The sequence below is a fragment of the Lacipirellula parvula genome, from assembly GCF_009177095.1.
Classification (GTDB): domain Bacteria; phylum Planctomycetota; class Planctomycetia; order Pirellulales; family Lacipirellulaceae; genus Lacipirellula; species Lacipirellula parvula.
In genome coordinates, this window is sequence record NZ_AP021861.1 from 3572199 (window position 1) to 3687541 (window position 115343).

A 115343-nucleotide genomic window follows, 5' to 3' on the forward strand; every position below is an offset into this window, starting at 1 on the left:
GCCATTACATTGGCGCCGTCTACGGCATGGAGCGGATGATGGGCCGCGGCGACACGCCGTTGCGGCGGATCCTCAACTACGCCGAGGAGCATTTTTGCCGCGACCTGCCCGTCGTTTACATCCAGACGGTCATCGGGCCGAACGCGGCCGGCAAGTCGGTGATGCGGGGGCTGTTCGTCGGCGACGATCCCGAATGTTTTTGGCGGGCGTGCGACTTGGCGTTCGCGGTGAACGTAACCGTCGTGCCCGAGCCGTTCCAAAAGTGCGTCGTCTACCTCGACCCTGAAAAGTTCCCCAGCACGTGGCTCGGCAACAAGGCGATCTATCGCACGCGGATGGCGATGGCCGACGGCGGCGAGCTGATCATCTTGGCGCCCGGCGTGCGGATGTTCGGCGAAGACCACGAGATCGATCGCCTCATTCGCAAGTACGGCTACATGACGACGCCCGAGGTGCTGGCGGCGGTCGAAGCGAACGCCGAGCTGCGCGACAACCTCTCGGCGGCGGCGCATCTCATCCACGGTTCGAGCGAGAAGCGGTTCCGCGTGACGTATTGCCCCGGCGGGCTATCGAAGGCGGAGGTCGAAGCAGCCTGCTACGAGTACGGTGACCTGGCGGAATACTCGCAGCGGTACGATGTGACGAAGCTCGCCGACGGCTGGAATAACACGGCCGACGGCGAGCGCGTGTTCTTCGTCCGCGACCCCGCGATGGGATTGTGGAAGTACCAGTAAGCGGTGGGCTACGCGAGGACTTCCGCCCGCCGCTCAACGCGGACTTCCGTTTCCAATTCAGCCGTCACGCCCGAGCCGCGGTAGGTGCCCACCACCGGCGCCGCCCCGGCAGCGGTCGCCGCAGCAGCCACGGCAACATGACTCTGGGCCACCGCCAACCCGCGCGAAGGATCGTACCCTCGCCACCCGGCCCCAGGGATATAGGCTTCCGCCCAAGCGTGCAGTTCGCCCCCGTCGCGATAGAGTTCCGATTCCTCGTACCCGCTGACGAACCGCGCCGCGATGCCGAGCGAGCGGCAGACGTCGACGAAGAGCGCCGCCAGATCGCGGCAAGCCCCGCGCTTCTCGCGCCACGTCCGCTCCGGAGACCAGACGCCCGGCTCTTGCCGGGTGACGCGCTCGAAGCGTTCGAAGATGGTGTTGTTGAGCGAGGTGAGCAGCGGCACCAACTCGCCCCGCGCCGCATCGCGGATCCGCGAGGCGAAGATCGCGATTTGGTAAGGCTCGCCGAGTCCGTGCGGGTTGCGATGCAGATACGGCCGCAGCGCGTCCGACTCTGCCGCGTAGAAGACCGGCAGCCGCGAGCGGCAATGATCGGGAAGGAAGTCGAATGGATTTTCTCGCAACGTTTCAACCGACGCGCGGCAAGTGATGGTCAACGAGCGATGAACGCCGTCGAACCAGAGATGGGTCACCGTGTTCCCCGCCGAGTCGAGGCCCGACGACATCCCCGCCGGTTGCGGATCAATGTCGAGCGAGAACTCTTGCAGAAGTTGTGCCCCGTCGCTTCGCGGCTGGAACCGCAGCACATGCGGCTCCAAGAAGACCGCTTCCGAAAATTCGTACCTGGTCGAGTGCCAGATTTCCAATTCCATGACCTGGGCTGCCTTGTAGTACGGGGTATGAATCGCCTCCGCCGCGCGGGGACGCTACTGCCGAAACTTGAGCCGCCTAGAGGTCTCCTTCCTCGTCCTGGTTGCAGCGAGTGTTCCCCGCCGCACGCCGACTCCTCGTGAGCCAGCGATCTCACTCAATGAGTGCTAATCGTGGAGGCCGCGTTGCTACGTCGCCAACTGGAACTGCGATTGCGTGACCGGCGATTGCCGTTGGATCGCCACGTCGATCGTCCGCATCGCGAAGAATGTATCGGAAATCCCCTCGCCAACCGAGTTGAGCCGCTTCTGCAAATCGTCGACGAACTCGTGGAGGCCGCGCTCGATAATTTGCTGCGACGACGTGTAGGCGAGTTCCGCCCGTAGTTGGCCGAGTTGCTGCTCCGGCTTGTTGACGAAGCCGCCGATCGCCGAACCGGAGATCGCATGTAGCGATTCGTTCGCCTTGGTCAGGCAGTAAAGCACCGCCCGCGGGAACTCGCGATCGAGCACCAGGAACTGCACGACTGAAGCCGGTTCGAGTCGCCCATGCCGCTGGCGGTACATTTCGAGCGCACTCGCGGAGCGGAGGAGCGCCGACCACTGGATGTCGTCAAACGGCGTCCCGACGTCGGCGGGGCTCGGCAAGAGGATGAAGTATTTCACGTCGAGGATCCGCGACGTTTTGTCGGCCCGCTCGATGAGCCGCGCGAGCCGGCAGAAGTGCCACCCCTCGCCGTGGGTCATTGTCGCGTCGGTGATCCCCATGAACTGCTGGCCGGAGAAGCGGATCTGATCGAAGAAATCGTACGATTCCTCGAACGCCGCCGATTCGGCGCCACTCTCCCGCAGCATCAGGTAGAAGCGGTTGATGTGCTCCCACATTTCCGACGAGATGCTTTCGCGGACGGCGCGGGCGTTCTCGCGGGCCGAGCGGACGCACGACATGATCGAGTTGGGGTTCTCACGATCGAACGTCAGGAACCGAATGACGTTTTGCTTGGTCGCCGTTTTGTATTGCTTGGCAAATGCTTCGTGGTCGCCGGTGGTGATCACCAGCGGCAGCCACTGCTGTTCGCCGGCGCCCGGCATGTCGAGGTTCAGATTCAGATTGACCGCGATGAAGCGCGCGACATTCTCGGCCCGCTCCATGTAGCGGCTCATCCAATAGATCGATTCGGCGACGCGGCTGAGCATGGGGTTCGAAGCGGTTTGTTTTCGAGGCGGACTAAGAGACGGCGGTCACGGAGGCAGGAACGGGAGCAGGCGCCGGGCGATCGCTCATCACCCATGTATCCTTGCTGCCGCCGCCTTGCGACGAATTGACGACGAGCGAACCCTTGCGGAGTGCCACGCGAGTGAGCCCGCCCGGCAGGACGTAAATCTCTTTGCCGTAGATGACGAACGGCCGCAGGTCGACGTGGCGCCCCTCCATGCCGTTCTCGGTGAGCACCGGCACGCGGGAGAGGTTGAGCGTCGGCTGAGCGATGTAGTTGCGCGGCTTCGCTTTGATCAATTCGGCGAAGGTGGCTTGCTCTTCTTTCGTCGAGCGCGGGCCGATGAGCATGCCGTAACCGCCCGACTCGTTGGCCGGCTTCACCACCATCTTGTCGAGGTTGGCGAGCACGTGATTGCGCTGCGTTTCGTCCCAGCAGACGAATGTTTCGACGTTCGGCAGGATCGGCTCTTCATCGAGGTAGTAGCGGATGATCTCCGGAACGTAGGCGTAAACCACCTTATCGTCGGCGATGCCGGCGCCAGGGGCGTTCGCCAAGGCGACGTGCCCTTCGCGGTAGGCTTGCATCAGACCTGGAACGCCGAGCATCGAATCCGCGCGGAACGCTTGCGGATCGAGGAAGTCGTCGTCGATGCGACGATAAATAACGTCGACCCGCTCGAAGCCGCGGGTCGTCCGCATGTAGACGTAGCTGTCATGGACGACGAGGTCGCGTCCTTCGACAAGCGGGATGCCCATCTGCTGGGCAAGGTACGAGTGTTCGAAGTACGCCGAGTTGAACGACCCGGGCGTCAGCAGCACCACGTGCGGCTGACGGACGCGGTGCTGCATCTGCGCCTGGAGCGCATCGAGCAGGCGACTGCAGTAGTCGTCGACCGGCAGCACATGGGCCTGCTCGAAAATCTGCGGAAACGTCTGCTTGATCAGCTGCCGATTTTGCAGAACGTACGAGACGCCCGAAGGACAGCGGAGGTTGTCCTCAAGAACGAAAAACTGCCCTTCGCGATCGCGGACCAAGTCGACACCGGTGATGTGGCACCAGATGCCCATCGGCGGGTCGAGGCCCATGCACTGTTGCCGCAGCGTGGCGCAGCTGCGAACCACGAACTCGGGGATCACGCCGTCGCGGACGATCGACTGCTTGTGGTAGATATCGTCGATGAACTTGTTGAGCGCGATGATCCGCTGCTTCAGCCCGCGCTCGAGGAACTTCCATTCCGCTTCGGGAATGATCCGCGGGCAGATGTCGAACGGAATGATCCGCTCCGAGCCCTCTTGATCGCCATAGACGCTGAAGGTGATGCCGAGCCGGCGCATCGAGCGTTCGGCCGCCATTTGGCGACGTTCGAGTTCGTCGGTGCGAAGCTGCCAGAAGCGGTCGTACAGCGCCCGGTAATGAGCGCGGGGCTTCCGCTCGGCGTCGAACATCTCGTCGTAGAAGTCGCCGACGTCGTAGGCATCGAAACCGACCGCCGAGGCTTCGGCGCCGCCGGATTGGCTGGCGTGGCGTGAGCGGGCGGCGAGAGTTCCGTCTGGAGTCATGGCAAGCGTCTGTCTTCTGTACAGCAGCGGCAAGGCGTGGGCGGCGGGCAGTCGGCACAGGCCAACCAGCAGCGTGGGAGCAACTTATGCGCCGCGGCGCGAAGTGTGGATTCTTCGCGTTCGCAGAACCGGCTGCTGCTGAGAGGCCCATCATCCGCGCAGACGGTGCGCGTTCGGCGCGCAACGTCCGCCGGCGACCGTGAGGATACCATTATTGGCCGAATAGAGTCTGCGCTATTTCTGAGAGGCAAGAAATCAGCGAGTCGGCGCGGGCGACCAGGGCTGTTGCGACACCTCCGCAGTAAACGGCGTGGCGCCGCCGGCGGCCGAGAAAGAGGCGGGATTGAGCGTTGCTTGCGAGACGAAGACTGAACGGTCAGCATCGCCGGTTGCATGAGCAGTTGTCCCGAGGAGGGCCGGCATGGCGCGGGCAAACCCGTTCGTCGAACGGTGCGATGGAGCGTAGTTCGCTGCGGACTGCTCGGCAGGCTGGTGGAGCGATTGCAAATGGGCAGCAGATGGCGCCGCGGGTTTGGCCGACGTGCTTGTTAGTGAGTGCGAACTCGTCGGCGCCCATTGCGAGCGGGTCGAAACGGCGAGCGGGAGGCGGCCGAGCACCTCCCCCTTGGCCGCAGGAGTGCTGTGGAATGCGTGCGGACGGGGCGAAGCAGCGGTCACGCGGGCCGCTTGGGTCGTGGAAGTCCACGCCGTTTCGTCACGGGCGGGTGTTTCTAGCGATGTGCCGACAAATAGCCGCGACTTCACGGTTGCAGCAGGGATGGTGCGCATCAGCGTCGCCGGCTGCGTGAGATCGTGCTGCACCAGCAAAGGCTCCGCACCAAGGGCAGATTGGCCGGCAAACGCGAGGATTAGAACGGCCGAGTGCCCCGGAAACCGCCGCGGTTGGAAGGCTAGGGCGGCGCGAAAACCGCCGAAGAAGGTTGCGCTCATGTTCACCGTGACCCAGGTGGTGATGCCGCCTACGGCATGCCAATGGTCCCGTGCAGCAACTGCTGCGCCGGTCTACGAGCCCAGCTGCAAATGTCGTTTAGATCGGGACTTAGCGGCGGTTGGCCAACGCCCGTACGTCAGAAGATGACGATCTCGTAGGCAGCTGTAGCCCAGGAATGTCGCAATCGTCCGCTCGCTGTGCGTTTAGCCCAACACAACGAGTTAGCCGAAGAAGCCCCGCTTTGAGAACGACTTACGGGCCGTCGCCTCGTCGGACTGGATGTCAAAGACCTTGTTCAGCTTGGTGATCTTAAAGACTTCCAAGATCTCCGGCGCCACGCTGCAGAGCTTCAGCTTCGCCTTGAACTCGTCGCACTTCTTCTTCATGGCGACCAGCTTGCCGAGCATCGCCGAGGCCATGAACTTCACTGCCTTGAAATCGACGACAACCTGCGTTTCTTCGCTCTTGCCGATGACGGTGTAGATGTCATCGAACAGTCGCTTTAACTGCTCGGGATCGATCAGACGCTCGTCGTGAATACGAATCGTCAAGATGTCGTCTTTGGCGTAGGAGTCGATGGGCATAATCGGCGGCTCGGGCGAAAATGGCGGCGAGTGGCGTGCGGAGAAGCGTTCCAGGCGACGCCGCGGGTGCGGGGCGTCGAGCGGGCAGATTCTAGCATTGCGAGTCTCGCTTGGCGATGTTCGGCGCCATTTACCTGTAGATTTCAGGGTCCGTGCGGTCACGGAGAGCCGAAATCGCGTCGCCGTAGCCGTGCAGAGTCGCCTTCCAACGATTAGGCTGGGCGGAGGCGAACTCTCTAGCTGAACTCTGCCCGACGATGCGTCTGCCTCTCAATGTACTTCTCGGCGTCACCGCCGCCGTGCTGATCAGCGCCGGCGATGCGGCGGCCTTTTACTCCAACGGGCGCTGGGCTTCGACCGCCAGTTCGTCGCCAACCGCGGCCGTAGGATTCCCCGTCACGCTCACCTGGAGCATCGCCCCCGACGGCACGCCGCTTTCTAGCGGCGGCGTCAGCAACCTGGTGGCGTTTCTCGACGGCCGGTTCAACTACTCCGGCGGCGGATCTGACCTCACGCTGCGCCCCTGGTTTGGGCAAGTCTCGCAATCGTTTACCCGCTGGACCGACCTCAGCGGGCTAACGTTTGCGTTTGAAGCGACCGACGACGGAGCAACGCATGGCAACTTTGCCGGCGCCCTCGGCATCCGCGGCGATGTGCGACTCGCTGGCAAGTTCATCGACGGCGTCGGCGGCACCAACGCGATGACGGGATTCATCCCCAACGCCGATCTCACTGTCGATACGGGCGATAGCCCCTATTTTGGCAATACGGCGAACAACTATCGTGCGATGCGAAACACGCTGATGCACGAGATCGGCCACTCGTTCGGGCTGGGGCACGTCGACTCGAACAGCGCCGCCTTCCTGATGGAAGGCTTTTCGAACAACTCGTTCGATGGGCCGCAACTAGACGACATTCGCGGCGTTCAGTGGCTCTACGGCGACAAGTACGAGCGGCTTGCCGGGGCGGGCGGCAACGGTTCGATCGCTCAAGCGACGTCGCTCGGCGTCATTGCGGATGGCGTGACGCTAACGCTCGGCGCCGACGCCGCAACGGGGACGCTCGTTCTGGCAGACGAGACCAATTTCGTCAGCATCGCTAACGCAAATGACCTCGACTACTTCGCTTTCACTGTCACCGCCCCGTCGAGCGTCGACCTCACGCTGACGCCGCGCGGAGCGAGCTACAACGAGCGGATTGGCGGTACGAACGACAATTACACGACGACGAACGCCGCCCAGGCAAGCAACCTCAGCCTGGAACTGTACGGCCTCATCAACGGCGTCGCCACGCTCCTGGCGTCGGCGGCTCCTCAGCCGATCGGTATCGCCGAGTTGCTGACCGACGTCGAGCTACCAACGGCCGCCGATTACTTCGTCCGTGTAGCAGGGGACGCCAGCAATCTGCAGTTCTACGAGTTGGCGATTAGCGTCACCCACATGCCCGTGACGACCTTGCCGGGCGATTTCGATCTCGACGGCGACGTCGATGGGGCCGACTTTCTCGTGTGGCAGCGCGGGTTCGGGAACAGTTACGACGCGGATGACCTCGCCGTCTGGCGCGAGAATTTCGGGGCGACTTCTGCCACTGCGACCGCTGCGGCCGCAGTGCCCGAACCCAGCGGAGCGCTGCTGATGGCCGCCGCCTTTGCCGGCTTGGGCTTGGTCGCTCGATTGCGGTCTGCCGCAGGGCGTCGCTGCCTGAACGTCAAACCGGCGTCGTTTTCTTGAACACAACCGCCGCTCCGCCTATACTCGCCCGTGACTCCGAACAGATTTCGGAGTTCCCATCTTCGCTGGAGGCGGCTGAGATTGGCGAGTGGGCGTGTTGAGTTCGCACCATTGATTCGTGTGGAGTAACGCTCATGCAAGTAGATCAAGCTGCTTCCTCTTTAGCGCCGTCGGTGCTGAAGCGCCGGGCGGCGTACGCCCTAGCTGCCGGCGCTGCTGCCGTCGGCGCGACCGATGCCGATGCTGCCGTCATTTACTCGGGCCCGCAGAACATCAGCATCAACTCTGGCAATTCCCAGACGATCAATCTGGACGGCGACGGCTTCAACGACCTGCTGTTGAAGAACTACGTCTTCGGCGGCGGTTCTTACCAAGGCGCGACCGTTTCTTTTGCTCCCGGCAAACTCGTCGGGTTCACCAGCGGCATTAGCTACGCCTCGGCATTGACCGCGGGCAGCCCGATCAACAGCGGCACGTTGGGCCCGTCATTTTTTGGCTCGATGGCGTACGGCGCTGTTAATCCGAATGCTCAGTTCAACAACGTCACCAACGCGTTTTTGGGTTTGAGCTTCCCCTCGGGTCCGAACACCTACTACGGCTGGGTGCGCGTCGACGTCAACAACGCTGCCAAGACGTTCGTTGTGAAGGACTGGGCCTACGAGAGCACCGCTGGCGTCGGCATCGCCGCTGGCGCGGGCCTGGTTCCCGAACCCGCCACGCTCGGCCTGTTGGCCTGCGGCGCCGCGGGCATCGCGGCCATCCGTCGGCAGAAGGCGGCTGCTTAAGGCAGTCCGTCGTTGCCGTTCGTTCGCTTCGTCAGTGCATCCCTGCACGACGAGGTGTCGTTTGTGCTTCGCAATTGACGCTGGTTGCCGACCGCTGCGGTCGGCAACCGGCGATTTCTGACATGGAGTCGATCATCCCATGAGCGTTGAACACGCTTCAAGTTCCGCGGCAGCGCTGAGCCGTCGCGCTGGCTATGCGTTGGCGGCGACTGTTGCCGCAACAGGTTCAGCCACTGACGCCGACGGCGCGGTCGTCTACTCCGGCATCCAAAACATTTCGATTTCGCAGTTCAACTATCAGACGCTCAAAATCGACGGCGATAATAACGTCGACATCGTGCTCAAGAACTACGTCTTCACGCAGGGCAACTACCAAGGCGGGACCGTTTCGTTCGCTCCTGGGGCCGTCGCTGGTTTCGCAGCAAACGGCTTGAACTACGCCTCGGCTCTCAATGCCGGCGTCACGATCGATCAATCGTCCCTGGGCGGGTTCGCATTCTCGATGGCGTACGGCGCGAAGAACCCTTCGGCGCAATTCAACAACGCCGTGAATAAGTACCTTGGCTTCGCCTTTCCGATCGGCTCGGAATTGCATTACTCGTGGATCCGCGTCAGCGTCAACCAAGCGGCCGGGACGTTCGTCATTCACGACTGGGCTTGGGAAAACCAAGCCGACGTTCCGATCATGACCGGGGCCGGCGGCCTGGGCGACTTCAACGTCGACGGCGTCGTCAATGGCGCCGACTTCCTCGTCTGGCAGCGCAGCTTTGGCGACACCTACGACGCGGCCGATCTCGAAGATTGGAAATCGGCCTTCGGCAACGGCGTCGCAGCCGCGACAACGGTTGCGGCCGTTCCTGAACCGGGCGCTCTCGGCCTGCTGGCGGCCGGGGCAGGGGGGCTCGAAATTCTGCGGCGGCGCCACGGACGCCGAAAGTCGTCGTGAAGCCGATCGAACCAGTTCGATCTCCCGGCGGACCGCGGCGCGTGTTGCTCGTCGGGTGGGATGCGGCCGATTGGCAGATGATCCACCCGCTCATCGAGCAAGGATTGATGCCGACCACGGCGTCGCTCCTCGGGACCGGCGCCTGGGGCAACCTCGCGACGACACGGCCGATCCTCTCGCCGATGCTGTGGAACACCATCGCCACGGGCAAACGTCCCGATCAACACGGCGTCCACGGCTTCACCGAGCCTACGCCCGACGGCAGCGGCGTGCGCCCCGCGGCCAGCACCAGCCGTAAATGCAAAGCCCTCTGGAACATCCTCACACAGAGCGGCCTCCGGTCGAACGTCGTCGGTTGGTACGCCTCGCATCCGGCCGAGCCAATCGCCGGCGTGATGGCGTCGAATCAGTTCGAGCAGTTCACCGTCGCCGACGAAGTTCCGTCGCCGGTCGCCCTGCACGCGATCCATCCGCCCGAATTGACGGAACAATTGGCGGCGTTCCGCGTGCTCCCCGGCGAGATCGACGCCACGGCGCTGCTGCCGTTCGTCCCGAGAGCTGCGCAGTTGCTCAATCAGCCTGAGCATCGCCTCGGCAAGCTGCAGCATATGCTCGCTCAGACGGCGACGATCCACGCTGTCGCCACCCACTTGATGACCTCGACCGAGTGGGACTTCACCGCGGTGTATTACGAGGGGATCGATCGCTTCGGGCATGAGTTCATGCACTGCCACCCGCCGCAGATGGAGCAGGTGAGCGACGCTGAGTTCGAGGCCTATCGCCACTGCATGACGGGCATCTATCGCTTCCACGACATGATGCTGCAGACGCTGCTGACGCTCGCCGGCGAGGAGACGGCCGTCATCCTGATGTCGGATCATGGCTACTTTAACGACCATCTCCGCCCCGATCCGCGCGAAGGCAAATCGGGCCCTACCGACTGGCATCGTCCGTTCGGCATCCTCGCGGCCCAAGGCCCCGGCATTCGCCGCGGCTCACGGCTGTACGGGGCGAGCATCCTCGACGTGACGCCGACGGTGCTCCATCTGCTCGGCTTGCCGGCCGCGTATGATATGCCGGGCCGCGTCCTCGCCGAGGTGCTGGAAAACCAGACGCCGCGCGAGCGGATCGAATCGTGGGAGGAAGTCGAAGGCGACGCTGGCCTCCATCCGCCAGACTTGCGGATTGATCCGGTCGAAAACCAAACCGTCCTCGCCCAACTCGCGGCCTTAGGTTACGTCGACGCCCCCAGCGACGACGTGCAGAAGACGATCCGCGACACGATCGCTTGCAACCAGTTTAATCTTGCCCAGTCGCTCGCCGATTCGCGGGACTTCGCCCGCGCGATCAAGGTGCTCGACGGGCTCGATGCGAGCGTCCGCGACGCCGGGCCGACGCGACTGCTGGCCGCATCGTGCTATCTTGGCGTCGACGATCGCGCGGCGGCGCGCGCCGCCATCGAAGGGCTGCTCGCGGCCGCGCCGAACGAACCGCGGCTCCACATGATGCTGGGAACGCTTGAGTTTGCGGAGGGGAATGCGGAGGCAGCATTGCGGCATCTAGATATTGTCGCTGCCGCCGAGCCGCGTTTGCCCGGTCTTCACATCAAACTCGGCGAGGTTTATCTCTCCACGAAGCGGTTCGAACGAGCGATTGCTGCGTTTGAAAAAGCGCTATCGATCGATCCCGACAGCCCGGTCGCCTACGCAGGAATGGGCCGGGCGAAGCTCGAACTCGGCAACCCGCAAGCGGCGCTAGACGACGCGCTCATTGCGGCCGAATTGGTGCACCACTTTCCGCGCGTTCACCTGACGATCGGGCAAGCCTTAACGGCGCTCGGCGACGACGCCGGAGCGGTCGAGGCGCTAGAGTTGTGCGTCAAGCAGGCGCCCCGTTTCACCGATGCCCATCAGGCGCTCGCCGGCGTCTACCGCAACCTGGGAAAGATAGACAAGGCGATGGCCGCCGAACTCCGCGCGAAGGGGACGCTCGCTTGATTTCCAGCCCTTTGACTACTAGCTTGAAGCACATCGCCGCCCGTGCAAACACGCAGGGCGCCGACAGCGTCGTCCGCTCGGCGGATGCGAGACGGCGCCGAGCTTTTGCGTTCAAACCCTTTGAGGTCAGCATGCCGTTGGCATCGACGTCCGCCGTTTCGATCCGCCGCGGCTTCCGCGGCTTCACGCTCGTCGAATTGTTGGTGGTGATCGCCATCATCGGCGTGCTGGTCGCCCTACTACTCCCAGCCGTTCAAGCGGCGCGCGAAGCGGCGCGGCGGAGCAGTTGCACGAGTAATTTGCGGCAGACTGGATTCGCTGCGCTCAACTACGAATCGGCGAACAAGCGGTTTCCTTGCTACCTGGCTGGTTTTGACTATTCCGATCCGAAAGCGACGCCTGACAGTCAGGGACGAAATCACCAGCACACGGGCGTGTTGACAATGCTGCTTCCCTACATGGAAGCACAAACCGTTTTCACCATGTTTGATTCCAACGTCAAGGTTGGCATCCAAACGTACGACAAGCCCTATTACGATCTTGCCAAGACGGTCGCGTGGGAGGCCTCCCACGCGAACCTCTCCACACTCCTGTGCCCGAGCGTTGGGAGCGAACCGCCGCAAACCCGACGCATCAGCAAGGTCTGGGGCTTCCTGGGCGGCGGCGCTCTTAAGTTCAGCTCCGAGGGATTTGAACCCGAATTCAACATCGGCATCACCCACTACTTAGGCAATGCGGGCGTTTACGGGCAAGTTGGCCCTGGTCTCACCTATCAAATGAACGGTATTTCGCGCGTGGTCGATGATGAGCTAATCGGCCTCTTCGGCATCCGCTCGAAAATTCGCGTTGGACAAGTTCTCGACGGCATGTCGCAAACCATGATGTTTGGCGAAGCGCCTGGCACCATCGGCACATCCATTCCGGATGACAATGTTGCGGGCAAATTCGACGGCTTCACCCAAGGCTACGCTTGGGCTGGTTGGGGGACGATGCCCACGGAAAAAGGTCTCGACTTGGCGTTTGAACAGAATCTCGCGCAGGGCGGCAACTATCTCACGAAACGCTGGTACTACGGCTCCGTCCACTCCGGCGACGTCGTCCTCTTCTGCTTCGCCGACGGCTCGGTTCATCCGCTCAACAAGAACATCGACAAGACGCTGTACCTTTCGCTCTCCACGATCCGCGGCGAAGAGGCGGTGAGTTCCGACGCCCTGTAGCCCACGCTCGCGGTCAATTACCCGTACTAGTTCCCTCGAAGGTCACGCCATGGTCCGCATGCTCACGATTCTGTCGCTGCTGTTCGTCACGATCGGGTGCCTGGGCTGCGCTGAGGAGAAAAAGGTCACGTTCCCCGACAAAATCTCGTCGCCCCCGGGAACGGCGTCGCAACAGCAGGAGAAGACTGAAGCGAGCCCCTAGAGTCGCAGCCAAATTGAACGCATAAAACAGCAAGAACTTCGCCACGAACGCGCCCCGTCCGCGGTGTCGTTGCGGCTTTTCTGCAAAAAGAGCGTTCCGACCGCTCTTTCCCGCGCCTTCTTAGTGATTTTCGTTTGGCGAAGAAACCGCAGTACGGTAAAACTCCCGCCCGGAGATACGCCATATTGATTCTGGCTTTATCTTCGTTGGTACCTTGAGGGAGTCGCTATGAGACGCTGCAGCCATCTTCTTACGTTCGTCCTGCTATTGCTTGCCACGCCCACGGTCGCGGAGGAGTTGGAGCTGAGAACGACGCTGCTGATCGACTCGCCATATTTTGATGACGCTCGCGTCGAACAAGAAATTGTGCAGCGTATCGAAGCAGGGCTCTACGAAGGATACAAAGTCGATCTTTGTATTGACGACCCCTCTCAGTGCGACTGCCCGCTCTTCGACAAGTACCGACAGGAGGGCGAAGAAACGCCGATATTGATCATCAAAACAAGCGAATGGGCCGAACTCCCGGCGCCAGTTCGCGACGCCGCGATACGAGAAATTAAGTACTACACTTGGGGTCACCCGAAACGCGTCGACTCGCCGCGGGACGTCCTCATCGCCGAAAATCCACTGCGCACGTCGCCGCTAACGCTGCTCTCTCCCCACTCAGGAGCGGCCTACTTGCAGTTCATAGGCGCTCAGTCGCGCAAAGGAGGCCTTGGCGAGAATGCGTATGGCCCAAATTGCTGGTATCACGCCATCGCTGCGATTGCCGATTCGCAATCGCGTTACGCGCAGAGTCGGCTGCTGAAACCCGCCGAGTGGAGTGAACCTAGATTCATGGGCCCGGTAGAGTTCCGACATCACATGCAGCATTTCGTCGAAGTCGAGACTCCCCAGTTCGGGGACGTAATTAGGTACTACACGGACGAGCCAATTTTTGACGGGAGCCGCGGTATCGCCAACGGCGAAAAGCATGCGGCGGTTTACATAGGAGCCGAATCTTGGCTCGACAAAAACGGAGATCGGCAAACGCGACCGATTGCGCTAACGAAGAACGGCAGAAATGAATTGTCGTTCCTAATGTTCCAAGACGTCGCCGGCCTCGACAGCGAGTATCTGAAACCGCCGACGAGTGTTAGCGCCCCGAGCACATCCGTACCACTGAAGCGTGGCTTCTTCCGCGTGAAACCACGGAGCGACATCCAAGATCCGGCAGCGAGCGGAGAGCCTGCCGTCGCTTACGATGCCTACATGGTCGACACTCGCAATATGGCCGACCGCTGGCTATTCCTGGCCGGGCTGCAAAAGCCAGCGAACTCTGGAGACCGCTTCGGTGGATTTCCGAAGGAATGGCTGACGCTCGACGTCGGCACCACCCAATGCCGAGTAATTGCGACGCAGTAGTAATACTCACGCGCGAAGGACGTTAAAGTTAAACACGACGCGGTAGGACATGCGGAGCTTGGTTCGCGTCTTCGCACGCTTGAGTTGCGTTCTGGCTCCACCGGCGCAAAGCGCAATTCTGCAGACACCGCGAAAACGACTGCATGCGACAACTTCGAGCGTGAGTCATCACCCGCTCGCGACGGTCATTTGCTTGCGGAACTCTCCAGGCGTTTGACCTACCTCGCGTTTGAAAAGCACGTTCAAGTATGCGGCATGCGAAAGCCCGCTTTTTGCTGCTACAGTATCCAGAGCGTAGTCTGTTTCCGCTAACAGCTGCTTGGCACGTGCGACTTTGGTCCTCACGATCTGATCGTGCGGCGACATCCCTAAAAAGTGAGCGAACGTCCGCTCCATCGTCCGGCGAGAAATACCGCAATGCCGCGCCACGTCGGCGACGTCGACACCCTCGCACGCATGCTGTTTGATGAAACGGACTGCTTTCGCGGTTAGCGCGTCATCAATCGCTACGACGTCCGTCGAGCGTCTGGCGATAACGCCTCGAGGTTGAATCATGATCGGCTTTTTGGAGTATTTCTTCCCCTTCATCATGCGGTCGAGGAGCTCTGCCGCCCGATAGCCCATCAACTCATGATCGAGAATAACGCTGGAAAGGGGCGGATCGCCGTGCATGCAGAGCGGCTCATCATTGTCGACGCCGACGACGGAAACTTGCTCGGGCACGTTGAGCGCCCCGCGGCGACAGGCGTCGAGGACGCACAGCGCCCGCAGGTCGTGAGCCGTGAAGATGCCAAGCGGCTTAGGTAGATCGGCGATCCACTCGGTGAGATCTTGCTGACCGCCTTCCCAACTCTCCGTAAAGCGACGCCGCGACAGCGGGGAGTAGACGTGACAGGGATGGCCCGCCGCACGCAGCGCGTCGACGAACCCGTCGCGTCGCGCCTTCGACCAGTACGATCGCTCGACGCCGACGAATGCGAAATGCCTGAAGTGTCGTTCGAGTAGATGTTGCGCCGCCATGACGGCGATGGCGCGGTGATCGGGGATGACGATCGGAACGTCTAAGCCGCTGTACTGGTGCAACGTATCGATCGCGGGGACTTTCAGATCAGCGACGATCTGCGCCATCCGCCGGGTCTGTGCGCGCATGATGACGCCATGCCCATTCCAGTCTTGGAGCCATCCAGGCGGCGGATCGTTGAGGCTGCGCTGATCGATGTACGTCGACCAGTAGCCATGCTCCGTGACGTACTGCGAAATTCCCTTGAGTAGCCCCCGACCATAAGCCATCGAGGTCTCAATAATGAGGGCGACGTGGGGAGTCGAAGCATCCATCTCGCGTTGTTCCTACGGCGAACCGCACGTGCGGAAGTCAGAAAAACGAAAAGACCCAGTCGCAAAAAAATATTGTGGCGTTGCGCTGGGCGACAGTAGAGTTAACGTTAATGCACGCCGGCGGCGGGTGCAAGCAGCGTCAACAGGCTCCGCAAAGGGCAAGGAACGAAGCATTTCGCCGCACTTTTCCCTTTGTGCAGCTCGATGATTCGTCGCTGAATAGCCTTGGGGCATCAGGTTCAGCGCATGAGATGGATCCTCTGCAGATGTCGCAAAAAGCAATACGTTATCCAATATTTTGCCAGCCCGCGCGGGGCGAATGCAGCAGATCGGGAGAGGTTGGGCGGGTTGTCAGGGGGCAGCGCCCAACCGACTCCGATCCTGGCTGGTGCGCCGAAGCGAGGGACGGCTGAGTGCGTATGGAGGAGTTTCGGCTCCCGTCAGGAAGTAGGCGTCGTTTTTCAGGATCAGGGCACTATCGATGTCAGTTTTCACCGAACAACGAAGAGCGAACCATCTCCAGCGTCATGGATTCACGCTGGTTGAGTTGCTTGTGGTCATTGCCATCATTGGCGTGCTGGTGGCGCTTTTGCTGCCGGCTGTGCAAGCGGCGCGGGAAGCAGCCCGGCGATCGCAGTGCGTCAACAACTCGAAGCAGATCGCGTTAGGATGCCAGAATTACCACTCGGCGCATGGTGCGCTCCCGATCGGGTATGGCATGCTCGGGAAGAACGACTATGGCAAGGGAGGGCTCGCGACGGGCGCTGAATGGTCGTGGGTGGCGCGGCTCTTTGGAGTAATGGAGCAAGCGCCGATTAGCGGAGCGATCGACTGGGACTGGAATCCTGGCATCGTCGCGTCGCCGTCGGCGACCATCAAAGCGGTCCGAACAGCGAAGATCCCTGGCTTCCATTGCCCTTCAGACGAGAGCGTGAGCACCAACTGGAACGAAGGGTCTCCGTGCGCTGGCGGAGGAGATATCGAGGGCTGGGGACGGCTCTCTTACGCGGGCAACTTCGGTAGCATTGCGGACACTTCTGATTTTAGAGGCACTGCGGAATCGAGCTATCTCGAGGCTTCGAGAGAAGTTGGTCGCACGCCGAGAGTTGACGGCGTTTTTAGCTTCAATCACGGCGATGACTTCGGCCAGATCACCGACGGAACGTCGAACACTTTGCTGACTGCGGAACTGATCGTCGGCGGCGTCTGTTCAATGCGGGGAGCCTTCGCGTACGACGAGGGTCCCGTCTTTATGCAGTTCCGTCTGCCGAATGATACGACGCCCGATCACGTTCGTTGGTGTGACGAACAAGACAAGATTCCCGGCGCCAAAGCGCCTTGCGACGGCGCTGAGAGTGATTTGAACAAGATCCTCCACACGGCGCGAAGCTATCACGCAGGCGGCGTCGTTACGAGTCGCTGCGACGGCTCGGCGAATCTGATCAGCGACAGCGTTGATCTCATCGTGTGGCGCGCCCTTGGCACTCCCGCCGGCGACGAGGTGGTGACGCTGCCATGAGCACTGCATTTGTTACCAAAGCCTTGGTACTCGCTGCCATCACGGCGAGCCTCGCCGGATGCGGAGCGGGCGCCGTTGGTGCGCTTGGCGGGCAAGCGACCGTCGACGGCGCGCCGATTGAAACGGGAACCATCTCGTTTAAGCCGGCAGATAACCCCGCGGGACGAGGGATCGGCGGCGCTCTCGCCAATGGAACTTTCGAAATTCCTAGCGCTGATAAGGCGAAGCCGGGCAAGTACCTCGTCACCGTGCAGGCGATGAAATCGACCGGCAAGACGCGGAACGATCCGCAGCGCGGCCCGGTCCCCATCGTGGAATCGCTCGAACTTGCCGACTCGCCGCAAGAGGTCGAGATCACGAGCGCGAATGCCCAAGAACTGCAGCTCGCGTTTACTACCAAGAAGAAGTAGCCAATTTGGTTTCAAGCTTCGGCCCGGCGCGGGCGGACGCTTGTTTCACGCCAGGCGGTAGTCCCCGCCGCCGATTCATCAACAGCCAATCGTTTGTTCCCTCTCGAGGAGAAACTTCATGAGACGCCAGTTCGCTACGTTGAGTTTGCTGTCCGCTTGCCTATCATGTGCGATCTCGACGAATACTTTCGCCGCCTCGGTGCAGACGATTAGCAATCCGGTGCCGAACGGGTTCATCAAGCTAGATGGCAACATCTCTGAATGGCTGTCGATCTCCCGCTTCAACGAAGACACGACCGGCGACGGATCGACGGGATCTTTCGTGCCGATCGATATCCGCCAAGGCGCCGTCGCGCATGACGACAATTTCTTCTACTTCCTCTACCGCAATTCCGGCGACAATATGGTCACCGGCGCGTCGAACTGGATCTTCATTGATTTGGATCAGAACGCGACGACAGGCCTGACGGCGGCCGGCGGAATCAACTTCTCGATCGGCGCTGAGTTCAACCTGGGCGGCACCGGCGGCTGGAACCAGTGGAACGCCGCGGGCGGCCATGCCGGCTCGGCAGCGGGAAAGTTGGCCGTTGCCGGCGATTCGAACGCCTCGGGCGGGGCGGACTTCATCGAGTTCTCCGTTTCGCGGACAGCAATTCAACCGGGCGGCGGAACGTTCAATCCGCCGGGGACTTCGTTCAATGTGCTCTTCGTCGCTGAAAATACCACGACGCCCGACTATTCCCCCAACAACGGCGCCGTCGATTGGTTCACCTACAACGCATCGGGCGTCTACAACCCGGGCGTTGCCGGCGACGCCGACGGCAACGGGATCGTGAACATCAACGATTACCTCCTAATCCAGGCCAACAGCTTCACGATCGTTCCGCTGGGAACGCAGGGCGACGTCAACGACAGCGGTTTCGTTGACTTCGACGATTTTCAACAGTGGAAGACGAGCTTTCCGGGCGGCGTCGAGGCGGCGGAAGCGGCAATCGCCGCTGTTCCCGAACCGACATCGCTTGCGTTGGCGTTGGGAGCGGCCGGGATGCTCTCCATGAAGCGACGGAAGCGAGGCGCTTAGTCCCTCGATCGCAACGGGCGTTGAGTCCGTGCATCGCGCTGGATTATTGGCTTCTTTCTCCGTTGTTCAGCCTTGAGGAGCATCTTCTATGCGTTCGCTTCAACGTACTTTCTTGTCCCTCGCTGCGGCGACAGGACTATGCGTGGGCAGCCCCTGGGCCGCCGCGCAAGATATCTTGGTTAGCTTTAACGTCGCCGGCCCAGCGGACTGGAACGCCGGCGCCAATTGGTCGTCCGGTTTCACGCCCGAGGCGCAATACAACGAGGTGGCCGTCATCGGCGGCTCGCGGCAGGCCTATGTCGCTGGCGCGACGCCTGCCGTCGGCGGCGTCATCATGGATTCGTCGACGCTCGAAATTCGCAGCGGCGGCGACCTGCAGGCCATTGCTAATAACACTGGCGGCAACACGGTCCTCGGCAACATCGTGATGGGGCAATCGGTCAACACGTTTCTCACCGTGAAACGCGGCGGTACGCTCTCCGCCCAACAGCTAACGACCGGCGGCGGCAGCGGCACTGCGTTGACGCTTGGCGAAACCACCGGCACGGGAACCGCCTCGCTGTCAATTGCCGGCGGAACGCTTAACCGCATCACGCGCGTCGTCGGCAACAATGTGAGTTTCACGAGTTCCGGCTCGCTGACGTTTGGCTCGGCGAGCGTCCTCAATCCCGTCATCACCGGCGCAGCGCATTCGACGATCAACGTCACGGGAACCGCGAACCTGGCCGGCATAGTGCGGCCGGAGTTCAGCGGCTACACCCCGGTATTAGGAAACTCGTGGAACTTGGTGACTGCCAACCAGTTGGCCGGCAACTTTACCGTCGATGCGTCGTTGGCGCCGGCCGGCCCGCTCGGAACGGCGTATGTCGTCAGCAAGACGAACACGACCGCGACGCTCAAGTACACCAACTTGCTCGTCCTCAACGTCGACCGCGCGACTGGCGCCGTTAATATCCAGAACAAGGTCGGCTCGCCGATCGCGTTTGACGCCTACACGGTCACCTCGCCGTCGGGAGCACTCACCGGCAGCTGGAACAGCCTGCAAGATCAAGGCGTGACCGCCTGGGATGAGGCGGACAATTCGAGCAATTCGCGACGGACGGAGTTTCGTACGAATGGTTCGTCATCGATCAATGCTGGCAGTCAGCTTGCGATCGGCAATCCGTTCATGCCAACAGCGCCCGCCGCGTTGGGAATTGAGCCCGGCGCCGACCTCGGTTTCCAATACAACGTACCGGGGCAGGGAACCTTCAATGGCATCATTGAGTACACCGGCCGGCTCAACAACGTCGTCCTGACGATCGATCCGTCGACGGGCAAGGCAGCCATTCAGAACGAGTCCCCGTACTTCTCGGCAACGATCGACGGCTACACCGTGACGTCGACTTCTGGAAAGTTCCTCACTGCGAATGGAACGTGGAACAGCTTGCAAGATCAAGGAGTCACAGGCTGGGATCAAGCTGACAACGCCAATGCGAATCGGCTCACGGAATTCAAGACGAGCGGCACGACGACGCTGAATGGCGGCGGAACGGTGCTTAATCTCGGCACTCCGGTTTCGTTGGCGAGCGGCGCGCTGTCACTTAGCGACTTCGCGTTCCAGTACAAACTGAGCACTGGCGAAGTGAAGAACGGCGTCGTGAAGTTCGGCACGATCCCGACCTTCAACCCGGGGGCTGGCGACTACAACAACGACGGCAAAGTCGATGGCGCCGACTTCTTGGCATGGCAGCGCGGTTTCGGTAGTTCGGTGACGCCAGGTTCGGGCGCCGACGGCAGCGGCAACGGCGTCGTCGACGCCGCTGACCTCACGATCTGGAAAAGTAGCTTCGGAAGCGCCACGGCGGCAGGTGAAGTTGCTACGGCTGCTGTTCCTGAGCCGGCTACGTTGAGCACCTTGCTAATTGCCCTCGGTTGCCTCGGTGGGAGATCTTCTCGCCGAGCGGCTGCCAGAACCCGAGGCTAAGCATGAATCGATTTCGCAACGCTCTCAGGCAGGCGAGCCTTCTGCTTGCCTGCCTGACGAGCGCCGTCTGCTATGGGCAGGACGGATATTTCGGAACGGCGAAGGTCAACATCAACCCGCTGACTCCGATCATGCTGAGTGGATACGCTGGTCGAGCGACGCTGGCCGAGTCGACTGGCGTGCAGCAGAACATTTTCGTTCAGGCTGCGGCATTCGGCATGGGCGCTGAAACATCGCTACTGCTAACCGTCGACAGCACCGGGTTGCCGGACAACGTCGTCGATCCGTTGCGGGCCAAGCTGGCCAACAACTTGGGGATCGCGCAAGAGCGAATCGTGATGACCTGCACCCACTCGCACAGTTGTCCGTGCGTGAGCGGGTACTTGCCGAATTTGTTCGGTGCGCCGCTCCCTGCAACGCAACAGCAGCATGTCGATGCGTACACGGCGAAGCTCGTCGAATGGATGGAAGAAGCGGCGACCGAAGCACTCGACAACCGAACGCCAGGGCACGAGATCTCTTGGGCCAACGGTTCTGCTGGCTTCGGCCAAAATCGTCGCGGCGAAGGCGTCGACGACCACGACCTGCCGGTGATGCTGGTGAAGAACGCCGTCGGCGAGGCGAAAGCGATTATCGCGAGCTACGCCACGCATGGAACCACGCTTAACGCGAGCGACAACCTCGTCAGCGGCGACTGGCCGGGCTACGCACGGCAGGCGATCGAGACGCTCTACCCTGGCGCGGCGGCGATGATCATGATCGGCGCTGCAGCAGATTCGAATCCGACTCCGGCGGGAACATCGCTAGCGGCGTTCAATCATGGCCGCACCGTTGCCAACGAAGTGCGCCGATTGATCGATAACAATTTGATGACGCCCGTCTCGTCGCAGATATCGGCGTTTCAGACGGAAGTGAAGCTCGACTTCGCCACGACGCTGCAGCCGGGAGATCCTCCCGGAACAATGCTGGCGCCATCGCCGAGCTCAATGAATTACGGCGTTACTTCTTGGACCTTCGGCAAAGACTTGGCAATGGTCTTCATGGAAGGCGAGGTCGTGGCGGACTACTCACTGCGTCTGAAGGCCGAGCTGGGCGACAAGGTGTGGGTCAACGCCTACAGCAACGACGTGATGGGATACATCCCTTCGGAGAGAGTGCTGAGGGCAGGGGGATACGAGGCCGACTCCTCGAACTACTACTACGGCAATCCTGGCCGACTCGCGTACGGCCTTGAGGACAAAATCGTTGGCGCCGTGCACGAGCAGTTGTTCGACTTCACTGGGCAAGGCGACCGGCTGCAACTGTTGGTCGATTGGCGCACTGGCGAAGCATCAATCGTCAACATGGGCGATCTCACGCTCTCCATCGACGGGTACACGATCTCCTCGCCGGCAGGCAAGTTGAATCCTGCCAATGGAGCGTGGCAGAGTTTCCAAGATCAGGGACTCAGCAGCTGGGATGAAGCCAACAATTCAAACAGCAGTCGCATTACGGAGTTCAAAACGGCCGGATCGCAGTTGTTTGCGCCTGGCACGCGGCTCTCAATTGGTCGGCCGGTGATTATCGTTCCTCCCGCCAAGTTTGGCGACGACGTCGGCGGCACGGTGGAACTGACGTTCGAGTACTCGCTCGCTGGCGGCGGAACGGAGCAAGGGGGCGTTCGGGCTGAGATTGGCGTCGACGTCATCAACAACCTCGTGATGACGATCAACCCCCTCACAGGGGCTGTGGGCATTCGCAACGCGTCGCCGTTCTTCGACGTTTCGATTGCGGCGTACTCGATCGCTTCGACGGACGGCAAGCTGCGGCGTGCGGTCGGCTGGCGCAGCCTCGCTGATCAGTCTCTCGCTGGCTGGGACGAAGCCGACAACAGCAATGCGTTTCGCGTGACGGAGTTCAACCCCACGGGCCAACTCTATCTCGCCGAAGGGGGAACGGTGCTCAATCTCGGGACGTTGCTCGATGTCAGCGGCGGAGCGATCAATCTCGACGGACTCAAGTTCGAGTTCTTGTTGAGCAACGGTGAAACGCTGGTAGGCGTCATTGAACTCGCGGAGGTCGGAGCGGCCGGAGACTACGACCTCGACGGCCGAGTCGACGGGGCCGATTTCCTCGCCTGGCAGCGATCACTCGGTAGCTCGGTCGCCGTGGCGGGCGCGGGCGCCGACGGCAATGCCAACGGCGTCGTCGATGCTGGCGATCTCGCCGTGTGGCGGAGCCATTTTGGATCTGTCGGCAACGAGGAGGCAGCTGCGAGCGTCCCCGAGCCAGCGTCGAGCACCATCGCGTGGCTGCCGCTTTTACTTGGTTTCTTGCATCGCCGGCGCGGCGTCTACGCTCGCTTCGCCGATGCGCAGGCATGTTAGAATTGACGGACGGTCGTCAGCAGACGCCGTTCGCGGAACGAGAACAGCGATGAATAACTTCACACATTCTCCACGGCATCCGCTGCGTTGGGCCTCGCTGGTCGGGCTGCTATTGGCGTTCGCGCCGACCTGCATGGCTGAGGAAGCCGTCTACGACGTCGGCGTGGCGAAAATCGACGTCACCCCCGCGTATCCGATTCGTTTGAACGGCTTTGGCGGCCGCCGCGACGAGTCGGAGGGGGTGACGCAACGCATCTGGGCCAAAGCGATCGCGATCGGATCCGACGAGGCAAAGCCGGCGGTGTTGATCACGCTCGACAGCCTCGGCGTTCGCGAGGCGATGGTTGACGAAGTGGCGCGACGGCTCAAAGAGAAAGTCGGCATCGAGCGCGATCGCGTCGCGGTGACGTTCAGCCACTCGCACACGACGCCGAAGCTGACCAACGTTTGCGACACGATCTTCAGCTCGCCGATTTCGCCCGAACATCAAGCCCATATCGAACGGTACACGGCCGAACTGACCGATGCGATGGAGAAGGTTGCACTGGAAGCGCTAGCCGATCGCAAACCATCGACGCTGTCGTGGGCGGTCGGCAAGGTTAGCTTCGCGGTCAACCGCCGCACGCCTGGCGGCCCCGTCGACCACGACTTGCCGATCCTGGTGGTGAAGTCGGCCGACGACGGCGCCGTTCGCGCCATCTATCTGAGCTATGCCTGCCACTGCGTGACGCTGTCGGACAATAAGATCAGCGGCGATTGGTCGGGTTACGCGCAGGAGGCGATCGAGCGCACGCATCCCGGCGTCATCGCCTTGGTATCGATCGGCTGTGGTTCTGATTCGAACCCCGCCTCCGGAGTGACGGGCAGCAACACGGCAGCCGCGGCCGACCAGGGGGCGCAAATCTGCGACGAAGTTGAGCGACTGCTGGCAGGGACGCTGCAGCCGGTAAGCGGCGACCTGACGGCTGCGTTGTCGCACATCGACATACCGCTGAATGCGGTGCCTGCTAAAGAAGAATTGGAGAAGCTCGCCGCTGCGGGCGGGGCACCGGGGTACAACGCTGAGTATCAGTTGGCGAAGCTGCAGCGAGGCGAGCAACTGCAGGCTGCGCTCGACTACCCGGTGCAGACGTGGGCGTTCGGCGATTCGCTGGCGATGGTATTCCTCGCAGGCGAGGTGTGCGCCGACTACTCCCTGCGCCTGAAAGCAGAGCTCGATCCCGAGCGGATCTGGATGCACGGCTATTCGAATGACTTCTGTGCCTACATTCCCTCCGAGCGGCTGCTAAAGGAGGGCGGCTACGGCGGTGGCGCCGAGGTCGTCTACTTCGCACTGCCGAACACGATCGCAACTGGCGTCGAAGAAAAGATCATCGGGCAAGTCCACGCCCAGATTCCGCCGCAGTTCGAAGGCAAGGGGCCGCGTCAGCAAGTGAGCGCGCAGCCCTGGCCACTAGAGGAAGCGGTCGCGTCGATCGTTCCGAAACCCGGTTTCGTGGTGGAAGTCGCCGCGGCCGAACCGCTCGTCGCCGACCCGGTGGCGATCGACTTCGGTCCCGACGGCAGGCTGTGGGTGGCGGAGATGCCCGACTACTCGCGGTTCGCCGATGAGGATTTTAAACCGAACGGCAGCGTGCGCGTCCTGACCGACGTCGATGGCGACGGCAAGTACGACGAAGCGAAGACGTTCGCCGACGGCCTCCGCTTTCCGACCGACGTCAAATCGTGGCGGAACGGCGTGATCGTGTGCGATGCACCCGATGTAATCTATCTCGAAGACGCTGATGGCGACGGCAAGGCCGACGTCCGCAAGGTGCTGCTAACAGGATTTGAAACGCACAATGCGCAAGCTCGCGTGAACAGCTTGCGGTGGGGGCTCGATAATTGGCTCTACGGGTCGTGCGGCCTGTTCGGCGGAACGATCAAGACGTGCAGCGGTCGTGAGATTCAACTCGGCGGCCGCGACTTTCGCTTCCATCCAGATTCGGGCGAACTCGAACCCGTGACTGGTTCGACGCAGCAAGGCCGCACGCGCGATGACTGGAACAACTGGTTCGGCTGCGACAATTCGTCACTGATCCACCACTACCCGCTCGACGACCATTATCTTGCTCGAAACCCCCACATAGCTCCGCCGGCGACGCGGATCTCGGTGCCGGCAGGCCCCGATCCGAGTGCGCTCCATCCCATTGGCGAACCATCGATCTTCCAACTTTCGGGCCCCCCAGGCCGGCCGACTGCGGCTTGCGGCCTCGATATCTACCGTGATGAACTGCTGGGGAGCGAGTTCTCCAACAACTCGTTTGTAGCCGAACCGGTTAACCAGTTGGTGCACCGGCGGATCCTGTCGCCGAGCGGCGCCACCTTCACAGGCGCCCGCGCGGCTGACGAGCCCGACGTCGAGTTTTTAGCATCGACCGATCCGTGGTTTCGGCCTGTGCAAATTCGGACCGGGCTCGACGGCTGCCTCTACGTCGTCGATATGCACCGCGCGGTCATCGAGCATCAGAAGTTCATTCCGGAAGAGACGCTGGCGGAACTCGACGTCACCGCGGGTCGCGAGCAAGGGCGAATCTTCCGCGTTCGTCGTGCCGAGGTACCGCCGCGGCCGATCCCCCGCCTCGATCACCTTAATGCTGCGGGATTAGCGGCGGCGATTGATTCGCCGAACGGACCGCAGCGCGACCTTGCACAACAACTGCTCGTGCAGCGTCACGCAACGGAAGCGGCGCCGGCGCTGAAGCAGCTTGCTCAAAGAGCGGCGCGGCCTGTCGTACGGCTGCAAGCGCTGTGCACGCTTGATGGTCTGGGCGAACTCGACGTACCGGCGATCTTGGCAACGCTGGCTGATGGCGACCCCGCCGTGCGGCGCCACGCGATTCGATTGAGCGAGCCGATGTTGGGAACCGCTCCTAACTTGCTTGATGCGTTGCTCGCACTGGCCGACGACTCCGATCCGCAGGTCGAACTGCAGTTGACTTACACGCTGGGAGAAACGCAGGATCCTCGCGCCAGCGCGGCGCTAGCCAAGATTGCTCTGCGTCGGGCCGGTGAGCCGACTATTCTGGCCGGCGTCTGGAGCAGCGCGAACAGCGAGAACGTGGGGCAGGTCGCCGAAGCGTTGTTCGCTCAATCGCAAGGCCAGACGATTCCCGACAGCGTCTTGAAGCCCTCAATTCGATTAATCGCGGAACTTGGCAGCGACGCTGATGTTCTCGGAGTCGCGAAATCGCTTGGCGGCGAGGAAGGAACCGCAGAGTTAGCGAGTTGGCGTTTTGCCGCCGCTGCGGAGTTGCTGGAGCAATCACGACGGCGGAGCGAAGCCGCGAACGGGCTGCAGAAGCAATTTGCACCGCTGGCCGATCAAGCGCGCACGATCTTGGAAAACCCGCAAGAAGAAGCCGCGAGCTTAGCGGCGCTAAGAATGGTGGCGGCCACCGGCGCCAATTCCAATGAGTTGCTGGAGCTGCTCACGCCGCTGCTGGAGCCGCAAAACTCGCCGGCGGTGCAGCAAGCTGCGATCGAAATGATCGCCTCCATCGGCGGCGATGCGGCTGCCGAGACCCTGCTGTCGCCGTGGCGCGGTTACACGCCAGCGGCGCGGTCGCAGGCGTTCGACGTGATGCTCGGTAGCGCCGACCTCACGGGTCGCCTTCTAAGCCATCTCGAAGCCGGCACGATTGCCGTCACCGATCTCGATGCCTTACAGCGTCAGAGACTCGCGAACCACCCTACTGAAGTGCTGCGCGTTCGCGGAGCGGCGATCATGGCCTCGGCCGTCGATCAGAACCGCGACAAGATCGTGAAGGAGTACGTCGTCGCCGTGGCAGCGCACGGCGAGGGCGATGTCGGAAACGGACGCCAAGCCTTCGCCAAATACTGCTCCAGTTGTCATCGGCTAGAAGATCAGGGGCACGAGGTCGGTCCCGATTTGGCAGCGCTCACCTCGCGGGCTCCCGCCGCTCTCATCGAGTCGATTCTCGATCCCAACCGTACGGTCGACGAACGCTTTCGCAGCTATTCGGCGCTCACCATCGACGGACTCGCCCATGCCGGCATCCTGACGGGTGAAACCTCCACCAGCATCACGCTCACCGAGCAACAGGGCAAGCAGCACACGCTGCTCCGCACTGACCTCGATGCGTTGGAAAATACCGGCAAGTCGCTCATGCCCGAAGGGCTGGAGAAAGATCTCGCACCCGCCGCTGTGGCGGATCTGCTGGCGTACCTTAACTCCGTCGGGCCGCCTGCGAAAACGGTCGAAGGCAACAATCCGAAGCTGATCGCTCCCGACTACGACGGCACACTCTGGTTGCTCGCCGAGCATTGCCACATCTACGGAGCCGGCATCACTTTCGAAAAGCCGTTTCGCAACATCGGTTACTGGCATGGCCGCGACGACTACGTCACGTGGCAAATCGATGTTCCTGCTCCCCGTGAGTACGAGGTCTACCTCCACTGGGCCACAGTCGATGACACAGCGGGCAGTTCATACATTCTAGAGGGAGGAGAGAAGCCAGTGACTGGCCAAGTCGCGGGCACTGGCAGTTACAGTCGCTTTCAAACGCAACGCATTGGGCGCATGAAACTCGTCGCCGGCAAGCAACGCTTGATCCTTCGGCCAGACGGACTGCTGAAGACGGCCAACTTGATGGACCTACGCGGCGTTTACCTCACGCCTGTGGGCGTGCCGGCCGATCGCGCCATCTCCGGCGATCCGCCGCAAGGTGGCGAGGACGCCGCCACCGCCATCTCGAAGCTGCTCGACGGGCTCGCCGTGGGCCAGCCGGAAGAATACGAGCGGATCCCAGCGATCTGGGAACACGCGATCGCCGCTGGCCGCCGCAATCAGCAGCAAGAATTGCTGCGCGTGATGGACCTCGCATTGCCCGGCGACGGCGAACCGCTTGCCGACTGGCAAGCAGTCGTCATTGGCGGCGGGGTCGTCAACGGCGTGAGCCAAGCCGGCTCATGGCCGAATCAACGAGTGATGGAACTGCTGAAGGAGCACCCTCAATTACAAGCCGAGTGGAATCGCACGATGACGCTCGCCGCTCAGATGGCCGCCAACGAGCAGGTCCATGTAGGTACTAGGTACGATGCACTCCGAATTCTCGGCGCGGGCAGCTGGGAGGTCTTTGGGCCCGATCTGGCGGAAAAGCTTTCAGTGGAAACCAGCCCTGACTTGCAAATGGGTTTGGTTAGCGCGCTTGCCGACATGGACGCCGATGAAGTCAGCGACGTCTTGGTGACTTCACTCTCTTCAATGACCGATCACAATCGAAATTTGGCCGTTGAAGGGTTACTCCGCACCCCCGCACGAGCAGAGGTTTTCCTCGATGCGGTTGACAGCGGCAAATTGTCGCCAAATTCCGTCACGAGCGATGTTATTGAACGCGCGAAAAACGTTGTGAAGAACGGATCGCAAAAGCCGTAGACTTTACGAGCATCATCACTATGCTTGCGCGGCTCGATGATGATCGCATTCGATGACGCCTTCTGTTGGATTCGCAGTTTGCCGACGGGGAACGGGGGCGGTAGAGTAATGGCGAATTCGTCTCCGCAAACCTCTCCGCTCGCAATCTATGCTTAAGCGATTAATCGAAGTAATTTCGAAAGGCCCTCCGCCTGTCGCCGCCGTCCGAAAAGTCATGGACATGAACGCAGAAGTGCGGGCTCACCCCTGCCCGCAATGCGGCGAGCCGCTCGGAGGCAAGCGCCCCGCGCGTACGAAGTGGACGCAAAGGATGTGGGGAGGCTAGACCTGTCCTGAGTGCGGGTGCGACGTCGATCGGTTTGGAAAGGAACGGGCCAAATAAATGACTCTCCCCACCTAGTGCACGGTCGGAGAACGCGGATGAATGCCGTGCTACGAGGATGCGGGAAGCAATTGTGAAGCTACGGCCGCTCGGCCTCATCGCATTGCTTCGCTAGTTCGGCGGTCAGCTGGGCGAGCGTGGTGAGTTCATACTGCTCACATACCTTACTCATTTTGGTGAGTTCGGCTGACGGGTACTGGTTGCAGTCTGATCGATGTCCATCTAGCAGGATCGCCGACTGCAACAGCTTCCGGTCGTCCGCCGACTGGCAGGCGATGATCTTGCCTTGATACTCAAGCGGGAACAGTTTTTCAGTATCCATGATCCACCTCGATTGCGCCCAGAACTCGAAGTGACCGAAATGCTGCAAGCGGCGCGCCGCAAGGCGACGCGGGCGTCCGTCATAGCGTTTCAATAGCTTCGGCCAATTCCCGGTAGATGCCAGCCGAGCCGACCGGGCTGAAAAACGCGCACGATTGAACGCGGCGCTATGGTGGGGATACGCCGGCAGAAAGATCGTTACTTCCAGGCTCGCGGCCCCCGTATGCCCCTTCTCCATCACTAGCGAACTACGGGAAACAAGGCGGAATTCCGCGAAGTTTGTAACGAAAATACTTCTTCCTCGCTTTGCCAATTAGTGACGCGACGACCACCGTCGCGCAGGGCGCTTCTTCTTGAAAAGCGAGGTCAGAATAATGTTACTTCCAAAACGCAGGCACTTGGCGTTTTCCCTAGCAATGGCCGCGGCCGTGGCTATCCCTTCGACGTCGGAGGCTGGCCGGCTGGGCGACATGATCAGCGGGGGGATGGAGTCGCGAACAGAACTCACGATGCACTGAACGCCGTCGCAGCGATCCCGCCCAGAGTGGTCGATGGGGCTGGCCGCGTCGCCCAGGCGACGGGGCTGCCCGCACTCCCTGCCAACTTGCAGCGAGCTGTCGACGATGTCGCAGCATTGCCGCAGGTGGCGGCAAATATCCCGGTTGGCGCCATCGTGCGGTCGAAAGTCCGCCAGCTTGAGGGCGCCGTCGGCGAAGGGCAGTTGCTCAACGGAGTGGCCGTCGCGGGCGAACAAGTGCTCGCGGGCAACGGGCTCGCGGCCAATGCACTGCAAGCGGCGGGCGCCATTCAAAACGCAGCAATCAATCCGGTTGACGATTTGGCCGCCAACGGCGGCGCGGTTGGCGCCGCGCTCGCTGCCGACGGCCTAGCGGCAGGGATCGTTGACACGGTCGACGCGGCTCAGCCCGACCTCTTGGCGGCTCCGATTCCGTTGGGGACCGTTCGCTCGATCGTCGCCAACCGCCCCCTGAGCGGCGGTGCTTCTGTGGCTCCGTCGCTTGAGTCTGCGTCGATCGCTCCGGCGGAGGAAGCGTTTGTCGAGTCCGCCCCAGTGGAGTCGGCGGAAGCGTTTGCCGCGATCTCAAACGCGGACCTCGTGCTAGAAGACCTGCAACTCGCTGCGAACGCGACGGCGATCGCCGGCCCGGCATACCGCGTCCAGTTTCGCAATCAGGGCTCGGCGCCTGCTCGCGACTTTTACGTCGCCGTGCTCGCCGGAATCGCCGCCACTCCAACGGAAGACGCGCCGCGAGCCGTGCTGCATGTGGCCAGCGTCGCCCCCGGCGAAGCGGTCGAAGCCGTCCTGCGCCTGCCGGCAACCGCGATGCGGATGACCGACGCTAGCGGCGCACGTCGCGAGGACACGTTCATGCCCATCGTCAATGAATACCGCGTTCCCGCCTCGGTCCGCGCTCAAGCGGGATACGTTGCCGCCGGCGCCGCCGCGCAGGAAGACCAGCGACGCTACGCCGACCAACTGGGCGAGCAGCAGCGGCAATTCGATCTTGAGTACCAGTTCCAGCAGGACCAGGCGGCGCTGACCAACCAGTTGCAGCGGTCGCAACTCGACCAGCAGCTGTATCAGTTCAATGCGAACCAATCGCAGAACGCGTACCAGTTCGGAGCTCAGAATCAGCTGCAATGGGCTGGGCTCAATCAGAACGCCAATCGGATCGCAGCTGACATCGACCTGCAGCAACAGGGGATCGATCAGAACGCCTGGCAGGTCGACCGCGAAGCTCAGGCCCGCGAGGCACAGGCAAACGCCGCGGTCGACGCGCAGCGAATGAAGCTGGCCGCGCAACAGCAACAGAAGGTCGAGGAGCGAAACATCGCCCAAGCGATCCGGTCGCAAGAAGCGATCATGAAGTTCCCGTTCACGTCGCAGGCGCAGTTCGACGCGGCGATCAATGGCTGGCAACAGAAGTTCGGCATCGACTGGGATTTCCCAAAGAGAGCTGTTGCCGAGCAGCAAGTGCTCGACGGCGAAGTCCGCAAGCAGAACTTTATCGACTCCTGGTCGCAGTTCACTGGGCTCGACGCAAGCATCATTTCAGGGATGACAGTCGACACACCGTCGGGGCCACAACTCTCCGTCGACCCACAAGTCGTCACCAGCATGGCCAAGGCCAGAATTGACGACGCTCGCCTCCGCGACAATAAGACCAACGAGATTGAGGCGAAGACCAAGTCGAGCGAGGCGATGCTGCAGCAGAAGCAAGCGGAAGCTCGTCAAAAGTATGACGCCGAAGTGAACATCGCCCAGGGAGCTGTAGTCGCCCGCTACCACGAGCTACTGAAAGAAGAGGCCGAGGCGCTCACGGACATGGGCGAGCGTGACCCCGCAACCGGAAAGGCATTTACGGCTCTGACTCTTCCCGACAGCGTCAAGCTCCGCCTTCGCCAGCAGGCGATGCAGGAAAACCCAAAGCCGATCGCGCCGGTGGGACTTAGCGACGGTCTGTAATGTATGTCTTTTGAAGCTCTCCAGGCGCCAATTATGCTGGAACCCAAGCAACTCGCACTTGCGCTCGGCGAAGCCAACGTAACTTTTAGGGATGCCTTCAACGGGTCTCTGGCCTACCTACATACAGGTCGGATTAGAATTGGATATTCCAAAGTCATTCGAGTGACGTCCACGCTGCGATCACCGTTGACGGTAAAGGGCAGGGCGTTCATCGAAGTGCATGGAGACGTCCGCGCTCCAATCGTTCTGCCCGACGGCGGCCTGGTTCTCATTCACGGCAACTTGGACGCGCCACTGAAGACTTCTGGGATAGCCGAGATTGTAGTGGCCGGTAGAGTCGAGCCCGCTGCAGAGATTGAGGCGTCTGAAATTGTGTGGTTGTTCGTCGCCGATGATTTCGACGGCCAGGTGTCCGCGAGAAGCATGGCGACAATGTGCGTTGGAGGTGGCGTCACTGGAGTCATTCGGACTGGCGAACCATCGGCAACTATTGCCATCGGTGGCGACATGTGCGGGGTGATACTACCAGTAGGTACTGCCGGCCTGTTGCGCCTCCAGGTTGGAGGATTCATGTCGGCAGAGGCAATCAGCATTATCGACTCCCTTCGCTACCTTGAGTTCAAGGCTCTGATTGGATCTAGCGACCAACCAGCGGGCGTATATCCTGAGGACGCAGATGAGAAATCAAGCTTGAAAGGCATCGTCAAGCGACGATGGGTGGTGTTAGCAACGGCGTAGAGCGGCGAGGACGTTAGAGGGTTAGCCGTTCGTTTAAGATTGCATCGGACTAGCACGCTGCGACTAATGCTATGGCTGATCTCAATGTCACGCGAGACGCGCAAACCCGATATGCTTAACTTTCCCGTCAATCCGAACTTCGGCGTCGCCTCGATTGATCGCTTGTTTGATCTCCGGGAGCGTAGCGTCGGTCGCCGACAGGTACGTCTCGACATGCTCCAGCGTGTGCGCGACGCTTGGGTAGAATCCGCTGCCGCAGAGAATTCCTCGCTCCAGCATTCTCACGGTGAACAGCGTAGCAAGAGCAGGCGCGTCGGCTGCGTTGAATGCAATGGACGTTAACGCTGGGGGGCCGGAAGTCTTCAGAGGAACGTCGTGAGCGACCGCCAATTGGCGCAAACCTTCTTGAAACTCCAGACCAATCGCACTGACGTGCTCCGGCACGTCGATTTGTGAAAATCGCTGCAGCGTTGCGACCGCCGCCGTCGGTCCGACGCCTTCGGTCCAATAGGTGCTTGAGATAAACGAATCTTGAGCCGCCGACATCGCCGTAGCGCGACCGATGATGGCGGCAATCGGGTGGCCGTTGCCGAGGGCTTTGGCGAACACCGCAATGTCAGGCTGCAGGCCGAGCTTCAAATGAAGTCCTCCGTTCGCGAATCGGAAGCCGGCAGTGATTTCATCAATGACGAGCAGGGCGCCGCTTCGGTCGCATAACTCGCGCACGCCCTCCAAGAAACCAGGTTGCGGAGGCGTGCTCCGCATCGGCTCCATAACCACCGCCGCTAACCGGCCGTTGGCCTGCTTCGCGATCGCCTGCAAAGCCTCCAGATCGTTGTAAGCGAAAGCGGCCGTCGTTCCCGCCAGCTGAACGGGCACCCCGTCGGGCGAAAGACCGCTAAGCAAATGGCCGCCAAGCGCGTCGCTCGCTGCGTCTGTCGTGCGATTCGCGGCGAGATACCAATCATGCCAACCGTGGTAGCCGCAGATGGCTACCACCTCTCGCCGCGTAGAGCTGCGCGCGATGCGCACGGCGGCTGCCATGGCTTCGCCGCCGGTCCGTAGAAATCTTGCTTGCTCAGCCCAGGGGTGTAAGGCTGTCAGACGCTCAGCCAGCTCCACTTCTTCTGGCGCATTTAGAGTCGACATTGCTCCGTCGGCAACTCGCCGTTGCACCGCTTCGGTCACCGTCGGATCAGCGTAACCCAACAAGCAAGAGCCAATCCCCATGAGCGACATATCGAGAAATCGATTGCCATCGAGATCGACGATTTCACAGCCCTTCGCCGATTGATAGTAGGCAGGCCAGCGATCCGGCGCGAACATCTCGGGGCGTTTGCTAAGTAACTGCGTTCCGCCGGGGATCAGTCGCTTAGCACGTGCGTAAAGCTTTTGCGACAAGCGGGTGGAAATTTCTGACATGACAGATCCCAGGTATCAACTAAAGGGAAGCATGGACGACGGAGAACGGAGGGCAAGCAGCAGACATTTAGCGGCGAGATGGCGAGCGAAGACGGGTGACGCTGCATCCTATCGCGCCGCAACCGCAGCCGAACAGCACTGCAGAAGCAGGCTCTGGCACGGCGACCGTCTTAATGCGGAATACGTTGGAGTCGAAGGCAGAGAATGCGTATCTAAACTTTCCGTCCGCCAGCAAAGTTGGTGATGCATCGCTTGGCTCGAATAGCAGTTCCACGCCGGATAGTTCCTTCGTGAAATCAAAAGTCACGTCCATCGAACGGTTATCCAAATTAACGGCCAACAGCAGATAGTCGCCGTTCTGATCTCGCTTCAAGATCGTTCTTATGGGATTCGCAGCAAAATCAGGCGAGTTCGGCGCCGAACGATTGGAGATCGCCACGCCATAAGACAGATCTGCAGGCGCCACCGTCGGCGACAACAAAGCGGGCGTCATCGTACGGATCTCATCGTTAACCGCCGCCACGGCGTACCACAAGTCGCGAGACTGCTGCGCCTGTTGTGGAGTGATCGAAATTTCGTCGGATCGCCTGCCGTAACCGTTCAGCGGTGGATTGGGGGAGATACCGACAAACCCTTGCGCTCGGGCGTGCCAGCTGTCCCACATTTCGTAGTGAATGCCGGTGGCTCCATGAATCAGCGCGCTGTAGACCTTCACCCGCATCTGATCGGGCGTGATGAAGTGGTTCGTCCCTTGCGGATTGTCGAAGACGCCGATTAGCGCCCAAACGGGCTTATCTCCTCGAACCGCTGAATTAGCAGCCGAGATCTGATCAGGCACGCCGATCGGATTGGCTGTCCGCCCCAGCGTCGTCAAGCTGTTTGTGTTGTAGGTAAAGTTGTCTTGCGTCGTGAGATCGCCGGAGGCAGCGAAGTCGGCCCACACCTGCTCGAAGCCGCTAGGCGGCATGTACGAGTCGGTCACAAACACCGGTAAATCGGGAAACTCAGCTTTGATCGAGTTTCGATAGTTCACGAACGTCTGATGCTGACCCCGGACGTCCGACAAGCTACTGGAGGCGAATGTCGGTTCGTCGAGATACTGAATCCCCAACAGGTGCTCGAGCTGCGCCGGCGAACGCTGCTTGAGCGACGCCGCCGTCGGCAGGGCTGCGTGCATCAGCACGACCTGCATATCCATCCTGGTGCCTTCGTTGAGCGAGTCGACCGTGTCGTCGAACCACGGCCAAGCCGTGTTGAATCCTGCCTGCTTCAGCTCGTTCCAATTCGAGTTATCGTAGCCGAGCGCAACGCCCCACATGCCAATAGGGAAGAACGAACGCTGCGGATCGTACTCAGTGAGCGCGCGGCCATTTTTATCCGTGTGCGGCACGATCGAGCGATGCACCGTTTGCACTGGCGATCGCGAAACCTGGTACGGAATTTGAGCTGGGGCTTGCGCCGCGATCATCCCGAAGATAGCGATTGCCCCCAAAGCAATGTGCGACTGTTGCTTCATCGTTGAAAAATCCCAGAGATGTTATGGCGGCTGAATTTGACGGCGTCTCGCCGGCTGCAAGCTATTCGCTAGCGGAACTGGAATGAGTAGAGTTCAGCGTCCCGCAAGACGAAACGCAGCCGAACGACCTGCCCCGCTAGCTCCTTCACCGACGCCGTCCCCTTCCAACGGTAGATCCCATCGATGTCGTTTCCGACTAATTCAACAGCGTCGTCCAACGAGTAGCCCGGCAACGGCTTCCCGTCAGCGTCCTGAATCTCCACGCGCACGTCGCCCGCGGCGGACGTCGAGAAGTTCAGCGACAGATCAGAGCCGTCGAACGTCAACGGCTTCGTCGTCACCTCGCCTCCCTTACGAGATGCGCTGATCGCAGCAAAGCCATCGGTGCGCATCGCGTAACGCCGCAGATGATGCGTCGGCTGGCCGTAACCCGCCTGGACGTACAAGGACATCTCGTCGGGGCCAGAGGGAACGACGTTCAACGCCGGAAAATTAGTCCGCGACACCCAGTTGCTCAGTCCGATGCCTGGCTTGATCAAGGCGTCGGTGAACTTGCGGTCGTACACGGCCCCACCGCGACTCGACATGAACATCACGTCCGATACGTCGCCGAAGTATGACGGATGGACGCCAATCTCCTGCGCCTGCTCGTCGGTGACGACGCGGCGATTGGGGACGAAACGCCCCACGGTCGAGACGTACAGATGCGGGGCGCGAAAGTAGGGCTGCGTCTGCGTAATGTAGAGGTGATCGCTCGGCGTCGTTGAGTTTGTATCGCTATACGACATCAACTCCGGCTCAGACCAGTTAATGAAATCGCCGGATGTCACTCGAGCGGCACTCCGGACGTCGTCGACGTAGACGCGGTAGTAGGCGACGTACTTTCCTTCCGCTTCGGACCAGAAGGCGACGTTTTGCGAGTCAAGCGCGCCGCCGACGATTACCGGCGCCTCGCGCAATTTCTCCCAATGGATGCCGTCGGCCGAAATGTAGGCGACGAGGCCGCGCTGATCGACGCCATGCGCAACTGCCAATGCCTTGAACCTTGCCTCCTTCGACGCCGCAGGATTGGAGTCCAGGAAAGGCGAGAAGTTGTGACTGTTCGGAGCGGCATGAGCCAGGAGGACGTTATTCCGCTTTGAACCGTCGACTTCGAAGAGGCCGAGTTCCGGCTTCGTCCAGCGGACGCCGTCGGTCGATTCCGCGTAGCATGTTACCTCAACGTCCGACTCGTCTTTCCCGGCGACGGGCAAGCCGCGGTAGTAGAGGCTTAACTTGCCGTCATGCGGGATCACCGTCGCGTAGCCTGCAAATGCTCCCTCCCATGGCTTGTCAAAGGCGAGGACTTCGCCGCGATCTTGCGGCTTGCAGAGCCTCCAGTCGACATTCTGTTGCTTCTCGACCAGGCGATCATCGGTGAACAACTCACGCCTTCCGCCGAGCTCAATTGGCTCGGCCCGCGTCGCCTGCGAGATGACGAGGAACGCCAAGCCAGCGGCTAGCCAGCCCCAGCAGTAGCCGCCGATCTGGCGGGAAAGCGAGATGTAACGCCAACGCCCTGTAAGCTTGGAACCGATTTCGAATGGAAAGCCCAATGGCATAGTAAATTCCCCGTAGTTTCCCAACTCAATCGCCGCATCAACAGTGACGCAGCAATGGTGTATAGTTAAGACAGGCCGTTGAGCGACCATCCTAGCTACCACGAATCATTCGGTTAACTAGCGTAAACCACTTTTTTCGGCAATTTAATCAAATAATCATAACTAACTGTTGACTATACAAGATTGCGTCAGTAAATTCCAAACCATGTCGACCGCCGTCCCCCCAAAATTCGAGCTGATCAAGCGGCAAATCATCGCCGACATCGAATCCGGCGCTCTCTCTCCGGGGGACCGCATCGCTTCGGAAACGGAGTTGATGGAGCAGCACGGCGTCGCACGTATGACAGTCGTTCGCTCATTGAACGATATGGTCAACGAGGGCTATGTCGTTCGCGTGAAGGGGAAAGGGACGTTCGTGAAGGTCCACCCAGGCAGCGGCGACGCGCAACGCAAGCTTTCAGCGTTCGCGCTGCTTGTTCCTGAAATGCGGAGCGGGTTCTACCCGTCGCTGATCAAAAGCTTTAGCGACGCAGCGGCCGAGTTGAGCCACCAGACGATGACTTGCAACACCGCCAACAGCGTAGAACGGCAAGGCAACGCCATCCTGCAATTGATCGATAACCGCGTCGCCGGAGTGGCGCTCGTTCCCAATACTCACGGCGCTCCGCCCGACTATCACGTCCGCCAGCTGCAGAAGAACGGTATCCCCGTCGTCCTCTTGCATCGCGACGTCCCGGGCGTTTCGGCTCCTTTGATCCACCTCAATCACGAGCAAGCCGGTTTTATGGCCGGCGAAAAGCTCGTTGAAACAGGCCATTGTCGCGTCGCGTTCTTCGGTACCCATGCGTCGATCGTCTCTGACGCGTACGCCGAGGGCTTGCGACGCGCCTTGCGGCAAGCAGGCTGCGAACTGCCCAGCGAATTGATTCACTACGGTCAGCGCGATCGAGAACTAGATATTTCTGCGGACCATCAGGCCGGGCTCGACGCCGCTCTTGAACGGATGTTCAAACTTCCAGTTGAACAACGCCCCACGGCGATCTTTAGCACCTGGGCGCCCGACGCCGAACTCATTTACCTGTCAATCAGCCGACTTGGATTGCGAATTCCGAGCGACGTTTCGCTCCTGAGCATCGACGGCGTATACCGCTCGAGCGCAATCAGCAGACAACTCACCGGCATTGCAGCCGATGAAGAGCAAGCAGGGAAACTAGCTGCTCAGTTACTTGAGGAAATGTCGAACGGTTATCGTCCGTTCGACGATCAGTTCCGTGCAAGCGTGCCGTTGGGATTCTATCCCGGGGCAACGTTGGAACGCCCGCCCAGCCGCTAAACGGCCGCGGGCAACGGCGACTCCTAGGCAAAGTCGCCGTCGCAAAAGTGAAGGGAATCTTCGCGTCGCCGCAAGGCGATTTCAGGCGGATGGAAGCTGGATTGCGCGGCGATGCGCGCACTCCTGGGCGGTCTGTCGTTATTGTTTTGAACTCAGCCTACTTATCTAAGTCAACTTAAGAGGAGTCAGCATGAGTCTTCGGGCTTTGCTTCGATCTGGCGCGCTGCTCGCGCTCGCCGCATGGGGATTGCCTCCCGCATACGGCATCGAAATTACAGTCGATGGTGTCGCTGTTTTCAAGGACAACTACGAAGACGGAGACGCCGGAGCCGCCTTCGGTCCGGCGCAATTAGGAAATTGGGAATTTACTTTTATAGGCTCAAGTCGCGTTTCCGTAACTGATGCGGCAATTCCTGGCGCCTTTGAGGGCACAAATTACGGACATCTTGTACGTCAAATCGGCAATCAGCAGAGCGCCGCCTACGCAAGACTCGGCACCGACTTAGCGGATGGCGCCCACGTCAAAGCAACATGGATGCTGTACGTACCTGCCGGACACCCGGACTACGGCTTCAACGGCGGTTTTGCCGACAACACTGAGAACCGTGGCGTCGCTCTCGCCACTAGCGCAAGCGGTAACGTTCTGCTACTCAACAAGGGAATCTCCTGGGACGATACTGGACTCGATTTTTCGTTCGACACATGGCAGAAATGGGAGCAAGATTGGGTCGTAGGCTCGAACTCCATGACAATCACCGTTGGCGGAAATACCGCGACGGTCAATGACTTCGATTCTGGCGGCGGCGCCATCACCCAGTTCTACTTCTCAACGGTTCCCGGCAGTAGCTATTTTGTCGATGCGGCCCAGGCCGCAGCGGTTCCCGGCGACTATAACGCCGACCTCAAGGTTGATGGCGTCGACTTTCTGCTTTGGCAGCGAAGCTTCGGGAGCACCGTCAATCTCGCAGCAGACGGCAACGATAACGGCATTGTTGATGCGGGCGACTTGGGTGTCTGGAAAGAACACTTCGGAACAGGCGGCTCAGCCGCGCCAACTGCCGCCGCAATACCTGAACCTTCGGGTGTTTTTCTCGCCGTAGCAGGAATCGTAATTTCGTCATTGAGGCGCCAACGTCGCTGACCGTCGGAGCTCTAGCGATTGTTTACGCCTAACAACTCACTTCGCAAACAAAGGAAGTCGTCGTATGCGACGCCACTATCTCACATATCAATTGCTGTTTGCAGGATTTCTACTGCTCACGGCCGGCAGCAACTCACTCGCCGTGACGGTCACGCTCAACGGCAACCAGGTGTTTCATGATAATTTTGAATCTCGGACGCCTGGAGCGACGTTCGGCGTGCCAACTCCAGCAACTGCAAATTGGGCGCTTAATTTTCGAAACGGCAACAACGTTTCGATATCCGACGCACTAACGCCAGGCGCCGCCGAAGGATCTCAATATGGTCGCCTTGAAAGAACCGTCGGCAATCGCAGTTCGTACGCGATGGCGCAGTTCAATGTACCGGTTGTCGACGGCGATCAACTCCATGCCGAGTGGATGATGTACATTCCGGCGGGCCAACCGCAGTTCGGATTCAACGGCGGCTTTGAGGATGTGAGTGAAAATCGTCCCGTGGCCATCGCTTCGGGAACAGATGGCGACGTATTTGCCCTGAATGAAGGCCTGTTCTGGTCTGACACGGGCCTAGATTTTGCCTTCGATACTTGGCAAAAGTGGGAGCAAGACTGGGTGGTCGGTTCCGCGAATATGGCGATCACGGTCGCCGGCACTTCAATCACTGTGGGTAACGCTGACCCGGGCGGCGCCGAGATCACTTGCTTCTACCTCTCGACAGTGGTCGGCAGCGATTTTTACGTTGACGCTGTTCCTGCAGCTGCGACGGCTGTCGTGCCAGAACCGGCTAGCGCCCCATTGATCGCCGCTGGCGTCGCGGTCGCTGCGAGCTTTCGCCGTCGCATAGTTCGGCAGGTCGCTGCCTAAGAGATCAAGAACCTTAGTTGGGTGCGAAGTTCCCGCGGCGGTTCAGTGAGACGTATGTAACTGACGCTCGATTTGCTGAAGCTGGGGGGCAGCTTCGCTGATCCGCGCCGCGGGAACTTTCCCCCGCGCTATCGGTCGCCCAATTCCCGTCACTTGGAAATCTCCCATGCCTGACACGCAGATTAGCCAAACACCACTTTCCGCCAGAAGATTTCGTCACAGGCACAGAAACCCATCTAGCGGCTTTACCCTCGTTGAACTGCTCGTCGTTATCGCAATCATTGGCGTCCTCATAGCGCTTCTATTGCCAGCCGTGCAATCGGCTCGCGCGGCGGCTCGGCGAATGACTTGCACGAACAATCTCAAGCAGATTGGTTTAGCGCTGCACAACTACCACGCGGCCAAGGGCTCCTTCCCCGCGGGTGCGGGTTATGAAAATGACGCAATTACCTGGAGCTGGTCCGCAAGAATTCTCCCGTACTTCGAACAAGCGAGCGCCTCGAGGCTCATCGACTACACGAAGAACTACGGCGATCCGGCGAACTCGGCTGGAATCAAAACCTTGCTCGATATGTATTACTGCCCAGAAGCGCCGCCCAACGTGCTAGTCGGCTGCTGCCCAACGCTGCCCGGCCCCGACGACGTGGCGGAAACAAATTACTCGGCGATCGGAACTCATCGAAAACTTTACTACGCTATCGACAACGACGGCACCGGCGTGATGTTCGATAATTCTAACATCGACTTCAAAGACATTACGGACGGTTCCAGCAATACCTTGCTTGTAGGCGAGGTCGACCATGACCACAACGACCCTTGGAAGAAGACCTATCCAACTTATTGCCCGGGAGACGGCTGCGCGGTCGGCAAGTTTTGGGTCACCGAGAATCGCATTTCAACGTGGCGTGGCATCAACTCTCTTCCGACGTTCGAACAAACCGGCATTCAAAGCTGGCATGTGAACGGCGCCCACCTCCTGTTCGCTGACGGGCACGTTGGTTTCCTTCCGCAATCAATGGAGCAAACGACGCTTACGGCGCTAACGACGCGCAATGGCGACGAAACGATCGATATGACGGGGTACTAGAGATGATGAAACACATGTTGACACATCGGCTCTCGATTGCCCTCGTACTCATAGGCTTGTTACACGCGGTATCGGCGATCGGCTGTGGGAAGCACGGTACATCCAACGTGGTCGTCCGGGGCGACGTGAGCGTCGGCGGGGAGCCAGTTGAATCGGGACAAATTCGATTCGTACCGATTGATGGGAACGCTGGCCCAATCGGCATCGGCGACATTTTGGCGGGGAGGTACGAGATTTCAGCACGCGGAGGCGTTCCACCAGGCAAACATCGGGTTGAGGTGGAACCCTTGAAGAAGACTGGACGTAAGGTCCCCGGCAAACCTCCATTCAACGATGGAAGCATAGATGAACTGCAGCCAACCGGTGCCTTGCTTTACCGCGGCGAGAATTCGCCATTAATCGTGGACACGGCCACGAGCGTTGATGGCGAGATTGATTTGGAAATTCCGGCCAAATGACGCCGTCGTTGACGTTACTTTGACGATCGACGATCAAGGCTATACGAAGAACGATAACGTTACGATTAGCTGCTACGCGACGTCGAACGAACTCGAAATCGCATGCCTGAATGTTCTTGTGCCAGCGATGCGATCGCTCGCGCGAATGTGCCCACTCGCCTGTTCATTTGGAAGGTTGCACCAAGCATGTTGAAGGCGCTTCTATTTGCCGCTATCTGCGGGCTGCCGCTTTGCGCGGCTGCTCAAACTCCCGAAGCTATTAAGTTCCCAACGATTGGCTCCCAGGCTATCGGGCGCGCAACGCTCCTGGCAATCGACGACTATTCGCTGCCGCTGCGCAAAAACCTGTGCTACTACATGACGAAGCCTACGGTGCGAGAGGAGCCGCTCTTGACTCCCCGTCGCGGCGACACGAGCGCCCCCGATCATGTTGCATGCCATTTCTACGGCACCGTGCTTCAGGAAGAGGGCAAATTTAGAATGTGGTACTACGCAGTCGGTTGGATCAAAGAACCGACAGACTTCCAGGAGGGCCCTATTTGTTACGCTGAGAGCGACGACGGCATCCATTGGACCCGCCCCAACTTGGGCCAAGTCGAAATCAACGGCAGCCGCAACAACAACGCGATTGACCTTCCCCGTCAGAAAACTCAGGGAACATTCATTGTCCGCGACGACGACGATCCTGATCCGCAGCGTCGCTACAAGATGGTCTATGAGAACAGACCGAAACATGACAAGTACATGTCCGTGCGTATGGCGACAAGCCCTGACGGCATTAAGTGGACGGCGGGCACCGACTATCCAATCGACGATGGGTTGGAACCGTGCGCCTTCTACAAGCACGACGGCTTCTACTTCATCAATGCACAGTTCGCGCCAAACGGCTTCAGCGAAGGCGGGCATAAAGCTGGTCGGCAAGGCTTCGTCTGGCTGTCCACCAACTTCAAAGACTGGCTCCAAGAAAGCGGCGAATCCTTCACGTTGCCGGAGCCGAAAGACCCCATGGAACGCGGCCTCGACAAGCCGGGCGACCAAGTCCACTTAGGTTGCGCCCCAGTAAGCATGGGCAACGTCTTGGTCGGCTTCTACGCGATTTGGCACGCTCATCCCAATCCGGGCGACTGGTTCGGAGACGGTACGACTTCTGGAGATTGGGGCCTCGTCGTTTCTAACGATGGGCAACATTTCCGTGAGGCCGTGAAAGGCCATGTTTACTTGCACGGCAGTGAATCGGGCGTCAAGCATCCCGACGGCGTCGACCACCAGATGATCCTCGCCCAGGGCAACGGCATCATTAACGTAGGCGACGAGACGCGGATCTACCATGGACGCTGGGCTAATACGAAGGAGTGGAAGGACTACTACGGCGAGATCGCGCTTGCGACATTGCCTCGCGATCGATGGGGAGCCTTAGGCCTCATCCCTGGAGCGCAGGCAGGCACGGTGTGGACAGCCCCTTTCATTGTTCCCGCCAACGGTTGCCGCGTTACCATCAACGGAGAACAAGTCGACGACATGCAGGTGGAGGTGGCCGACGAACGCTTCGCATTCAATCCGGCGCTCTCAGGCGCTAATGCCGGTACATCGAACAAGACAGACGGCTTGGATTGCCCAGTCGCGTGGGCGAGCGGCGATCTAAAATCACTCGCAGGCAAGACGATAAGGCTTCGCGTCCATCTCAACCGTAAAGAAGCAACAGATGAGCCGCGGCTGTTCGCCGTCTATATTGAATCCTCCACTGAACCGCTCGCCCAAGCGAAGTGATTCATGAACGTCGTTCACCCAACCAAGCATCGGCGAGCCTTACGGCTAAAACTGCTGGCCGCAATCTCCATCGCGGCTGCGCTGTCATCGATGGCGAGCGGGGTGGAGTACCTCGCTGAAGAGCAGACGGCGAGTGCAGCGTCAGCTTCGACGGCGACCCCGTACTTGCTCTATCGGCCGGGTGCACCGGGCGATCATGCCAAGTCGCCTGTCGTCGTGGCGCTCTACGGCGCCGGCGGTTCGATGAACGCTTCGAACTTCGCCAGCGAAGAGTTTTCGGAAATTCGCCGCGAGTTGAGCCAAGCCGGCTACGTGACGATCGTGCCGGAACTGGGCCCGTCGCATTGGATGAATGACGACGCCATTGCGAGAGTTGATGACGTGCTAAATATGCTCTCTCGCGACGATTCACTCGATGCCCAGCGCGTCCATTTCCTCGGCAGCAGCATGGGGGGAGGTTCGGCACTCGCCTACGCGGTGCGTCGACCCGCCCGAGTCGCTTCAGTAATCAGTCACATGGGGATGACCGACTTCGCCGCATGGATTGCTGAGAACCCAGGATACTCTTCGACACTAGCGAAGGCCTACGGCGCTGCCTACCCGCAAGACGCCCAGGCGTACGATAGCCGCTCTGCCATTCGAAATGCTAAACGACTAGCTGACGTTCGAGTGCTGCTGATTCACGGCATGGACGACGAAAACGTCTTACCGAACCAGAGCATCGCTCTCTATCGTGCCATGATCGGTCGCGGCGGAGATTGCTCCCTCCGTCTGGTTAGGAACGCTGGCCACACGAACGGCTCCATCGCGTCGCTTGGTAAGAAGATCGTCGCATTTCTTGCTAACGAATTGCCGGAACAGCCAGTGATGGTCGATAGCTCTGGCCACGCTTGCGTGGAGACGACTACGACTCCTGGAGGAATCCAATACAAGGTCTTGCGACGAGACGACGCTGAGCCCGCGCCAGCGCTCATCGTCCTCTCCGGCGATGCGAACGAGTCGCTCGGCAACCCCTACTTTCTTCAGTGCGGGTTGGAGTTGCAGGCGCGAGATTACGCCTGCATTTCCCTGGATTTACCAAGTCACGGAAATGAGCGCGAAGGCAACGAACCGGAAGGCCTCGTAGGCTGGAGCGATCGAGTCGACGCAGGCAAACCTTTCGTGCAAGAATTCACCGAGAAGGTCAGCCAAGTGCTCGACGATCTTGTGGCTAAGCATATCGTCGACGTCGATCGTATCGCGATTTGCGGAACTTCACGCGGCGGCTTCCTGGCTTGCCATGCCGCCGCAGCCGATCCGCGCATCAAGGCCGTCGTCTGTATGGCGCCGGTTACTTCGCTGAACACCTTGAGTGAGTTCAAGAACATCGATCATCCCGAGCTAGCGGACCGCATTTCGCTCGCCTCGATCGCCCCGAAGCTCGCTGGTCGGCCGATCTGGATCGCCATCGGCGACCAGGACGAACGCGTCGGCGTCGACGACGCAATCGAGTTTTCACGCTGCTTAACCGCTGAGTCGCTCAAACAAGGCGTTCCCTCGCAAGCTGAGCTACACGTCGTACCGGAACCACGCGGTCATACGACGCCGCCGCGCGCTCCCGCACAGGCGGCCGACTGGATCGAGGAGATCTTGCGACAGCCCACTGATTAAACCAGCCGAATCGAACGCGTCCCGTGGGAATTTTTTGCACTCCTCGCACTCGCCAGAAAATACTTCTAGAAGCACGATGAAGATTGTTGACGTCAGAACGGTGCTTCTTACGGGGCCATGCACGAACGACCCGTTTCTCTCCGAAGCGAGGCAACGCCGTAGCGCTGCCTTCATCGAGGTCATCGTTGATAGCGGAATTGTTGGAATCGGAGAAACCTACGCCGGCTACTTTCTCCCCGAAGCCATTCCCAGCATCGTCGAATTCTTCAAGCCGATTCTCGTTGGCCAACCACTCCAAGCGGTTGATCAACTCTGGCAACGAATGTATCACTGCGGCAACTTCTGGTGCCGCGTTGGCTTGGGACTAAACGTCCTCAATGGGATCGAAGCTGCCCTCTGGGACGCCTTGGGAAAAGCGCAAGGCCTCCCAGTGCATGCGTTGCTCGGAGGAGCCAAGCACGACAGCTTGCCTTGCTATGCCACCGGCGGTCCAAGCAACGGCCCTCACGATCGCCTGCACGCGAAGATTGATTTCTACCTGTCGCTTGGCTTCAAAGGGATCAAGATCGGCGCCGGCTGGATTCTCCCCGACGGCTCCTATCAAATCCCTAACACGCCGGCAGCAGCAGCTGAGTTGGAAGCTGAAAAGCTCTATCGAATTCGCCAACGATACGGCAACGAGTTGGCGATCATGATCGACGGCCATATGGGCAACAGCCCCACGGCCACCTGGGACCTCGCGACCGCCGACGCCGTCATGGCGGCAGTACAGCCGTACAACCTGCTCTTCTTCGAAGAACCGCTCCACTACTGCAATCTCGAAGGCTACCGCGAGCTTTGCGATCGCAGCGCGGTTCCCATTGCCGCCGGCGAATGCCTGACAGGCGTCAGCGAATGGCAATCCTTCGTCGACAAATGCGACGTTGGACAGCCCGACGCCTCATTCACGGGCGGTCTCGGTGAGTTCCTGCGAGTTGCCAAGCTGCTAGAAGCGGCCGACAAGCAAATCGCCACGCACGCCTGGGGGGCGGGCGCGAGTTTGATGCAAAACATCCACTGCGGCTTCGCGGCCGCGAACTGCCTCATCCTCGAGGTCCCTCCAGCTTTCGGCCCGCTTCACCAGGAGCTCATCGGCGATTCGTTCCAGATGGTCGACGGTCGCGTCCTGACGCCACAAAGTCCAGGCCACGGGATTCAGCTGACTGATTCGATGAAACAAAAGTATTCCTTCGTACCCGGCAGCGGCGAATTCAATAGCGTCCCTGGTAAGGTCATGCTGGAAGAGCAGGGCAGCTTTTACGCCACACAGTAGCTCGCTGCTAAGCCATCGGCCCCCAGCGTCCATGAACTTTTACAACAAAGCAACATGCTCTAGACCGTGAACGAACGCCTGAAGATTCTTGTCGATGTTCCAGCGGATACCGCTGCGTTGGAACGATTGAAGCAGCGATTCTCCGTGGATCCTGTTATCGTCGACCCTATCGCGGAAGAGGAAGCGATCTGGCGATCGCCCGACTTGATCCAGGAGTGCCGAATTTGTTTCTGCACATTCCCGCCGACGAATCTGGCCGACATGCCGAACCTGCAGCTGGTGCAGATTGCCTCATCGGGCTACACGCAATTGGCGGGAATCGGGTTGGTTGAACGCGAAGTTCGCGCGTGCAACGCTCGCGGCGTCTTCGACACGGCGATCGCCGAGTGGAATATCGCCATGATGGTGGCTATGGCCAGACGCCTGCCCGAGATGCTCGCGAATCAACGACAAGCGATTTGGGATCGCTCTGCTCGGTTCCAAACCGAGTTGCGAGGATCAACCGTCGGGCTCTGGGGATACGGCGGAATTGGTCGGCAGACTGCACGCCTGTGCAAAGCACTCGGGCTTCGCGTCCATGTGCTCACCCGGTCTCCGGTTGTGAGTCGTGAGAACATCTACCGAGCGGCCGACTCCGGCGACGTCGATGGTTCGCTACCCGATCGCGTCTTCACCATGGATCAATGGCCGGAGTTCCTGCGTGACCTCAATTTCTTGATCTTGTGTATGCCGCTGAACGAGCAAACACGGGGCATCGTACAAGCTGAGCACCTGCAAACATTGCCGCGTCAAGCGTACTTACTGAACCCTGCGCGTGGCCCGCTCGTTGAGGAGCACGCCCTCATCGCAGCGTTGCGCGAACGCCGAATCGCCGGGGCGGCCCTCGACACTCACTACTACTATCCGATGCCCGCGGACCATCCTCTCTGGGGAATGGACAATGTAATCCTCACTCCGCACATCTCGGGTTCGAGCGAAAGTTCGTACTTTCTCGAACGGATCTGGGACTTGTTCTCGCAGAACGTCGAGCGCTTTCTCACGAACAAACCGCTCCTAAACGAATTAACTTCCCGCCAACTCTCTGGCGCTTAAGTTAGTAGCTCTGTTATGCAGCGCTGAAAGAGAAACACAAGAAGTAACCATGGCAGTATCGGAAGTAATCGTCATCGGAGGCGGCGTCCTCGGCCTAAGCACCGCCTACCAGCTCGCCCAGCGCGGCGTCTCTCGAATAACTCTCTTGGAGAAGGGCGCCATCGGCCACGGTTCCAGCATCCGCGCGGCTGGCATCGGGACGCACCTACTCTGGAGCGAGACCGGCGTCCGAACCCGGAAGCGCGCTTTCGAACTATACGAACAATTCTCCGCGGAATGGGATGACTACACATTTCACAGCGAACACGGGTGCTTGAATCTGTTCACGCAGAACGACTGGAGCGGCCGCGAGCCGTTGCTGCCGCTGTATGACCGCCTTGACGTTCCTTATGAAGTTCTTTCGGGCGATGAAATTCATCGCCGTTGGCCCGCCCTCACGCCTCCGAGCGATTTTGTCGGTCTGTACGATCCGCGCGGCGGCTACAGCGAACCAGACGAGTACGTCGCTGCACTCGTCGCTCGCGTAAGAGATCTCGGCGTACGCGTCATTGAAGGCGCGACGGTGCTGGGCTTCGAGAAAGCGGGCGATCGCGTAGCTGGCGTGAGAACTGCCGAGCAATCTTTCCACGCCGACGCCGTCGTCTCGACAGTGCACGCCTGGAGCTTGCCGCTGCTTAACGAGCTTGGCATCTCGCTGCCGATCAAACATTTCGTTCATCAACGCTACGTGACTGTTCCACAGCCGAATCCGCACATGGCCCCTCCGGTCAACGCCGACCCGTACTGCGGCTATGTCCGCCCTGCTGCGGGAAATCGCTTACTGATGGGCGTGGAAACGCCGCTGCGGGAGGAGCAACGGGTCAACCGGTTCGATTTTCGCATGAGCGATCTCGAAACACCGTCCAGTGTTCGAGAGGAGGGTCGGCAGAACTGTCAGCAGTTGGTGCCAGCGTTGCAGGATGCTCGCTGGGAGAGCGAGCAGGTCGGTCTCATCTGCTTCACCGTCGACGGCGAACCGGTGCTAGGCGAGGCGCCGGGTGCCGCCGGGCTGTTCATCGCGGCCGCATTCCACTCCGGCGGGTTCAGTTACAACTCCGTCGTCGGCGAACTCATGGCGGACTTAGTTGTGAAAGGCGAATCGTGGCTCGATCTCGCTCCGTTCTCTCCAAGCCGTTTCGATATGGAATCGACCTACGATTACTTGCTCAGTACGGTTCAGCAAGCGCAGGCCGTCAGGCGACGCCACTAAGCCTCATCGCACGATCACCCGAGACCCCAAACTCGAGAACTATCTACAGTGAGACTCCTTCTCCCATTCATGCTCGCAGCGGCTCTCCATGGCAATGGCGGGTTCGCACGCGCGCAAGACGCTCCGCCGACGGTGACGCCCTCCGCCGCAGCAGAGAAAACCCTGTCCGAGCTTTCCAAGCACCAGCAACCAGAAGTCGCCGTCGACGCCATAGCGCGACTCGCGAGCTTGGGCTACCGGAACGCGACGCAGCCTCTCCTTACGACGCTTCATCCAGAGGCATCGGGAACGCTAGCTGCCGTCGTAGCCAATCGTACGATCGCTCAATCCGACGATCACCTAGACGCTCGCGACGAAGCAATTCAGCACCTCATAGCCGTCGCAGTTAATGCTGCTTCGCCAGTCCGGCAAGCTGCGCTGGCGTCACTGACGGCGGTGAGCGGAAAACCGAGCGATCAACAGATCAAACAATTGCGCGATGGCTGTATTGACCCGGTCGGAGAGGCCTACATAGCTTTTATCTTTCCAGAAGTCGCAGACAAGCAAAAAATCGTACAGAGCATCAATCTTCTTAGTTCCCAGCAGAGTGACGATCGTACTAATGCCGCTTTCGCTCTTCAGCACAGCCGCAACGATCCAACATTTAATCTGTCGACCCACGATATCACCGCAGCTGAGCTCACTCCGGACGACAGCGTTGTTGCAGCCTATGCGACGCTACTTTTCGCCGACTCCGCTAACTTGAGCCAAGCGAAAAACGCCTTACTTAGTTTCGCTACAGGCGATGCTGTCGATCGCGCCATCGTCTGCGAAGGACTTGCCGAGCGTGGCAATCAGTCCGACCTGTCGGTGCTAAATCGATTCCTGCAAGACGAGAATCCCGCCGTGCAAGCCTCCGCAGCCACCGCGATGCTTCGCATCGATCGACGACAAGAACGTTCGTTCGGTTGGCTCGATTGGTCGGTGCTGGCAATCTACGCCGTCGCCATGCTCGTCGTGGGGTGGATGTTCTCTGGCGTCACGAGCGCAGAGGAATACTTACTTGGCGGCCGCGCGATGAAACCTTGGGCCGTCGGCGTCTCGCTCTTCGCCACGCTTATGAGCACGATGACTTACTTGGCTTTTCCCGGCGAGATGATTCGCCACGGTCCGCTTATTCTCAGCTCATTTTTCAGCTTTCCGCTGGTTTACTTGGTTGTCGGCCGCTTGATCATCCCCTTCATCATGCGGCTACGAGTGACGAGTGCCTATGAGATCCTCGAACAGCGATTTGGGCTGAGCGTCCGCATGCTCGGTTCGAGCATGTTCCTCATGCTTCGCCTGTTCTGGATGGCGACGATCGTCTACGCGACGGCCGACATCGTGCTCGTGCCGCTGCTCAACCTCGACTCCAGCGCCACGCCGCTGGTGTGTGCCGCGATGGCGATTCTCACGATCGCCTACACCTCGATGGGAGGGCTGCAGGCCGTCGTCGTCATCGACGTCATTCAGACGTTCATTATGCTCGCCGGAGCGCTGCTTTCGCTGGCGTTGATCTCGATCAAAATGGGCGGCGTTGGCGCTTGGATTCCGACGGAATGGCTGCCCGCCTGGGAGTCTCCCACCTTCTTCTCGCCCGACTCACGCATCTCCGTCGGAATGGCAATCGTTTCCACGTTCACTTGGTACATCTGCACTGCTTGCTCAGACCAGATGGCCATTCAACGGTATCTCGCGACGCGTGACGCCCCCTCCGCGCGAAAGATGTTCGGCGTCTCGCTAGTTTGCGATTTCGGCGTCGCCGTCATCCTATCGCTGCTTGGACTCGCGCTGCTGGCCTACTTCACCGCTCACCCGGAGATGCTGCCAGACAAGGCGACGATTTCGAGCAGTGCCGACGAGTTGCTGCCTCGGTTTATCGTTCGCGTCCTGCCCGCCGGCGTTGCGGGTTTGGTGGTAGCCGGCATTCTCTCGGCGGCGATGGATAGTCTCTCCTCAGGCTTAAACTCAGCCTGCTCAGTCATTAATGAAGACTGGATCAATCGCTTCTGGCCTGGCCCGCGGCGCAACGAACTGCGTCAAGTGAAGGCTATCTCTTGGATCGTTGGTATAGCAGTGATCGCCGTGAGTTTCATCACGGCCTACGTGCCCGGAAATCTAATGGAGCTTTGCTACAAGGTGATCAACCTGCTGGTGACTCCGCTGGCATCGCTCTTTCTCCTCGCGATGTTTGTGCGATGGGCCACAACGCTGGGTGCCTGGGCCGCTACCGCAACAAGCCTCGCGGTCGCAGTCGGTGTCGCGTTCTTCGAGATCGGCGGCCTTTCCTTTATCTGGATCATGCCCGCTTCGCTGCTAACTGGGATTGGCATGGGATGCGTCGCCAGCCTGCTGCCCGTGGGTGATCGGCCGCCATCGTTGGCAGGTGCGGACTAACAATCACTGCAAGATGTCATTGATTTGCACTATGCAATGATCGGATCAGCGCGTGCGCTTCGCTTTCGCGATCCTCTTATGCAGCCTTTCGTTCTAATCAGAAGCCTCGATGACGGCGTTATAACGATGGATCATCTCAAGCAATTTGCGCCGTAAATGGCTCATGCAGTTCTCCCGCCCGCCTCGGCGGCGGTTAGAATGGGCGTCATGGTAAGCCAAGCTATAACCCTGTTTCTGATCGTTCTTGCAGTATTCTGCTTTGCGTGCGTTCCCGCGGGACTCTTCGCCGCGTACAGAGTCTACTGGGAGGGGGCCACGTGGCCGATCCTAGTCGGAACAGCCTTCTGGGGACTCCTCGGAATTGGATGCGCGGTGGCAGTGTATCGTCGACTTCGCTGACGCTCGACCAGTCACCCGCGGAAGCCGCGTTAGATCACCTGCTCGACCAGCACGGGCTCGCGGTCGCGCTTGGTCATCATCTGGTAGTAATGCGTCGACGGCTGTGTGAGTACGAACACATGCGGCCGTTCTTGCTCGTCTCGCACGACGATGCCGCGGACTCCCTCGACGATCGCGAACCAGACGCCTCGCTCGAAACCGTAGTCGGCGGGGATGACGACCGGCTCAGGCTTTAGGTAGCGCCAGTTGTCCGCCCGCAATCCTTCCTCTTTGCAGTAACCGACGCGGAAGCATTTGCGGTTCTTCTCAAACGCCATGCCCCACTCGTAGATGACGAGTTGGCCGTCGTGGACCACCGGCAATTGCGGGCGCCGCTCGGCGAACATGAAGCGAGCCTCGAATCGCCCGCTATGATCGAGCGATCGGTCATGCAGTCGCCAGCCTAGCTCATGGCGCAGAATGAGCGGGTCGGTCAGCTTGTCTCGGAGGATGGCAACGCCGCTGCACATTAGAAGCACGTCTTTCCGTGGATGTCGGGAATATCGTAGGAGTTGGCCGGGTCGTCGTACACGTCGGTCAGCGGCAACGTCGAAGCGCTCCGCAGCGCGAACCGGCCGACGACGTCGTTGATGCTGCGCTTCACGAATTCGATGCGCTCATCCTTCACTGTCCGCCGTTCAAAGAGACTGCGTTGGCGATCGGTGAGCGGTCGCAGCCGGTCGGCAATGACGTGCATGTAGTGAACTGTCGCCGACGCTGGGCGCCAGACCCGCGGTAGGAGCCATAGTGCTGCGTCTCGCAAATCACCGGTGTCGGCGGTACTTCCAAGTAGGCTGCACCGAATCGCTCGCCCGGGGGCGCCCCTGAAGTCGAGCGACAGCGTCAGTTGGTCGCAGGTGACTTGATAGTAGAAGAGTGCTTCCACAACGCGCTCGACGTTGCGGACGACGAACGCCGCCACGCGGGCGGGGTCGCGGGTCGCGCGGCCAATCGAGCCGCCGCGGGCTATCCGCTGATGAGCGGCGCGGCTGATGAGAACGGGCAGCACCGGCTCGCCCCGCAGTTCGTACCAGAGCCGTTCTCCCACCACGGTCAGCAGTTTGCGAATCAGCCGGTTGTCGGCGGCGACGAACTCGTCGCAGGTGGTGATGCGATGGGCGGCGAGCTTGATCGCTGCCTTGCCGGCAATGCCGCAGACTTCGGTGACGGGGATGCCCGCTAGCAGTTCGCGACGCTCGTCGTCGGACGTGACGATGCGGACGCCGAACGGTTTACTGGAATCTGAGCAGAGTTTGGCCAGCGTCTTCGTCGGGGCGATGCCGACGCTCACCGGGACGCCAACGCGCTCCAGGATGGCGGCCTGCAGGCCGTGAGGGTCGATCACTTCGACTTCATAGAACGATTCGTCGATCGAGTAGAACTCAACCCGCGGGCTGACTTCTTTCACCAGTTCGAGCATCTTCCTGCTAAGGGCTTCGTACCAGCGAAAGTCACGCTTCACATAGACGGCGTCGGGGCAGAGCGTCACGCCTTCCCAGATCGGCGTTCCCGTCTTGATGCCGGCGGCCTTTGCCTCGTAACTCTTGGCGATGATGCAGGCGCCATGGTTGCCGATGACGCCGACCGGTACGCCGGTCAGATGAGGGAACCTCACCCGCTCCGCGGAGACGTAAAAGCAATCTGCATCGACGTGGCCTATCATGGCTCACCAATCTACCGACTGATGAACAAATAGCCACCATCGCAAAAACTACAGAATCTGGTGGCCAGTAGGGCGATGGCACACTACGCGGGGACATAAAACGAGAAGAATTGGTCCGCGCTCCTGGTTCGCCACGTCCCTAGCTGCTGAATCTTTCGACAAAGAGGGGTAAATATACTAAGCGCACCACATATGTGGGGATTGCTGCTCCGCACGGCGCTCGCCAAGCTACTCGCCCCTTCATTGAGTAGCAACAGGGTGCAAAATGAGAGACATGTTCTTTGTCGCAGAGATGCGACTCGCTGGCCCGGGGCAGCGGCTAGTTGTGAGCGCTAGAGACATCGGCAACATCGTCGTGCCGGTGTTCCTCGTCGATCCAGAGTTCTACGATGACTTTCTGGAGTCGGCCGAATACCTGCATGACTATCCCGCCGCGAATACTTGTTCGGAACTCTCACGGGAGTGCAATCGAGCTTTGTGGTATCCGAGCTACCGCACACGCTGGCGAATCGTCTACGCTCCAGGGCCGTTTGAGATCGACGTGGAAGTCGAGCTGATCTCGCCCCTCAGTGCCGTGCCGCCTTTGCCAGCGAGGCTGCCGAGCGGAAGAACCGCCGTCACCTAGTGCCCTCGCGCCAAATTGCCGCGAGCCGCTTGCCAGCAGCTACAGCGCGGAGTTGAGCCAGTTTGCCGGCCTGTTTAAGGTACGCTTCGGAGAAGTAGATTTCGGGAAGTTCGCCACCCTCTTCCATCGTCGCCTTCACGGGGCCGAGAACCTCGTGCGTGTAAGCGTGGTCGACGGCGGCGGAGCGACTTTCGGCCAGCCAGACGAGCGGCTCAAGCGGGTTCTCTGCCGCCATCGCCGCATTGCCGGCAACCGCGAACTCGGGCGCAGCAATTTCCTTCACACGGCGATCTAGAGTCCCTTCGCTATAACGACCGCCGAGCAGTCCATCCCACAGCGCGTGCATATTGTTCTTCTGCCGCGTCGGGATCGAGTTGGCGCCGCGGTCGCCTTCGGGGAACAAGCGAGCGGCGTAGAGGCTGCCCGCGTGGCATGGTTGGTGAGCATCGCCAACCAGATGGCCAAGCCAGCAAAGTGCAATCGCTCGATCGGCGGGTGGCGCCGCTTGGTCGTTGAAAATGCGCCGGCTCAGTTCGATCGCTTGAGCGATGTGGAGGTCCTGCGTCTCAAGAGTGGCGTCCGTCGGCAATTCACCTGGCGTCTTGGGAACCTGATACTCTGACGGCTCGCCAAGGGTTAGCGTGGCTCCGAGTTGGTAGTGCCAAGAGGGACGGTTGTACTCCGGCAGCTTCCGAGCGATGTCGGGCCAGTAGCCAGCTGTGCCGACGCGGAAACGATCGGCGTTCTTGATCTTCTCTGGCGGCGTGAAGTCTTCGGCGTATCGCGGGTGAGCGGCGAGGATCGCGAGAAGCTTCTGCTGCTCTTCGGGCGTCAGCTCATCGAACGCGAGCAGAGCGACTAAATGGTGCCCGGACTCTGACCAAGCGCCAGCACGCTGGGTTGCCATCAAAACGAAGACGGCGACAAACAAAGCGAGAAAGCTGCGAGCAGCGGAGCGCATGGCAAGTTCCACGGGGCGGGCATGATGGAAACGAAAACGCCGCTCAGTGTATAGCCAATCGTGAAGACGGGGTGAAGTAGGCGGCGTCTAGGCCGCCTTCGCCACCTTCAACTCTGCGAGCGTTATCGCCGCCAGCCGCTTCCGGGTATCGGCTGCAACGGCCGCCATCGCCTTCGAGACCGCGTTGACAGAAGCCGGCGCCATCCCAGTCAACTCCAATGGCGTGCCGTCGATCGGCCCGTCGATCGCCTCGACGATCTCCAGCAGCGTAATCTTCGACGCCGGCCGTGCGAGCTTGTAGCCGCCCGACACGCCGCGGACGCTTAGGAGAACCCGTTCGTTGACTAGCGTCCGCAGCAACTGCAGGACGTAGCGAGTGGGCAGGTTGGCCGCTTTGCAGATGCTCGTGTTCGAGACGACCGATCCGGCCGGTTGGGCGGCGATGTGCGACATCGCTGAAATAGCGTAGCTGCAGGTGTTGCCAAGCTTCATCTGTGGAGTTCCTGGGGTGGGATCTCCAGATTAGGCACATGGCGGGTGGGTGTTCAAGGAATTTCAGGTTCCGGGAGGCCCTCGAAGACTTCTGCCTCGGGGAAAAGTCGCTGGACCATTGCCTTCTTCGTTTTCCAATCGCCTTCCAGCGGAATATAGACGTAGCGAATCGGCTTGTCGCCAAGTAGTTCGCGGAAAGTATTCACCGACGGCGAGGCTTTGCCGAGGAGGTTAGGCGATTCGATAGCTGCAATAAACGCAGGCCCTGAGCTCATCGCCTCTCGCCGCTGCCTCACGATGCTCAACTGCCATAGAGGAAAGGCCGCGATGGCGACCAGGGCGAGTGCAAGGCGGAGGGTGAAGCGGGGGCGAGGCATTCTACAAGGTTGCCACTAATCCAAGGATCAATGCCAGCGCGGTGGTGACGAGCATCGCCGAGCGTAGCGAGAATTGATTTGTTCGCACTCGGAATGCAACAACACCCGGCAGCATCGCCATGATCGCCGCGAGCCAGTGCGGGATGTCGATCCAGTAAGATGAGTACACGTTGCTCGATTGCGAACCTAAGTGACTCGGCGACGCATTCTGCTTGCGGTACTCGTCGAGCGACTGCATACCCGCCAGTTTCGTCGACGATCCGCGCCACGTCGAATTAGTGCAACCAAACAGTTTGAAGGTGCGTCGTACCAGAAAGCTCCCTTCAATCGATCGCACCAGGTATGACGTCCCGTGCTGCGGCTCGAAGACAACGGCGTCGCAGACGGAATAGCTGCGGACCATCAGCCCAAGGAATGCAACCCCGAGTGAGAAACTAAGTGCGATGACGGTTGTTCGAATAAACCCAACCATCCCTCGATCGTATGCGACCACTCCGCCAATTGGTTAGTCGCAGGGAAACATCACGGGTAACGAGCGATTGAATCGACGCATCCGTGACCAGCGATTCTTCAGCGAGACCCTCGAACGGGTGCGCCGGTCTCCCCGAACATTGAGTTGCGAAACGGGAGGCGAGCAAACCCAGGCGGCGATGCTGGCGGATCCCGGAGCGTGGACGGCGCCGGCGGTGGAGTTCGACGGCGCGGCGGCTGTCGGCGATCAGTGAGGCAGGTCCCAACCGTTGGGACCTGAGCGAGTGGTAAGAATCGACGATTCCGCGCTGCGGATGTCAGCATGCTGAATCGGGGTTCGCGGAATCGCGAAATTGTACCACTCGAGTCTTTCGGGCCTGATCTTTGACAATTGAAAAAAGTAGCCCCGCCGCGGAAGTCGTGAGCCGCGGCGGGGCGTGAAGACAAGATTCGGTTAAGCGTAAAGCTCACCGACTGCGAGTTCGACGGCGCCGATATCGATGCCGTCGCCGAAACCGTAGACATTGTCCGCGGTGCGATCAAAGCCGCGTTGATCGAAATCGATTTCCCACAGGTCATCGATCGTATCGTCGCCAGCATCAACAGCAGCGCTGTCGTACATCAACGCATGGGTCAATGTTGGGCCGCCATTGTCGGCGAGTGGCATCAACTTAGCATCTAGAGCGGATATCGTACCGCGAATATTTCCCTTCAGATCCGAGAAGTAATCATCAGGATCGTACCCAATAAGATTGTACGAACTATCTGAGTCGATATCGCCATTGATGTGCACGTAAAGGTCGCTGTCTGATGTCCCGGCGTAGTTACCTGCGAGGATCGTGTTGTGTAGTATCGCTGTGGTGTATGAGCCCACCATCAACCCACCCGAATAGCCGCTCGTATCGGCCGAATTGTCTGTGATCGTCGAATTTATTATTGAAAGAGATGTTCCGCCGAACGCAGCAACACCTCCAAACCAATATCCCGTATTACCTGATATAGTGCTATTGAGAATGGATGCAGGCTCGGCGCTGAGAAGATAGATGCCGCCGCTGTCCGGCCCGCCGTTACTGCTAATCGTACTTCCGTAAACATTGAGTTCCGCTGCCAGAACCTTCACTCCTCCCACCAAGTCACCCTGGTTGTCATCAACTGTAGAGTTGATGATCGTCAGCACCCCGGTATCCACGAGCACCCCGCCTGTATCGGCGCCAGTGTTCCCTGAGACGCTCACTTCATCGAGTGTCAAATTTGAATCAGATGCGTAAATCCCTCCCGCGTCGTCTCCATTGCCGCCTGTGATGGTAATTCCACGCATAACCACCGTCGCGCCGTCAATAACAAATACGGAGCTGTTACCGAAAGCGTTAATAGTTACTGGCAAAACGTCGGAGGCGTAAATCGTAAGATCGCTCGTAACATCGAGACTTCCCAAGATAGAAGATAGCGCGATTTCGTCGTCATTCCACTCTATGAAGTCGAAAACAATAGTCTCTTTGCCAGCCAAATCTGCCGACAATGCGATCGCTTCTCGGAGCCTGAGAGAATCCGTCGTGGCTTTTAAGTTGACGGAGTTATTGCGATCATCATCGCTACGTACGATTAGCGTTGTACCAGTGCTGGCTTCGTAAGCGCCGATGTCGCGGTAACCTCCTCCCCCGTTCGGGTATGTGCCGTCCGGAAGATCGTACTTACCCGTGAAACCGAGTCCGCGCTGGTCGTAGGTTGTCGCATATGCATTACTTCCCTTGTCGATCGCCGGGCTGGTTGTCTTCAGGGCGTGCGTCTTCGTCTTACCGCCGTAGTCGCCGAGCGGCGCCAGTCCCGCGGTATTGGGACTGCTCAGTATGATGTTGCCGTTCGTGTTGCTCAGACCGCCGGCTCCCCCGCTGCCGATGAGGTTGTAGGTGCTGTTAGTTAAATCGACTGAGCCCAAGATATCCAGCTTGGTACTGGTCGAGTGAGCCGTGTTCTCAGAGACGATCGTGTTGTGGAGAACCGGGTCCGACGTGTTGTTGAGACGCTGGAGACCGCCGCTATCGTTGCCGATGTTGTAAGCGATCGTGGAGTTGACCAGACTGAAGGAAGCCAAGCTGTTCTGCAGGCGAATGCCGCCGCTATAGAACGCATGGTTTCCTGAGAACGTGCTGTTCGTGATCTCGATCGATGACGTGTTCGTGCTGTCAGCGGCAAGGCCGCCGCCGGCCGAATAGGTCGAGGTCGCAAGTCCAAGAGCAACGTTGTTGGAAATGGTGCTGCCGGTGATCTCCACTTCGCCGTCGTCGAGGCTGAGGTAGAGGCCACTACCGATCGCCGCATGATTGCCGTCGACGGTGCTGTTACGGAGGTAGAGCGAGGCGGTTCCCGTCAATCCGTTCTGGGTGAGAATGCCGCCGCCATAGCCTAAGGCGGTGGTGGTATTACCACTAACGACGACGCTCTCCAGCGTCAGCACGCCGTTGTTGAGAATACCGCCGCCAGTGGAGACGTTGCCGCCGCCCGTCACAGTGAGGCCGCTGATGGTTACTTCGGTGCCGGCGTTGATCGTAAATACGCGGCTTAGGCCGCCGGCATCAATAACCAACTTCTCCGCATCAGGCCCATTGATCGTCACGTCGTTCGACAGAACCAAGGCGCCGAGCGCGAGTTCTATAGTTCCAGTCAGCCCGCTGGCAAAGACAATCTCCGTGACGCCAACTGCCTCGGAAGCGATTGCGATCGCTTCGCGGAGGCTAAGTCGACCTAGGCGATAGTCGCCATCATCCTCATCCTCAAGAGTTGAGACGAGAATAGTTCCACTGGTTAAATCTCCAAACTCATCATTACCACCGTTGTAGGACCACCCCCCCGCTTCATCGCTGAAGCCGATCTGCCAAGCTAAGAAATCGAACTCATCGACGTCACCGTCTGCGTCCGCATCGCCGGTCGAAAGCGTAGCGCCGGTCGACGTGCCGAAGTATGTCATCCAAGTAAGAAAGTCATCCCTGTCGACATGCCCGTTGGTGTCATAATCTGCGGAAGGGATACTCCCCATTCCGCGACCGAACTGTTGTTTCCATATATCAAGATCGTTGCTGTCGACATCGCCATCGAAGTTGGCATCCCCTTGACTGTGAGTCGCACCCGTTGCGATGCCAAAACCTCGCTGCCAGATAAGAAAATCGGCGCCGTCAACGCGGCCATCGTTGTTGAAGTCGGCGTTATAGTCATCCGCGTCGATCGGCTGCTTCTCAAAAGCTCCGATGTCAATGACGGCCTCACCAATGCCGTCGCCGTTGAATATTCGTTCGTAGGGTGTCAACCGTTGATCGAAGTCGGGCGGATTGATGATATCTTCATCCCCGGAATCAATGGCTAAGCTACCTGTCCGTAGAGCATGGGTCTGAATTCTTGATCCGTCTGGTAAGAAAAATCCACCGTTTGCATCGAGTCGTTCGAGCGACGGGTCCTGACTTAAGATATTCCCGTTGCCTGAGAGGCTGGAGCCAACGTCGAACGTTTCGATAAGCGAGTACTCTGAATCTAACGCTTCGGCATAGCCGCCCGGGTAGTAGCGTGTTGATAAGTCTTCACGCACAACTTGACTCGTGTTCACTCTACGAAAGTCGTTGTCTCCTAACAACACATGATTGAGAGAAAGCCCCGCTGAAGCCTGGAGTCCAGCTCCGGTCATTTCAACCTTCCCCCAGCCTTCACCAGTCAAGATGTGGTTGTTAGCGATAGTGGAGTGGCGTATATCGAACGCATTGTCGATCCCGGACAAATAGATACCTGCGCCTTGTGAAATGAAAGCGTGTGGTAAGAGGTGCAGGTTTAAGCTATTTCGAAGCTCGGAGACAATCTGGTTGCCACTAAAAGTGCTTGAATCCACAACGGTGTCACCAACTAGATATGCGCCCGCCCCGAACGCTTCGAACTGCAACCACGAACTCACGCCAATAAAACCGATATCCCATTCGGCGACATTATTGCTGATGGTCGTGTACGAAACGTTGTACGCTCCTCCTACCGCGTAGATGCCGGCTCCCGTAACGATGCCCGTGTTGTCGGCAGACTGCGAATCAATCCCTTGGCCTGCAATTTTTAGCGAATTGCCATCAACTACGGTGCGGGTCACATTTAATTCGCCGGTGTCAATTGCGATACCGCCCCCTCTTAGAATTGGGGTGTGGCCGCTCTGCTGGTCTATGTCATCGGTAGCATATGACATATCGATAAAAGATGAATTTTTGCTGACGATACTGTCCGTGACCGTCAGATTGCCTCCTGAGTAGACTCCGGCTCCTGTGAGCGTTATGCCGACGAGTTCAACCCCACTCACGAGAGCAATTAGCTGGTTGTTGGTGACGATCGAGCTGCTAATAGTTAGTTCTGCACCGTACAGAACCGCAATTCCACCGCCGTAGAACTGCTCACCTGCGGCTAGTCCATTGGAGGCTAATCCGACTATCGCGTTGTTGGAGATGACGGACTCGTGCACTTCCAGGTCCTCTAAAGACCGTATAGCGCCTCCCTCAGCGCCTAGAGTTCCATCTACATCTCCACCGGTTAGCGTGACGCCCGCGATTGTGGCTAGAAATCGACTGCCGCCATTCCCATCGTCGATACTGAAGATGCGACTTCCGTTGCCGTTCTTTATTCCATCGACATCCGTCGCGCGTACGGTAAGGAGGTTGGCGCCGGGCCCGCTTACCTCGAGCTCATCAGTTATGTTTATCTGGCCTGTGGTGAGGGCAATCACTCGCGGTACATTAAATGATGCATCAAACTTAATTTCGTCCGCGCCACTATGTGCATTAGCTTGCCCGATCGCATACCGCAACGACCCTGACCCGCTGTCAAAATCGTTGCTTACCCAATAGGTAGTGAGGACGCGCCGTTCCTCAAGCTGTTCATGTCTCAGCTTTTTACCCCTTGATGAATTCGTCTCGCGCTTCGAGAGACGCCAACCAAGCTTCGCCATCGTTCGGACCCAAGAGCTAGGAAGTCTGCGCATTAGTAGCCTCTCATCCTGTGATTGCTGAAAGACGCAAGTTCCGCACGGTGCAAGAAGAAGGGCAACCGAAAAGCGCGAAGCTCAAACAGTTGCGCGGAAGCCACGGCGGTGTTTGTAGCTCAATCGTATGATCAAATCAACAAGTACTCAGACTTGTTGAGATACAAATCAGTGGCGTTAAGATCTCGCGATGGAAGAGTTTGTGTATCCTGTCCAGCTAGCCATTTAGGTGTCGATCGCGTCGACAGCAATGCAGACTTGACGACCTCCCACCGGATCGCCTCGAGACACGTGCCGACGGTCCAGGTGTCGATCGTCCGGTTGACCAGGCGGATTCCGACCTGCCAGCCGTCAGAGCCTCGTGGCGGCCGGTAGGTGATGACGTACGAGGGCGGTTTGTCCATGCGGATAGGCTAGGCGATAGATTCGCCGCGTGCGCTACTATAGGTGGCTTTTGAGCAAGTAGCCAATTAGTCCGTCGCAATCGCTGTATGCATCAGTGTCACAGTCGAAGAGTCGATGGAGGTTTTTTCGGATGGCTCGCAGGATGTATTTCCCCTCACCGATGGTGAGCACGCCTTCCAACATTGCCTTCGACATGCGATGCGCGGCATCGACACTCGGAGCTGCAGCATAAAGTAGGGGTAAGGCGTGAGCGGAAACCTTCGCTATGCCAAATCGATTGACTTCTGGCCGCCCACACCATGTGACAACTGACGGAAATGGCCAAGCTGAGTAGTCCCAATTCGCGATTTGTGCCGAAGCCAGTATCGCATCAGGTGTGAGACGCGCGTGGGTGTAGCGGCATCCGTTCAGTCGTGCAATGTTCTCGGTGAGCACAGCTGCGGACAGTTGCCCAAGATTCGCGAGGTTCTGCACCACAATCTCGGTCCACGTGCGTTCGACATTGAGCTCAATCCGACTGACCTCGGCAATTGTTAGGTCATCAGTCCACAACACAAGATTGAACTTCATTGCAGTGGCGATAGTCTGAGCAGCTCCAAACCCAAAAAACTCTGTAAGGTACTTTCGCTTGTGGGGTGAAAGGTCGGCGAGCGCCAGCCCGTTTTCTGCTTGCGAGTGTGAGGCCAACCATTGATAGAAGTCTCGAAATTCCGTATCTCTGGCATTGATTAACTCAGGGTCATATTCGTCGTAGCGGTATTGTTCTCCTACTTTGGACAGGAAGCCTTTTCCGAGAAATGTGCCATCTAACGCTTTGCGGCGAACTTGCTGCATTACGCCTAGATTCACAATGAGCGTAGGTGTGTGATTAAGAGACTTCCAGATTTGCGTCTGCCACAATGTTGCTATAGCGCTCTCGCACAGGACCAACTGAGACGACAAACCTGTCCTTAGGAGGGCTTGGTCATACTCCAACTCATTTCCCTGACAGCACCGAATGTCGATGTCACCCTGGGCGGCAAGATGCGATGTTGCGTCGAACGCGTCTACACCGCTCATTGCTGCGAAACTCGTCACCGATAGTGGGTTGTCCTTGTAGACTTTGTGCAACTGAGCTGTTACTGCGGCTCGGTGATCGAGTATCTGAAAGATCGGCGAGAAGTCAGGATCGCCATCTGCATTAACGGAACTAAAACGCTGAACTTGAGGGTCATCTGGAAATCGCTCCTGCCAGTTATCCATGATGTCTTTGTAGACATATTGGTACTTGCTGATAATCCGGAGGATGCGTCCGTGGTGGCGTTGCGTTCCACTTGTACGTAGCAGAAACTCGTCGCCGAGCGACTTGCCTAAAAGGTCTTGCGCTGTCGGATGACTGAGGTCCAGTTCGCGCCGGTTACGATCGACTAAAGAACTATCCTCGAGAATCCATGCAGCGATATCTCCGCTCGATACGTCCATGTACTCGACTGCGGCGCCAGGTTGTGCTGACTCGAATGACGGTAAGGAGTGTTCTTTGCCGGGTTCGCCACATGCCGTTAGAAACGCACGGTGGGCATCGGCGGAATCGTGGTTCTTTTGGAGTAGACGGTAGGCGTAATCCAGCGCTAGCTCGCTGTCGCCCCGTTCCCGCAGTAGTACGACGACCATCTTTCCGATCTCGGGCGTCGCTTCTTCCCAAGTCGGAAGCTCCTCGATGGGCAGCTTTGCCACTTCCGGACGATCGTGAATCGCGCCGATAAGTGCTTTTCTAAGCTTCACGAGCTTCGTGAAGTCATCGTTGTTGTTGAGAGCGATATAGGCGTCGAGTACTTCCAGTGCGCCGTCTATGTCGCTGTATTTCTCCCTATTGTAAACTTCCAAGTCGATCGCTTCCTCAAGGAATACCCCATCCTCGCGAAGCTTTGAGCAGAAGTTCAAGATCGCACCGACGCTGTCGCTGTGATACGCGGACTCTAGCAGCCACTCGATTTGATTGAGAGGGCTCTGGGGAGTGACGATTTGCGAGAAAGCCGCTACCGCCTCTGCGTGAAGTTTGCAGCCCCTGCAAGCGAGGGCTGCATCGATCCACGCCGTTTCATCATCTGTCGGTAAAAGTTGCGACACTGCAAGGCGTGCGTGGCTATCTGCTTCCTCGAAGTTTTTTGCCACCCCGTAACACGTTGCAATTAGGGCGTCGCGATGTGCTTGACTTAAGTCAGCGCGTGAGAGCGTGCGAATCTTGTCGATGACACCATCGACGCTACCCTGCTTACTTCGAAGCAGCCCAAGCAGTTTGATTGCATTGCTTAGCTCTCTCAAATCAACTTCAACGCCATCTTGCACGACGCCGCTCAGAAGCTCCGCCGCCACTTCACGGTCTTCGTGAGTATCGCGATCGGCGAGAAGAAATGATAGGAATACGCAGCTCTTCGGGTCGCTGCTGTGGAATGAGTTCGCTTGGAGAGCTTCAATCGCCTCATCGATTTCGCCAAGGTCACGAAGAAGCTGTGCGTACTGGCGGCCAATGTCCGTGGCAGCGGGCCATGCTCGGACCGCCTGCTTGTAGACGTGAGATGCTTCCTGCGCTTTCCCTAGTAGTCGAAGTGCACCGGCGTAATAAAAGTAAAATTGTCCTCTGTGCTGCCGACCTGGCTCGGCGACGATTTGCTCCGCTAAAGTCTCGAATCTACTGATCGCCGCTTCTAGGACCGACGTTTCCTCAGGAGATCGCACTAGGTGGTTTTCGTGCGCGACGTATATGCGATTGACCGCTACGACATTTTGAAGCACCTCAAAGCCCAGGCGGTTCGCTTCATCCTTAATGCCTTCGCTAGCGAGAAACAGAGCGAAGTCAAACTCCATGAGTCGGTGAGCGCGCCATGCTGTTGTGGCGAGTATGTTCACGTCGTATTTGACGGAGGGTGGCAGCCCGTTCCAGATGTCTTCGGTGCTGGTATCGGTGTCATCGAGACGAATTAATACGAGGTGAGCGAAAGGCGTGTCTGGGTGCTGCTCAAGAATTTCGCGAGCCCGACGCTCAGCTTCCTTGTCGTCGCCCGCGGAGAAATGAGCCGTCGCCACCAGGGCTTGCGCTTCGATATCGTCCGGCTGGTGAAGCAACGCTTCCTCGAAGTAAGCAAGTGCTCGGCCGAATTCCTCGATCCGGGTCTTGCATTGCCCCAAATTTGCGACAATTCGAAATCTCTGGCGCGGCGTCATGCTGGGCCAGTGGGGGGAATTTCGTAACTCGAGTAGTTTCTCGGTCGCAACTTCGAGGATGTTGCGTCTCATGTAGGATACGGCCTCCTCGATCAATGCTGTCACCCCGGCATCAGTGGCGGCTGTGATTGCAGATGGTTCCGTCTGGGGCGTAGTCGATGGATGCACCGAGCCGGCGATCAATTCCTCCAGTCCTTCTAAGCGGGTATCGACATCAAGTAGCCGCTTCTCGACGCGAGTCGTTATGACTGTGTCTTCGACAATTAGTCGCTTGAATTCATCGTCCTGTCGCACGCGAATCCAACCAGCGATTTGCGATTTCGCAGCATCGGCTCTCTCTTTCTGCTCCGCCTTGAGCATTCGCAAGAGGCTTGCCAGTGTGCTGATTCCTGGAATTGACATAGAGGGGTCTCAAAACGAATCTTGCGTAGGGGCTTTCACTTAGATTCGGTAGGCCAATCAACGTCCCTCACCGAAACAATGAACTTCGCATCCTTCGGAGCTTCCTTCACCCTGTACCAGCCTCCATCAAACTGATTGGGCGTGTACTCCAACTCCTGCGTTTCCCCCCGTTCAAGGCCGCCCGAAATGAGCTTGCTAAATTTCACCTCAGCCCACGGAACTGCGCGATTGGGTGATTTGACAGTGGCCGCGAAGTAAATTGCGGAGATCGGTTCATTGCTGTCGTTGCGCACCTTCACGTTGACGATGAGTTCGTCCCCGCCGAATTGCTGCGGCACTGTCCGAATGCTCGCACCGAGAATCTTGACCTTCGGTACTAATTCGGCAGTGCGGTCGTCGCGCTTGTCAATGTTACCGACGGTTCCACCGCCGCCGAGGCTCTTGGCCAAGCCTTCCTGAAATCCCTCCGCAGCTTTCTCGAACGCGGAGCGAATCTCCCACTTGAGATACTCGCGGCCGAGGAAGAACCCAACGATCAAGCAGAGCGCGCCGACTCCTGCAATTGGCGCCCATGCGGGCCATTGCTTGCGTTGAGTTGATTTCTCTTTGGGAGTCGTCGGGAAATCGAAATTGTGGTCAGCGACGGGGGCGGGCGTTGCGATCGGGTCGGGTGGCGGCGGAGGCGGCGCGCTGACTGCCAGTTGTTGTGGTAGTGAAGCGTCCGCCGGCAGGCCGCCGATCGTTAGCTGCTGGCCGCATCCGGGGCACTTAGCTCTCGTACCCGCGCGATTATCTGGCGCGTTGATTCCCTTGCCGCAACCCGGACAGACGACTCGGATGGCCATTCATACTCCCAAAGAAGAGCCTGCGATCTTGCAGTCGCCGTCTACTTTATTCGGCGGGCAATGCGAAGGCTAGCAACGTTGACAAAAACTGAGAGTTCGGCACAATGGCGAGCGTTGCCAGTTGGCAGCCGGGCCTAGTAAACCCGAAGTGAAGGACATATTCGATGATTGCAACATCTGGCAACAGGCCCGGACGCGCGGGCCGACGTACAAGCTTTGATCCACGTCGGTGGGGAGCGAGGCGTCGGCGGGTGACTTCACTCACCTTTACTACCGCGTTTCCGGGCCTGTTGCCATTTGAGGCGTCGTCGAGTTGTCGAAGCGCCCAGGACGGGCGGTGGCCACCTGGGCGCTCTCTTCTCGCCACTCTGGCGATGCCCGGGAAGGGTTTCAGTCCATGGTCGGTATCTGTGCTGACATGGCCCAGCGAAGGTCGCTTCGGCGCGAAGCGTACCAGTTGCTCGATAGGGCCAGGAGTTCTCTAGCTCAGCAAGCATTCATCGAGTGCGGTTGTTGCCTGCGCGAGGCGGTGCGAATTTACCTGCACGATGAGTGCACGCATCACGGCTGCTTGCCAAAAGAGAAGCCGGGGATCTACCGCACGCCTCCGCGCGTCCTCGCGAAGCGACTCACTAAAAAAGGAGTTCTCGGACCGAAGCTTGGGCAGTGGATAGGTGAAATCATTGAGATGTCGAACAAGGCTGCACACCTCAGCTTTGTTCCTCCACGTGAACTGGAAGCAGGCATCGTGATGACGAAGTTTTTTCTAGACGGAACTCACCTCATTCCAACGAAGACTGGAGGTCAGGCATGATCGCAACAGAAGCCAAGGCTGATCGTTTACTACAACGAATTCTCGATGAAATGGTTGAGGCGCGACAGTACGAGAATAAATCGGCGCGCGAGATGCGCCGAATGATCAAGCGGTTCGACGAATGCTTTGATGCGCCACTCCACGCCAACGAAGTGACGCTGGAATCGATTAAGCGTTCAATCGGTTTACTACTCCAGGGTGGCATGACTCTCAAGAGCGCCAAAAAAGTCGCGCAGTCTGTTGCCACCGTTGTTCGGTACGCGGATCCGACGATGCTACCGCGGTGGCAACGTATCCCGCTCCTTTTTGACGGCGCCGATGCGGACGTTGCCCAGCCGAAAGATTGGCCGCTGGTCCGTATTGTGAATCAGTTGTTTGTAGCAAGCGGGAAACGTTCGAAAACAACCATTGTGAAGTACCGGCAGGCATGCCGCAGATACTGTCGGTTTGCTAAGTCGATGCAACGCGCCTCTGACGTCACGCCTGAACGGCTAGAAGAGTTCCGCCATTGGCAACTCAAACAGGGTTACAGCGAAGGCACTGCAGAGGACGGATGCGACCATGTTGCCGCCGTCGTCAGGACCGCCGACGCCGGAATTCTGCCACCAAAGTATCGACGGAAGTTGTTCGCTGATGCAAAGCGACCAGCGTTCGATGACGGTGAGATAGGCGGAACTATCGAATGGATCATGCTGAATGAGTATTTTCCGATGAAGCAGCGGATCGCAAGTAAGCAGACGGAACGCATGTATGCTGCCGCAACTGCTAAGTTCAGTCGCTTCCTTGAGCGGCCGGCTACGCTTGCGGATCTCGATGATTTAGTCGTGTCTCGCTGGCTGCGTTCGATGCGGGATGATTTGGCCCCGGCAACAATCGCTGGGTACGCGAAGAATATCCGGGCCTTCTGGGACTGGTGCGCTAGGACGGAGAAGATGCGTCGCTTTCCGACGTTCGCGGATCCGCCAATTCCGCGGCACATTCCACGGGCGTGGTCGATACCGCAGTTGAACGCACTACTTAGCGCTTGCGGGCGGATGGAGGGTGCGATCGCAGGTGTACCGGCGCCCCTTTGGTGGGGCTGCTTATTGCTTGTCGCACTTGATACCGGGGAGCGACGAGGCGCTCTCTTCCAACTGGCATGGGAGCACTACGATCCCGAGACTGGGCGCCTGGAAGCGCCTGCAGAGATTCGCAAAGGTCGCGGCAAATCAGCCATCTATTGGCTGCGAGCGCCTAGTATCGAAGCACTCGCTGCGATTCGCCCCCCAAAGCGAGAGTTGATCTTCGAGTGGTCCAGCGGTGCGTTCGACACTTACTTCCGGAAACTGGTAGAGCTCGCCGGTCTGCCATACGAACCGCATAAGAGCGGGCTGCAGAAGTTGCGGCGTAGTTTTGCAACGCTGGTCGAGGCGAACGGCGGCGATGCAACGGCCGCGCTGATGCATACCGCCCGGAAAGTTACGGAGCAGTCCTACTTGGACACACGGCTCATTGATCGGCCGTCTCCCAATCTGTTGCTTCCGAGTTTCACAATGTCGCCCGACGTCCCAACCGAGGGATAGTTGGGCCTTAAGGGCTAACGACATCGCCGCGGGCAGGCGGCGGCCTTAGCCCTCGCAACGCCTGAGAACCGACCAGCAATAATTGCGGTTCTCCGAAGGTAGGCGATGCTACGCGCGTATCATCGCCTTATATTCGACGATTCGGGTGTCCGCTGTGGGTTGCAAACCGCGGCGGCAAGCGGCTCGCGGCGACTCGGCCTTCCCATCCTTCGGCCAGTCGCCGCGCGTCGGCCCGATTGAAGAAAGGGTGGATTCGGCGATGACTTCTCAGTGGCGCGACACACAGCCTGGCCTACACAAGTTCAATCGTCAAGTTCACGATCTTTTCAACACTCCCTCACGGCTCGCGTGGCTTCACGAACAACTCCTTGAATGTGCTAAGCATCGCTCGCAATCTCGGCATGCCGAGCAAGAGTGGGAGGAAGGCCGGCGCAAGTACTTCGAAGAGTCCGTCCAGAAAGTAGGGGCGAGCGTTCTTCGGGATCAAACAAAGCCGCACAAGAATGACACGGTTTGGGATCATTACCGACGGGACTTACCTGCGGCGGAAGTTGTCGTAATCCCGTACTCCTACCGCAAGAACATCTACATCAGGTCTGAAACGGGTTCCGATGGCGCGGAAGTACAGAGCCGCACAAATTGCTTCCGAGAATTTCCGGACGGTCGAGGTGCGTTCGACCTGTGCGCCTGGACTCCGCTAGCATTTGTTAGTTTCGATTCTCGGCTGCGGTTTTATCTTCCGCTACCGCCAGATGACATACCGAGGGATTATGCAATCAACGAGATCTGTTTCGCACTGACCGCGCTCCATGATGCAGATGGCGCTTACGATGCCCTCGTGCCATCGCACTCCGCTCTTCGCGCGGAGCTCGGGAGTGCATTCAGCTTCTTATTACAACGGCTGAGACACGATGCTCGCTCTTCCTGGGTCGTTAGCATCGAGCCGCTTGCTGATCGAGTTTCCGGAGCAATCCTCGCGTTTGAAACATCTTCTCAGGAAGTTGAATTGCCAATCGCATTTAACGGAGTGGTTGATAAAAAAGCTCGGGATCGATGGCTGTACACGCTACGCAGTTCGGGACGAGTGTGGAAAGAGATTCACTCAGCTTGCAAGAATCGCGCTGCTAGTGAGGGGTGGTTTAACGACCTCCATAAGGAGTCGTCGGTTCGCGCAGCAGTGACCAGATACGCGGAAAACAATAGTCTTCCGCTTGACAAAAAGGCTTCGGGGCGACCCCCAAAAGTCCTTTGAGAAATCACCGTGCGCCATTCTGCGCCATCCTGCGCAATTTTTTGAGACGCAGACTTCAGAACAATGTCCTCAGAGTCGCACTCCGCGGCACAGTCTTTCCAATGAGGGTCAAATCATGTCCAGCGCCGTAAGCTCTGAGTCTCCGCAACTTCTCACCACGCCGCGTGAGGCCGCCGAACTTCTCCGAATCAGCGAGAAAGCGCTCTGGAATCTGACGGTGCCGCGTGGCGACCTACAATGCGTCCGGCTTGGCCGGTCAGTCCGCTATAGCCTCGCGACTCTTCGCAAGTACGTCGAGCAGCAACAGAACGCTGCCGCGGGCTAATTTCTCCACCCAGCCCGTGTAGCTGCCGGCGTGCCAGAATGCGAAGCGCGCCGGCCCTCTGCCTAGATTTAGCGGTCAACGGCAGGGGACCGGGCGCTTCCACGGCGACAGCCATGAAGTCTCTCATAGCGGAGGCAAGCGGTCAACGTTTGCCCCAATCCGACGTTACAGCTAACCGTCGATGGAATGCCGAACTCTGGTCGCTCTACTGCGCGAAGTGCTTGGCGCCGAACATCGATGGCGATTACTTTCCTCAGTTCGTCGACGAACTCGTCGCGCGTTGGCGGGAACACGATGAACTCTATCAGGAGTTCATCAACGCCAAGAGCTGGTTCGCACGAATGCTGCCGCTCATCGAGTGTGAGAGGTTCCGCACCATTGAGCTCCCCAATGGCGAGTTTGTACCGTTGCGGCTCGATCGAGCGAAGTTCGACTTTCAAGTTCGACGCAAACCTAGTCTGGTTCTCGAAGCTCCACGCTGCTGCAGCTGCAAAGCGAGCGGTCGGCGGAAACGGATTGAGGCCTTCATCGCGCCAACACGGAGGGCCGCCGGATGAGTCCAGCCGTTCAACAAGAGATGGAGGCGCTAGCGAGAAATAACCGCTTCGATCTCCCGCTCTTCCCCCAGCACTACGCCAAGCTTGCCGACGAGTGCGGCTTATCTCCCGCAACGATCTTGTCGGCGAAGATTCGCTCGACCGGTGATCTCCAAGACCTCGCGCAATTGCTCAATCGCAAATCCGTCGCGAGATCGTGGGGAACGGCGATTGTGATCCCGTACCTAGATCAGTCCGGCGACTTCGTGCTGCATCGGATTCGACCGACGAATCCGCCTGTCAGCAAGAAAACCGGCAAGGCGCAGAAGTATCTCCAACCTACAGGCGCCGCGAGCCGAGCGTATTTCCCTCCGAGCATCTATTCAGTGCTTGACGACGCGTCGTGTCGCCTCATCATCACCGAAGGCGAATTCAAAGCATTGAAGGCGACTCAGGAGGGATTCCCATGCATCGGCCTCAGTGGCGTCGACTGCTGGCATCCTCGGAAGAAATTGTCTCTGCTCCCCGATCTCGCGGATATCCGCTGGCAGGGCCGCCAAGTCTTCATCGCATTCGACTCCGACGCCATCGACAACGAGAACGTCGCTCGCAACGAACGCGAACTCGCGGCAACGCTGAAAATGCAGGGAGCGCAAGTACGCATCGTCCGTATCCCGGCAGGGGAGGGCGGCAAGAAAGTTGGTCTCGACGATTTCCTCGTGGCCCAAGGCCCCGACAAGTTTCCTGAGTTGCTCGAAAACGCCGCGGAACCATTGCCGCCGGCGGCAGGCGAATTCATGGAATCGGCGTCGGATATGGATCCGGCGATTGAGGCCGCACACATCCTCTCGACCGTAAAGATGGGCGACCTCTACCGGCTCCGTTTCTGGCGGGGTGGCTGGTACTGGTGGGCGAACGGCCGCTACGGCGAGAAGCCACCCGAGGAAGTCCGCGCCGAGATCGTCAATCTGCTCAACAAGAAATGGCTCGGAGTGAAGAGCCGAAACGTCTCCGACGTGCTCGAGCATGTAAAGGCGAAATCAATTCTGCCAGCTTCAGTTGAGCCTCCGTCGTGGCTCGCGGCGCCACCTCACGGTTGGGCGTCCGAAGAATGCCTTGCCACGAAAAACTCTGTCGTGCATCTACCGTCGCTGATTCAAAACCTCGCGCCATGCGACACGCCCGCGTCGCCGGCCTTTCTCACGACGAGTGCAACCGACTTCCAGCTCGACCTCAACGCCCCGCGCCCAGACAACTGGCTCAAGTTCCTTGACGCATTGTGGAAAGACGACGTCGAGAGCATCCACGCCCTCCAGGAATGGTTCGGCTACCTACTGACTCACGACACACGTCAGCAAAAGCTGATGCTCCTCGTCGGTCCGAAGCGATCTGGCAAGGGCACCATCGCCCGAATTCTGACGGCACTTGTTGGGAAGGGAAACGTCGCGGCGCCGACGCTCGGCGGCCTTGCCACCAACTTCGGCCTATGGCCCCTTATCGGCAAATCAGTCGCCATCGTGTCTGACGCGAGGCTCTCCGGCCGCTCCGACCAGGCAGCCGTCGTCGAACGGATTCTCTCGATCACCGGCGAAGACTCGATCACGATCGACCGCAAGAACATGGCGCCGATCACGGTGCGGCTGCCAACGCGGTTCGTCATCCTGACCAATGAGCTTCCCAAGCTCTCCGACGCCAGCGGGGCCATCGTCTCTCGCGTCGTCCTCCTGCACACGACCAACTCATTCTACGGCAAGGAAGATCACGACCTCACCGAACGCCTGCTAGGCGAGCTCCCAGGCATCCTGCTGTGGGCCATCGAAGGCTGGCGGCGACTCCGCGAGCGCGGCCGTCTCCTGCAGCCCGAAACAGGCCTCGAGTCTCTCGGCGAGATGAACGACCTCGCGAGCCCCGTCGCCGCGTTCGTACGCGATTGTTGCGTCGTCGACCGTGTGGCGCACGTCACGCCGTCGGACCTCTACGCGACCTGGGAACGGTGGTGCAAATCGCAAGGCCGGGAGAAGTTCATCGGCACCGTCCAATCGTTCGCTCGCGACCTGCTTGCGGCGGAACCAAGCATCCGCCGGAAACGCGTTCGAGACGGCGATGACCGTCAACGAGTCTACGAAGGGATCGGGCTGAAGTTGGGTTTCTAGGGCTCGCTGGTCCGCAGTGGTCCGCGACCCCATCCAAAGTACGCGAAAGCCAAAATTTATGTTTGAAAGCGCAATTCAATATAGTGAGTATGAGCTACTTTCAGTTGGGTCGCGGACCATCGAGGCCCAGTGGGGCCCCTCTTGGCTGAACCAATCTGAACCATCATCGGCTTCTCCGCCGGCAGTTGATCCGCCCGCGGTGTCTCCGGTGCTCACCCCCGAGCGATCGTCCGAGCCGGTGATCGCGCTCCAAGTGTGCTGCGAGCGATGCGGGTCGAATCGATTCCGAGACGCGGCAATTCACGGGGGTATGTCCACGCGTCGCGACTGTAGCGTCTGCGGGCGGACGCTCGACTTCCCGGTGTGGGCGAGCGAAGCGGAGCGTGGTGAATCTATGCTCTGTTCGCGCGGGCACGCCGCGCCGCAAAACTCGGAGGCCGCATAACGTCACTGGGGAGCGAGCAGCCGCCGACGCCACTCGACCGCCGCGTGCCTTGCGATGCAACGCTGTCGGCGCCACGCGCGTAGACCAGTCGCCGTACGACTCGAACATCTGCACTTCGAACGCCGCGGACCGCGGCGTCATACACGACACTCAACTCGTTTTTATTTTGAAACCATGCTTGATTCTCAATCAACAGCCGACGATGATTCACGAAGCACGCTGAGCTCGCGTCTGCGGGCTGCACTTCGTTCATCGCCTCATAGCCGCTACGCGATCAGCAAAGCCACTGGCATCGACCAGGCAACGCTGTCGCGATTCGTCAACTCGGCCGATCCTTCGAAGCGATCCGGCCTCAGCCTGCGAGCGATCGATCTCCTCGCGGCTCAACTCAACCTCGAGCTCGTCGCTTGCGATAGCAGCGACGCAGAAAGGACGCCTACCGATGGCATCGCTGAGCAAAGACAAACAGGGCAATCGCACAATCCAGTTCAGCGCGGGCGAGAAGAAGCGGCGATCGATCCGGCTGGGCAAGATGCCGCAGAAGGAGGCCGAGAACATCAAGGGCCATGTGGAGTCGCTGATCGCCGCGCTGATCTCGCAGACGAGCTGGAGCGCGAAGACGTCGGAGTGGATTCGCAACCTGACGCCGACGCTCCACGACAAACTGGCGAAGGTGGGGCTGCTCCCGCCGCGAACGACGATCAACGCATCGACGTTGGGCGAGTTCCTGGCGATGTACATCAAGAGCCGCTCTGACGTGAAGGGCGGCACGAAGAACGTTTACCGCCACACGCAGGAAGGGCTCATCGAGTACTTCGGCGCGAGCAAGCCTTTGTCGGAAATCTCTGAGGGCGACGCCGATGATTGGCGCCGGTGGCTTGCGACGTCGGGGAAGCGTTCAGACGGATCGACTCGCAAGCGGCTGGGCGACAACACGATCCGCCGACGGTGCGGAGTCGCTCGCCAGTTCTTCCGCGCGGCACTGCGGAAACGGCTCATCGTGGCGAACCCGTTCGGCGAGATGAAGGGGATCTCAGTGCGATCGAATCGCGAACGCGATTACTTCGTAACTCGCGACGAAGCTGCCAAAGTCGTCGAAGCTTGCCCCGATGCCCAGTGGCGTTTGCTGTTCGCGCTGAGCCGCTACGGCGGGCTTCGCTGCCCCTCCGAACACTTGGCGCTCAGGTGGGGTGACATCGACTGGGCGAACAAACGCATCACTGTGACGAGCCCGAAGACCGAGCACCACGAAGGGCAGGGGGTCCGAGTAATCCCGATGTTCCCGGAACTTCAACAGCTCCTCGAGGACGTTTGGGAGTTGGCAGCTAAACCGTTGTCTTCGCTCACGCCTAAGGAACAAGCCAAAGTGCATGTGATCACCCGCTACCGCGACGTCAACGCGAACCTCCGCACACAGCTTGAGAGGATTATCGCCCGCGCCGGCCTCACGCCTTGGCCAAAGCTATTCCAGAATTTGCGGGCGTCGCGGGCGACGGAGCTCGCCGCCGAGTTCCCTTCGCACGTTGCGGCGGAGTGGATGGGGCACTCGGCCTTAGTCGCCCAGAAGCACTACTGGCGGACCACGGATGCCGACTTCGAGAAGGCGACAACCGCCAAAGCGCTGCAAAATCCGGTGCAGTCAGGAGCCGCATTGAGTGGCAGCGAGGAGTTCGGAGGCGAAGATATCCCGGGAAATTGCGAGTTCACCGAGAAATCGGGGCCTAAACAGCACGCCCGGCAGGACTCGAACCTGCGACCCGCAGATTAGAAATCTGCTGCTCTATCCAGCTGAGCTACGGGCGCTTAATTCAATTAGCGTAACAACTTAGGTTGACGTTTTCCACTATCCTGAAATCGGCAGCAACCTTGAATGCTCGCAACTCCATATGGCTTGAGTTAGCAGCGCGTTCGAGGCAAGCGGTAGTCGCCGAGAATCAGCTTCGTGAAGTTGTAGTAGCAGTGCGCTCGCCCGCACGGCCCTCCACATAGCGCTCCAACGCTAGCGACGCCATACGCGACTGCTACCTCAATACGCCTAAATTGCTTCAGGCCCGCGCTCGCCGGTGCGGATGCGGATGCAGTCATCAAGCGGCAAAATAAAGATCTTGCCGTCGCCGATTTGGCCGCTGTCGCCGGTGCGGCCGCCTTTGATGATCGCGTTGATCGTCGGTTCAACGAAGACATCGTTGACGGCAATCTGCAGCTGAACCTTCCGCAGCAAGTTGACGGAGATCTCACGCCCGCGGTAGACCTCGGTCTGCCCCTTTTGCCGGCCAAAGCCTTGGACGTCCATGATCGTCAGGCGGACGACTTCGACTTCCGAGAGCGCGGCTTTCACGTCTTCCAGCTTGCTGGGCTGGATCACTGCGATGATCAACTTCATGGGAGCGGGGAGCTTTTCGTCGGGCAATGGATGATAAGAGCGGGCCGAAGGCCGTCCGTCTCGCTTCTATGGTAAAGCACAGGCCCAGCGTCGAACATCCCAAGCTCAACCCCGGGTGCAAGCTGGGGAAGACTGCAGCGGACTGGTCGCTTAAGCGACCAGTCTAGAACCCTTGAGCGAACTTGCCTCACCACCGGAGTTGCGAAGGCGAAGTAGGCGACGCCTTACTAGGATACCCCGGCTCGGGCGCACTTAGGCGGAAAAGCGCACCGCGAGCCATTGGGGTACCCTAATGGTCGAGTATGGACGGGAAGCCGGGTTCCGACGGCTGTCGAGAATGGGTCGATTGCGACACGTGACAAGCGTCTCATCAGAAGTGGGACTCCAGGGAGTCCCGACCCCGGCTTGGGCGAGCGGAGGCGGCATTGCTCGCCCAAGCCATTGGGGTTGGACTATTTTGACTAACCATTGCGGGTCGAAGCCCCGCAGATCCGTGGTCTCAGCCCTCGAAATTGACGTCCCGGCTTGGCGGCGTGTAGGCGGCAAAACGCCGCCAAGCCTTGTGGGACATCAGTCCGACCCAGGCAAGAGTCGAATCCTTCAAAACTTGGGGGGCGATCGTAATTAACGATCACCCGAGTGTATGGCCGAGCGACGTTTCGCGGTCCGTGCAAAACATGCTCAGTAGCGGCTTGCACCATTTCTTGGCACATCAGCACGGCGTTCCTTGCAGGCTGACAGGCCAAACTTAGCTAGCCGCATGAAGGAAAAGCAACTAGCGTGCCATGTTGCGCGAACCGCCCACTAATTCTCGCAAGTGGCTTATTTCAGGCACTTTACGATGTTACGGCGCACCGCCGATGTTTTGGCACGCCTCTAAAACGGGCCTTCAGATGCCCGGCTTCTCAACAAATCGTGATGCGCGGCTAGGCACGGGCCTGCCTTCACCCCGGGCAGAGGCTGCACGAATCGCTGCAAGCCCTGCAGCTGATAGCCGCGGGGCAACGACCCGCCGGAGTGACGAGCAAAGGAATGTCGAATGGGGAATGCTGAATGGGGGGAGACGTGCTATTGGCCCTGATTTCAACCCCATTCCCATTCAGCATTCCCCCATTTGAAACCGCTCCGGCGGCTCGTTGAGCCGCGGCTGCCTATTCGCACAGCGCATAAAAATCCGGCGGCCGAACTTCGCGAGAAAGCTCGGCCGCCGGTCGAGGGGGTTTCGAGTTGTCGCTTTAGCTACGCGGGGCGGCGTCTGTTTGGCACCGCTCCGGCGGGTTGTTGCCTCGCGGCTGCGCGGGCTAGTAGGTCAGGATGGCGTCGATCGCGACCGCGGTTTGGTCGAGGTCGGTGCCGGGCGACCAGTCGTGACGAACTTCCGGACGGAAGACCAGGTTCGAGAGAGCCTGGATGTTCACGCCGCCGGTCACTTCGTTGAACGACGTGCCGTCCTTCTTCCACCATTCGCAACGACCACCGACCTTCAACGTGTCGGTGAGCGTGTAGAACATGTACTGGTTGAGGCCGATCGTGTCGATCTGGCTCACCCCAGGGTTGTCGGTGCGGAGCAAGTCGCTCTGGCCGACGTACTGGAGGTTGTCGGTCAGGTCAGCGACGAGCACCATGCTGTGCGAGTAGCTGTTCTTCGAACCGCCGTCGATCCAGCCGAAGTTGCCGTACGTGTTGAGGTACGTGAAGGTCACGTTCTCGCTGAGCTCGGTGGCGAAACCGCCGATCCAGTTGCTGCCCGAGTTGTTGTTCGTGAAGCCGGTGTCCCAGCCCGCCGTCCAACCGCCGTACAGCGTCAGGCCTTCAAAGCCTGAGTAGGTCGACAGGGCGCCGGTGTGGGTAAACGGCTCGCTGTTGAACATCGTGTACGAGTGCGTGTGGAAGAAGTTGCCGGTGGCCGGAATCACTTCAAACCCAAGCGGGGTGAAGAAGTGACCAACCTTCGTCGACAGGTCGCCGTTGGCCACTTCCATGTAGGCTTGGGGGATAGCCCAGCCGTAATAGCCGTGGTCGAGCGAGGCGTCGTAGAAGCCGTTGTTGCGGATGCCGGCGCCGGGGTTACCGAACGCTTGCGACTTCTGCGCGTCCGTACCATAAAGGACGTCGATGCGACCGCCGAAGTCGCGGCCGGCCGAGCCGTCGGCGACCTTGCCGATGTAGAACCATTGCTGGGCAAGGTTCGCATGGTCCGGGATGTCGTCGAACGACAGCAAGTCGTCGAAGTTCTGCGACAGCGGGATGTTCTTGTTGTAGTAGGCGATGTTCGTCCAGCCGCCGATCTCGATCGACGAGCATTCAGGATCGATGCCCACCAGGTCCGCCAGCGAAAGCCCTTCAATCGGGCCGGCTAGCGCACAGCCGCTGAACAGGCCGCCAGCTTCGCAACCCGAACCGCAGGCGACGTCGTCGCTGCAGTTCGGATCAGCACATGGGTCGCTGCACGCCGGATCGCCGCACGCGAGCGCCGCCGTTGAACTGGCCGCTTGCACCGGCGTCGACGTTAGGTACTGATCGCCTTGTTGGTAGTACGCATCACTCTTGAATGCCACCGGCTCGACGTACCGCGTCGTTTCCGCGAGCGCGAAAGGGCTGTAAGTGATCGACGCAACCGTGAACAACGCAAACGTGCGTTTCCGCATGGCGGGACTCCAAGCTGGGAGTATCAGTCGGGCGGGGGGCGGCGGAGGTGGGACGTCGGATGCCGCTGACTGAAACTATCGACCGTAAAAGTTGGCGTGGAGAAGCCGAAACGGTCGCGCCGTTCGAAAGTCCTTGAGCGTCCCGCGAAACCTTGCGGGATGTATCGAGCGTAGGTTGCCTGGCACTGATAGCACGGCGACATGGATCCTGTGAGTAACTTGTGGGAGGCGTCTCCGACGCCGATTCCGCTCGCCACTCCGAGCCTGCTACACCTACAACGCCGCTTCGGGGTCGGAGACCCCTCCCACACCAAACGCCTTATCGCGAAACGCCAGCATGATCACGCTGCCGGGGGGGCAACGTCGGCGAACAGGGCGTCGACGAACTCGTCCGGCTGAAAGAGAGCCAAATCCTCGGCTTTTTCGCCGACACCGATGTACTTCACCGGCAGCCCCACTTGCTGGCGGATCGCCACGACAACGCCGCCTTTGGCCGTGCCGTCGAGCTTTGCGAGCACGATGCCGGTGCAGTCTACCGATTGGGTAAAATTCGCGGCTTGGCTGACGCCGTTCTGGCCGGTCGTCGCGTCGAGCACCAATAGCACCTCTTGCGGCGCCGTGGGAACGAGCTTGCGGATCGACGCTTGGATCTTCGTTAGCTCCGCCATGAGGTTCTTCTGCGTCTGCAGCCGGCCGGCCGTATCGATGATGCAAACGTCGATGCCTTGCGCCACGCTTTGCTCGACCGCTCGATAGGCGACCGCCGCCGGGTGCGAGCCCGGCTCCCCCTTGACGATCTCGGCGCCCAATCGTTGCGACCAAATGGTCAGTTGTTCGACGGCCGCCGCACGAAACGTATCGCCGGCGCCAAGCATGACGCTCTTGCCTTGCGACTTGAACATCGCCGCCAGCTTTGCGATCGACGTCGTCTTGCCGGCGCCATTCACGCCGCACACCATAATGATCGTCGGCCCGCTCTCGGCGAAGCGAATCGGCGAAGCATCCTGAGCGAGCAATTCCCGCAGTTTCGTCTTCCAGGTCGCGACGATATCGACCAAGTGGACGACGCGGCCGCGGAAGTTCTTCGCCACCTCGGCGACGATCTCCTCGGCCGACGCGTAGCCCATGTCGGTGCGAATGAGGATCGCCCGCATTTCGTCGAGAAACTCCTCGTCGATCAGCCGGCCTTCGCTCTTGAACAGATCGCGAACGTCGGTGAGGAGGATGCTCTTGGTCTTCGAGAGACCGAGTTTGAATTTATCGAACAGGCCCATAGGGTAGCGGAGCGATTGGTGGCTGATGATTGGTAGCCGCCGGTCGACGACCGGCCGGAGCGAACTAAAACGCCCGCTTCTGGTTGCGAACCGTCCATTCTAGGGGGTGAACGATAGGTGCGGAATGCGGTCGGTTACCGAGACTTGTTTTCGGCGGGAAATGCGGAAGTTGACCGCGAATCACGCGAATTGTCGCGAATGGGGCGTGGGGCAGCGAGGTCAGGCAGTGTTCACTGCGCACCGCCGACTGCCCCTGCCTCCTTATTTCCTATTCTCGCAAACTCGCGTGATTCGCGGTTGGCCTTCTTGCGATCCGTGAGGGAACTGGTTGAAGCAAGTCGGACAGGCGCCCCAGGCGTTCAATTGTCGCTTTGTGCGTCGTGTTGCCTCGCTGTCGCTTTGTGTCGCGTTTCGCATTCTTGGCGACACAAAGCGGAATGTGTTGTCAGGATTGAAGTTGCGTTGTCGCCTCCAAGTGCCATCGATATCGCGATCGAATTGTGTCGCGTTTCGCGTTTTAGGCGACATTAATCGGAAGTTGCTGTCGGGATTGGAGTTGTGTTGTCGCATTGCGTGCCACTGGCGTGTTGCCAGTGGGGAGCAAGACGGGTTGTGCTTGAGAATTGGGCCACCGGTTGCCTTGACCTCCAGGCTGCTTGCGAGCCGTTCTGCTGACATGCCGTAGCGGCGCGTCACACTGGCGACATGCCAGTGGCACCTACAAACTGGTGCGCGGCGCAGTTTGTAATCGTATGCTCTACCGTAGCGGATGGAGCGGCCGGCTCCTAGCTGGCAGTTTCGGCCACCCCGCGAGCGAGACAAGACATTTGCTATGGATAGCACGTCGTTGCGTAACATCGATATGCCGTCGATTGGCGACATCGGTCGAGCGTTCGCATGCGCGTGCCGTGTGGCCATGAGGTTGGCACCCGTCGTACAACTCGCATGCGACCTTGATTGAGCACGCATGGGCGGTGGGACGGTCTATCTGAATTTGCAATGAGTGGGCGCACATGTTTGGCTGGCTCAGAAAGCGTCGTGAACTACCGCCAACCGACGAGCCGAAGACGCTCGTTTTTCTCAACCCGCTCGCAATGCTTCTTGCGGGGCGAGAAAGCCAAAAGGGTTCGCCGCTGACTGAACAAGAGGTTCTTGAAGTTCGCGACAGCGCTCAGTGCATCGTGATGACGGCATCGCAAGCCGAGAAGTTCTATGCGTCACTCGATTCTCAAGTTCCCATTCCAAGGCTGAACCCGGAGAATCTTTGGCAGGAGTGGCAAGAGCTTCGTTCACATATGCGCTAGGGGCGGGCGGCGGGTGGCATGTCGTTGCGGAGCATCGACATGCTAGGGCGACGATTGACGGCGACTAAGGGTTCAGCATGCTCATGCCTTGGGGGCAAAGCATAGCGTCCAGCGGGATCGTGTTTGATGGCCTGCCTCTTGCGGCTGCGCCGCCCGGGTAGGCTTACGCCAACCCGGGCGACCCCGCTTTTGGTATAGTGCGGCGATGAAACTGCCGCGATTTCGATTGATGGCTCTGTTTATCGCCGTGGGGGCGGCGGCATTGCCGCTCGGGTGGCTGCAGGCTCGTCGGTTGAATCTCAAGCATCAACTCGTTGCATTCGAAGGCGAGGGATGCAAGGTCTCTTACCAGGACAATGGGCTGTGGATTACGGCGCCGCAGGTGGAAGTGGCGATGGGGCGCGATCAGGCCGGCGGCATGCGGATTGGATCGCAGAGCGTTTCGCCGGCTGAGGCGGGCGAGCGTCTCACCGCACTCCATAATCAATTGCGGCTGCTGGTCGTGGCGGACAAAACGATTCGGATCATAACCACCGACGAGCGGACTGGCCAAAAGTCCGATACGACAACTTATATCGGCAAGGGCGACGGGCCTACGCGGATTTGGTTTAACGAGAAAGCTTCCTCTTCGCCCACGGGACGGCAACGGCGCGCTCAACGGAAGAAGACGGGGGCATCGCAGGCCCCAAGTTCTTCAGAGAAGAACTGAGACGGCGTTGCGGCACTGAGTTCAAGCCGTTTGACGCAACTCTTGCAGAACTGAGGATGCGTGGGGCTGATATCGTCATCCACACAGGGTTCGGCATGCTCATGCCTAAGGGGCAAGAGCATGGCACCCAATGACATGCCTATTGGGTTAGCGGGTAGCCCGGGTTGGCTACCCGCTAACGCGATAGATTCGCTGAAGCCCTTTGAGGCGCAGGGGCGAGGCATTCAGGGGGCGTCCAGCGACTCTAGCGCCTGGACGAGGCCGTCTTCGCTCACCTCATTGAGTTCGATCCCTTGCTGCTTCGCTAACGCCTGATATCGCAATACCACCAGCTGATAATCTGCGCGGCGCTCGACGTTGCGTTGCATCTCTTCCACTTCGTAGCCCCCTCTTTGCTGCAAAGCCTTCGCCGACTTCACGGCGTTCTCGGCGGCCATTTGGGCCAGCTGAGCATCTTCGTACGACTGTTTAAAATCTCCGTCGAGCCATGCCAGCCGCGATTCGGCTGAAAAGTACGGGCCGGCGCACTCCAGCACGGTCATCTGCGTGACTCTGCCTTGCTGCTTGAGCGACAACGATTTTTCCAGAATTGCCTTCTGTTCGTCGCGGAGTTCAGTCAGCACGCGCTTTGACGAAGCCGCGTCGACTTCGATCGATGCGTCGCCCCAAGGGTCGGCAGCCATCGCGGCGACGCTCGTTGACAGAATGCACAGTACGCAAACCGTTCGAAGCAACATCCACCGCCCCCTTGTCGCTTAATGACCGTTATCGTTGACGCAGCTCTGCACTGCATCCTCCAATAGGCGGGATTGTACTCCCGGCGAGTCGAGGCGCCATCGATGCGGCCACTGCAGCACGGAAATAGCTCTATCCTTTCGGAATTGGAATCAACGAGTCGCCGACAACCAGGAAATCAGGACACACAATCATTTTGAGGGGGGCGGGTGGCATGTTGTTGCGTAGCACCGACATGCTGGGGTTAGTCCTGTCGTCGATCAGGGTTTGCATTCTCATGCCTTGGGGGTAAGAGCATGGCAATCGGAAGAACGCATCAGTTCGCCGCGTTCAGCCCGTTGCGCTCGGCGACTTCGGCGGGGTCGACGGTGAAATCGAGCGTGCCGCAATCCATGCAGAGCCTCGACTCGACTTTGACGCTTCCCACGCCCAAGAAATTGAGCAGGCCGGGAACTTGCGGCAGGAAGTGCAATTGCCCAGCAGTCTGCAGCGAACCGGCTTGGAAGTTCGTACCATGACAGCGGAGGCATGAGGTGTTGCTCATGCGTTGGATTTTAATGGCCGACTGGGCGGACTGCTACGCGGCTGGGTGGCATGTCGTTGCGAAGCATCAGCATACTGTGACGGCGATTGACCTCGACCGAGGGTTCAGCATGCTCCTGCCTGAGGGGCAAGAGCATGACGCCCGATGCGAGCCTCTTGCGGCTGCGCCGCCCGGGTAGGCTGGACGCCAACCCGGGCTACCCATTTGGTCGTGGGATGGGATGATTGGGGCTGCCTGCCGTGAGTTGCCGGCGTGCGCTTTCGCCTGATTTCTGCCTCGTGATTCTTGCTGCAATGGCATCGCCTGCTGAATCGCCGGATGGGGAAGAACGGTCGCAGCCGGCTACGGGGCCGAGCGAGCCGCAGATTCTGCATTTTGGGCTGCGGCAGTGGTTTTACTTTATCTCGGGCGTGGCGATCCTTTGCGCGCTGCTCGCTCGGTTGGAGACAGTCGGGGCGCTGCTCGTGCTGAGCATCGTTGGCCTGGTGGCGGCTCATGTTGTGGGGACGTTTCTGGGGACGCGGCTGCGGGATACTTCGGCGGAAGTGGCTCGGTGGAAGGCTCGGCCGGGGTCGCCCGACGTCGATACGCCGGTGGCCTTGCGGCAGCCGGTTTCGCTCAGCGAATTGCAGTTGCCCGAGACGACGACACTGGCGGGGCAGGGGAGAGGCGTGTGGAGAACGCGATTGGCGGTCGCGATTGGGGCGCTAGTCGGTCTAGTGTGCGGAGCAGCGGCGATTGGGCGGTTCGCGGGGCCCGATGTGACGGCGGCGGGCGTGGCGCTGGGGGCGGTGAGCTGTGGCGTGATCGGGGCGTGGATGGCGCTGCTGGCCAGCAACTTTTGGGCCATTGCGCGCGAGGCGTGGCGGCATGCTCGGCGAGATGACTAGGAAGTAGCAGCGGGATCGCTCAGTGAGTCTCCACATCTGCACTGGCAGGATGCCAGTGGCGCCCCGCGAGAGAACGGCGCAACTCGCTATTGTCTACTTAGCCCCGGGCTTCGCCCGGGTGTTGCCGATCGCGCGACGATGCTTATCGGGATGGTTAGCGACCCCCGGGCGGAGCCCGGGGCTAGGATCAGGCGTCGATCGCTTCTCAATGCGTCGCGTCTAGCGGCCGCTCGCTTGCAGCAATCGCCGTAGTAGCACCGGTTCAACGCGGCCGCGGAAGCGAATCTTGCCGTCGATCTCGACGACGGGGACGCAGGTGTTGAACTGCTCGCACAGTGCTGCGTCAGCGTCGACGTCGACCATTCGCGGCGTTAATCCGTGCGCTCTGACGAGCGCTTCGGCGTCTTCGCACAGGTGACATCCATTACGAGTATAGATCACGACATTCATGCGGAGCGTCTCGCGGATGAATTCATTGCATTGATGGCGTCGCGCGCATGAGCGCTGCGGCGATGATGCGGTGCTCTTTTAGTGGACGAATGTTCACAAATCGCATGCCGTTTTCGGGGGGCCCAAATCCCCGCCAGCCCCCTCCTCGGGGGGGTGTCCCGGCACTCCCGAAGTCCCGGATTGGCAACGTCTTACAGCTTCTGTTTGCCGCCCGTTTTGCCCGCAGCCTACCATATAGGTGGCGACGGGAAGCTCGCCCCGACCGGTTTTTAGGCCTTTGGTCGGCTCGCCTTGAAGGGTGCTTTCAAGCCCCGCTCGCAGGATGCGTGACACGCAGCAAGTGTATGAATTCTTTAAGGTTAGGCTCGCTATGTCAACGCAACGACGCTCGCAACTCAACGGTCTCCGCCCGAAGAAGACGACCCGCGCACAGACTGCCGTTCGGTGGTCGCGTCGCGCACGTAGTCCGCAGTTCGGTTCGCAGAACGTGCGCGCGCCGTTCGCGCCTCCAGAAGATTGGCACGAGCCTCGCAACGATGGCAAAGGGTACCGCATCGTTGTGCAAGATCCGGGCGAAGGTTACTCGCATGTGGTCACCCCCGAACAGATCCGCGCTCGGCTGGCTCAAGTGCCGCAAGAGTTCCTCAAGGGGCTCGAAGTGGTGCAGTTCAGCACGATGACCCGCAAGAAGCAAAGCTTCCCCTGCTATGGGATGCAATGGGGCAGCACGCTGTACCTCTATCCGCTCGAAACCTCGCTGGAGGAATGGTTTAGCGTTCCGCCCCAGCCGCAGGTGGTGACCGAATCGCGGATGTATGGCGGTCGCTGGGACGAGCCGGTGAACGGTTCTTGGCGGCTAACCTGGACGAAGGCCGCGATCACGGACTTTTACCTGAATAACATCCTGATCCACGAGCTCGGGCACCTGATCGACGACCGGAATACCGGGTACACCGATCGGGAGCGGTATGCGGAGTGGTTTGCCATTCACTACGGCTACCGGGCGACCGGCGGGGCTGATAGCCGCCGGCCGAACCCGAAGGTGCGGCGCCGGCACCATGTGAAGTAGGCTTGGGAACGAGCAATAAAAACAGAAGCCGCGGGGCCCAATGCGGGCCCCGCGGCTTTTTTCGTCGTTTCAACTCATCAGGCACTTCTGTCGGGCTGAAAGCCCAACCTACCAGAACCGTACGTAGAGGGCGCCGAGAGTCATCAGCAGGGTCACAATCAAGGTCAGCGTGAGCGGCGAGACCTTGAACATCGACTTATCGATGGCAAACGCCTTCGGATTGTCCTTCGGGCCGAACAGGCTGATGATCACCATCAGCAGCATGGTGAAGGCAAAGGTCCACCCCATGCTGATCAAGAAGGGGATCTCGAATACGGGCTTCCCGTCGACGACGTCGCCGGTGGGGTAAGCGGTGTAAAGGAGGTTTTCCCGGCTGATTCCGGGTGCGACCTTGTCGAAGAAGATCGACAGGCCGAAGCCGGTGAGCAGCCCCGCCACTGCGGCGGCGCCGGTCGTCCGCTTCCAGAACATGCCGAGCAAGAACATCGCGAAGACGCCCGGGCTGATGAAGCCGGTGTACTTCTGGATGAACTTGAAGCCCCCCTCGCCGCCAATGTTCAGCGTGTCTTGCCAGGTGAAGGCGAGCGCGGCGATCATCGAGAAAAAGATCGCGAGCCGGCCGACCCAGATCAGTTTGCGTTCGCTGGCGCCCGTATCGATGTATCGCTTGTAGACGTCGAGCGTAAAGATCGTCGAAATGCTGTTCGCCTTGCCGGCAAGCGAGGCGACGATCGCCGCGGTGAGGGCCGCCACCGAGAGGCCCCGCAAGCCGACGGGCAAGAACGTGAGGACCGCCGAGTAGGCCTGATCGCCCGAGACCTTGCCGTCTTTCAGCAGTTCGGTCTGGAGATGCCCATTCTCATGGAGGACGTAGGCCGCGATGCCAGGGAGCATCACCAGTACCGGCATGACCAGTTTGAGGAAGCCGGCGAAGAGGAGGCCCTTGCGGGCGGTCTCGAGGTCGGCGCCGAGGGCCCGCTGGGTGATGTACTGGTTGCAGCCCCAGTAGTTGAGGTTGGCCACCCATTGGCCGCCGATGTACATCGCCGCCGGGACGACCAGGTACTTGCTGATCTCACCCTGCGGCGCGTCGGGGGCCGGTTTCCAAACCATCATGTGGAAGTGGTCAGGCGCCTGCTTCATCAGTTCGTTGAATCCGGCCAATGCCCCGCCGTCGATGCCGAGATATTTGCTGACCATTTGCAGCGCGATGTACGTAGTCGCCAGGCCGCCGATGATCAACACCACCACTTGGATGACGTCGGTGTAGCCGATGACCTTCATGCCGCCGATCGTGATGATCGTCGCGAAGATGGCCAGCGCCACCATGATGAACTGGTTCCCCTCGGCGCCAATCATCGGCCGAATCGCCTCGGCGCCGAGGTACAAAATCGACGTTAAATTGACGAGCACGTAGAGAAAGAGCCAAAAGACCGCCATGATCAACGCGACGGACTCGTTGTAGCGTTCCTTGAGGAACTGCGGCATCGTGAAGATGCGATTCTTCAAGTAGATCGGCAGGAAGAAGACGCCGACGACGATCAGCGAAATCGCCGCGATCCACTCGTAAGCGGCGATGGCGACGCCGACGCGGAAACCGTCGCCCGACATGCCGATGAACTGCTCGGCCGAGATGTTCGAGGCGATGAGCGAAGCGCCGATGGCCCACCAGGTGAGCGAGCCTTCGGCCAGGAAGAAGTCGGTGGTCGAGGCTTCCGCGCGCTTCTTACGGTTGTAAATCCAGAAACCGTAGGTGGCGACGATGATGAAATAGATGAAGACGACGACGTAGTCCGCGGACTTCAGTTGGCCAACGACTTCGGCAAGCGGGAGAGTGAGCATGGCGTCTACGAACGAAAGGAGCGACGAAAAGTCGGAAAAGAACCAGACGAGCCAGCAAGATTCTGGCAACGCTTGCGAAAACTCTAACAGACTCGGCGGACTCCGCACAAGTCGTGACGGGGTCAAGAATTGCGTCGCGGGGCGGTACCAATTCCGAGTAGCGGGGTTATAAATTGACGGCGGCGTTTTCGCCTCCGCCCACTATAATCAGCGGCGACTGAGAATGCTTGTCGATGGAGCTAACCGCATGAAACGTCGCACAGGTTTTACCCTCATCGAACTGCTGGTGGTGATCGCCATCTGCGGGCTGCTCGTGGCCCTGCTGCTGCCGGCCGTGCAAGCCGCACGCGAAGCGGGGCGTCGGACGCAGTGCAAAAGCAACCTGCGGCAGATCGGGCTAGCGTTGACCCAGTATCTAGATCGCCACGGCGAGCGGGGAAAGTTTCCCGACGTCGCAAAGACGCCCAGCTTAGAGAAGAACTCCGCCAAGCCGAAGCCGTCGCTCTACGATGTGCTCGCCCCGTTCTGCGAAAGCAATCGGGAACTGTTTCGCTGCCCGAGCGATTCGCTCGTCTACGCCGCCAACGTGCTCGACCCGAACAGGGACGATGCGCTAGTCGATATCTCCGGTGAAGAATACGAAACGTACTTCGAGAAAGAAGGCTTGAGCTACGAGTACCCCTCGCTGATGCTCGCGGGGCGCACTCGACCGGAGGTTTTGGACATGAAGGGAAGCTCCGAGATCTGGATCGTCTATGACTTCGGTTCGTTCCACGGCCCGCCGGCGCAAAATGGCGCTCGCAATTTCGCGTATCTCGACGGTCACGTCGATGCGGTCATCGTTGCAGAATAAGCAAATCGTTCAGTCACCAGCCCACGCACAACCCAAGGTGCACGCCATGAAGAAATCGGAAGTCACCGGCCTCGTCGCCGTCGCGGCGCTTGCGCTCTTTGTCGCATGGTTCTACGGTTGGTTCGACGGCAAGGCGTACAGCGACGATCCACAGGTTGCTGCGCTCGAGAAATTGCGCGATGAAAATGCTCCCAAGATGGAGAATATGCCTGCGGACCAGCGGCGCTCTCAGGGCGAAGCGTTTCGCAAGCAAATGGAAGGCCTCTCGCCGGATCAGCGAGCCGCCTTCTTCGAAAGTAGCATGGCGGTGTTCGTGCCGATGATGGCCCGTCAGTTCGAGAAGAACTACGACGAGTTCATGGCCAAGTCGCCGGAAGAGCAGCGACGCGAACTCGACAAGCGGATCGACGAGATGGAAAAGCGTGGAGGGCAGGGGGGGCCCGGCGGTCCTGGCGGCGGCCCCGGTCGCGGCGGCCCGCCGAATATGGATCCGAAGAAAATGGACGAGTTCCGTAAGAAGATGCTCGACTACACGACGCCCGATCAGCGGGCGAAGTTTGAAGACGGGATCAATCGCTTCAATGAGCGCCGCAAAGAGCGCGGCTTGCCACCAGTGGGCCCGGGACCGGGCGGGCGGCCGTTCTGATGTCGGCAGTCTACGCACGCGACGGTTGGCTGAAGCGGGTTAGCTCTTCCATCGGCACGAGCTGCTGAAAGCTTCCCGACCGAAAGCCTTCGAGGTCGAGCGTCACGTAGCGGAAGCCGATGCGGCGGAGTTCGGCGGCGACGTCGCTACGCAGTTGCGCGTCGGCCATTCGCGCGAGGTCCGCGAGAGAAAGTTCCAATCGCGCGAGATCGTTCTCGTGCAATCGCACTCGCAAGTTGCCGAAGCCGAGCGTGCGCAACGCGGCCTCGGCTTGGTCAATCATCGACAATCGTTCCGGCGACACGGCGACGCCGTAGGCAAGGCGACTCGACAAGCACGGGGTTGCCGGTTTGTCCCAGATTTCGATCCCCCAATGTTTCGCGAGCGCCCGCACCGCGTTCTTGTCGAGGCCGCAGTCGGCGAGCGGGCTGCGAACGCGGTGTTGCGACGCCGCCTTCATGCCGGGACGGAAGTCGCCCAGGTCGTCGACGTTGGCGCCGTTGAGGATGAACTCGATGCCGCGACGAGTGGCTTCTTGCTCCAGCTTCGAGTACAGCTCGGTCTTGCAGTGGAAGCAGCGATCGGGGGCGTTCCGCAAGTACTGCGGATCGGCGAGTTCGTCGGTGGCGAGCGTTTCGTGCTGAATGCCGATCGCCTGGGCGATGCGGATGGCGCCGTCGAGTTCGCCGCTGGCCAAGCTCGCGCTGCTGCCGGTAATCGCCAGGGCGCCGTCGCCGAGGGCGGCATGCGCGGCATAGGCGACGACCGCGCTATCGACGCCGCCGGAGTAGGCGACGATGCAACGGCCCAGCGGGCGGATGGCTTCAACGAGTCGATGCGCGAGGTCTGCAGCGGGTGCGTCCATGTCGACAATATACCGCCTCATCGCGGTTAATCGCAGGCGTGTGCCTCGGCACGATCCGACGAATGCGAACGGATCGCGACGCATTCTTAGCCCCGGGCTCCGCCCGGGGGTGGCGTAATGCGCAACGATGCGTAGCGGAATAGAAACCGACCCCCGGGCGGAGCCCGGGGCTAGGGGCGAAGCGCTCGGCTTAGCTGTTGGCGTCGGCGAAGTCGCGGGTCAGCGGCTCCATGACCTTGGTGTTCCGCTCAACGGCAAGAATCGTGGTCCGTTGTTCGACGCCGTCGTAGGAGCTGGCGACAATCGGGATCACTTGGCGGCGATCGGGCAGGCTCAGCCGCACGGCAAACGTACCGTCGTCGCGGAGTTGCACCGGTTCGCCTTGCAGCGTCACGTGGGCGTCGCGGTTCGCGGCGCCGTAGACGATGATCTCGGCGTCGACGGCGAAGTCAAGCTGCTCGCCGTCGCGGCCGGCGGCGCCGCTGCCGTAGCGGGTCTTCATCGGCGTGCCGAGCGGGCGACGGAGCCGTTCCTCGAGCAGTTCTTGCAACTCGCGGCTGGCGCCTTGAGCCGAATAGCCGCCGCTCATCGCGAAGATGCGATCGGCGTCTTCGGCGACTGCCTTCCAATTGTCGTCGACCGCGTCGCTGGTGCCGGCGGGCGGCGTCGAAACCTCGTTACTGCGGGCTAGGCAATAAAACGAGTCGTCGATGGCGAGGTAGCCGATTTCAAGGCGATAGTCGGATGGCGGATCTTGGACGTCGACATACCAATTGCGGACGCCGCCGTGGATCTGGATGTCGCGTTCCAGCAGCGCGGCCGAATCAGGCTGAATCTTGTAAACGCGAATCACCGGCTTGGCGCCATGCCAACGCTGGCCCATAGCGGCCTGGGCGCGATCGACGCTGCGGGGCGAGAGTTCCCAGTAGGCATGCAGCCAGTAGGGGTCGCGGACCATCACCACCAAGCGATCTTGCCTCGCAGCGGCGTCAGGAGTTCCTGATGCCAAGTTGCGGCCTTGGGCGAGTTTATCTTGAAGTTGGCTCAGCTTCCGCTGGGCGAGACTGTCGCGTCGCGGTTGCAGGCCGACCGGTTCGGCGGCATCGACGCGACGGCCTTCGCCAGCGCGGGCGAGCTTCGCCTCGGCGGAGGCGCGGCGTTTGGCAGCGCGCACAAGGGCTCCAATCAACTCCTCCTTCCGCATGGAATGCCACCCAGCAACGCCTCGCTCGCGCGCCATTTGTGCCAGATCTTTAGCCGTCAGCGATCGGAGAGTGGCCGCCGTCATCGTTCGGAGATTCCTATGAGCGAGGCGAGTGTTCGTGGGGAGGGAGGCGAGCGCGCGGAGCATCTCTCCATGCGATCGTCCTTTCGCTCCCAGAATGGCCCTCTTGGCCGGAATCGGAGAAAGAATCAGCGGCGAGTGAGGGGAGGCGGGACGGTGGCTCGAACGGCGGAACTGATGTCCCGCCGCTGCGACGCGCTGGCAAATCGGGCACCGTCATGCGCTCCCTTCCCCCCTCATAATAGATATTACCGTCCCTTTCCGCAACTAAATTCCCTCAGAATCGATACGTAACCACTTACTGAGAAACAGTTTACGACCACTACGGGAGGCCACCGCAGCGGCCCCGGGGGGCGGCTTTTTTCGGATCGCGCCGCAGGGTGGCTAAATTCTGTTCAGGGCAGCACGGCGACGTCGACGCAACGCTATACAAATCAAAGAGTTAGTGAGGCGTGGGCGGACTTTGTGAAAAAAATCACAAATTCTGTTTCTGGGTGGTTGACACACCTCTTTGCGCTAAATAAATTGTGCTGGCATAGGGCCTTACGATTTCTTAACCACCCCTTGTCCAACATCTGGCCAGGGGTAAGGAACTCGAAAGGCTCTACTCAACGCATTTCCCCGCAACGACTTGCAGCTTGACACCCGGTGCAGCGGCCAACCGCTTCGTCAGGAATCAAGCGAAATCACGTGTCGGAAGATGCGACGAGAACCGTAACCGGAGGCGATCGGCTGGCATGGCAGACGACCCCATTCACCCGATGGGGATTGCCATGCAGTGGGTGGCGCGAATTTTCGCAGCCGCCCTGATGATGGTCCTTCCCGGCGTGGCGGGCTTTTGGCTCGACAAGCGATTCGGGATGGGTTTCATCGGCCTGATTGGATTCGGTTTCGGGTTGGTGGGCGGCATGATTTACCTCATCTCCGCGACTCGCGTGACGGAAGTCGGGCGAGGAAAAGCGGCTCGGCCAAAGGCCGGGCAGGACTCGCCTCACGACCCGTCGAAATGACGGGACGCCGTGAGGCTACCAGGCAAGGAAGCTGCAAAGGCGCCTCTCCCGCGCGGAGGGTTCGCCATGGAGCTAGTGCGCGCGATCGCGCTGGCGAACAACACACGTGCTACGAGCGGCTAAATACATCGCGATTCTCGGACTCTTCCTGGCGGCGGTCGCTGCTGTCTCGGGAGCAGTCGCCGCACGGCAATACGGAACGGGCGCCTATTTCGCGAGCGCCGTCTCGGCCACGATGATCTGGGCAGTCGGCTCACTGTCGCTGCTGGTCGTCGCCCTCGCCCCCACGCCGGCCGCCCGCGTCAACGCCGCGTTGCTGGGCATGCTCATTCGCATGGGGCTGCCGATGCTCGCCCTCATGTACTTCACGAAATCGAATCATCCCCTCGCCGCCGAGGGAATTGTGGGCCTGTTGGTCGTTCATTACCTGCTGGGGCTGATCGTCGAGACGCTCCTGTCGGTCCGTTTGACCTCCGCCACGGCGACGCCGGCAGTCAACGCGACGCCGGTCGCCAGTTAGTTCGCACCGTATTAGTTACCAGTCGCTCCGCCTTCACCGAAGTAATTGGACATGTCCTCCCCGATCCTTCATATCAAAGACGCGTATTACTTCGAGGTGCCGCGCTTCTTGAAGAAGTCGGAGCTAAAGTCGCGCAGCGAATTCCCGGAACACTACATCCGGCTCGATTCTGAATACCAAGACTGGGAAGCGAAGCGTCAGTACGAAGGGCTCGCAAAGCTGAAGAACCTGCAGGGCTTGCCCGCGGAAGCTTCGCTGATGAGCCAGTACCATGCGTGGGTCCACGCTGACGGCAACTTTGCGAAGCCGTTCGATCGCTTCCTCGAAGAGGCGCCGAGCCAAGCTTGGTTCCAAAAGCAGCTCGACCTCGGCACATTCGCCAAACAGCAGGCAGGCGAAACGGAAGAGGCCTGGTCGACTCGCCAGTCCCGCGCCGAAGCTCTCCAAAAGAGCTGGACCACGATCAAGACCAACGCCGAGAACGTTCAGGAATACCTCGACACGACTCCCGATTGGTCGCCGGCCAAGCTCGCCGAATACAACCATCAGCTCGACGGCAAGATTCTGATTCCGCAGCCGTTCGGCAAGCTGAAGAACAACTACGAGCGCGAGTCGGGCTTCGCGATTTCCAAGTTCATGATCTTGGAAGCCGTGGTCGCCCTGATTCTGATCGCCGTGTTCACGATCCTGGCGGCGAAGATCCGCCACGGGAAAGTGGTTCGCGGGAAGCTGTGGAATATGTTCGAAGCGTTCCTGCTGTTCATTCGCGACGAGATTGCTCGTCCTGCGATTGGGCATCACGACGCCGACCGCTTCGTGCCGCTGCTGTGGACGATTTTTATGTTCGTGCTGGGCTGCAACCTGCTCGGCATGCTGCCGTGGGTCGGAGCTCCGACCGGTAGCTTCAGCGTGACGTTCGGCCTCGCCATGGTGACGTTCGCGACGGTCGTCGTCGCCGGCTCGATCCGCTTTGGCATCGTCGGCTTCTGGAAGAATCAGGTCCCCAGCATGGGCCTGCCGTTGCCGCTCGCGATCTTCATCGTCCCAATGCTGTTCGCGATCGAAGTCCTCGGCCTGCTCATCAAGCACTTGGTGCTCAGCATCCGGTTGCTCGCAAACATGGTGGCCGGTCACTTGGTGTTGCTGGCGATCATGGGTCTCGCCGTCGGGGCGGCAGCGAGTGCGAATTGGCATCTCACCGCGACGATCTCGGTGATCGGCTCGGCGTTGTTCAGTCTGTTGGAGTTGTTCGTCGCCTTCCTGCAGGCGTACGTGTTTACATTTTTGTCTGCCCTGTTCATCGGCGCTGCGGTGCATCACCACTAGCCGAGCGTTCGAGGCAGGGTTAACGCTGGAACTTTCAGAGTTCTTATTTTTCTAAGGAGCTTACTGTCGTGACCAAGGTAGCGAAGCTGTTTGCATTGTGTTTGGTGGCCTCGTTGGCATTGGCCACTCCCGCTTGGGCCCAAGAAGAGGAAGGCGCTGAAGCGGCCGCTCCGGCCGTCGCCGCTGCTCCGGCTGGCGTTCTTTCGGCTGGCGTCCCGCTGATCACCTTCTCGGGTGCTTTCGGCGCCGCCCTCACCACGATCGGCGCCGCGTACGGCATCGGCAAGCTGGCCAGCGCCGCTCTCGAGAGCATGGCTCGTCAGCCCGAAGTCGCCGGCAACATCCAAACGGCGATGATCATCGCGGCCGCCCTTATCGAAGGTTTCACCTTCTTCGCGTTGTTCATCTGCATGCAGCAGAATCCGTGGGGCTAAGCGGTAGAGGCGGAGTCGCAAGGCGCCTGCCGTGGGCGGCGCCATGTTTCCTCGTGATGCGAGAGCTGAAATGCGCGGGATTGTTTGGGTAATGTTGAGCACGCTGGCCTTGCTGCTGGCCGGGTCGAACCACGCCAACGCCGAAGCGGCGCACGGTTCGCACGACCTGGGACACGGCAATGCCGGGGCGTCGTTGGAAGATCCGTCGGAGATCCGCGGTGATCTGGCGATCTACACCTTCGCCGTGTTCGTCTTGCTCCTGGTGATCCTAGGTACGCTGGCTTGGCCGAAGATCAGCGTCGCTCTCACCGAGCGTGAAAAGCGGATCGAGGACAACATTGCTTCCGCCGAAGCAAAGAGTGAGGAAGCGAAGCGGCTGCTGGCTCAGTACGAGGCCAAACTGGCCAGCGCCGCGGCGGAAGTGCGGGCGATGCTTGAAGAAGCTCGCAAGGACGCCGAGGCAACGAAGGAGCAGATCATCGCCGAAGCTCGGGCCGGCGCCCAAGCGGAGCGAGATCGGGCGGTTCGCGACATCGATCTCGCGGCCGACCACGCCATGAAGAACATTGCCGAAACCAGCGCCAACCTCGCGGTGGATCTGGCCGGCAAGGTGATTCGCGAGTCAATCAACCCTGCGAAGCAACAGGAATTGGTTCGCGTGGCGCTCCAGAAGCTGCAAGCTTCGAACGTTAGCAACAACTAAAGTCCATCAGCACGCCAAGCCCATTTAGACCCGCCGTTCGCGGCGGGCACGCCTGGGAAACCACATGTCTGAATTCATCCACGCCGATCGCGATCAGGAAAATGTGTTCGACGTCGACGCCGAGCGTCTTGCTCGCGTCTACGCCGAAGCAGGTCTGAACGCTGCCGGCAGCATTGCCGAGCAAGAGTCGGTAGTGGAAGAGTTGGAAGCAGTGGTGCGCGACGTGCTGTCGGTCGATCCGCGGGTCGGAGAGATCTTCAGCTCCGAGCTAATCGGCTCCGACGAGAAGGTCGGCATGCTCGACCGCATCCTCGGCAAGCAAGCCTCGCCGAAGACGCTCAACCTGTTGAAGGTCATGGCTCGCCACGGGCGACTGGGCCTGCTTCGCGACGTCGCCAAGGCGGCCCGCAAGATGTGGCAGCAGCGTTCGGGCCGCATTCCGGTGGAGCTCGAAACGGCCAACCAACTCGACGCCACGCTGGAGAAGGAGATTCTCACGGCGTTTGGCGGCGTGCTGGGCGCCGATCCGATCGTCACCCAGCGAGTGAATCCCGAGCTGATCGCCGGCTTCGTGATTCGCGTCGGCGATCGCGTCTACGACGGCTCGGTGCGAACCCGGCTTGAACGGATGCGGCTCGCGATGATCGAGCGGGCCGTCGATGCGATCCAGAAGACGCCGCAACGGTTCGTCGATAAGACGACCGCCTAACGACAACAACGGCGAGCCTCGTGCTCTGCCGCGAATTCATAACCGATTACACGGTCACCAACCAAAAATAAGATTTGCCATGAAGTTCAATAGCGACGAAATCGCATCGGTTATCCAGAAGGAAATCGAGAACTACGCCGCCCAAATCGACGTCCGCGAAGTCGGCCGCGTGCTGGAAGTCGGCGACGGCATCGCCCAGGTCTACGGCCTTTCCGGCGTCATGGCCGGCGAGATGGTCGAGTTCTCCAGCGGCCCGATCGGGCTGGCGTTCAACCTGGAAGAGAACTCGGTCGGTATCATCATCCTCGGCGACTACTTGTCGATTAACGAAGGCGACGAAGTCCGCTCGACCGGCAAGCTGCTCAGCGTCCCGGTGGGCGAAGCGCTGCTCGGCCGCGTCGTCGATCCGCTGGGCAACCCGCTCGACGGCAAGGGCCCGATCGTCACCAGCAAGCGTCGCGACGTCGAAGTGATCGCCACCGGCGTCGCCGAACGCAAGCCGGTGACCGAACCGCTGCAAACGGGCATCAAGGCCGTCGATGCGATGACGCCGATCGGTCGCGGTCAACGCGAACTGATCATTGGCGACCGCAAGACCGGCAAGACTGCCGTCGCGCTCGATGCGATCATCAATCAACGCGGCTCGGGCGTGAAGTGCTTCTACGTCGCCGTCGGTCAGAAGGAATCGACCGTCGCCGCGGTGGTCGAGCGCCTTCGCGAAACGGGCGCCATGGACTACACGACCGTCATCGTCTCCGGCGCCAGCGCCCCGGCGCCGCTGCAGTACGTTGCTCCGTACGCCGGCACCGCGATGGCCGAAGAGTACATGTTCAACGGCGGCCACGCCCTGATCGTTTACGACGATCTCAGCAAGCAAGCCGTCGCCTACCGTCAGCTGTCGCTGCTTATGCGTCGTCCGCCAGGTCGCGAGGCGTTCCCCGGCGACGTGTTCTACTGCCATAGCCGGTTGCTCGAACGTTCGGCCAAGCTCAGCGACGCCCTCGGCGGCGGTTCGCTCACCTCGCTGCCGATCATCGAGACGCTCGAAGGCGAAGTGTCGGCCTACATTCCGACGAACGTCATTTCGATTACCGATGGCCAGATTTACTTGCAACCCGACTTGTTCTTCGCCGGCATCAAGCCCGCCATGAACGTCGGTATTTCGGTTTCGCGCGTCGGCGGCGCCGCCCAGATTAAGGCGATGAAGAAGGTTGCCGGCGGTTTGCGTCTCAACCTCGCCGCATTCCGCGAACTTGAAGCATTCGCTCAGCTCGGTACGGAACTCGATCCCGACACGCAGTCGCGTCTCGACCGCGGTTACCGTCTGGTCGAGTTGCTGAAGCAAGGCGTCTTCAACCCGCTCAACATCGTTGACGAAGTGCTGGTCATTTACGCCGGCACCCGCGGTCACCTCGACAAAGTCCCGGTCAACCGCGTGCAGGAATGGGAAAAGACGTTCCTTAAGTTCATGGCCGACCAGAAGCCGGAGATCCGCCAAGCGATCGCCGACAGCAAGGATCTCTCTGACGAGACGGTGCAGCAGATCGAAGCCGCGCTGAAGGAATTCAACTCGCAGCACGACTTCATCCCGGTCGTCGACGACGCGATCATCGCCTAACGCGATGCAGCGAAATCGCAGCAGCAGTCATTAACGCCAACGTTCTTCAGCCTTACGCCACGCCATGGCCAATCCCAGAGCACTCGACAAGCGCCGCAAGTCGATCAAGAACATCCGCAAGATTACGCGGACGATGGAATTGATCGCCACCGCGCGGTTCAAGAAGGCGATGGATCGCGCTTCGGCGGCGACGTCGTATACGCAGCGGATCACCCAGCTGGTGAGCGACCTGACGCGGACGGGGCTCCAAGTGAGCCACCCGCTGCTCGAGAAGCGCGACGAAGTGAAGAAGGCGACGCTGCTCGTGCTGACCGCCAACCGCGGCCTGTGCGGCGGCTTCAACGGCAACCTGCTTCGCGCGGGCCTGCTCCGTTGGAAGGAAATCAACGAGGAAGTGCCGGAAACGCGGCTCGAGATCGCCGGCAAGCGCGGCATCGCGGGCTTCAAGTTCCGCGGCTACGAGGCCGAGCACGCCTACACCCACTTCGAAGACAAGCCGAGCTTCGACGAAGTCGACGTGCTGGCGACGCGCTACCTCGATGAATACCAATCAGGCCAGCTCGATCGCCTCGACGTCGTCTACATGAAGTTCGACAGCATCGCTCGCCAACACGTGGCGATCGAGACGCTGCTGCCGCTCGGTTCGCTGGGCGCTGAGGCGCAGGAAGAAGAGACGACGGGGCCGCAGGTTCAATACGAGTTCCTGCCGTCGCCGGAGAGCATCCTGGAAGAAGTCGTGCCGACCAGCTTCAAGGTGCGGCTCTTCAAGTGCTTCCTCGACTCGGCCGTGAGCGAGCAGATCGCCCGGATGGTCGCGATGAAGAGTGCGACCGAAAACGCCGGCGACCTGATCAAGCAACTGAGCATGCAATACAACCGCGCCCGCCAAGGCCGCATCACCTCCGAGTTGATGGACCTCATCGGCGGCGTTGAAGCTTTGAAGTAACAAATACAAATCATCTCACGCAAAGGCGCAAAGCCGCAAAGAAATACTTCTGATTCACACCCTGCCGTATTCTTTGCGTCTTCGCGCCTTTGCGTGAGACAAATAACAGAAGACTTCGTTAGACTCCGTCCTACGAATTAGCCAAAGACGAATATGTCCACCGCAACTGCCAAAAACATCGGTCACATCACCCAGGTCATCGGTTCGACGTTCGACGTCGAATTCGCCGAGGATCAGCTCCCCGCGATCTTCAACGCCGTGAAGATCAAGTCGGAGAACAAAGGGGTGAAGATCAACCTCACCGGCGAAGTGCAGCAGCACTTGGGCGGCGGCCGCGTCCGTTGCATCGCCCTCGGCGCCACCGACGGTTTGATCCGCGGTCAGGAATGCGTTGACACTGGCGCCCCGGTGTCGGTGCCGGTCGGCAAGGCGACGCTGGGTCGCGTGTTCAACGTCACCGGCGACGCGGTCGATGGTCGCGGCCCCGTGGCTGCTGAAGAGTATTGGCCGATCCACCGTCAAGCTCCGCCGCTGTCGGAACTATCGACGAAGACCGAGCTCTTCGAAACGGGCATCAAGGTGATCGACCTGCTCACCCCGTTCGTCCGCGGCGGTAAGGCCGGGTTGTTCGGCGGCGCCGGTCTCGGCAAGACGGTGATTCTCACCGAGCTCATCGCTCGTATCGCGTCGGCTCACGGCGGTTACTCGGTGTTCGCTGGCGTCGGCGAGCGGACCCGCGAAGGGACCGACCTCTGGCTCGAAATGCAAGAAGCGAAGATCGGCGACACTGGCCGCAGCGTTATCGACCAGACCTGCATGGTCTTCGGCCAGATGAACGAACCGCCGGGTTCGCGTCTCCGCGTCGCCCTGTCGGCCCTGACGATGGCCGAATACTTCCGCGACAAGACGGGCGCCGACACGCTGCTGTTCGTCGACAACATTTTCCGCTTCTCGCAAGCGGGTAGCGAGGTGTCGGCCCTGCTCGGTCGTATGCCGTCCGCGGTTGGTTACCAACCGACGCTCGCCTCCGAAATGGGCGCCCTGCAAGAACGGATCGCCTCGACCAACAAGGGCGCCATCACCTCGGTGCAAGCCGTGTACGTGCCGGCCGACGATCCGACCGACCCGGCGCCGGCCACCGCGTTCGGCCAGCTCGACGCGTTCATCTACCTTGAGCGGTCGATTTCGGAAAAGGGCATTTACCCGGCGGTCGATCCGCTGGCCAGCTCCAGCCGGATTCTCGATCCGCAGTACGTCGGCGAGCGTCACTACAACGCCGCCCGCCGCGTCCAGACGACCCTGCAGCGTTACCGCGAACTGCAAGACATCATCGCGATTCTCGGCGTCGACGAACTGAGCGAAGAAGACAAGCTCATCGTCCACCGTGCTCGCCGCATCGAGCGGTTCCTGTCGCAGCCGTTCCTCGTGGCCGAAGTCTTCACCGGCAAGCCGGGCGAAATCACCCCGCTGGCCGACACGATCCGCAGCTTCGAAGAACTGTGCGACGGCAAGTGGGATCACCTCCCCGAAAACGCCTTCATGTACGTCGGCCCAATCGAACAGGCCGAAGAGCAGTGGAAGAAGACCCGCAAGTAGTATTCGCTGTTTAGCGGCCAGCTGCGGCGTGCAGACAATCCCGTCGCCGCCCGGCCGCCGACCACGCACCGAGCCCGTACCCAACAATAGACGACCATGGCCGCCCACGCCGAAACATCGAGCCACTCGACGACCCATGCAACTGGGACCACCGGAGAGCTGCGCGTCGTCGTCGTGACGCCGGAGCAGACGGTGCTCGACGCGACGAGCGACTTCGTGGCGCTGCCGCTGTTTGATGGCGAACTTGGCGTCGCGCCGGGTCATGCCCCGATGATCGGCCGGCTTGGCTACGGCGAGCTGCGGATTGGCCACGGCGAAGGGCAGCGGTACTACATCGACGGCGGCTTCGTGCAGGTCGTCGACAACGTCGTTTCGGTGCTCACCAACCGCGCGATCGCAGCGCCGAAGCTCGATGAGACGAAGATCGGCGAGACGATCTCGTATCTGCTGACGACTCCGGCTGCCGGCGACGACGAACTCAACCGCCGCGACCGTGCGCTCGCCCAGAGCCGTGCGCAACTCCGCGTTGCTCAGCACGCGAAGTAACGCCACGTTCTCGCGGATGGCCTTGGGATTCTACCCGGGTAGCCCTGGTTGGCGTACTCGCCTACCAGGGCGGCGCAGCCGCAGGAGGCAGCGTCCTAACGCCCGCATCTGAGCGATGCCTCTTGCGGCTGCGCCGCCCCGGTAGCCGCTGGAGGCGGCAACCGAGGCCACCCACAAGTTAGGGATGCCGCAGCACCTGCGTCAATCTTCCCAGATATCGCGTAGCTTCTCCGACGCCTGATAGCGAATCCCTTCGTCCGTGAGAATCTCCTCCGTCGCCGCCTCGATCTCGCTGCGGCGGAAGACAAGCGATTCGTTGCGGTCGTCCATTTCGAACCGCAAGAACTCATCGGTGCTATCTCGCAATAGTTCGCCGAGGTGGCGGAGGTTCTTCACGGCCACGCCGTTGACGCTCTTCACGACGCCGAGGCGATTGTCGTAGCCCTTGGCGATGGTGTGCGGAAAGAGCCGCGTCGCGATGACGACGAGTTCCTCGCCCGGCTCGGCAGGCGGATCGTACAGCCGCTCAAGGATCGGGCTATTGAGCCACAACAGCATGCCGCTGCCGTTCGCCCCCAGCCCGCGCACGTATTCCTGCGATGCCGCCTCGAAGACCATCGGCCCGTAGATGAAGTATTCCGGATAGCGGTCCTTCAGGATCGGCACTAGATAGTCGCGATCGGGCGACACGGGGACCTGCACCACCTGCGATTTGCCGTCCCGAAACACCGTCAGCTCGACTTTGCCGTCGTTCGCCAACCGAGGGATGTAGTACTGAAAGCGGAGCCGCAGCCCCTCGCGGACCTCGACGTACCCCTGGTTATCGATCGCATGCGGGCCGATGTGGGTGATGACGTCCCACGGCTCGAGCGGATAGTCGTCCGCGTCGCGGTAGGGCTCGGTGACGACGATGCCCGTCACCTCGCTCGGCATCTTGAGAAACGTCCGCAATGCTTCGTTTTCAGCCGTTTGGTACTCATCGTACATCTGCGGATTTCCGTCGTATTGGCCATCCGCGGCGTCCTTGAGGAACGATTCGATCTCTTCGGGCGGAATGAGGTAGCCGATGTTGTCGGCCTCCTGAATCTTGCTGAAGACCAGCCCGGCGATCTTGCCGTCCTGAATTGCCGGCCCGCCGCTGTTGCCGGGGTTGAGAGCCGCATCGACCTGCACCCGCGTGCCCCAGGCGCCGTAGTTGTAGCTGGCGTACTCAATCCGCGAGACGATGCCGTCGGTCACCGACAGGTCGTCGCCCCCCTGGGGATAGCCGTAGACGCTAATGTGCGATTTGAGCTTCGGTAGATCGGTCGCCAGCGACAGCGGCGTAATCCCGCCGAGCCCCGCCGGATCGACTAGCTCGACAAGCGCCAGGTCGATGCCGGGAGCAATCGCGGTCACTTTGCCGCGGAGCTGGTCGCCCCCTTGGCGGAGTTGAACGAGGACTTCGCTCGCGTGCAGCACGACATGGGCGTTGGTGAGAATCCGCGGCCCGGCGATGACGACGCCGGATCCGGACGACTTCGCCGGGCTCGCCTTCGTCCAAGGGCGGAAGAAATCGGGCGCCCGCGAGGTGACATTCAGCTTCACCACCGCCGCCTCAATCGCCGCGTCGGCGTCGGGTTCCGCGGCAGGTTGCTCTGCGGCCGGCTCTTCTGCGGCCGGTTCGCCCGCAGAGTTAACCGCCTCATCGACGACGGCTTCGGCAGCCGCTTTCACCGCTTCGACGGCTCCCTCAAGGGAGGCGGGGGATTCGGGCGTCTCGCTTGCGGGCTCCTGTCCATGCAACAGGCTCGGCAATAAGGCGAGCGACAATACCAACGACCAACGACATCCACGCAGCAACTTCATTGTGGCGCTTTCCAAAGGACGAGCAGGTTGGAATCAACCAATCGCTCGCCATTGTGGCCAGAAAGCGGCGCGAAAAGCAAACAGGCAGGAGCCTGCAGTTTGAGCCCGAACCTACGCGGCGCGGCGGCGACGCACCGCCGTCACGGCAAGCCCCGCCGCTAATGCCAAGCAGCAGGCCGTCGGTTCGGGCACGCTCGCGAGCGGCGAACCGCCGGCGCCGAATTGCGTCTGCCAGATCACGAGGTCGGCGGCGTCGACCAAGCCGTCGCCATTCGCATCGCCCGTGGCGAGCGACGCCGAGCCGCCGAAGCCGCGCTGCCACGACAGGAAGTCGGCGCCGTCGACGAAGCCGTCGCCGTTGAAGTCGGCATTGTCGACCGGCGCCGCTGAGACGACGCCGCTCAGCGTGAGCGACATGGCCCCCAGCGACGCGGCGCCGGAGAGGTTCTCGTCGGAGAAGTTGAGTGAATAGGTCACTGAGAACGCCCCGGGGGCGAGCGTGTTCATCGACGCCGTAAAACCATAGCCAGCCCCCGCCGCAAGCGTCGCGGCGCCTTGGAACGGTGAGAGCGTCGTGCTAAACGCCGCGGTATCGCCGCTGCCAAGGATCGCATCGAGGTCGAGCCCCGCGGTGTAGCCGGCGGTCGCTTCGAGGTTGAACAGGTCGAACGCGAACGTCGGTACAGGACCGCCGAGGGCGATCGTGCCGAAATCATAGGTCAGCGAATTAGCGTCGCTCCCCGCGGCGAACGAGGGGTTCGCGTGGCTCAGAACGCTGAGGTTCACGGTGGCGACGTCGTTGGCATCGTTCGCCCCGCGGCCCGCCCCGCCAGCGTTGGTGACGTCGAGATTGTCGACCGTCACGGTTCCGGTCTTCAGGCCCGCTGCAGCGGTCGAGGTCGTCAGGCCCACGTTGATTGACCGGCTGCCGGTCACGCCCGTGTTAAAAGCGTTATAGCGTCCGGAGACGGTACTCGTGGCAGCTCCAGCCGTCGTCACCGAGTAATACGTCCCGTTGAGCCCCGCCTTATTGAGCGTGATGCTCTTCGCCGCAGGAACCGCGCCGCCGACGATCACGCGGCCCATGTCGACCGCCAACGTCGACCCGCCGTCGGCGCCGGTCGTTCCCCCTTGGAACGACAGCGAGCTGTCGTTCGTTTGGTTCATGAAAATCGACCAGACGTATTCGGGGCGATCGGTGAACGGGTTGCGGTTGTGCTGGTAGTCGTCGTAGATCACCTGATTGCGGCGACGCTCGAAGGCGTCGGGGACGGCGGCGTAGTGCCACTGAATCAAGTTATCGAGATTCCCGAGCGTCGCAGCAGTATTGGATGCGGTTGGATTGCCAGAAACAAGTTCCAAGTTCCGCGTGTTGCTGTCGCTGCCGTCGTAGCGAACCGCCATGTAAAACTCTTGCCTGGCAATCATCCCCGCATCGGCGTCGCCGGGATACCAGTACGGTCGATCGCTCGTGCCTGACGGTTTCAATCCGTACGCTTGCCCGAACGTGCCGCCGAAGTTGTAGTTGGCGCGGTCGCCGTTGCCGGAGGTGAGGGCCGGCCGCAGCGCGAACAAATCGCTGTCATCGGGGCCGCTCGTTTCGACGCCCCGGCTCCGCGGCCAAGTGTGCTCTCGGTTCCAAGTGGCGCCCGAGTCCCATCCGGGGGGCGAACCTCCCGGGTTGATCGCGGCGACGTGCAGCGACGTGCGATCGTAGGCCGTCAGCATATAGCCCGGCTTGGCGGGATCGGCGTCGGTCACCTGCAGCGCGGACCGCGCGCCGTCGTAAGAAATCACTGTATGACCATCGATGATGTCATGCAGCTGTGACTTGAGCGTCGCCCCCGTGCCGGTGGCGGTCGCGTAGTAGTTGGCGGGAGGGTCGTACGATTGCGCGGTCGCGAGGCGGGGGAGGGAGGCGAGCGCGCAAACAACGGCAAGCAGGAGGGGGGAAGATCGCATTCGCCCATCCTAGCCCAGCGTTTCGCCTGAAGCCAATGTTGGGGGCCGCAGAATTTGAGCGGTTTGCTTGGCAACGCTCCCCATTCCCACGGATCGTCTAGTACACTGGGCCTGTTGCGGTGTTCCACCTCTCGCCCGCGGTACGTGTCGTCGATGTCGACAGCCGATTCGAAGTCTGAAGCCCCCGCCTCCCCCGAGCCGGCGCCGATCTACCCTCTCTTCTGCTACCGCCAGCGGCAGCGCGTCCTGGCGACACAGCTCGATACGACGCTTGAAATCGGTCGCCAACGCGAAGAAGAACCGGCGCCCGTGGTTCGCATCGACAGCGCGTTGGGAGCCCGGGTAATTCTCGCCCCGATCGACGACGTCGCGATCTCCCGCTCGCACGTTGAGGTGGGCCCGACCGACTCGGCGCTTGTCCAGATTCGCAATCTCAGCGCCACGCAACTGGTGCGGATCTCGCCCAATCAGACGCTCGAACCAGGAGCCGCCACGCGGATGACGCCGCCGGTGCTGCTGCAGTTCGGCGACTACGCCGTCCGCGTCGACCCGCCCGAAGACGAGCAGTTGCAACTCGAAGGCTTGCCCGAGCGAACGATCCCCCCCGGCCGGATCGCGCCGCCGGCGTCGGCGGCAATGCTGGGGGCGACGTTCGACGAAGGACGACTGCTGCGATGGCTTGAGACCATCCTGGGCGTGTTCCAAAGCGCCGCCAATGCTCACGACTTCTCGGAACAGGCCGCCCGCGCCGCGGTGAAGATTGTCGGCCTCGACGCCGCTGCCGTTCTCCGCTGTGAAGAAGGACGCTGGAAAACCGAAGCCCTCTACGCCGCCGACCAACGCCCCGGGGAGAACCAGTCGGCCTGGGCGCCAAGCCAAACGCTGCTCGGCTGGGTACGCCGCGATCGCCGCACGTTCCGCCATGTGCCGCCTACCGGCCCCGACACGCCGCGCAGTCTGCAGAACGTCTCCGCGCTCGTCGCAGCGCCGATCTTGAACGGGGCAGGGGAGGTGATCGGCGCGCTCTACGGCGATCGCCGCAGCGGCGAGCGGACCGGCGGCATGCCGATCATCACCGAGTTCGAAGCGAAGCTCGTCGAACTTCTTGCCAGCGGCATCGCTGCGGGGCTCGCGCGGCTGAAGGAAGAGCAAGCCGCCGTGGCCGCCCGCGTGCAGTTCGAGCAGTTCTTTACTCCGCAACTCGCGACGCAACTGCAGCGCGATCCCGGTTTGCTCGAAGGCCGCAACGCCGAGGTGACGATTCTATTCGCGGACATCCGCGGGTTCAGTCGCATCGCCGAGCAGCTAGGCCCCGACCGCACGATGGCGTGGATCCAGGACACGATGGGCGCCCTCTCGGAATCGGTGCTCGCGTACGACGGCGTCCTCGTCGACTACATTGGCGACGAACTGATGGCGATGTGGGGCGCCCCCGCGCCGCAGACCGATCACGCTCGCCTGGCCTGCCTCGCCGCGCAGCATATGCTCGAGCAGCTCGATGCGATCTCGGCAAGATGGCAGGCTGAGTTAGGCGCCCCGGTGCGGCTCGGGATTGGCCTCAACTCCGGCGTCGCCCGCGTCGGCAACACTGGTTCCGCGCTGAAATTCAAATATGGGCCGCTCGGCGACGTGGTGAACGTCGCCAGCCGCGTCCAAGGGGCAACCAAGTATCTCGGCGCCGATTGCCTCATCACGGGCGAGACGCTCAAACGGCTTCCCGCCGAGATCGCCAACCGCCGGCTCGCGCGTGTTCGCGCGGTGAACATCGCCCACCCGATCGATCTGTACGAGCTCGTGCCCAACGCCGGGCGCGATTGGGAGCAGAATCGCACCGCCTACGACGCCGCCCTCCGCGCGCTCGAGCAAGAAAACTGGCCGCAAGCCACCGCTGCCGCCGATGCGCTCGCGAAGGCGTATCCCGAAGATGCAGCGATCGCCGCTCTCGTGAAGCGCGTCGCCTCGGCCGATCGCACCGACCTACCGGGCGATACGTCGGTGTGGCAGCTGCCGGGGAAATAGAAACGGGGACATTCTGCTTTTCGAAAAAGCAGAATGTCCCCGTTTTGACCGCGCATAAAAATGCCCAGCTTCGAAGGCTGTTCGAAGCTGGGCCGATGCGCCAAGCACAGGGCGTGGGCCGCCCGTCGCACGGCTTGGCTGTATGACCTACAAAATTTAGCGGCTGCTGTACTTCCGCGGATCGGTCTTCTGCAGCGCGTACTTGTCGACGTGGGCGCGATGGTAGCGACCGCTGGAGTACGTCGGTTGCACCGTCGTCGAGCGTTCAATGCTCGGCACGGCGGTCGCTGGTTGGCTCGACGCCGTCGCTTGCGGCGTCGGAGCGTAGGAGAACCGACGACCTTCGGCCGGCGCCTGTGCCACCGCAGCTGGAGCGGGAGCCGCAGGCGCGGCCGAGATCGCGGATTGTACGACGACTGGTTGTGCGCTCTGGCGCGCAACGGTGTAGCCGCGATTCACGTGATGGCGACCTTCATGGAGTTGCGTCCAACCGCCGCCGCCAAAATGGCCGCGGGCCTTCTCCGTGCCGATCACCTGGCCCGCCATCGCGCTGCTGGCCAACATCGAACCAAACACTGCCGAAAGAATCAAACCTTTGTAAGTATTCATGGAACACCTCCGCCAAAACATTTGGGTTGCATTTGTCCCCGCAGTCGCTCGACGAGAGCAGCTGAAAATCGGGGAAATATTCGCCGGCCGATCTCAAGAACTTCGAGAGCGAACCGACCGTCAAAGGAAAGGGTGAGAATGCCTATGCGTTCACGCTGCGGATGCATGCGTCCAACGCTTCACACCCGCCAACAGACTCGGAAGGAATAGAGCGTTCGCGCCGGCGTCGCGAAAGACGCAGCGGTTGCTGAGGTATGCGAGGCCTTCGCCGTCGCGTCGTCACTTCGACCACGCGGAGAAGCGTTCTCCGCAGCGAGTTGATTGCTTGACTCGATCTCGGAACGACTTGCCATTAGCCCGCCGCCGCAGCGTACCACCGGCCGCGACGCGGCTCGGTCGACGCGAAACATGCTAGTCGCTAACGCTGATCTCGACGTGCAGGAGGTCGCCGGCAGACTGCCTTCCAACGTCGCCGTCACGGCGACTGGAGAGCAGCACGTGCCGACGCTCAGTCCGCAGACAAGCGTGGCGGCAATCATGCAACGGATGGTCGGGGCAATGAAGGACATCTCATTGAATACTACGACTGGAACTGGCTAACCGCCCGACCAATCGGGGCTACCTTACGCAGATGTAATTTCGATAACAGCGACCCGTTTGGGCCGCTTCTGACGCTGCCTCCGCATCTACCGCCGACGCTCGGCGCCCTCGGTACAGGCAGCGGTCGCCCCCCTCTTCAGCAGCCAGCGTTTGTCCTCCAGCGAGCCGGCACGGGAGCTGTGGCCGCAACTCTTATCGCCCCATCGACTTGCGGCATCCTCGCGAATTTCCAGCGACGAGGCACGGGCATTGCCTAAGGGAGCAGAACTGCCGTTTCCATCACCGCCCGCTCCCTCGGACAAATCGTTGCCTCCCCGTCGCCCCCACTCCTGCCGCTTAACTGCCGCGATCCTCGCGATTGGCCTGCTGCATTGTGCGGGCGTTCGCGCGACCGAACCATGTGAGGCGAACGCCCCTACCTACGGATCCCCCTGTGCGGCCGCCACTGCGGTAGTTCCTCCAACGGCTGTCCAGCGCCGTGGCGCTTGGTATGTGGCGACCTCCGTGAACTTCCAAGTCTGCTCTCTGGAGAGCGCCGCCGGTGCCTTTCAGACAGCGGAGGCCTGCGAAAAGTTACGCAGCGAGTTAGCCGCGAAGTGTGGATTCAAGCCCTCCGCTTGGAACCCGCGATGCCACGTCGTACTGCATGCCAGCAGCAAGTCGTACGAAGCGACCGTCGGCGCGGCCGGACGCACGACGTTGGCGTCGGCGCTCGTGAAGCGCGCCCAGGGCGGCATCGCGTCGCGCCAGATCGACGTCCGCAGCGACGTCGACGACTTCCTCACCGCCGCGCTGCCGCACGAGCTCTGCCACGTGCTTCTCGCCGATCATTCGCCCGCGCTCCCGCTGTGGTGTGACGAAGGCATGGCGCTGCAATTCGATTCGCTCGAGAAGCAGCAACTGCACGATCGCGATCTTCGTCGCAGCCTCTCGAGCGGTCGCGCCTTGCCGCTTGCGTCGCTCCTCACGCTCCGCCAGTATCCCGCGGCTGAAGACTGGCCTGCGTTCTACGGCCAGAGCGCTTCTGTCGTCCGCTGCCTGCTGCAACTCGGCGGGCCCGAAAAGCTGCTGCAGTTCGCGGAGTTGCAACAATCGCGCGGCGTTGATGCGGCGTTGCGTGAGCTTTATGGCCTTCGCAACGCCGGCCATCTCGCCGAGATCTGGCACGACTCGCTCCGGGGCTCCTCGGCGACGCCTCTGCAGCTGGCGTTCAGCCCTCCTGTGCCGCCAGCGGATTTAGACCCCGCCAACTTCTTAAAACTCGCCGAGGCCCGCTAGTCGGCCTCTGCTAGTTGCGAGCCGCCGGCCCATCTGTTTAGATGGCACTGGTCTCTTTTGCTTCGCTCGCACCAGCGGCCTGCTATTTCCTGTGGCGGCGAGTTGCACCTGCTGAACACCGACATGTCTGCGCACGTCCTCCTCGCCACCACCATCGCGTTTGCTTTCTGCGCCGCCACAGCTCGTAGCGTGCATGCCGCCGAATCAATCGTCGCCGACGTCGTCGTTTACGGCGGCACATCGGGCGGCGTCGTGGCGGCTGTCCAAGCGGCGCGTCTCGGCAAGTCCGCCATCATCATTGAATCTGGCCGCCACCTCGGCGGCATGACATCCGGCGGCCTCAGTTGGACCGACGTCGGTAACGCTCCCGATCGCATCGACGCGATCGGCGGACTCGCGCGGGAAGTCTACCGGCGAATTGGGGCCGAATACGGCGTTGCTCCCGGCAAAGAATTCGCTCCGCCCGCAACCGACGATGCGACTCGCGTCGGGGTTGATTTTGCCAAACCGGCCTCGCTCTCATTCGAGCCGAAAGTTGCCGAGAAGGTTCTCAACGACCTCGTCGCTGCCGCCAAAGTGAGCGTTTATTATTCCGCGCCTCTCGCATCCGTCGAGAAAGGCGCCAATCGCATCACAGCGCTTGTCGCAGGCAACGGTCAACGGTTTTCCGGCCGAGTCTTTATCGATGCAACCTACGAAGGCGACCTGCTCGCCGCCGCCGGCGTTTCGTCCACCCTCGGGCGTGAGGCGAATGCCCAGTACGGCGAAACTGCCAACGGCATCCAATCCCCGGCGAAGAAACCTCCCGCCGGCCGGTTCGTCGTGCCGCTCGATCCGTACCGCACGAGGGGCGACGCCGCGAGCGGACTGCTTCCTTACTTACTGCAAGCGGGCGACCTCGGCCAAGTTGGCGCGGCGGACCGCAGAATCCAGAGCTACAACTACCGCGTCTGTCTGACCGATCGGGCGGCCAACCGTCTCCCCATCGCACCGCCCGCCGACTACGATGCCGCGAATTACGAACTCCTCGCCCGCTGGATCGCCGCGCGGCAAGCGGCAGGTGAGCGACTGACGCTTCGCAGCTTTCTGAAATACGATCCGCTGCAAAATGGCAAATACGACTTCAACAACCGCTGGCCCATCTCCACCGACTTTATTGGCGGCGCCGATGAGTACCCCGAAGCCAGCCCGGCCAAGCGCGCCGAAATCACGCGCCGCCACGAGGACTACCTCCGCGGCCTGTTCCACTTCTTGGCCACCGACAAGCGCTCGCCGCCGGAAGTCCGCGCCGAGACGTCGCGCTTCGGCCTGTGCCGCGACGAGTTCCTCGACACCGGCGGCTGGCCGCACCAACTCTACGTGCGCGAAGCCCGCCGCATGGTGAGCGACTTCGTGATGACCGAGCATCACTGCACCGGCGCCGCGGTCGCCCCGCACTCGATCGGCCTCGGGACTTACGGCATCGACATGCACGCCGTACGGCGGATCGTCCACGCCGGCCAACCGGTCAATGAAGGGAGCAACAGCGTCTCCGTGCCGCGTCCGTACCCCATCGCCTACGACGCCATCGTGCCGAAGCAGGGCGAGTGCGACAATCTGCTCGCCACGTTCGCGCTTTCCGCCAGCCATGTCGCCTTCGGCTCGATCCGCATGGAGCCGGTCTTCATGACGCTTAGCCAATCGGCTGCCACCGCCGCCGCGCTCGCGATCGACGACGATGTCGCGATCCAGGCGGTCGACTACAAAGAACTCCGCGACCAACTCCTCGCTGACGGACAGGTGCTGGAGTGGGGCCAGCCCGACCGTTAAAGGCGGTGCGGTCGCCCGTTGGCGCGATCAACAACCGGGCAAATGTGCGGAAAAATTTCTTGCTCACGGCGTTGCTCGGAGAGCATCAGTCGCAGCAATTTTGGCCCGAAAATGAGGGCTTCGGCGTGTAGAGCCAGCGGTCGCCGATTCGCGTTCAAAAACAGCCCCTCGCTCGCCGCCACCCCGCTTGTCGATCCCCAGTTCGCGAGCTATATTTCTTGCTTCAGGGGTGCTTCGGCCCCCTGGCCAATGAGCCCCGCGGCGGGCTAGGCCGGTGTCGGAACTTCTGACTGCCGTGAACCTTACGCCCCGTCACGGCCTCTCTCGCTACACGGCGCTGTAGCTCAATTGGTTAGAGCACTGGACTGTCGATCCAGAGGTTGCGGGTTCGAGCCCCGTCAGCGTCGCTGGGAAGAACCCCGTGGTTTTCGACTTCAAATCGAAATCACGGGGTTTTTTCGTGCGCGAAGTTCTTTTTGAGGGACGCCCATTTCCCGCCCCCTCCGCAACGGGTGCGGTAGTATCCTGCCAGCCTTCTCCTTAGCGGCATAACGATTGGTAGCCGGCTTAGCAGCAGCGTGAACCCCTTAGCCGTCGATTGGCGAAATCGGCAACGCACCGATCTTGTCATCTCCCGGTCAACTGAGGGCCGTAAGACTTCGAGAATCCGTTCTCGACTTCAAGAAGCATTCGGCCCTCGCTGTGAGTCGCCGCTATTGTCGATGCACTCGCTGAAAGTGGAAAATAAGAGTGCAATTTTCAACCTAATTAACTACAATCCCAGGCGAGTTCGTGAAACTCTTCTTTTCGGAACAGAAGGAGACGCCTAATGAAACGCTCGCTTATGTGGTGCTGCGCGCTTGCGCTGAGCACCTGTCTCGCGGCCCCTGAACTTGAGGTGGCGGCCGCACCGCTCAATCTGCCGACAGCTACGGGACTTGCGCCCGGCGACTTGCTGATTAGCGATTTCTTCAACGGATGGATTAAGTTTGATCCATCCTCGAATCAGCTCTATTCGTTGCCTTGGCCGACGCTCTTAGGCGCTCCAAAGAACCTAGCAATCGACGTTGATGGTTCGATTCTTTTCAAAGGCCGCCTAGATTCGATCGATCGGCTAAACCCGCGTACTGGGACATCGGCGCCACTAACGCCGCCGGCTTCAACGCCATTGCTCGGCGTTAATTTCTCGATGCTCCCGGACGGCGATCTCCTACTCTTCCAGCAAACGACTTCGGCGAGTCGAAATGGCGATGTTTGGACCGGCGGCACGGATAGCGTGTTCGCGAGGTTCGACCGTGCGTCTGGAACGATTTCGCCGATTCCCATTCCGAATCAGTTTGTGCCGAGGCAAGTGGCCATCGGCGTGAATGGCGAAGTGTACGTCAATGAGTTCTTTCGAGGCGTCCAGCGAATTGACTTGATGACGGGAGAAATGTCGCAGTATCCCCAGGCACAGTTAGGATTCACGAGCCTGCTGGGAGTCTCCCCAAACGACGACTTGATCACCTACAACTTTGTGGATGGGATCGTTCGCTTCAATCCTGAAACAAATGTCAACACAACGATCAAAGCCGGCTCGCTCTTCGGGGCAGCGCCACTCGCGGTTGATGAGCACGGCGATATTTGGGTGAATGACGCTTCCGACGGCCTGACACTGATCGACGGGTCCACAGGAGAAACGTCATTGCTTCTTCCCCGCACGTCGTTTTTTTCGCCCCAAGCGATGATTGTCATCCCGTCGAATTGGACGCCGCCGCCTGTCCCCGAACCAACGACGCTGGCGCTGGCTATCTCCGCCTACGGCGGGCTATGCTTGATCACTTTGCGTTCGCGACGTCCGGGACGAGCGTATACACGGAGCGCTCCCTAGAGAGATCGCTCGCAGTTCGACAGTAAACCAATGAATGCGGGTTCGAGCCCCGTCAGCGTCGCTTCTGAAAACCCTGCGTTTCTCGACTTCAAATCGAAGACGCAGGGTTTTTTCGTGCGCTCGTCGAAATAGACGTTCCGCCGTGCCGATCGACTTCTCACTTTTTGTCACTAAGTCTCCAGCGAGAGACTGCGGGGAGTCCGGCTTTTCCATTGCCTGACTCAGTGTGTGAACAGCCGGGCGTCCGCGAGGAGGGGCGGCGAGGGCTGTGACGACGGCGAGGCCCGTCCGCGACCGCAGAATCTGCATAGGCCGTCCAGCGCGTCGCCTTCTCGCAACGCCCCTCGGTTGCCTCTCCGCATCATTTCGCACAGTAGGCTTTTGTTAATTCCATCTCATCTCTTCTTCAGTACTTTTCGTAGGGTAGTCACATGAAACCAATCGGTTTCGTCGCTGCGGGGAGCCCGAGCGGGCCACGAGCGGGCGCGGACGCGACGGCGGATCGCGAGATCACCGGCCCCGCCACTTCAACCACGTCCAATGCCGGGGACGCGTATACCTCCGCCTTCGCGACTGCGGAGGATTCGAACTCGTCTGCGATAACAGGCTGGAGCGCTGCCGCGGAGTTCGCGCGCAACACCCCAGACCGATCAGATGGCGGGAACCTCAACTTCACACTCATCGGCAACCCGAACAGACCTCAAGGAGGGCTTTGGGAGAGAATGGAGGGACAGCAGAACTCCATCCCCATAGTTTCATTCCCATTCTCTGGCGCGGTTCCATCCTCGTCCGATAGCTGGGTCGCATCCAAAGTTTTGTCCGAAGCCCCAGCGATGCCCATGGCGAATCTCTTCGAACAAATAGCGAGAACGCTTCTTCCCTACAACGGGCTCGCTCCGCAAGCTTCGCCCAACGACGCCGTCACGATCAGCCCCGAAGCGCAAGCGGCGGCCGATGCGTTACTCCCGCCCAGCTAATTGCCCTGGGGCCTTCGCCATTGGACTTGACGTCCAGCGGCGAAGGCTCGTTGCCCAGACGTTAGAACTGTTCGAGCGCCACCCCCTCTCGGCGCGCCCGCTCGTCCTGGCAGGAGATACTTGGCTAGAAATTTAAACCGAGAGCGTTCTACGACCTGCTGAGTTGCGATCGCCTCCACCCTAAAACGCTCGCTGCCGGCTGTAATCCGGACGAAGCGATTTCGCTCCGTGGCCTTCGCGATAGGCTGCATTGACGTGAGCAAGACAAGAAGGGCCGTCGCCAGTCCTTCAGGAGGAACTGGCGACGGTTTTTTCATTGCACCAACTTCGACGGCCCGGCGCCAGGAAACCATTCGGTATGCTGGTCGCCTTGCCTACCAAGGTAAGTAACACGCTGACCGCGCAGGAAGGCGAAGTAACCTTGCACTCCAGCCGCCATCACGCGACGTGAGAAATCGCGATGAACTTGGCCGTGGCGTTGGCTGTCGAGAATGGCCGCCTTGACTTCGTCAGCGTTAAAATCATCGGCGATTGGCGGCATGTCCTCATATCGAACAGGACAAGTCACGACGCAACCTTTCCCATAGAACGTCGTCGCCAGCGCCGTGTAGTCAACAAAGTAATATTCGACGCCCGCGGCGATCAACATACCGACGATTTCGGGAAACGGCTTTGTGCCGTGGTGAGTTGCGTGCGCCGCTTGTTCAATTGCGGTTGAGTCCATGCTGCGGTGTCCGTCGTAGACCTTGCCCAGATGTGCACAAATGTACAACCCCAAAGCGAGTGCGTCTATAGAGCCACCGCCATCCCCAACAACGCAGCGGCGACGCTCATTCCCACTAACGCCGACCGCAGCGTGAACTGGCGACCAACGCGAATTGCGGCAACCGCGGCTAGGGCGAAGACTAGAGCGGGATACCAGAGCGGGAAGAGAAGATTATTCCGCACAAGCCCGAAGTCGCCGCATTCCGCCAGTTCTTGTTTGGCAACCGTCGTGCCCTCGAAGGTTGCGGAATCGGGCATTCTGTAATAGTGGTTCACACCGTACAGAGGCAAGCTCGCCAGACCGCGGTGCAGCTGGTAATTGACCAGCGACCTTCCGCGTTCAATCGTCACGTGCACGAACGCTGGCGAATGTACTATCTCAACGGTAATGCACCAAGGCGTCAAGCGTCCGTAAAGCCACAACGCCAAGCACCCGACGCTCGCCGCGAGGCAAATTGCCGCCAAGGTATAGCGGATAAGCTTAGCCATGAAATCAGTTGCTGCGTTAGGCAGCGTCCTTCAATCTATCAAGCTTGCACATCGTCCGATTCATCGTTAGGCGGTCTGCTAAGCCGGAACGCCACTGCCCGGACGCCGACGACAATCGGCCAAGCCGTCAGGCCCGCCATGACGACTCCTAACGTCGATGAAAAGGCGCCAGTTTCAAGCCTCTACGTCAAGTTCATTGGGCCAAAGCGACCGAAAGACCGCCGTCCCAATTGCGACCAGCGCCGCCACAAGGGCGGTTAGGCACAACATGGTGCGAATGGTGAAACGAATCGATGACATTGACGCCATGATAACCGATCGTCAGCGAACGCGATTCTCCCTACAACGCCGCCGCCATCCCCAGCAAACGCTTCGATTTCTCGATCAATCGGGCCCTCCGCCGGCGGCATTGTGAACATCGACTTTCCGAGTAGGTTCGCAGCTTTCTCGTTGCTGCTCGTCGGTGCTCGCCGATCAATCAACATCGCGGCCTAGGCTTCCGCCGCACGCGACCGCCTCGATTCGACGCCCGCTTCCCTGAGCGCGCCTTCATTCGCATCAACCGCGGTTAATTGCGTTCACCCGCAAATATGGTCGCTTCCACCGCGGAAACACGCAATGGCTAATTCGATACATTCATCTATTATTACAGCGACATGTTTGCGAGCATCGCGCGGATCGGCGGAACGCGACGGCTATCGCCTGTCGGACCTTCGGCGCAACTGCAGAGAGTTCCGCCGTCAGTGAAGTGGATTTGTCGTTCTCCCCAGATTCGATTCGGCGCCTATGCCTGCCTACACGCGGTTGCCAAACGTCTTCGCTTGGGAAGAAGGAGGACGTTGGTACTACGTCCAAGATCGATCGGCCGCCCCGCCAGAGGCTGAAGAAGTTCGCTGTTTTCACGATGGCTTGGCAACCGTGCTGTCGATCAATCGAGGGACCAACGGAGCCTTCATTCGCGATGCGCTGCCGTGGGCGCGAGAAGGGCGCCTATAAAACGGCAAACCGCAATCGCAAACCGACGAATTGCAATCGCTAGCGGCTGACGCGCCGTCTATACTGCTACGCAACCGTTACACACCGGTAACTGTTGCGAAGG

At 60.3% G+C, this 115343-nt stretch carries 91 protein-coding genes, 2 tRNA genes and 2 pseudogenes (1 of these 95 only partly in view); 60 read left to right on the forward strand and 35 right to left on the reverse strand.

The window, feature by feature from the left end; genetic code table 11:
- Positions 1 to 734, forward strand: the 3' portion of a protein-coding gene (locus tag PLANPX_RS14000) for a D-mannonate epimerase (protein ID WP_152099334.1). 529 nt of this gene lie to the left of the window's left edge; the window shows 734 of its 1263 coding nt (coding positions 530–1263); its start codon lies off the left edge, out of view; the stop codon is at positions 732 to 734.
- Positions 735 to 742: 8 nt separating this feature from the next.
- On the opposite strand, the gene PLANPX_RS14005 is transcribed toward PLANPX_RS14000, so the two are convergent.
- The 5 genes from PLANPX_RS14005 to PLANPX_RS14025 form a co-directional block, all read right to left on the reverse strand.
- Positions 743 to 1609, reverse strand: coding sequence for a transglutaminase family protein (locus tag PLANPX_RS14005; RefSeq protein ID WP_152099335.1), 867 nt, complete (start codon positions 1607 to 1609; stop codon positions 743 to 745).
- Between the two features lie 186 nt (positions 1610 to 1795).
- Positions 1796 to 2803 (reverse strand): alpha-E domain-containing protein, encoded by a 1008-nt coding sequence (locus PLANPX_RS14010; protein WP_152099336.1) that lies wholly within the window; start codon positions 2801 to 2803, stop codon positions 1796 to 1798.
- A 31-nt stretch (positions 2804 to 2834) separates the two neighbouring features.
- Complete coding sequence (locus PLANPX_RS14015) at positions 2835 to 4271, reverse strand: circularly permuted type 2 ATP-grasp protein (RefSeq protein ID WP_172992364.1); 1437 nt, start codon at positions 4269 to 4271, stop codon at positions 2835 to 2837.
- 369 nt (positions 4272 to 4640) lie between these two features.
- The gene (locus PLANPX_RS14020) at positions 4641 to 5336 is read right to left on the reverse strand and encodes a hypothetical protein (protein ID WP_152099338.1); all 696 of its coding nucleotides are present in this window, start codon (positions 5334 to 5336) and stop codon (positions 4641 to 4643) included.
- A gap of 222 nt (positions 5337 to 5558) precedes the next feature.
- The gene (locus PLANPX_RS14025) at positions 5559 to 5921 is read right to left on the reverse strand and encodes an STAS domain-containing protein (RefSeq protein WP_152099339.1); all 363 of its coding nucleotides are present in this window, start codon (positions 5919 to 5921) and stop codon (positions 5559 to 5561) included.
- A gap of 257 nt (positions 5922 to 6178) precedes the next feature.
- Here PLANPX_RS14025 and PLANPX_RS14030 point away from each other — a divergent pair, with 257 nt between their 5' ends.
- The 7 genes from PLANPX_RS14030 to PLANPX_RS14055 all read left to right on the forward strand — a co-directional run bounded on the left by PLANPX_RS14030 (position 6179) and on the right by PLANPX_RS14055 (position 14202).
- Positions 6179 to 7651: a matrixin family metalloprotease gene (locus PLANPX_RS14030; RefSeq protein WP_152099340.1), complete on the forward strand. Its 1473-nt coding sequence runs from the start codon at positions 6179 to 6181 to the stop codon at positions 7649 to 7651.
- A 134-nt stretch (positions 7652 to 7785) separates the two neighbouring features.
- The gene (locus PLANPX_RS14035) at positions 7786 to 8436 is read left to right on the forward strand and encodes a PEP-CTERM sorting domain-containing protein (protein ID WP_152099341.1); all 651 of its coding nucleotides are present in this window, start codon (positions 7786 to 7788) and stop codon (positions 8434 to 8436) included.
- Positions 8437 to 8575: 139 nt separating this feature from the next.
- Complete coding sequence (locus PLANPX_RS14040) at positions 8576 to 9382, forward strand: PEP-CTERM sorting domain-containing protein (RefSeq protein ID WP_152099342.1); 807 nt, start codon at positions 8576 to 8578, stop codon at positions 9380 to 9382.
- Positions 9379 to 11379: an alkaline phosphatase family protein gene (locus tag PLANPX_RS14045; protein WP_152099343.1), complete on the forward strand. Its 2001-nt coding sequence runs from the start codon at positions 9379 to 9381 to the stop codon at positions 11377 to 11379. The genes PLANPX_RS14040 and PLANPX_RS14045 overlap by 4 nt, the downstream gene beginning before the upstream one ends.
- Before the next feature lie 131 nt (positions 11380 to 11510).
- Positions 11511 to 12596 carry a DUF1559 domain-containing protein gene (locus PLANPX_RS14050; protein WP_152101877.1) on the forward strand — a complete coding sequence of 362 codons (1086 nt, stop codon included), beginning with the start codon at positions 11511 to 11513 and terminating at the stop codon, positions 12594 to 12596.
- A gap of 49 nt (positions 12597 to 12645) precedes the next feature.
- Positions 12646 to 12798 (forward strand): hypothetical protein, encoded by a 153-nt coding sequence (locus PLANPX_RS27370; RefSeq protein ID WP_172992062.1) that lies wholly within the window; start codon positions 12646 to 12648, stop codon positions 12796 to 12798.
- 228 nt (positions 12799 to 13026) lie between these two features.
- Positions 13027 to 14202, forward strand: a complete 1176-nt coding sequence (locus PLANPX_RS14055; protein ID WP_152099344.1) for a hypothetical protein — start codon at positions 13027 to 13029, stop codon at positions 14200 to 14202.
- A 168-nt stretch (positions 14203 to 14370) separates the two neighbouring features.
- On the opposite strand, the gene PLANPX_RS14060 is transcribed toward PLANPX_RS14055, so the two are convergent.
- The gene (locus PLANPX_RS14060; RefSeq protein WP_152099345.1) at positions 14371 to 15537 is read right to left on the reverse strand and encodes a xylose operon transcription regulator XylR; all 1167 of its coding nucleotides are present in this window, start codon (positions 15535 to 15537) and stop codon (positions 14371 to 14373) included.
- Positions 15538 to 16018: 481 nt separating this feature from the next.
- On the opposite strand from PLANPX_RS14060, the gene PLANPX_RS14065 reads away from it, so the two are divergent.
- The 6 genes from PLANPX_RS14065 (at position 16019) to PLANPX_RS14085 (ending at position 28316) form a co-directional block, all read left to right on the forward strand.
- On the forward strand, positions 16019 to 17056 hold the full coding sequence (locus PLANPX_RS14065) for a DUF1559 domain-containing protein (RefSeq protein ID WP_152101878.1): 1038 nt from the start codon (positions 16019 to 16021) through the stop codon (positions 17054 to 17056).
- A complete protein-coding gene (locus PLANPX_RS14070; RefSeq protein WP_152099346.1) occupies positions 17053 to 17466 on the forward strand; it encodes a hypothetical protein in 414 nt (137 codons plus the stop codon). The genes PLANPX_RS14065 and PLANPX_RS14070 overlap by 4 nt, the downstream gene beginning before the upstream one ends.
- A 118-nt stretch (positions 17467 to 17584) precedes the next feature.
- A complete protein-coding gene (locus tag PLANPX_RS14075) occupies positions 17585 to 18547 on the forward strand; it encodes a PEP-CTERM sorting domain-containing protein (protein ID WP_152099347.1) in 963 nt (320 codons plus the stop codon).
- Between the two features lie 88 nt (positions 18548 to 18635).
- Positions 18636 to 20513, forward strand: a complete 1878-nt coding sequence (locus tag PLANPX_RS14080) for a dockerin type I domain-containing protein (RefSeq protein WP_152099348.1) — start codon at positions 18636 to 18638, stop codon at positions 20511 to 20513.
- Between the two features lie 2 nt (positions 20514 to 20515).
- On the forward strand, positions 20516 to 22879 hold the full coding sequence (locus PLANPX_RS27375; protein ID WP_172992063.1) for a hypothetical protein: 2364 nt from the start codon (positions 20516 to 20518) through the stop codon (positions 22877 to 22879).
- 49 nt (positions 22880 to 22928) lie between these two features.
- Positions 22929 to 28316 carry a neutral/alkaline non-lysosomal ceramidase N-terminal domain-containing protein gene (locus PLANPX_RS14085; protein ID WP_172992064.1) on the forward strand — a complete coding sequence of 1796 codons (5388 nt, stop codon included), beginning with the start codon at positions 22929 to 22931 and terminating at the stop codon, positions 28314 to 28316.
- A 461-nt stretch (positions 28317 to 28777) separates the two neighbouring features.
- Here PLANPX_RS14085 and PLANPX_RS14090 read toward each other — a convergent pair whose 3' ends face one another.
- The gene (locus PLANPX_RS14090) at positions 28778 to 29113 is read right to left on the reverse strand and encodes a hypothetical protein (protein ID WP_172992065.1); all 336 of its coding nucleotides are present in this window, start codon (positions 29111 to 29113) and stop codon (positions 28778 to 28780) included.
- A 450-nt stretch (positions 29114 to 29563) separates the two neighbouring features.
- On the opposite strand from PLANPX_RS14090, the gene PLANPX_RS14095 reads away from it, so the two are divergent.
- Both PLANPX_RS14095 and PLANPX_RS14100 read left to right on the forward strand, forming a co-directional pair.
- A complete protein-coding gene (locus PLANPX_RS14095; RefSeq protein WP_152099351.1) occupies positions 29564 to 31507 on the forward strand; it encodes a hypothetical protein in 1944 nt (647 codons plus the stop codon).
- Positions 31508 to 31540: 33 nt separating this feature from the next.
- The gene (locus PLANPX_RS14100; RefSeq protein ID WP_152099352.1) at positions 31541 to 32245 is read left to right on the forward strand and encodes a hypothetical protein; all 705 of its coding nucleotides are present in this window, start codon (positions 31541 to 31543) and stop codon (positions 32243 to 32245) included.
- A gap of 87 nt (positions 32246 to 32332) precedes the next feature.
- Here the strand turns inward: PLANPX_RS14100 and PLANPX_RS14105 are convergent, their stop codons facing one another.
- The 3 genes from PLANPX_RS14105 to PLANPX_RS14115 all read right to left on the reverse strand — a co-directional run bounded on the left by PLANPX_RS14105 (position 32333) and on the right by PLANPX_RS14115 (position 36784).
- Positions 32333 to 33667, reverse strand: a complete 1335-nt coding sequence (locus PLANPX_RS14105) for an aminotransferase class III-fold pyridoxal phosphate-dependent enzyme (protein ID WP_152099353.1) — start codon at positions 33665 to 33667, stop codon at positions 32333 to 32335.
- Positions 33668 to 33734: 67 nt separating this feature from the next.
- Positions 33735 to 35183 (reverse strand): hypothetical protein, encoded by a 1449-nt coding sequence (locus PLANPX_RS14110; RefSeq protein WP_152099354.1) that lies wholly within the window; start codon positions 35181 to 35183, stop codon positions 33735 to 33737.
- Between the two features lie 68 nt (positions 35184 to 35251).
- A complete protein-coding gene (locus PLANPX_RS14115) occupies positions 35252 to 36784 on the reverse strand; it encodes a hypothetical protein (protein WP_232536116.1) in 1533 nt (510 codons plus the stop codon).
- A gap of 205 nt (positions 36785 to 36989) precedes the next feature.
- On the opposite strand from PLANPX_RS14115, the gene PLANPX_RS14120 reads away from it, so the two are divergent.
- From PLANPX_RS14120 to PLANPX_RS14170, 11 genes are all read left to right on the forward strand, one after another.
- On the forward strand, positions 36990 to 38117 hold the full coding sequence (locus tag PLANPX_RS14120; protein WP_152099355.1) for a GntR family transcriptional regulator: 1128 nt from the start codon (positions 36990 to 36992) through the stop codon (positions 38115 to 38117).
- 190 nt (positions 38118 to 38307) lie between these two features.
- Positions 38308 to 39258: a hypothetical protein gene (locus PLANPX_RS14125; protein ID WP_152099356.1), complete on the forward strand. Its 951-nt coding sequence runs from the start codon at positions 38308 to 38310 to the stop codon at positions 39256 to 39258.
- 64 nt (positions 39259 to 39322) lie between these two features.
- On the forward strand, positions 39323 to 40120 hold the full coding sequence (locus tag PLANPX_RS14130; RefSeq protein ID WP_152099357.1) for a PEP-CTERM sorting domain-containing protein: 798 nt from the start codon (positions 39323 to 39325) through the stop codon (positions 40118 to 40120).
- Between the two features lie 166 nt (positions 40121 to 40286).
- A complete protein-coding gene (locus tag PLANPX_RS14135) occupies positions 40287 to 41207 on the forward strand; it encodes a DUF1559 domain-containing protein (RefSeq protein WP_152099358.1) in 921 nt (306 codons plus the stop codon).
- 2 nt (positions 41208 to 41209) lie between these two features.
- Positions 41210 to 41665, forward strand: a complete 456-nt coding sequence (locus PLANPX_RS14140; protein WP_152099359.1) for a hypothetical protein — start codon at positions 41210 to 41212, stop codon at positions 41663 to 41665.
- A gap of 102 nt (positions 41666 to 41767) precedes the next feature.
- On the forward strand, positions 41768 to 43432 hold the full coding sequence (locus PLANPX_RS14145; protein WP_152099360.1) for a hypothetical protein: 1665 nt from the start codon (positions 41768 to 41770) through the stop codon (positions 43430 to 43432).
- Between the two features lie 3 nt (positions 43433 to 43435).
- Positions 43436 to 45082 carry an alpha/beta hydrolase family protein gene (locus PLANPX_RS14150; protein ID WP_152099361.1) on the forward strand — a complete coding sequence of 549 codons (1647 nt, stop codon included), beginning with the start codon at positions 43436 to 43438 and terminating at the stop codon, positions 45080 to 45082.
- 76 nt (positions 45083 to 45158) lie between these two features.
- Positions 45159 to 46394, forward strand: coding sequence for a mandelate racemase/muconate lactonizing enzyme family protein (locus PLANPX_RS14155; RefSeq protein ID WP_152099362.1), 1236 nt, complete (start codon positions 45159 to 45161; stop codon positions 46392 to 46394).
- 66 nt (positions 46395 to 46460) lie between these two features.
- Positions 46461 to 47486: a D-2-hydroxyacid dehydrogenase gene (locus tag PLANPX_RS14160; RefSeq protein WP_152099363.1), complete on the forward strand. Its 1026-nt coding sequence runs from the start codon at positions 46461 to 46463 to the stop codon at positions 47484 to 47486.
- A gap of 49 nt (positions 47487 to 47535) precedes the next feature.
- On the forward strand, positions 47536 to 48735 hold the full coding sequence (locus tag PLANPX_RS14165) for an NAD(P)/FAD-dependent oxidoreductase (protein ID WP_152099364.1): 1200 nt from the start codon (positions 47536 to 47538) through the stop codon (positions 48733 to 48735).
- A 48-nt stretch (positions 48736 to 48783) separates the two neighbouring features.
- On the forward strand, positions 48784 to 51150 hold the full coding sequence (locus PLANPX_RS14170; RefSeq protein WP_152099365.1) for a sodium:solute symporter family transporter: 2367 nt from the start codon (positions 48784 to 48786) through the stop codon (positions 51148 to 51150).
- Positions 51151 to 51578: 428 nt separating this feature from the next.
- On the opposite strand, the gene PLANPX_RS14175 is transcribed toward PLANPX_RS14170, so the two are convergent.
- Together PLANPX_RS14175 and PLANPX_RS14180 are read right to left on the reverse strand one after the other, a co-directional pair.
- Positions 51579 to 52058, reverse strand: a complete 480-nt coding sequence (locus tag PLANPX_RS14175) for a hypothetical protein (protein ID WP_152099366.1) — start codon at positions 52056 to 52058, stop codon at positions 51579 to 51581.
- A complete protein-coding gene (locus PLANPX_RS14180) occupies positions 52058 to 53251 on the reverse strand; it encodes a DNA polymerase Y family protein (protein ID WP_152099367.1) in 1194 nt (397 codons plus the stop codon). The genes PLANPX_RS14175 and PLANPX_RS14180 overlap by 1 nt, the downstream gene beginning before the upstream one ends.
- Positions 53252 to 53525: 274 nt before the next feature.
- Between PLANPX_RS14180 and PLANPX_RS14185 the strand changes: the two genes are divergently transcribed.
- On the forward strand, positions 53526 to 53876 hold the full coding sequence (locus tag PLANPX_RS14185) for a hypothetical protein (RefSeq protein WP_152099368.1): 351 nt from the start codon (positions 53526 to 53528) through the stop codon (positions 53874 to 53876).
- Here the strand turns inward: PLANPX_RS14185 and PLANPX_RS14190 are convergent.
- The 7 genes from PLANPX_RS14190 to PLANPX_RS14220 all read right to left on the reverse strand — a co-directional run bounded on the left by PLANPX_RS14190 (position 53869) and on the right by PLANPX_RS14220 (position 66026).
- Complete coding sequence (locus PLANPX_RS14190; RefSeq protein WP_152099369.1) at positions 53869 to 54837, reverse strand: S1/P1 nuclease; 969 nt, start codon at positions 54835 to 54837, stop codon at positions 53869 to 53871. The genes PLANPX_RS14185 and PLANPX_RS14190 overlap by 8 nt on opposite strands.
- A gap of 87 nt (positions 54838 to 54924) precedes the next feature.
- Positions 54925 to 55329, reverse strand: a complete 405-nt coding sequence (locus PLANPX_RS14195; protein ID WP_152099370.1) for an RrF2 family transcriptional regulator — start codon at positions 55327 to 55329, stop codon at positions 54925 to 54927.
- 53 nt (positions 55330 to 55382) lie between these two features.
- Positions 55383 to 55706: a hypothetical protein gene (locus PLANPX_RS14200; RefSeq protein WP_152099371.1), complete on the reverse strand. Its 324-nt coding sequence runs from the start codon at positions 55704 to 55706 to the stop codon at positions 55383 to 55385.
- A gap of 1 nt (position 55707) precedes the next feature.
- Positions 55708 to 55944: a hypothetical protein gene (locus tag PLANPX_RS27380; protein ID WP_172992068.1), complete on the reverse strand. Its 237-nt coding sequence runs from the start codon at positions 55942 to 55944 to the stop codon at positions 55708 to 55710.
- A gap of 687 nt (positions 55945 to 56631) precedes the next feature.
- Positions 56632 to 61140: a choice-of-anchor Q domain-containing protein gene (locus PLANPX_RS14210; RefSeq protein ID WP_152099373.1), complete on the reverse strand. Its 4509-nt coding sequence runs from the start codon at positions 61138 to 61140 to the stop codon at positions 56632 to 56634.
- 474 nt (positions 61141 to 61614) lie between these two features.
- A complete protein-coding gene (locus PLANPX_RS14215; protein WP_152099374.1) occupies positions 61615 to 65181 on the reverse strand; it encodes a tetratricopeptide repeat protein in 3567 nt (1188 codons plus the stop codon).
- Positions 65182 to 65216: 35 nt separating this feature from the next.
- Positions 65217 to 66026 (reverse strand): hypothetical protein, encoded by an 810-nt coding sequence (locus PLANPX_RS14220; RefSeq protein WP_152099375.1) that lies wholly within the window; start codon positions 66024 to 66026, stop codon positions 65217 to 65219.
- An 88-nt stretch (positions 66027 to 66114) separates the two neighbouring features.
- On the opposite strand from PLANPX_RS14220, the gene tilS reads away from it, so the two are divergent.
- The 6 genes from tilS to PLANPX_RS14250 all read left to right on the forward strand — a co-directional run bounded on the left by tilS (position 66115) and on the right by PLANPX_RS14250 (position 72668).
- Positions 66115 to 66246 carry a tRNA lysidine(34) synthetase TilS gene (tilS, locus tag PLANPX_RS28445; RefSeq protein WP_152101880.1) on the forward strand — a complete coding sequence of 44 codons (132 nt, stop codon included), beginning with the start codon at positions 66115 to 66117 and terminating at the stop codon, positions 66244 to 66246.
- Between the two features lie 93 nt (positions 66247 to 66339).
- Positions 66340 to 66840 (forward strand): hypothetical protein, encoded by a 501-nt coding sequence (locus tag PLANPX_RS14230; protein WP_232536117.1) that lies wholly within the window; start codon positions 66340 to 66342, stop codon positions 66838 to 66840.
- The gene (locus tag PLANPX_RS14235; protein WP_152099377.1) at positions 66837 to 68402 is read left to right on the forward strand and encodes a tyrosine-type recombinase/integrase; all 1566 of its coding nucleotides are present in this window, start codon (positions 66837 to 66839) and stop codon (positions 68400 to 68402) included. Before PLANPX_RS14230 ends, PLANPX_RS14235 begins: the two co-directional genes overlap by 4 nt.
- Positions 68403 to 69769: 1367 nt before the next feature.
- Positions 69770 to 69979: a helix-turn-helix domain-containing protein gene (locus PLANPX_RS14240; protein WP_152099378.1), complete on the forward strand. Its 210-nt coding sequence runs from the start codon at positions 69770 to 69772 to the stop codon at positions 69977 to 69979.
- Between the two features lie 113 nt (positions 69980 to 70092).
- Positions 70093 to 70536 (forward strand): hypothetical protein, encoded by a 444-nt coding sequence (locus tag PLANPX_RS14245; RefSeq protein WP_152099379.1) that lies wholly within the window; start codon positions 70093 to 70095, stop codon positions 70534 to 70536.
- Positions 70533 to 72668: a phage/plasmid primase, P4 family gene (locus tag PLANPX_RS14250; protein ID WP_152099380.1), complete on the forward strand. Its 2136-nt coding sequence runs from the start codon at positions 70533 to 70535 to the stop codon at positions 72666 to 72668. Before PLANPX_RS14245 ends, PLANPX_RS14250 begins: the two co-directional genes overlap by 4 nt.
- A 694-nt stretch (positions 72669 to 73362) precedes the next feature.
- Here the strand turns inward: PLANPX_RS14250 and PLANPX_RS28015 are convergent.
- Entirely contained in the window at positions 73363 to 73818 is a 456-nt protein-coding gene (locus PLANPX_RS28015; RefSeq protein WP_232536118.1) for a hypothetical protein, read from the reverse strand.
- Between the two features lie 28 nt (positions 73819 to 73846).
- Here PLANPX_RS28015 and PLANPX_RS28450 point away from each other — a divergent pair, with 28 nt between their 5' ends.
- A complete protein-coding gene (locus tag PLANPX_RS28450) occupies positions 73847 to 74881 on the forward strand; it encodes a tyrosine-type recombinase/integrase (RefSeq protein ID WP_420844084.1) in 1035 nt (344 codons plus the stop codon).
- Here PLANPX_RS28450 and PLANPX_RS14260 read toward each other — a convergent pair.
- The 4 genes from PLANPX_RS14260 to ftsY all read right to left on the reverse strand — a co-directional run bounded on the left by PLANPX_RS14260 (position 74843) and on the right by ftsY (position 79418).
- A tRNA-Arg gene (locus tag PLANPX_RS14260) sits at positions 74843 to 74916 on the reverse strand. The two genes, PLANPX_RS28450 and PLANPX_RS14260, sit on opposite strands and share 39 nt — an antisense overlap.
- A gap of 232 nt (positions 74917 to 75148) precedes the next feature.
- Positions 75149 to 75496, reverse strand: a complete 348-nt coding sequence (locus PLANPX_RS14265; RefSeq protein ID WP_152099381.1) for a P-II family nitrogen regulator — start codon at positions 75494 to 75496, stop codon at positions 75149 to 75151.
- A gap of 1301 nt (positions 75497 to 76797) precedes the next feature.
- The gene (locus tag PLANPX_RS14270) at positions 76798 to 78144 is read right to left on the reverse strand and encodes an outer membrane beta-barrel protein (RefSeq protein ID WP_152099382.1); all 1347 of its coding nucleotides are present in this window, start codon (positions 78142 to 78144) and stop codon (positions 76798 to 76800) included.
- A 341-nt stretch (positions 78145 to 78485) separates the two neighbouring features.
- A complete protein-coding gene (gene ftsY, locus PLANPX_RS14275) occupies positions 78486 to 79418 on the reverse strand; it encodes a signal recognition particle-docking protein FtsY (RefSeq protein WP_152099383.1) in 933 nt (310 codons plus the stop codon).
- A gap of 1013 nt (positions 79419 to 80431) precedes the next feature.
- Here ftsY and PLANPX_RS14280 point away from each other — a divergent pair.
- On the forward strand, positions 80432 to 80722 hold the full coding sequence (locus PLANPX_RS14280; RefSeq protein WP_152099384.1) for a hypothetical protein: 291 nt from the start codon (positions 80432 to 80434) through the stop codon (positions 80720 to 80722).
- A 229-nt stretch (positions 80723 to 80951) separates the two neighbouring features.
- Complete coding sequence (locus PLANPX_RS14285; RefSeq protein WP_232536120.1) at positions 80952 to 81431, forward strand: hypothetical protein; 480 nt, start codon at positions 80952 to 80954, stop codon at positions 81429 to 81431.
- Between the two features lie 224 nt (positions 81432 to 81655).
- On the opposite strand, the gene PLANPX_RS14290 is transcribed toward PLANPX_RS14285, so the two are convergent.
- Both PLANPX_RS14290 and PLANPX_RS14295 read right to left on the reverse strand, forming a co-directional pair.
- The gene (locus tag PLANPX_RS14290; protein ID WP_152099386.1) at positions 81656 to 82114 is read right to left on the reverse strand and encodes a hypothetical protein; all 459 of its coding nucleotides are present in this window, start codon (positions 82112 to 82114) and stop codon (positions 81656 to 81658) included.
- Between the two features lie 368 nt (positions 82115 to 82482).
- Positions 82483 to 82710, reverse strand: a complete 228-nt coding sequence (locus PLANPX_RS14295; RefSeq protein ID WP_152099387.1) for a hypothetical protein — start codon at positions 82708 to 82710, stop codon at positions 82483 to 82485.
- A gap of 293 nt (positions 82711 to 83003) precedes the next feature.
- Between PLANPX_RS14295 and PLANPX_RS14300 the strand changes: the two genes are divergently transcribed.
- Entirely contained in the window at positions 83004 to 83600 is a 597-nt protein-coding gene (locus PLANPX_RS14300) for a hypothetical protein (protein ID WP_152099388.1), read from the forward strand.
- A gap of 219 nt (positions 83601 to 83819) precedes the next feature.
- On the opposite strand, the gene PLANPX_RS14305 is transcribed toward PLANPX_RS14300, so the two are convergent.
- Positions 83820 to 84050: a glutaredoxin family protein gene (locus PLANPX_RS14305; protein WP_152099389.1), complete on the reverse strand. Its 231-nt coding sequence runs from the start codon at positions 84048 to 84050 to the stop codon at positions 83820 to 83822.
- 370 nt (positions 84051 to 84420) lie between these two features.
- Here PLANPX_RS14305 and PLANPX_RS14310 point away from each other — a divergent pair, with 370 nt between their 5' ends.
- Positions 84421 to 85119: a hypothetical protein gene (locus PLANPX_RS14310; RefSeq protein ID WP_152099390.1), complete on the forward strand. Its 699-nt coding sequence runs from the start codon at positions 84421 to 84423 to the stop codon at positions 85117 to 85119.
- Between the two features lie 108 nt (positions 85120 to 85227).
- On the opposite strand, the gene PLANPX_RS14315 is transcribed toward PLANPX_RS14310, so the two are convergent.
- The gene (locus PLANPX_RS14315; protein WP_152099391.1) at positions 85228 to 86961 is read right to left on the reverse strand and encodes a sodium:solute symporter family transporter; all 1734 of its coding nucleotides are present in this window, start codon (positions 86959 to 86961) and stop codon (positions 85228 to 85230) included.
- Positions 86962 to 87208: 247 nt separating this feature from the next.
- On the opposite strand from PLANPX_RS14315, the pseudogene PLANPX_RS28240 reads away from it, so the two are divergent.
- A pseudogene (locus PLANPX_RS28240) lies at positions 87209 to 87391 on the forward strand (type II secretion system protein); the annotation flags it as partial.
- A 469-nt stretch (positions 87392 to 87860) separates the two neighbouring features.
- The gene (locus tag PLANPX_RS14325) at positions 87861 to 88460 is read left to right on the forward strand and encodes a hypothetical protein (RefSeq protein WP_152099392.1); all 600 of its coding nucleotides are present in this window, start codon (positions 87861 to 87863) and stop codon (positions 88458 to 88460) included.
- Positions 88461 to 88470: 10 nt separating this feature from the next.
- On the opposite strand, the gene larE is transcribed toward PLANPX_RS14325, so the two are convergent.
- Positions 88471 to 89346: an ATP-dependent sacrificial sulfur transferase LarE gene (gene larE, locus PLANPX_RS14330; protein ID WP_198421731.1), complete on the reverse strand. Its 876-nt coding sequence runs from the start codon at positions 89344 to 89346 to the stop codon at positions 88471 to 88473.
- 169 nt (positions 89347 to 89515) lie between these two features.
- Positions 89516 to 90613, reverse strand: a complete 1098-nt coding sequence (locus PLANPX_RS14335) for a DUF4912 domain-containing protein (protein ID WP_152099394.1) — start codon at positions 90611 to 90613, stop codon at positions 89516 to 89518.
- Positions 90614 to 91347: 734 nt separating this feature from the next.
- Here PLANPX_RS14335 and PLANPX_RS14340 point away from each other — a divergent pair.
- From PLANPX_RS14340 to atpC, 10 genes are all read left to right on the forward strand, one after another.
- Positions 91348 to 91620 carry a hypothetical protein gene (locus tag PLANPX_RS14340; protein WP_152099395.1) on the forward strand — a complete coding sequence of 91 codons (273 nt, stop codon included), beginning with the start codon at positions 91348 to 91350 and terminating at the stop codon, positions 91618 to 91620.
- Positions 91621 to 91726: 106 nt separating this feature from the next.
- Entirely contained in the window at positions 91727 to 92140 is a 414-nt protein-coding gene (locus PLANPX_RS14345) for a hypothetical protein (RefSeq protein WP_152099396.1), read from the forward strand.
- 51 nt (positions 92141 to 92191) lie between these two features.
- Entirely contained in the window at positions 92192 to 93466 is a 1275-nt protein-coding gene (atpB, locus tag PLANPX_RS14350) for a F0F1 ATP synthase subunit A (protein ID WP_152099397.1), read from the forward strand.
- Between the two features lie 68 nt (positions 93467 to 93534).
- Positions 93535 to 93900, forward strand: coding sequence for an ATP synthase F0 subunit C (gene atpE / locus PLANPX_RS28245; protein WP_261344395.1), 366 nt, complete (start codon positions 93535 to 93537; stop codon positions 93898 to 93900).
- A gap of 91 nt (positions 93901 to 93991) precedes the next feature.
- Entirely contained in the window at positions 93992 to 94603 is a 612-nt protein-coding gene (gene atpF / locus PLANPX_RS14360; protein ID WP_172992070.1) for a F0F1 ATP synthase subunit B, read from the forward strand.
- Positions 94604 to 94667: 64 nt separating this feature from the next.
- Positions 94668 to 95312, forward strand: a complete 645-nt coding sequence (gene atpH / locus PLANPX_RS14365) for an ATP synthase F1 subunit delta (RefSeq protein ID WP_152099399.1) — start codon at positions 94668 to 94670, stop codon at positions 95310 to 95312.
- A 79-nt stretch (positions 95313 to 95391) separates the two neighbouring features.
- Entirely contained in the window at positions 95392 to 96930 is a 1539-nt protein-coding gene (gene atpA / locus PLANPX_RS14370; protein WP_152099400.1) for a F0F1 ATP synthase subunit alpha, read from the forward strand.
- Positions 96931 to 96994: 64 nt separating this feature from the next.
- Entirely contained in the window at positions 96995 to 97876 is an 882-nt protein-coding gene (atpG, locus tag PLANPX_RS14375) for an ATP synthase F1 subunit gamma (RefSeq protein ID WP_152099401.1), read from the forward strand.
- 153 nt (positions 97877 to 98029) lie between these two features.
- Positions 98030 to 99472, forward strand: coding sequence for a F0F1 ATP synthase subunit beta (gene atpD, locus PLANPX_RS14380; protein WP_152099402.1), 1443 nt, complete (start codon positions 98030 to 98032; stop codon positions 99470 to 99472).
- A 96-nt stretch (positions 99473 to 99568) separates the two neighbouring features.
- Positions 99569 to 100018 carry an ATP synthase F1 subunit epsilon gene (gene atpC, locus PLANPX_RS14385; RefSeq protein WP_152099403.1) on the forward strand — a complete coding sequence of 150 codons (450 nt, stop codon included), beginning with the start codon at positions 99569 to 99571 and terminating at the stop codon, positions 100016 to 100018.
- 201 nt (positions 100019 to 100219) lie between these two features.
- Here atpC and PLANPX_RS14390 read toward each other — a convergent pair whose 3' ends face one another.
- Complete coding sequence (locus tag PLANPX_RS14390; RefSeq protein ID WP_152099404.1) at positions 100220 to 101866, reverse strand: S1C family serine protease; 1647 nt, start codon at positions 101864 to 101866, stop codon at positions 100220 to 100222.
- Between the two features lie 111 nt (positions 101867 to 101977).
- Entirely contained in the window at positions 101978 to 103828 is a 1851-nt protein-coding gene (locus PLANPX_RS14395) for an endonuclease (protein WP_152099405.1), read from the reverse strand.
- A gap of 153 nt (positions 103829 to 103981) precedes the next feature.
- Here PLANPX_RS14395 and PLANPX_RS14400 point away from each other — a divergent pair, with 153 nt between their 5' ends.
- The gene (locus PLANPX_RS14400) at positions 103982 to 105847 is read left to right on the forward strand and encodes an adenylate/guanylate cyclase domain-containing protein (RefSeq protein WP_152099406.1); all 1866 of its coding nucleotides are present in this window, start codon (positions 103982 to 103984) and stop codon (positions 105845 to 105847) included.
- 156 nt (positions 105848 to 106003) lie between these two features.
- Here PLANPX_RS14400 and PLANPX_RS14405 read toward each other — a convergent pair whose 3' ends face one another.
- Entirely contained in the window at positions 106004 to 106456 is a 453-nt protein-coding gene (locus tag PLANPX_RS14405) for a hypothetical protein (RefSeq protein ID WP_152099407.1), read from the reverse strand.
- A 408-nt stretch (positions 106457 to 106864) separates the two neighbouring features.
- On the opposite strand from PLANPX_RS14405, the gene PLANPX_RS14410 reads away from it, so the two are divergent.
- From PLANPX_RS14410 to PLANPX_RS28035, 7 genes and pseudogenes are all read left to right on the forward strand, one after another.
- Positions 106865 to 107056, forward strand: a complete 192-nt coding sequence (locus tag PLANPX_RS14410; protein WP_232536121.1) for a hypothetical protein — start codon at positions 106865 to 106867, stop codon at positions 107054 to 107056.
- A gap of 492 nt (positions 107057 to 107548) precedes the next feature.
- Positions 107549 to 108334 (forward strand): hypothetical protein, encoded by a 786-nt coding sequence (locus PLANPX_RS14415; protein ID WP_152099409.1) that lies wholly within the window; start codon positions 107549 to 107551, stop codon positions 108332 to 108334.
- Positions 108335 to 108457: 123 nt separating this feature from the next.
- Entirely contained in the window at positions 108458 to 110143 is a 1686-nt protein-coding gene (locus tag PLANPX_RS14420; protein ID WP_152099410.1) for an FAD-dependent oxidoreductase, read from the forward strand.
- Positions 110144 to 110476: 333 nt separating this feature from the next.
- Positions 110477 to 110550, forward strand: a tRNA-Asp gene (locus tag PLANPX_RS14425).
- 422 nt (positions 110551 to 110972) lie between these two features.
- Positions 110973 to 112013, forward strand: a complete 1041-nt coding sequence (locus PLANPX_RS14430; RefSeq protein ID WP_152099411.1) for a hypothetical protein — start codon at positions 110973 to 110975, stop codon at positions 112011 to 112013.
- Between the two features lie 431 nt (positions 112014 to 112444).
- Positions 112445 to 112792 (forward strand): annotated as a pseudogene (locus tag PLANPX_RS28455) (PE-PPE domain-containing protein); the annotation flags it as partial.
- A 60-nt stretch (positions 112793 to 112852) separates the two neighbouring features.
- The gene (locus tag PLANPX_RS28035) at positions 112853 to 112990 is read left to right on the forward strand and encodes a hypothetical protein (protein ID WP_232536122.1); all 138 of its coding nucleotides are present in this window, start codon (positions 112853 to 112855) and stop codon (positions 112988 to 112990) included.
- Between the two features lie 313 nt (positions 112991 to 113303).
- Here PLANPX_RS28035 and PLANPX_RS14440 read toward each other — a convergent pair whose 3' ends face one another.
- Together PLANPX_RS14440 and PLANPX_RS14445 are read right to left on the reverse strand one after the other, a co-directional pair.
- Entirely contained in the window at positions 113304 to 113714 is a 411-nt protein-coding gene (locus PLANPX_RS14440; RefSeq protein ID WP_152099413.1) for a DUF1398 domain-containing protein, read from the reverse strand.
- Between the two features lie 65 nt (positions 113715 to 113779).
- The gene (locus PLANPX_RS14445) at positions 113780 to 114013 is read right to left on the reverse strand and encodes a hypothetical protein (RefSeq protein WP_152099414.1); all 234 of its coding nucleotides are present in this window, start codon (positions 114011 to 114013) and stop codon (positions 113780 to 113782) included.
- A 1017-nt stretch (positions 114014 to 115030) separates the two neighbouring features.
- Between PLANPX_RS14445 and PLANPX_RS14450 the strand changes: the two genes are divergently transcribed.
- The gene (locus tag PLANPX_RS14450; RefSeq protein WP_152099415.1) at positions 115031 to 115240 is read left to right on the forward strand and encodes a hypothetical protein; all 210 of its coding nucleotides are present in this window, start codon (positions 115031 to 115033) and stop codon (positions 115238 to 115240) included.
- The last annotated feature ends 103 nt before the right edge of the window (positions 115241 to 115343 follow it).

What these genes read in the sequence shown, in the direction of transcription:
- PLANPX_RS14060 (WP_152099345.1), bottom strand. Translation starts at nt 15,537, where the DNA reads ATGGATGCTTCGACTCCCCACGTCGCCCTCATTATTGAGACCTCGATG.
- PLANPX_RS14220 (WP_152099375.1), bottom strand. Translation starts at nt 66,026, where the DNA reads ATGGCCATCCGAGTCGTCTGTCCGGGTTGCGGCAAGGGAATCAACGCG.
- PLANPX_RS14250 (WP_152099380.1), top strand. Translation starts at nt 70,533, where the DNA reads ATGAGTCCAGCCGTTCAACAAGAGATGGAGGCGCTAGCGAGAAATAAC.
- PLANPX_RS14075 (WP_152099347.1), top strand. Translation starts at nt 17,585, where the DNA reads ATGAGACGCCAGTTCGCTACGTTGAGTTTGCTGTCCGCTTGCCTATCA.
- PLANPX_RS14245 (WP_152099379.1), top strand. Translation starts at nt 70,093, where the DNA reads ATGAAGTCTCTCATAGCGGAGGCAAGCGGTCAACGTTTGCCCCAATCC.
- PLANPX_RS14210 (WP_152099373.1), bottom strand. Translation starts at nt 61,140, where the DNA reads ATGGCGAAGCTTGGTTGGCGTCTCTCGAAGCGCGAGACGAATTCATCA.
- PLANPX_RS14145 (WP_152099360.1), top strand. Translation starts at nt 41,768, where the DNA reads ATGCCTGAATGTTCTTGTGCCAGCGATGCGATCGCTCGCGCGAATGTG.
- PLANPX_RS14010 (WP_152099336.1), bottom strand. Translation starts at nt 2,803, where the DNA reads ATGCTCAGCCGCGTCGCCGAATCGATCTATTGGATGAGCCGCTACATG.
- PLANPX_RS14290 (WP_152099386.1), bottom strand. Translation starts at nt 82,114, where the DNA reads ATGGCTGCCGACCCTTGGGGCGACGCATCGATCGAAGTCGACGCGGCT.
- PLANPX_RS14265 (WP_152099381.1), bottom strand. Translation starts at nt 75,496, where the DNA reads ATGAAGTTGATCATCGCAGTGATCCAGCCCAGCAAGCTGGAAGACGTG.
- PLANPX_RS14185 (WP_152099368.1), top strand. Translation starts at nt 53,526, where the DNA reads ATGTTCTTTGTCGCAGAGATGCGACTCGCTGGCCCGGGGCAGCGGCTA.
- PLANPX_RS14070 (WP_152099346.1), top strand. Translation starts at nt 17,053, where the DNA reads ATGAGCACTGCATTTGTTACCAAAGCCTTGGTACTCGCTGCCATCACG.
- PLANPX_RS14315 (WP_152099391.1), bottom strand. Translation starts at nt 86,961, where the DNA reads ATGCTCACTCTCCCGCTTGCCGAAGTCGTTGGCCAACTGAAGTCCGCG.
- larE (WP_198421731.1), bottom strand. Translation starts at nt 89,346, where the DNA reads ATGAGGCGGTATATTGTCGACATGGACGCACCCGCTGCAGACCTCGCG.
- PLANPX_RS14340 (WP_152099395.1), top strand. Translation starts at nt 91,348, where the DNA reads ATGGCAGACGACCCCATTCACCCGATGGGGATTGCCATGCAGTGGGTG.
- PLANPX_RS14080 (WP_152099348.1), top strand. Translation starts at nt 18,636, where the DNA reads ATGCGTTCGCTTCAACGTACTTTCTTGTCCCTCGCTGCGGCGACAGGA.
- PLANPX_RS14300 (WP_152099388.1), top strand. Translation starts at nt 83,004, where the DNA reads ATGGCATCGCCTGCTGAATCGCCGGATGGGGAAGAACGGTCGCAGCCG.
- PLANPX_RS14400 (WP_152099406.1), top strand. Translation starts at nt 103,982, where the DNA reads ATGTCGACAGCCGATTCGAAGTCTGAAGCCCCCGCCTCCCCCGAGCCG.
- PLANPX_RS14445 (WP_152099414.1), bottom strand. Translation starts at nt 114,013, where the DNA reads ATGCCCGATTCCGCAACCTTCGAGGGCACGACGGTTGCCAAACAAGAA.
- atpG (WP_152099401.1), top strand. Translation starts at nt 96,995, where the DNA reads ATGGCCAATCCCAGAGCACTCGACAAGCGCCGCAAGTCGATCAAGAAC.
- PLANPX_RS14055 (WP_152099344.1), top strand. Translation starts at nt 13,027, where the DNA reads ATGAGACGCTGCAGCCATCTTCTTACGTTCGTCCTGCTATTGCTTGCC.
- PLANPX_RS14120 (WP_152099355.1), top strand. Translation starts at nt 36,990, where the DNA reads ATGTCGACCGCCGTCCCCCCAAAATTCGAGCTGATCAAGCGGCAAATC.
- PLANPX_RS14325 (WP_152099392.1), top strand. Translation starts at nt 87,861, where the DNA reads ATGAAGAAATCGGAAGTCACCGGCCTCGTCGCCGTCGCGGCGCTTGCG.
- PLANPX_RS14390 (WP_152099404.1), bottom strand. Translation starts at nt 101,866, where the DNA reads ATGAAGTTGCTGCGTGGATGTCGTTGGTCGTTGGTATTGTCGCTCGCC.
- PLANPX_RS14155 (WP_152099362.1), top strand. Translation starts at nt 45,159, where the DNA reads ATGAAGATTGTTGACGTCAGAACGGTGCTTCTTACGGGGCCATGCACG.
- PLANPX_RS14015 (WP_172992364.1), bottom strand. Translation starts at nt 4,271, where the DNA reads ATGTTCGACGCCGAGCGGAAGCCCCGCGCTCATTACCGGGCGCTGTAC.
- PLANPX_RS14200 (WP_152099371.1), bottom strand. Translation starts at nt 55,706, where the DNA reads ATGCCTCGCCCCCGCTTCACCCTCCGCCTTGCACTCGCCCTGGTCGCC.
- PLANPX_RS14190 (WP_152099369.1), bottom strand. Translation starts at nt 54,837, where the DNA reads ATGCGCTCCGCTGCTCGCAGCTTTCTCGCTTTGTTTGTCGCCGTCTTC.
- atpH (WP_152099399.1), top strand. Translation starts at nt 94,668, where the DNA reads ATGTCTGAATTCATCCACGCCGATCGCGATCAGGAAAATGTGTTCGAC.
- PLANPX_RS14405 (WP_152099407.1), bottom strand. Translation starts at nt 106,456, where the DNA reads ATGAATACTTACAAAGGTTTGATTCTTTCGGCAGTGTTTGGTTCGATG.
- PLANPX_RS14295 (WP_152099387.1), bottom strand. Translation starts at nt 82,710, where the DNA reads ATGAGCAACACCTCATGCCTCCGCTGTCATGGTACGAACTTCCAAGCC.
- PLANPX_RS14240 (WP_152099378.1), top strand. Translation starts at nt 69,770, where the DNA reads ATGTCCAGCGCCGTAAGCTCTGAGTCTCCGCAACTTCTCACCACGCCG.
- PLANPX_RS14280 (WP_152099384.1), top strand. Translation starts at nt 80,432, where the DNA reads ATGTTTGGCTGGCTCAGAAAGCGTCGTGAACTACCGCCAACCGACGAG.
- PLANPX_RS14135 (WP_152099358.1), top strand. Translation starts at nt 40,287, where the DNA reads ATGCCTGACACGCAGATTAGCCAAACACCACTTTCCGCCAGAAGATTT.
- atpC (WP_152099403.1), top strand. Translation starts at nt 99,569, where the DNA reads ATGGCCGCCCACGCCGAAACATCGAGCCACTCGACGACCCATGCAACT.
- atpF (WP_172992070.1), top strand. Translation starts at nt 93,992, where the DNA reads ATGTTGAGCACGCTGGCCTTGCTGCTGGCCGGGTCGAACCACGCCAAC.
- PLANPX_RS14085 (WP_172992064.1), top strand. Translation starts at nt 22,929, where the DNA reads ATGAATAACTTCACACATTCTCCACGGCATCCGCTGCGTTGGGCCTCG.
- PLANPX_RS14105 (WP_152099353.1), bottom strand. Translation starts at nt 33,667, where the DNA reads ATGTCAGAAATTTCCACCCGCTTGTCGCAAAAGCTTTACGCACGTGCT.
- PLANPX_RS14270 (WP_152099382.1), bottom strand. Translation starts at nt 78,144, where the DNA reads ATGCGGAAACGCACGTTTGCGTTGTTCACGGTTGCGTCGATCACTTAC.
- atpB (WP_152099397.1), top strand. Translation starts at nt 92,192, where the DNA reads ATGTCCTCCCCGATCCTTCATATCAAAGACGCGTATTACTTCGAGGTG.
- PLANPX_RS14065 (WP_152101878.1), top strand. Translation starts at nt 16,019, where the DNA reads ATGTCAGTTTTCACCGAACAACGAAGAGCGAACCATCTCCAGCGTCAT.
- PLANPX_RS14215 (WP_152099374.1), bottom strand. Translation starts at nt 65,181, where the DNA reads ATGTCAATTCCAGGAATCAGCACACTGGCAAGCCTCTTGCGAATGCTC.
- PLANPX_RS27370 (WP_172992062.1), top strand. Translation starts at nt 12,646, where the DNA reads ATGGTCCGCATGCTCACGATTCTGTCGCTGCTGTTCGTCACGATCGGG.
- PLANPX_RS14285 (WP_232536120.1), top strand. Translation starts at nt 80,952, where the DNA reads ATGGCTCTGTTTATCGCCGTGGGGGCGGCGGCATTGCCGCTCGGGTGG.
- PLANPX_RS14440 (WP_152099413.1), bottom strand. Translation starts at nt 113,714, where the DNA reads ATGGACTCAACCGCAATTGAACAAGCGGCGCACGCAACTCACCACGGC.
- PLANPX_RS14165 (WP_152099364.1), top strand. Translation starts at nt 47,536, where the DNA reads ATGGCAGTATCGGAAGTAATCGTCATCGGAGGCGGCGTCCTCGGCCTA.
- PLANPX_RS27380 (WP_172992068.1), bottom strand. Translation starts at nt 55,944, where the DNA reads ATGCAGTCGCTCGACGAGTACCGCAAGCAGAATGCGTCGCCGAGTCAC.
- PLANPX_RS14335 (WP_152099394.1), bottom strand. Translation starts at nt 90,613, where the DNA reads ATGACGGCGGCCACTCTCCGATCGCTGACGGCTAAAGATCTGGCACAA.
- PLANPX_RS14005 (WP_152099335.1), bottom strand. Translation starts at nt 1,609, where the DNA reads ATGGAATTGGAAATCTGGCACTCGACCAGGTACGAATTTTCGGAAGCG.
- ftsY (WP_152099383.1), bottom strand. Translation starts at nt 79,418, where the DNA reads ATGGGCCTGTTCGATAAATTCAAACTCGGTCTCTCGAAGACCAAGAGC.
- PLANPX_RS14410 (WP_232536121.1), top strand. Translation starts at nt 106,865, where the DNA reads ATGCTAGTCGCTAACGCTGATCTCGACGTGCAGGAGGTCGCCGGCAGA.
- PLANPX_RS14100 (WP_152099352.1), top strand. Translation starts at nt 31,541, where the DNA reads ATGCTGGAACCCAAGCAACTCGCACTTGCGCTCGGCGAAGCCAACGTA.
- PLANPX_RS14305 (WP_152099389.1), bottom strand. Translation starts at nt 84,050, where the DNA reads ATGAATGTCGTGATCTATACTCGTAATGGATGTCACCTGTGCGAAGAC.
- PLANPX_RS14110 (WP_152099354.1), bottom strand. Translation starts at nt 35,183, where the DNA reads ATGAAGCAACAGTCGCACATTGCTTTGGGGGCAATCGCTATCTTCGGG.
- PLANPX_RS14140 (WP_152099359.1), top strand. Translation starts at nt 41,210, where the DNA reads ATGATGAAACACATGTTGACACATCGGCTCTCGATTGCCCTCGTACTC.
- PLANPX_RS14020 (WP_152099338.1), bottom strand. Translation starts at nt 5,336, where the DNA reads ATGAGCGCAACCTTCTTCGGCGGTTTTCGCGCCGCCCTAGCCTTCCAA.
- PLANPX_RS14310 (WP_152099390.1), top strand. Translation starts at nt 84,421, where the DNA reads ATGTCAACGCAACGACGCTCGCAACTCAACGGTCTCCGCCCGAAGAAG.
- PLANPX_RS14175 (WP_152099366.1), bottom strand. Translation starts at nt 52,058, where the DNA reads ATGTGCAGCGGCGTTGCCATCCTCCGAGACAAGCTGACCGACCCGCTC.
- PLANPX_RS14125 (WP_152099356.1), top strand. Translation starts at nt 38,308, where the DNA reads ATGAGTCTTCGGGCTTTGCTTCGATCTGGCGCGCTGCTCGCGCTCGCC.
- PLANPX_RS14040 (WP_152099342.1), top strand. Translation starts at nt 8,576, where the DNA reads ATGAGCGTTGAACACGCTTCAAGTTCCGCGGCAGCGCTGAGCCGTCGC.
- PLANPX_RS14420 (WP_152099410.1), top strand. Translation starts at nt 108,458, where the DNA reads ATGTCTGCGCACGTCCTCCTCGCCACCACCATCGCGTTTGCTTTCTGC.
- PLANPX_RS27375 (WP_172992063.1), top strand. Translation starts at nt 20,516, where the DNA reads ATGAATCGATTTCGCAACGCTCTCAGGCAGGCGAGCCTTCTGCTTGCC.
- PLANPX_RS14050 (WP_152101877.1), top strand. Translation starts at nt 11,511, where the DNA reads ATGCCGTTGGCATCGACGTCCGCCGTTTCGATCCGCCGCGGCTTCCGC.
- PLANPX_RS14035 (WP_152099341.1), top strand. Translation starts at nt 7,786, where the DNA reads ATGCAAGTAGATCAAGCTGCTTCCTCTTTAGCGCCGTCGGTGCTGAAG.
- PLANPX_RS14150 (WP_152099361.1), top strand. Translation starts at nt 43,436, where the DNA reads ATGAACGTCGTTCACCCAACCAAGCATCGGCGAGCCTTACGGCTAAAA.
- PLANPX_RS14395 (WP_152099405.1), bottom strand. Translation starts at nt 103,828, where the DNA reads ATGCGATCTTCCCCCCTCCTGCTTGCCGTTGTTTGCGCGCTCGCCTCC.
- PLANPX_RS14130 (WP_152099357.1), top strand. Translation starts at nt 39,323, where the DNA reads ATGCGACGCCACTATCTCACATATCAATTGCTGTTTGCAGGATTTCTA.
- PLANPX_RS14430 (WP_152099411.1), top strand. Translation starts at nt 110,973, where the DNA reads ATGAAACGCTCGCTTATGTGGTGCTGCGCGCTTGCGCTGAGCACCTGT.
- PLANPX_RS28450 (WP_420844084.1), top strand. Translation starts at nt 73,847, where the DNA reads ATGTACATCAAGAGCCGCTCTGACGTGAAGGGCGGCACGAAGAACGTT.
- PLANPX_RS14195 (WP_152099370.1), bottom strand. Translation starts at nt 55,329, where the DNA reads ATGAAGCTTGGCAACACCTGCAGCTACGCTATTTCAGCGATGTCGCAC.
- atpA (WP_152099400.1), top strand. Translation starts at nt 95,392, where the DNA reads ATGAAGTTCAATAGCGACGAAATCGCATCGGTTATCCAGAAGGAAATC.
- PLANPX_RS14450 (WP_152099415.1), top strand. Translation starts at nt 115,031, where the DNA reads ATGCCTGCCTACACGCGGTTGCCAAACGTCTTCGCTTGGGAAGAAGGA.
- PLANPX_RS14025 (WP_152099339.1), bottom strand. Translation starts at nt 5,921, where the DNA reads ATGCCCATCGACTCCTACGCCAAAGACGACATCTTGACGATTCGTATT.
- PLANPX_RS28035 (WP_232536122.1), top strand. Translation starts at nt 112,853, where the DNA reads ATGGCGAATCTCTTCGAACAAATAGCGAGAACGCTTCTTCCCTACAAC.
- PLANPX_RS14030 (WP_152099340.1), top strand. Translation starts at nt 6,179, where the DNA reads ATGCGTCTGCCTCTCAATGTACTTCTCGGCGTCACCGCCGCCGTGCTG.
- PLANPX_RS14235 (WP_152099377.1), top strand. Translation starts at nt 66,837, where the DNA reads ATGATCGCAACAGAAGCCAAGGCTGATCGTTTACTACAACGAATTCTC.
- PLANPX_RS14115 (WP_232536116.1), bottom strand. Translation starts at nt 36,784, where the DNA reads ATGCCATTGGGCTTTCCATTCGAAATCGGTTCCAAGCTTACAGGGCGT.
- atpD (WP_152099402.1), top strand. Translation starts at nt 98,030, where the DNA reads ATGTCCACCGCAACTGCCAAAAACATCGGTCACATCACCCAGGTCATC.
- PLANPX_RS14180 (WP_152099367.1), bottom strand. Translation starts at nt 53,251, where the DNA reads ATGATAGGCCACGTCGATGCAGATTGCTTTTACGTCTCCGCGGAGCGG.